The following is a 113,481-nucleotide window of genomic DNA, read 5'->3' on the forward strand; positions in this document are numbered from 1 at the left end:
TCCTCCGGAGGGCGGTCCACCGCGTCGGCGTTCGGGCGGATACGCTCGGTGCGTGGATGAACCGTTGATCGAACGCATGCGCTCCTACGGTGAGACCGTCTTCGCCGAGATGACCCGTCTGGCCGTCGAGACCGACTCCGTCAACCTCGGCCAGGGGTTCCCCGACACCGACGGGCCCCGATCCCTGCTGAAGGCGGCCACCGGCCACATCCTCGACGGGGTGAACCAGTACCCGCCGGGACCCGGGCGGCCCGAGCTGCGGCGGGCGGTGAGCCGTTACCGCGCGCGCCACTACGGCGTCGAACTCGACCCGGACACCGAGGTCTACGTGACCGTCGGCGCCACGGCCGGGATCGCCGCGTCGCTGCTCGCCCTGGTGGAGCGCGGCGACGAGGTGATCGTCTTCGACCCGATGTACGACTCCTACGCGGCCGTGATCTCCCTGGCCGGAGGCGTGCGCAGGCCGGTGACCCTGCGGCCGGACCCCGACAGGGGCGCGTTCACCTTCGACCCCGACGAGCTGCGCGCCGCGGTGGGGCCGCGCACCCGGATGATCCTCGTGAACTCGCCGCACAACCCGACGGGTACCGTGTTCACGGCCGACGAGTTGGAGACCATCGCCCAGGTGTGCCGTGAGCACGACCTCATCGCGCTGACGGACGAGGTGTACGAGTTCCTCACCTTCGACGGGTTGCCGCACGTGCCTCTGGCGACGTTCCCCGGGATGCGGGAGCGGACGCTGACGGTGTCCTCGGCGGGCAAGATGTTCGCCGTCACCGCCTGGAAGACCGGGTGGGTCATGGGGCCGGAGCCGCTGGTCCGCGCCGTGCGCACGGTCAACCAGTTCCTCACCTTCTCCGCCAACGGCGCGCTCCAGCTGGCCGTCGCCGACGCCATCGACCACGAGGGCGAGTGGATCGAGGCGCAGCGGGCCGCGCTCCAGGCCAAGCGGGACCGGCTGGCCGCCGGGCTGCGCGGGGCCGGCTTCGACGTGCACCCGTGCGAGGGCACGTACTTCCTCATGGCCGACATCCGCCCGCTGGGGTACGGGGACGGGGTCGACGTCGCCCGGGCCCTGCCCCGCGAGGCCCGGGTGGCGGCGGTGCCCGCACAGGTCTTCTACGACCGCCAGGAGGAGGGCGCGCACCTGCTGCGGTTCGCGTTCTGCAAGCGGGACGAGGTGCTGGACGAGGCGGTGGCGCGCCTGACCGGCTGGCGCAAGGGCGACGGATGAGCGGCGGGGGCGGGGAGGGACTCCTCTCCCCGCCCCGCGCCTCACGTCCTCGCGCGGGCGTCCATGGCCTCGACGAGTTCGCGTTCGGCATCCGGTCCCGGCGCGACACTGGGCAGGCGGACGATCAGAACCAGGCCCACCAGCCACCACACGCCGACCATCAGCCACTCGGAGGGCCAGACCAGCGCGGCGGGCCCCCACGGCGTGTACAGGACGAGCAGGCCGAGGGAGAGCAGGAGCGCCGCCCACCCGACCGGGACGCCGGCGGGGGTGCGGAACGGACGCTCCATGCCGGGTTCGCGGCGGCGCAGCACCAGGAAGCTGACGATCACCATGACGAACGCGACCACGATGTTGAACCCGCCCGCGTCCACCAGCCACACGAGCATCGGCCGGCCGAAGAACGGGGCCGCGGCCGACAGCGCCCCGATGAGCAGGATCGCGTTGGACGGAGTGCGGAACCTCGGGTGCAGGCGTCCGAACCACGCCGGGAGCATCCGGGACCGCGCCATCGCGTAGAGGAGGCGGCTGCCGCCGATGAGGAAGGCGTTCCAGCTCGTGAGCAGGCCCGCGATCCCGCCTAGGACGAGCACGTCGCCCATGGCGGGGCTGTTCCACAGGGCCGCCATGGCGTCGGCGGAGGCGAGGTCGGAGTCGGCGAGGTCGGCGGCCGAGAGCCCGCTGCCCGCGGTCAGCATGATCATCGCGTACCACGCGGTCGCGCAGAGGACCGAGACCACCAGGAGCGTGCCCACCAACCGCTGCGGCAGCCTGATCTCGGAGGCGGACTGCGGGATGACGTCGAAGCCCACGAACAGGAACGGGACCGCCACCATGACGGCGAGGACGCCGGGGACACCCCCCGTGAAGAGCGGCCGCATGTTCTCGGCGGACCCGCCGACGAGGGCGCCCGTCACCATCGCGGCTCCGGCCGCCAGCAGGAACAGGACGGCGACGGTCTGGAGGACGCTGGCCGGCCGGATGCCGACGTAGTTGACGACCGTCATGACCACGGCGGTCACCACCCCGACCGCGACCAGGCTGGCGTGGACGTCGTACCCGGCGATCGTCCACAGGTGCCCGGAGGCCATGGACGGGAGGAGGTAGACGAGGGTCTGGGGGACGGCGACGGCCTCGAAGGCGACGACGGACACATAGCCGAGGACCATCGCCCAGGAGGCGACGAACGCTCCCCGCGGGCCGATCGCGCGCATCGCGTAGTGGTGTTCCCCGCCGGCGTGCGGCATCGCGGAGACGAGCTCGGCGTAGGTGAGGCCGACGAGCGCCATGACCACGCCGCCGCCGACGAACGCCAGCGCCGCGCCCGCGGTCCCCGCCGCGTCGACGAAGTCGCCGGTCAGCACGATCCAGCCGAAGCCGATCATCGCGCCGAAGGCCAGGGCGAGGACGTCACCCCTTCCCAGGACCTTGACGAATCCGGTTCCGCTGTCGCTCATGGAGGGCTCCCTGGGGGTCGGGCCTGTGGTGCAGGCAAGCCCAGCACGTGGAAGCCGCGAAGGGAAGAGCCGTACTGGTCAGTATCTTCCGCGTTCTTGTACACCCTGTCAGGGCGACGACCGGTCGGCGCGCGTGCGGGGTCAGGGAGCGGAGGCGGTGCACCCGGCCTGGTCGCGCTCCGACCCGGAACCGGCTCGCGCGGGGCGGTGCTCCGCGAGGAAGGCCAGGAGGAGCCGCGGGCAACGGAACGTCGTTCCGTCGTCGGTGTCGAGCAGGTGCAGGGACGCGAGCTGGTCGAGGAGGTCCTCGGCCTCGCGGAGCGGGATCCCGGCCAGGTGCGCCGCGTCCTCGGCGCCGAAGCCGCGCGGCCCCAGCTCGGCGAGCCGCCGAAGGAGCGGGCGCTGCGCCTCGGTGGCCAGGGAATGGGTGGCCGCCAGGGACGCGCGCACCGAGAGCGCGCCGAAGCCCAACCCGTCCAGCGGCCCGTCCCCGTCCGCGAGCCGGGTGAGCAGCCAGCGCAGGGGACGGTGGTCGGCGGCGGCCAGCCGCGCCCCCAAGGTCCGCAGCGCGAGGGGAAACCCCTCGCACAGGTGGGCGAGGGCGCCCGCGGCCTCCGGTTCGGCCTCGACACGCCGCCCCCCGACGGCCTCGGCGAGGAAGGCGCGTGAGGCGGAGGGCGACAGCGCTCCGAGCGGGACCCGGACGGCCCCCGAGAGCTCGGCCAGGGCGACAGGGCTGGTGATGATCATGCCGTTGCCCCACCCCGTGGGGAGGAAGACCTCCACGAGATCGGCGGAGGGCGCCCCGTCGAGGACGACCAGGACCCGGAGCTCGGCCGTGGCCCGGCGGAAGGCCTCGGTGAGGCGGTCGGGGTCCCCGGGGATGTCGGCGTCGGGAACGCCGAGGTCCCGGAGGAACCCGGTGAGGACGCGGTGGGGGTCCGGCTCACGGGCCAGGTCGACGTACAGGGTGCCGTCGGGGTAGACGGAGGCGAGGTCGTTCGCGGCGGCGACGGCCAGGGCGGTCTTGCCCATCCCGGAGCGCCCCGTGACGCACACGGCCGAGACCGCGTCCGGAGCCTCGGCGGTGAGCGCCCTGCGGATCGTGGCGAGCTCCGCGTCACGGCCGATGAGACGGCAGGCACCCGCGGGCAGGTCCCGGGGTATGCGACGGGGACGGTCGCCCGTGCGGACGAGGTTCGCGTCGTGGCGGACGATGCGCTGGTGGAGCCGTCGGAGTCCGGCGCCGGGGGGCCGGCCCACGGTCTCCTCGAAGAGTTCCCGGCCGTCCTGGTAGACCTCGACGGCCTCGGCGTGGCGTCCCGCGCGGTGCAGGGACAGCATCAGCTGTCCGCGCAGCCGTTCGTTGAGCGGGTCCTCCCGGACGAGGGGGTCGAGTTCGACGGCGAGCGTGTCGTGCCATCCCAGCTCCAGCTCGACGTCGACGCGCTCCATGACGGCCTGTCCTCGCAGGTCGGCGAGGCGCAGGGCCTCCACCTCCAGGGTGTCGGTCCGCACGTCGGCGAGTGCGGCCGGGCCGCGCCACAACCGGTCGGCCTGCCGGTAGAGTCTGGCGGCCACGTGGGGTTCGCCCTGTCCGACGGCGGTGCGCGCCTCCGTGACGCGCCGCTCGAACACCCGGGCGTCGACGTCCTCGGCGCCGACGCTGAGCGTGTACCCGGTGGCGACCGTCCCGATGACGTCGCCGAGGGGCGACAGGCGGCGGCGGAGGCCGCTGATGAGGATCTGGACCTGCTTGCGCGCCGTCTCCACGGGCATGTCGCCCCAGACCTCGGCGACGAGGGAGTCGACCGGGACCACCCGCCCCGAGTTCACGAGCAGCATCGCCAGGACGACGGCCGAGTTGCCCTGGGGGACTCTGATCCATCTGCTCGGATCCTCATAGCCCAGCGGGCCCAGGATCACAAAGGGCACGTCAGCCTCCCACGTGTAGACGGAAACGACGAATGTCACGCATTGTCGTCAGATGTTTACAATGGGAATGGTATTGGGTACCGTTATCTGATGTCCACGTTCGACGTGGCCACATCGGGCCAGCCGAGCGGTGGGCCCCTGGCGGCTCGCGGCCGACGGGCGGACAGGACCCCCGCGAGGACCGCGCGCACCTCGGCGGCCGCGGGCGGAGCCGCCCGTCGGCGCGCGCGGTCCCCCCGTTCGACTCGCACACGACCGGACGGCGACGGGCGCCGGGTCCCCTTCCGGGCGCGGCTCCGGAGCCGGGGACGGTGCCCGTCCCCGGCCATCGGCGAAGGCTCTCCTGCCGCCGCTCCTACCGCTGGGGCTCGAACCAGACCGCGCCCAGCGGCGGGATCGTGATCTCGGCCGAGAACGGCTGGCCGTGCCACTCCCGGTCCTCGGCGTTCACCCGGGTCGGCACCGTGTAGCCCGAACCGCCGAACCGCTCCTCGTCGGTGTTGAGCACGAGGTTCCACCGGCCTCCCGCCGGCAGCCCGGCCCGCCACCCCGGGCGCGGCACCGGCGAGAAGTTCACCGCGCAGGCCAGCACCGCACCGTCCTCGCCGTGGCGCAGGTACGACAGCGTGTTCCCCTCGCGGTCACCGCCGTCCAGCCACCGGAAGCCCGCCGGTTCGGTGTCCAGCGACCACAGCGCCGACCGCGGCCGGTAGGCCTCGTTGAGCGCCCTGACCAGTCGGCGCACCCCCGCGTGGTGGTCGAACTGGAGCAGCCACCACGGCACCCCGGCCTCGTGCGACCACTCGTCCCCCTGGGCGATCTCCCCGCCCATGAACAGCAGCTGCTTGCCCGGGTGCGACCACATGAAGCCCAGGAGCGCCCGCACGGTGGCCGTCCGCTGCCACTCGTCCCCCGGCGCCTTGTTGAGCAGCGACTGCTTACCGTGCACCACCTCGTCGTGCGACAGCGGCAGGACGTAGTTCTCGCTGTAGGCGTAGACCATCGAGAACGTGACCTCGTCGTGGTGGTACTGGCGGTGGATCGGCTCCTTCTTGACGTACTCCAGGGTGTCGTGCATCCACCCCATGTTCCACTTGAACCCGAACCCGAGCCCCCCGTGGTCCACCGGCCGGGTCACGCCCGGGTAGGCCGTCGACTCCTCCGCGATCATCATGGCGCTCGGGTTGCGCCGGTAGACGGTCGTGTTCAGCTCCTTGAGGAAGTCGATCGCCTCCAGGTTCTCCCGCCCCCCGAACGCGTTCGGTTCCCACTGGCCGGAGTCGCGCGAGTAGTCCAGGTAGATCATCGACGCCACCGCGTCCACCCGCAGCCCGTCGACGTGGAACTCCTCCAGCCAGTACAGCGCGTTGGCGATGAGGAAGTTGCGCACCTCGGTGCGCCCGTAGTTGAAGATCAGCGTGCCCCAGTCCGGGTGCGCGCCCCGGCGCGGGTCCGGGTGCTCGTACAGCGCGCTCCCGTCGAAGCGTGCCAGCGCCCACTCGTCCCTGGGGAAGTGCGCCGGGACCCAGTCCAGCAGGACTCCGATCCCGGCCCTGTGCAGGGAGTCCACCAGGTGGCGGAACTCGTCCGGGGAGCCGAAGCGCGGCGTGGGCGCGTAGTAGGAGGTCACCTGGTAGCCCCACGAGCCGTCGTACGGGTAACCGGCCACCGGCAGGAACTCCACGTGCGTGAACCCCAGGTCGGACACGTACTCGACCAGCTCGTCCGCCAGCTCCGCGTAGCCGAGGCCCGGCCGCCACGACCCCAGGTGCACCTCGTACACGCTCATCGGAGCGCGGTGCCACTCCTTGCCCTTGCGTTCGGCCATCCACGTCTGGTCGCCCCACGCGTGCGTCGAGGCGGTCACCACCGACGCCGTCGCGGGAGGGCACTCGGTCCGGCGCGCCATCGGGTCGGCCTTGTCGCGCCAGTGCCCGTCGGAGCCGAGCACCTGGAACTTGTAGAGGGCGCCCTCGCCCACGCCCGGGACGAACAGCTCCCACACGCCGCTGGCCCCCAGGCTGCGCATGGGGTGGCCTTCACCGTTCCAGTAGTTGGCGTCTCCGATCAGGCGGACTCCGCGCGCGTCCGGGGCCCACACCGCGAACCCCGTCCCGGACACCTCCCCCATCGGAGTGTCGATCGTTCGGACGTGGGCGCCGAGCGCGCGCCAGAGCTCCTCGTGCCGGCCCTCACGGATGAGGTGCAGGTCGAGTTCGCCCAGGGTGGGGGCGAACCGGTAGGAGTCGGCGGCGGTCACCTCGGGGCCGCCGGGCTGGTACCGGGCCACCACCCGGTAGTCCGCGGGGCCGTCCGGACCCGCCGGAAGCGTGCCCGCGAACACGCCGCGGTGCAGGTGGGCCAGGGCGACGCGGCTACCGTCGCCCAGGACCAGGCCCACCTCCAGGGCACCGGGCCGCAGGACGCGGACCGCCGTGCCCCCGGCGCCGTCGGGATGGGCGCCGAGCACCGAGTGCGGGTCGTGGTGGTGTCCGTCCACGACGCGGTCGACGGCGGCGAGGAGCGCGGAGTCGGTCGACGCCCGGGCGGCCCCGGCGGCGCGCCGCGCGGAGGCCGGGCGGGCGGGACGCCTGCGCGCGGTGGCCGTGGCCGCCTTCGCGGCGTCCGACCGGGCGGCACTCCTCCGGACCCCGGCGGCCCTCCTGGTCCCGGTCGCCTCGGGAGTGTCCGCGGTCTTCGCGGTCTTCTGGGCCTTGGCGGACTTCGCCGCCTCGGGAGCGTCCGCTGCCTTCACGGTCCTCGTGGCCTTCGCGGCCTTCGTGCTCCTGGCTCCCTTGGCGGCCGTGGTGTCCTCGGTCGATGTGGTCTTTCGGGTGCGCGGACGCGGTTCCGGCGTGGTCAAGACGGCTCCGTCGTGGTCGTGGTGGTCGGTCGGATGGGTGGCGCCGCGCGGGGCCGCCACCCCGGTCGGCGGGGTGGCGGCAGGTCGCCGCGCGGTCCCGGGTCAGCCGGGCACGGGAGGCGCCGCCGCCGCGGTGGCGCCCGAGGCGGCCGCGGCGATGGAGTCGAGCGGCACCCTCAGCCAGTTCGGCCGGTTCCGTGCCTCGTACAGGACCTCGTAGACGGCCTTGTCGAACTCGAAGGCGCGCAGGACCGTCAGGTGCTTGTCGGGGTCGGGGCCGCCCGCGTCGGCGTACCCCGCGCAGAACGCCGCCCGGTTGTGCCGGGACCAGGAGCGGGCCGCCCACTCCAGCGCGGGGTCGTCCGGGTGCCGGACCAGCAGGTAGCCGGCGGCGTAGTCGAAGGACCGGAGCATGCCCGCCACGTCCCTCAGCGGGCTGGCCAGGCGCTGGCGTTCGCTGACCGACACCGTGGGCTCTCCCTCGAAGTCGAGCAGCACCCACCCGGTGGCCGTGCGGATCACCTGGCCCAGGTGGTAGTCGCCGTGGGTGCGCTGGATCGGCAGCGGTTCACGGACCCGGGCGAACTCGGTGTAGGCCTCCATCACCTGGGGCGCGTGCCGGGCGAGCTCCGGCACCTCGGCGCTGGCCATGGCCAGGCGTTCGATCATGGCCTCGGCGAGCTCGGCCGCCGCGACCGGTGTGAGCACGTCCGTGGGCAGGGTGCGCGCCAGGGAGCGGTGCACCTCGGCGGTGGTCCGGCCCAGGCGTTCGGCCTCGGCGGCGAACGCGGACTCGCCGTCGGCCGTGGCCCCGCCCACCAGGGCCCGCACGCTCCGGGTGGCGAGGACCCAGCCGTCCGTGGCCTGCGGCACGTAGGCCTGGAGCATCGCCAGCGTGGTGGGCTCCCGGTATCCGGGCAGGTCGGCCTCGATCCACCCGCACGTGCGCGCCACGTACGGGGAACCCGTCAGAGCCATGGTCAACTCCAGGTCCGGGTTGCGGCCCGGCCAGAGTCTGCGGAAGGTCTTCAGGACGTAGTCCTCGCCGAAGACCAGGGACGTGTTGGACTGCTCGCCGGTGAGGACGCGGCCGTGCGCGCCGACCCGGACCGGGGCCCCCGGCAGGGTCCGGAACCGGACCCCCGCCGTGTCCCCGGGCGTGGCCGGGGCGGAGAACCGTTCGAGCAGGACGGCGCTCAGCTCCCGGTCGTGCGAGGCGTCGTAGATCGCGCGCGGACGGCCTCCCGCCACGCGGCACACCCCGATGGTCTCGGCCGCCAGCTCGCCCGGCAGGGACCGGGGCGGCCGGGAGCCCAACAGCACCTGGTAGCGCGAGTAGCGCCCCCGCTGCTGGGCCTCGACGACGAGGACGTCCAGGCTGGGCGCGTCCGCGCGCGCGGCCCTCAGGGTGTGTCTGCCCGCCACGCGCAGGTCGTGGATGGGCACCCCCTTGCCTGAGAACCAGCGTTGCCGGGGCAGCCAGGCGGCCAGGAGTTCTTCGAGTTTGGACATGTCAGGCAGCCCCGCTTCCCTTCCCGCCACCGCCCCGGTCCGAGCGCTCCGCCACCGGGTCCGCGGTCCCCGGAACGGGGGCGGCGGACCACACGGGCGCCGGGGGAGCGCCGTCGTGGTGTGCGGTGACGCGATCGGTCGGGATGCCGGACGTCGTGGTGACTGTCGTGCGGTGGCCGGCGCCGCGGGGCCGGTCGCGGTCCTCCCGGACGAGCGGGCCCGCGACGGTGGGACGGACGCGGACACTGGCCGCGGGCAGGCCGTAGGACGGCACACCGTCGTGGTCCCGCACGTGCGTTCCGGTGGCGGCCGCCGCGGGCAGCTGGAACCAGTAGAAGCCGTGTCCGGGCAGGGTGAGCGGGTACGGCAGTTCGCCGATCTCCGGGAACCGCACGCCGCCGACGCACTCCACCGGACTGACCCCGGCGTAGCGCGCGAGGTCCAACTCCACCGGCTGCGGGTACCGGGAGAGGTTGTTGACGCACAGCACGCGGTCGTCCCCGTGCTCGCGGATGAACGCCAGGACGCTCGGGTTGGTGGCGTTGAGCTCGGTGAACGACCCGGCGCCGAACACGGGATGGCGTTTGCGGATCTGGATCATCCGGCGCGTCCAGTGCAGGAGCGAGCCGGGGTTGTCGCGCTGCGACTCCACGTTGATCGCCTGGTAGCCGTAGACCGGGTCCATGATCAGCGGCAGGTAGAGGCGGGCGGGGTCGCCCCGGGAGAATCCGGCGTTGCGGTCCGAGCTCCACTGCATGGGGGTGCGCACCGCGTCCCGGTCGCCGAGCCAGATGTTGTCGCCCATGCCGATCTCGTCGCCGTAGTAGAGCATCGGCGAGCCCGGCAGCGAGAGCAGCAGGGCGGTGAACAGCTCGATCTGGTCCCGGTCGTTGTCCAACAGAGGGGCGAGCCGTCGGCGGATCCCCACGTTGGCGCGCATGCGCGGTTCCTTGGCGTACTCCGCGTACATGTAGTCGCGTTCCTCGTCGGTGACCATCTCGAGGGTCAGCTCGTCGTGGTTGCGGAGGAAGATCGCCCACTGGCAGGCGCTCGGGATCTTCGGCGTCTGGGCGAGGATCTCCGAGATCGGGAAGCGCTGCTCCTGGCGCACCGCCATGAACATCCGCGGCATGAGGGGGAAGTGGAAGTTCATGTGGCACTCGTCGCCGCCCGACTCGACGTCGCCGAAGTAGTCGACGACGTCGGACGGCCACTGGTTGGCCTCGCTCAGCAGCACGCGGTCGGGGTAGAGGCGGTCGACCTCGGCGCGCACCCGCTTGAGGAACTCGTGGGTCTCCTTGAGGTTCTCGCAGTTGGTGCCCTCGCGTTCGTAGAGGTAGGGCACGGCGTCCAGGCGGAACCCGTCGATGCCGAGGTCGAGCCAGTAGCGCAGGACCTCCAGGATCGCCTCCTGGACGGCCGGGTTCTCGAAGTTGAGGTCGGGCTGGTGGGAGAAGAAGCGGTGCCAGTAGTACTGGCCGCGGACCTCGTCGTAGGTCCAGTTGGACGTCTCGGTGTCGACGAAGATGATCCGGGCGCCGTCGTAGCGGTCGTCGGTGTCGGACCACACGTAGAAGTCGCCGTAGGGCCCGTCGGGATCGGTGCGGGAGGCCTGGAACCACGGGTGCTGGTCGCTGGTGTGGTTCATGACCAGGTCGGTGATGACGCGGATGCCGCGCCGGTGCGCCTCGTCGAGGAGTTCCACGAAGTCGGCGGTCGTGCCGAACTCCGGGAGGATCGAGAAGTAGTCCGAGATGTCGTACCCGCCGTCGCGCAACGGGGACTGGTACATCGGCAGCAGCCAGATGCAGTCGATGCCCAGCCACTGGAGGTAGTCCAGTTTCTGTACCAGTCCGGCGAGATCGCCGGTGCCGTCGCCGTTGGAGTCGAAGAAGCCGCGGGCGAGGACCTCGTAGAAGACCGCGTGCTTGTACCAGTGCGGGTCACTGGTACCACCCGAGGACATGAGCGGGCCGGTGGCGGCCCCGGTGGCTGGGGCGAGCGGACCGTGTTCGGCGTGACCGGGGCCGTCCGGTCCGGGCTCGTCTGTGCTCATCAACTGCTCCCCACCAAGAAAGGTTCGACATCGGGTCAACGGGCGTTCCGGACCGGGGGCCGGCGCGGTGGCCGACCCCCTTCCGTCCGGGGCCGCTATCTGCCGGAGGTGGTGAAGACGTGCGCGGGGGCGGTCGCCGGGTCGAGCCGGACGTAGTTGTCCGCACGCCAGACGTGCGTCTGGCCGGACAGCGCGTCGGTCACCGTGAGTTCCTCCTCCCAGGTGCGGCCGATGGACGGCAGGTCCAGGTGCACCGTCGCCTCGCGTGCGTGGTGCGGGTCGAGGTTGACGACCGCGATGACCAGGTCGTCGGGGTCGCCCGGACGCTCGGCGGGCCGGTGCTTGGAGAAGCAGAGGAGCTCGGGCCGGTCGACGTGGTGGAAGCGGAGGTTGCGCAGCTCGCGCAGGGCCGGGTGTGCGCGGCGCAGACGGTTGAGCGTGGTGATCAGCCCGCTCAGGGTGGCGCCCGACGTCTCGGCCGCCGCCCAGTCGCGGGGGCGGTACTGGTACTTCTCCGAGTCCAGGTACTCCTCGCTGTCGGGCGCGGCGGGCATGTTCTCGCACAGTTCGAACCCGGAGTAGATCCCCCAGGTCGGCGAGAGCAGGGACGCCAGGACGGCGCGGACGGCGAAGGCGGGCCGCCCGCCGCGCTGGAGGTAGGCGTGCAGGATGTCGGGTGTGTTGGCGAAGAGGTTCGGGCGCAGGTAGTGGGCCGTGTCCTGGCTGAGTTCGGTGAGGTAGTCCTGGATCTCCTCCTTGCCGTTGCGCCAGGTGAAGTAGGTGTAGGACTGGTGGAAGCCCACCTTGGCCAGGGTCCGGAGCATGGCCGGGCGGGTGAAGGCCTCGGACAGGAACAGGACGTCGGGGTGCTCGCGGGCGACGTCCGCCAGCAGGCGCTCCCAGAAGGCGACCGGCTTGGTGTGCGGGTTGTCGACCCGGAAGATCCGCACCCCGTGGTCGATCCAGTGCCGGACCACCCGCAGGACCTCGGCGTGGATGCCGTCGGGATCCGTGTCGAAGCACAGCGGGTAGATGTCCTGGTACTTCTTGGGCGGGTTCTCGGCGTGGGCGATGGAGCCGTCGGCGCGGTGGGCGAACCACTCGGGGTGCTCGGTGACCCACGGGTGGTCGGGGGAGCACTGCAACGCCAGGTCCAGCGCGATCTCCAGGCCGTGCCCGTCCGCTTCGGCGACGAACGCGTCGAAGTCGGCGAGGGTGCCCAGGTCGGGGTGGACGGCGTCGTGGCCGCCGTCGGCCGACCCGATCGCCCAGACCGACCCGGGTTCGCCGGGCGCGGCGGTCAGGGCGTTGCCCGCCCCCTTGCGGTGCGTGGTTCCCACGGGGTGGATGGGCGGCAGGTAGACGACGTCGAAGCCCATGTCGGCGATGGCGGGCAGCCGCTTGGCGGCGCTGGCGAAGGTGCCGGAGCGTTCGTGGCCGGGGGCGGTGTCGACATGGGCGCCCTCGGACCTGGGGAAGAACTCGTACCAGGAGCCGAAGAGCGCGCGTTCGCGGTGGACGACCACCCGCGTCCGCTTGGAACGCGTGACGAGTTGCCGGACCGGGTGGGCCGCCATCGCCTCGACGACCTCGGCCGTCACGGAGGCGAAGCGTTCCGCGGGCGGGAGCGAGGTGTCGCGCAGGACCTTCGCGGCCCTGGTCAGCGCCGGCGTGCGGGGGACGCGGCGGCCCGCGCGGGCGAGGAGGCGGGCGCCCTCCTCCAGTACGACCTCGGTGTCCTGGTCCAACGGGAGTTTGACCAGGGCGGCGCGGTGCCAGGTCGTGAAGGGGTCGGTCCACGCCTCGATCGAGAACGACCACGCGCCCTCGCGGGGCAGGCGGACCTCGGCTTCGTGGCGGTCGGTGCCGGGGACGCGTTCGCGCATGGGCACGAGCGCCTCGCGACGGCCCTCGGGCGAGTGGAGGACCACCCCGGCCGCGAGGGAGTCGTGGCCCTCGCGGATGACCGTCGCGGCCACGGTGAAGCGTTCTCCGGGAACGGCTTTCACGGGACCGAGATCGTTGTCTGGAGAGATGTCGAGTATGGGCAGGCGTCCGATCACTGGCTACACCGTAATTGTCGTGGTTCGGGCGTTATGGGCTGTGGGTGGCTGGTTCCCGAGTGGAAATAACGTGCTGTTAATACAACGAAAGGCAGGGTTAACGAAGAGTCCGGACAAAAGTGTCCGGATTACGGCTTCGGTGCCCTCCGCTGTCTATCGTCTGCCCTCTTGTGGGGTTTGGCGGAGTGTCGGGGCCGGATAATTTATGTGATCCTCATCACACTAGCCCTGCGACCCCGTGCCTGGTATTTGGCTGGTTTCACCTGGGTAAACTTCACAAACGGGGCATAGTGCAACAGCGGATGCGGGGGTCTCTGTGGGGGGTTCATGGAGTTCTCTGGAGATAAGTCGGAAAACTCCGCGGTCATGTTGGACTCCGAGCCGCCCTGGGTAGGGGTGATCGAATGCGGCTCTGGTTGCCTGGGCCCCATTCCGGACATCCCCCGCGGTCCGGCGTGTCCCCCTGGAGGCGTTTGCATCGGATTCGGTCCCGGGCCGACGAGGGCCGGTCCTGTGCTGGATTCCTCTTGATGTCGAGTCGTTTCGGGGCTGCTTCGCGTCGATGACGTGGTTTTGTTGGTGTGCGCTACGGATGGTCGATGTGCGCGCTTTGCCATGGATTGAGGAAGCTTTTCGGAGACACGCCCGAAATGTCGGTCCTCCCTTTGCGGTCGCCTTGGGAGGGTGGTCGGCGCGGAGCCCGTGACCCGCCGTGCGCGGAGCGGGCCAACACGGCGTGAGGGGGCGACGTGGCGGGTTCGACGGGGAGGGGAGCATCGCGCGCGGGGAGGCCGCGCGCGCTGGCGCGACTGCTCAGTGTGTCGGTGCTCGCCGGGGTGCTGGCGGCGGCCCTGGTCCTACCGTGGGCCGGGGCGCTGGGCGTCCTCGGCCGCGACACCGCCGCGCTCTTCATGGCGATGCCGGCCGACCTGGAGGTGCCGCACCTGTCGGAGCGGGTCGTGCTCACCGACGTGGACGGGCGGCCGTTCGGGGAGATCGCCGAGCGCGAGCGCGAGGTGGTCTCCCTGGACGAGGTCAGTCCCTGGGTCCCCGCCGCCCTCCTCGCCATCGAGGACGACCGGTTCCACGAGCACCACGGGTTCGACCCGCGCGGTGTCCTGCGGGCGGCCGTGCTCACGGTCCTGGGCGACACGCAGGGCGGGTCCACCCTCACCCAGCAGTACGTGAAGAACCTGCTCATCGAGTCCGCGGACACCGAGGAGGAGGCGGCCCGGGCGAGCGAGCGCAGCCTGGCGCGCAAGCTGGTCGAACTCCGGTACGCCGTGGGTCTGGAACGGCGGCTGGCCAAGGACGAGATCCTGGAGGGCTACCTCAACCTCGCCTACTTCGGCGCGGGCGCGCACGGGATCGAGATCGCGGCGCGGCGGTACTTCTCGGTGCCCGCCGCCGACCTGGACCCGGGGCAGGCCGCTACGTTGGTCGGCCTGGTGCGGGCGCCCTCCTACTACGACCCGCTGACCAACCCGGGGGCCGCCCGGGAACGGCGCGACCTCGTCCTGGAACGGATGGTGGCCGTCGGGCGGATCGGCCGGGCCGAAGCCGACGGGTACCTGGCCGGGGACCTCGGGCTGGCGCCGACACCGCGCGGCGGGAGCTGCTACCACAGCGAGTACCCGTTCTTCTGCGACTACGTCACGCGCTGGCTGCTGCGCACGGACGTGCTCGGCGGCACCGAGGAGGAGCGCCTCGCGGTGATGCGCCAGGGCGGCATCACCGTGCGGACCACACTCGACCCGCGGATGCAGGCCGCGGCCCAGGAGGCGGTCGACCGGCACGTGCCGAGCGACGGTTCGACGCGGTTCGCCGCCGAGGCGGTGGTCGAGCCGGGGACCGGGCGGGTGCGGGCGCTCGCCCAGAACCTGCGGTACGGATTCGACGAGGCGGACCCGGGCACGACCGCCATCAACCTCGCGGTGGACCGGCGCGACGGCGGCACCACCGGCTACCAGGCGGGATCGACGTTCAAGACGTTCACCCTCGCCGCCGCGCTGGACGCCGGAATGGGCTACGGGACCAGTTTTCGGTCGCCCGGAACCATCTCGATCAGCGGCCTGAGGAACTGCGACGGGGGCCGGATGGAACCGTGGGACGTGCGCAACGTGGGGGAGAGCTCCTCGGGGTCGCACACCATGGTCAGCGCGACGCGGGGGTCGGTGAACACCTACTTCGCCCAGCTGCAGCGGAAGGTGGGTCTGTGCGAGACGGCGACGATGGCCGAGCGCGCGGGTGTGCACCGGGCCGACGGCGAGCCGCTGGGGGTGTGGAGCTCGTTCACGCTGGGGGACCAGGAGGTCTCGCCGCTGACCCTGGCCGCCGCCTACGCCACGTTCGCCGCCCGCGGTGTGCACTGCGTCCCGGTGCCGGTCACGGCCGTGGTCGCGGGGGAGGGCCGGGAGGGCGTCGAGGTCCGGTCCGAGTGCGAGCGCAGGGTGGAGCAGCGGGTGGCCGACGGGGTGAACCGCCTCCTCCAGGAGCCGTTCGACGGCGGGACCGCGAACGGGCTGGGCATCGGCCGCCCGGCGGCGGGCAAGACGGGGACGACCGACGGGGCCGCCTACGCGTGGTTCGCGGGGTACACCCCGAACCTGGCGGCGGCGGTCGCGGTCGGCGACGTGCGCGGCGGAGAGCGGCACCCGCTCCAGGGCGTGACCATCGGCGGCCGGTACTACGGGATCGTCTACGGGGGGACGCTGCCGGGTCCGATCTGGCGGGACACGATGAGCGGGGCGACCGCGTCGCTCCCGGCGGAGGGGTTCGCGGGCTCGCCGAAGGCGTTCGGTGACCCGGACGCCGAGTCGTCCGGTGACGGCGGAGACGGCGGTGCCGGGGCCGCCGAGAGGACCGGGGCCTCCGACGAGGGTGGGACTTCTGGGCATGCTGAGCCCTCGGGGCATGCTGGAAACGCTGATTCCCCGGAGGGTGCTGGCGACGCTGAGCCCCCGGAGAGCGCTGGGGAGGCCGAGGACGACGCGGAAGCGGGAGACGCTGGAGGTGCCGAGACGTCCGAGGGCGGTCAGAGCGGCACCGGGGACGCCGACGACGCAGGTGACGAGGACGCCTCGGAGGAGGTCGGCGGTCTCGGCGGTGCTGGGGAAGCCGAGGGCGGCACACGGAGCGAGGGATCCGCCGGCGGTTGAGGCCCGGGACGACTGTGAGGACCGTGGGCGCGGTGTTCCCGGACACACGGTGCGCCGGGCGCGGCACGGGGGCCGGAGAACACGGGAACGCCGCGGCGACCTGGGATCCGGGCGTTCACCCGACGCGGTGGGCGCTCCCCGGTCGGGCAGGACCACCGGTGCGCCCGGGGTGGTGCGTGTCACTGCCAGGCAGTATGTGCCGCATAATGGTGCATAACCGACAGGGGAGCGCATGAGCGCTGAGAGTGCGGCACCGTCGCCGCAGACCCTTACACACCTGATCTGGGTAGTGCCAGCGAAGGAAGTCGTAGGAACCGTCACCGGTGGCGTGTCTCCCGCGCACCGGTACGTCTCCGGTGCGCGCCGCACGACCACCGGGACGCTCTTGGCCGCATGACCCCTCGTCACCCGACGAAGGGACAGGAATTGAGCACCGACACCACCGACACCGGCTTCTGGCAGGACGTCCTCACCCGGCTGCGCGGCTGGCGGACGGTCGACATCGTGGTCGCCGCCGTGATCGGCGTCGCCATCGGCGTCGTCTTCTGGCTGTGGAACATCGTGTGGACGGTCACCACGCCGCTGTTCGTGGGCTTCCCGCCCGGACAGGCCGTCGTCTACGGCATGTGGCTGATCTCCGGCGTGCTGGGCGGCCTCGTCATCCGCAGGCCCGGCGCCGCCCTGCTCACCTCGATCGCCGCCGCCTCCGTCTCGGCGGTGCTCGGCACCCAGTGGGGGATCATGGTGATCCTGGACGGCACCCTCCAGGGCATCCTGCCCGAACTGGTGTTCCTCGCCTTCGGCTACCGCCGCTGGGGCATGGGCGTGGCCGTGCTCGCCGCCGCCGTCGCCGGGATCTCCCCCGCCATCCGCGACAACATCACCTACAACGTCGCCTGGCCGCTGGAGTTCAAGCTCGCCTACGGCCTCATCGTCATCGCCAGCGCCGCCGTCATCGCCGGTGTCGGCGCCCGCCTCATCACCACGGCGCTCGCCCGGACCGGCGCGCTGGCCCCCTTCCCGTCGGCCAAGGGCTGACCGGGTGGGCTCCCGTACGAGGGGAGGCCCCGGCGCGCGCGTCGAACTCTCCGGGTGGGGCTGGCGCCACTCCGGTCGCCAGGCGCACGCGCTGCGCGGCGTCGACCTGGTCATCGAACCCGGCGAGCGCGTGCTGCTGCTCGGCGCCTCGGGCGCGGGCAAGTCGACCCTGCTGCACTCGCTCGCCGGGCTCACCGGCGCCGACAGCGCCATCGGCGGCGACCAGGAGGGCACGCTCCTGGTGGACGGCGCACCCGCCGACCGGCGTCGGGGCGTGGTCGGCCTGGTCAGCCAGGACCCCGAGACCCAGCTCGTGATGGCCCGGGCCGGGGACGACGTCGCGTTCGGGCTGGAGAACCTGGGCACGGACCCGGACCAGATCTGGCCGCGCGTCGACGGCGCCCTGGACGAGGTCGGCTTCCCGTACGGACGGCGCCGCTCGACCGGGGCCCTGTCCGGCGGCGAGAAGCAGCGCCTGGTCATCGCCGGGGCGCTGGCCATGCGCCCGCGCCTGCTGCTGCTCGACGAACCGACCGCCAACCTGGACCCGGCCGGCGCCGAGCTGGTGCGGGGCGTGCTCCACCGGCTCCTGGCCGAGACCGAGGCGACGCTCGTCCTGGTCGAGCACCGCGTGGCCGACGTCGTGGACCTGGTCGACCGGGTGGTCGTCCTGGAACCGGGCGGCGGGGTGATCGCCGACGGCGCACCCCAGACGGTCTTCGCGGAGCACGGCCGCGCCCTGGCCGGCCAGGGCGTGTGGATCCCCGGGAACGAGCCCGAGCCCGACCTCCGCCCCGCCCCCGGCGGCGCGACGCTGCTCGAGGCGGTCGGCGTCGCCGCGCGCACCCCGGTCGAGCTGGGCGCGCGATCGGCTCCGCCGCGCACCGTGCTGGAGGAGGTCGACCTCGCCGTCGACGCCGGGACCGCCACAGCCCTGACCGGCCCCAACGGGGCGGGCAAGTCGACGCTGCTGATGCTGCTGGCCGGACTGGGCAAGCCGTACCGGGGCGCCGTGCACCCGCGCGGCCCGCTCGCCGGGGTCGACCGGCGCCCGTTGCGGCGCTGGCCCGCGCGTCGGCTGGCACGGCACGTCGGCACGGTCTTCCAGCACGCCGAGGACCAGTTCGTCACGCCCACCGTGCGCGAGGAGCTGCTCTTCGCGCCGCTGCGGGCGGGGACGGAACGGGCGGCGGCGGACGCGTGGGTCGACGAGCTGCTGGAGCGCCTGCGGTTGACCGGGCTCGCCGACGTGCACCCCTACACCCTCTCCGGAGGGGAGAAGCGGCGGCTGTCGGTGGCCACCGCGCTCAGCTCCGGCCCCGCGCACGCGCCGGACGTCCTGACCCTGGACGAGCCGACCTTCGGCCAGGACACACGGACGTGGACGGAGCTCGTGGAGCTGCTCGGCGCGCTGCGCGCCGAGGGCCGGGCCGTCGTCATGGCCACCCACGACGCACTGCTGCTGCGGCACCTGACCGACACACGGGTACGGGTGGCCGACGGCGGCGCGGCGCCCGTGGCCGTGGCCGCCGACCGGGAAGGGGGAACCGCGTGAGCGCACGGGAGGAAGGTCCCGCTCCGACGGCGGCGGGCGATGCCATGACGCTGGACGTGCCCCGGGGCGGCGGAGCCCGGTACTGGATGACCGGGCTCAACCCCGCGGCCAAGCTCCTGGCCGCCCTGGTCCTCGCCCTGGGCCTGGTCCCCGCCGTGGACGCGGTCACCGGCGGCGCGGTGCTGGCGGCGGTCGTGCTGACCGTCCCCTTCAGCGGGATCGACCGGCGCACCCTGGTCGTCCTCGGCGGCCCCTTCCTCCTCATGGGGCTGTCCAGCGGCGCGGTCAACTACCTCTACGGCGAGCACGGGCTGGAGGGGGCGGTGGGAGCGGCCGTGCGGCTGCTGGCGATCGCCCTGCCGGGGCTGCTGGCCGCCGCGAGCAGCGACCCCACGGAGATGTCGGACGGGCTCGTGCAGAAGCTGCGGGTGCCCGAGCGGCCCGCGATGGGCGTCCTGGCGGCGTTGCGGCTGATCCCGCTGCTCGCCCACCAGTGGCGCACGATCACGCTCGCCCGCCGGGCGCGCGGGCTGGAGGCCGGGTACGACCCGCTGCGCGTGGCGTCGCTGTTCTTCGGACGGCTGTTCGCGCTGTTGGTGCGTTCGATCCGGACCGGGACGCTGCTCGCCACCGCCATGGACGCGCGCGGGTTCGGCACCGGCCCCCGGTCGTGGGCGCGGGAGAGCCGCTGGCGCCGCGCGGACACCCTGCTCCTGGTCGCCTCGGTCGCGCTGCTCGTGGCCGCCTACGCGGCGTCCTGGCGTCTGGGGACCCTGGTGCTGCTCTTCTCCTGACCCGGGTGATAGGCAGTCCGGGTACTAGGTAGTCCGAAGACTTCGTCAGCGAAGGAAGTGAGGTGGAGCTCGTGGGCGAGTTCGTGCGCGTGGAGACCGACGAGGAGCACTCCGCGGTCGCCGTGATCCGGATCGACCGGCCCAAGGCGCTCAACGCCCTGAACGCTCAGGTGACCAGGGAGATCGCCGAGGCGGCGGCCGCGGTGTCGACGGACGCGTCCGTGCGCTCCGTGGTGCTCTACGGCGGTGAGCGCGCGTTCGTGGCCGGTGCCGACATCAAGGAGATGGCGCACCTCAACCACGCCCAGATGCTGGAGTACTCGCGCGGCCTCCAGAACGCCCTGACGGCCGTGGCCCGCATCCCCAAGCCGGTCGTGGCGGCCGTGAGCGGGTACGCGCTCGGCGGCGGGTGCGAGCTGGCGCTGGCCGCGGACTTCCGGGTCGCGGGCGCCAAGGCGAAACTGGGCCTGCCGGAGATCACGCTCGGCGTCATCCCGGGGGCGGGCGGCACGCAGCGGCTGCCGCGCCTGGTCGGCCCGGCCAGGGCCAAGGACCTGATCTTCACCGGCCGCCACGTGCGCGCCCAGGAGGCGCTGGAGATCGGGCTGGTGGACGAGGTCGTCGCGGACGACGAGGTCTACGCGGCGGCCGTGGCCAAGGTCGCGCGGTTCGCCGAGGGCCCGGCGGTCGCGCTGGCCGCCGCCAAGGAGACCGTCGACCGGGGGCTGGAGACCGACCTCGACAGCGGCCTGGAGATCGAGCGCCTGCACTTCGCCGGGCTGTTCGCCACCGAGGACCAGAAGACCGGCATGCGCAGCTTCATCGAGCGGGGTCCGGGCAAGGCCGAGTTCTCGGGTCGTTGACGGACTGCTCACACTCCCCGCGGAGCGGCGGCGGCCGGATCGCGTGTCCGGCCCCGCCGCTCCGGCCGGGGCGCGGGTTCCCGGACACGATTCGGCGGAACCAGACGCCCGGATCTTCCGTCATACTCGAGGTGGTCCCTTCCGACGGCGGACGGATCGCCGGAACCCCAGAGCCTGGCGGTAGCGACACAACCACACGGGCCCGGGACGGGGCCCACGAGCCAACGACGACCCATCCCCCGGACGATAGGCTGGCCGGGGTGGAATGCGGTCTTTTGAGGGGATGAGTTCTCGATGGCAATGTCGGCAGGTTTCCCCACGGGTGAGGAGCTGCCGGAGCGCATCGGCCACTACGTGATCCGTCGCCGCATCGGGCAGGGCGGCATGGGCGTGGTGTACCAGGCCGAGGACCCCCGGACCGAGCAGTTCGTCGCGGTGAAGGTCCTCAAGCCGGAGGTCGCGGGCGACCACATCGCGCGGGCGCGGCTCGCGCGCGAGGTCGAGACCATGCGCCGCGTGCAGAGCCCCAACGTGGCCGAGGTCATCGACGCCGACACCCAGGCCGAGCTCCCGTGGGTCGTCACCGAGTACATCCCCGGGCCCACACTGGACGCGACCGTCACCGACCACGGCCCCCTGCGCGGCCGGGCGCTGACGCGCTTCGTCACCGGGCTGGCCCGGGCGATCAAGGACATCCACGCCGTGGACGTGATCCACCGGGACCTCAAGCCCGGCAACGTGATCATCTCCAACGGCGAGCCGATCGTCATCGACTTCGGCATCGCGCACGCGGTGGACGGCGCCAAGCTCACGCAGACCGGCACCTTCGTCGGCACACCCAGCTACCTGTCGCCCGAGGTCATCGAGGGGACGGACCTCGGTCCGGCCACCGACATCCACGCCTGGGGCGGGACGGTCGCCTTCGCCTCCACGGGCCGCCCGCCCTACGGCGCGGGAAGCTTCGAGGTCATCTTCTTCCGGATCCTCAACGGCGAGATCGACATGGACGGGATGCACGAGGCGCTGCGGCCGCTGGTCAACGCCGCCGTCTCCCGCGACATGGCCCGCCGTCCCAGCGCCGCCGACCTGGTCGCCGAGACCGGCCGCCTCAACCTCGACCTGCCCTGGACGGAGGACGCGGGCGCGGGAGCCAGCGGTCTGACCGGGAACCACACCGTGTACGGCGCCGCCGACGGCTTCGGGACCGACGCCGGGGGGCGGAGCGCGGGCGGCGGGAGCGGGCTCGGCGGAGCCGCGGCGGCCGGTGCGGCGGCCGGAGGAGCCGCCGGATACCTCGCCAACCGGGGGGCCCAGGGGGACGGAGGCTGGAACCCCTCGCACACGGCGGGCGGCGCCGACCCGTCGTCCACCGCCGGCTCCTGGACCGAGCCCGTCGCGCCCGCGCGCGGGGACGACGGGGACGCCACGGACGACCTGTCCGGACCGGCCTCGTCGGTCCGGGGCGCGGACGAGCGGGCGGCGCACGCCTCCGGCGGACTCCAGGGCACGCAGCGGATCCGGCCGGACGAGCTTCCCGAACGCGGTGACACACAGGGCACGCAGATGATGGACCCCGTGGCCGGTGATCCGCAGGGGACGATGATGATGAGCCCCCAGGAGCCGGCCGACAACCGCACGAGCACCTACGAGGCGCCGCCGAGCGACGCGCCCCAGACGCAGTTCTTCAACACGCCGCTGCACAAGGGCGACTTCGGCGACATCCTCACCCCGGTCGACCGGGACGGGCGCTCGCACGGGCAGACGCAGGAGTTCGGCGACGACTACGACGACGGGTACGAGGAGGAGCGCGGCGGTCTGCTGGGCCGGTTCCGGAGCGGTCGGACCGACCGCCTGGGCGACTACTTCCGCGGCGGCGAGGCGGACGAGGACGACGACGGGTACGAGGACGACTACGAGCACCCCGGGTGGCGGATGCACCCGCTGACGCTCATCCCGCTCATGGTCGCGTTGGCCGGTGTCGCCCTGTGGTTCCCGTGGTTCGGTTTCGCGCTCGGCGTCGTGGTGATCTCGGTCCTGTCCGCGCTGGACGTGGTCAAGGCCGAGCACGCGCGGCGGCTCCAGACGCGGGGCCCGCGCGACTCCGACACGATGGTGGTGGCGCTGAGCTTCCCCTGGGCCCTCGGGCGGATGCTGTTGCGGACGCTCGGGTTCTCGCTGATCTACCTGGTCGGCGGGATCCTGGTCGGGATGGTGTACGCGCAGTTCGTGGAGACCGGCAACCAGGGGGCGAACTGGACGGGCGCCTTCGCGATCTTCGTGATGGTGCTGCTCGCCTACATCATGCCGAGCGGCCGCGAGGCGCGGCACCAGGCGGTCTGGCTGGTGCGGCGGGTCCACTTCCGCAACATCTACCTCTACATCGGCGTGGTCGTCGCGACGGTCCTGCTGATGATGCTCATCCTGTCCATCGGGCTGACCGCGGCCCCGAGCTGGGCGCCGCTCGGCGGTCCCTCGGACTGGTTCTCCTAGACGCGACGCGTTCCCGGCGCGGACGCGCCACGGACGCCCTTCTCCCGGTCCGGGGAGGAGGGCGTCGCCGTATCGGGCGCGGTGCCGGGGAGGGCGTGCCGGGCGCCGCGGAGGCGCCCGCCTATGGTGGAGGGAGGGGGACGGGACACCAGTCCACGCGAGGCGAGTAGCCAGGTGGAGCCGTGGTCTTCCGGGACCCCGGGCCCCGCGCCCCGGGGTGGGTGAGGTATTCCTAAGTTGGTTCCGGGGGTCGCGGGTTGGTTGTGAAGCTACTAGCCAGTAACATCTGGGTATCAGGACACCGCGGGACGGGGTTGACGTGAACTTCGACCCGCCGTCGGATGACCGAACGGCATTCGGCATTGTTGGCAGTACGGGGCGCGCCAGCGTCCGCTCCGCCGCACGGCGGATCATGGAGTGCAGGGAGGTCGGCCACCGGCCATGAATATTGTCGTTTTGGTCAAGCAGGTCCCGGACACGGCGACCGAACGGAAGCTCAACGCCGATGACAGGACGCTCGACCGAGCAGCGTCCGACGGCGTCATCAACGAGCTCGACGAGTACGCCATCGAAGAGGCGCTCCTGCTCAAGGAGAAGCACGGCGGCGAGGTCACCATCCTGACGATGGGCCCCGACCAGGCCACGGACTCCATCCGCAAGGCCCTGTCCATGGGCGCGGACAAGGCCGTCTTCGTCAACGACGACGCGCTCCACGGCTCGGACGCGCTCCAGACCGCCTACGCGCTCGCGCAGGCCCTGGGCACCGTCGAGTACGACCTGGTCGTCCTCGGCTCCGAGTCCACCGACGCGCGCACCGGCGTCGTCGGCGCCGCGCTGGCCGAGTACCTCGGCCTGCCGCAGCTCACGCTCGCGGGCAAGGTCGACATCGACGGCGGTGCGATCACGATCCAGCGCCAGACCGACTACGGCTACGACGTCGTCGAGGCCCAGCTCCCGGCGGTCGTCTCCGTGGTCGAGAAGATCAACGAGCCGCGGTACCCGTCCTTCAAGCTCATCATGCAGGCGAAGAAGAAGCCGGTCGACAAGAAGTCCGCCGCGGATGCGGGCATCGACACCGGCAAGGTCGGCCTGGCGAACGCCACCACCGAGACCGTCGACTTCGCCGCCGCGCCGCCGCGCGCCGCTGGCACGGTCGTCAAGGACGAGGGCGACGGCGGCGTGAAGATCGCCGACTTCCTCGCCGAGAAGAAGTTCGTGTAGGCGCAGGCGAGAGACTCAGGAAGGTTCAAGGATTATGGCTGAGGTCCTCGTCCTCGTCGACCACGTCGACGGACAGGTCAAGAAGGTCACCACCGAGCTGCTGACCGCGGCGCGCCGCATCGGCGAGCCCGCCGCGGTGTGGGTCGGCGACGGTGTGGAGTCGGGCAGGGCCGCGCTGGCCGAGTTCGGCGCCGAGAAGGTGTACGTGGCTCCGGCCGAGCTCGACGACTACGTCGTCGCGCCCAAGGCCGAGCTGCTCGCGAAGCTGGCGCAGGACAAGTCCGCCGCCGCGATCCTGCTCTCGGCCACCGCCGAGAACAAGGAGATCGCCGGTCGGACCGCCGTGAAGCTGGGTTCCGGCGTGCTCACGGACGTCGTGGACGTCAACGCCGAGCTGGTGGCCGAGCACAGCATCTTCGGCGGCGCCACGGTCACGCACGCCCGCGTCACGACCGGTGTCCCGGTCATCGCGGTCCGCCCGAACTCCGTCCCGGCCGAGGCCGCCGCCGGCGCCGCCGCCGAGGAGACGGTGTCCGTGGAGCTGTCCGACGCCGCCAGGACCGCCAGGGTCGTCGAGCGCGTCGTGCAGGAGAAGGGCGCGCGTCCGGAGCTCACCGAGGCCGCGATCGTGGTCTCCGGTGGCCGCGGTGTGGGTTCGGAGGACTTCTCCGTGGTGGAGAACCTGGCCGACTCGCTCGGCGCCGCCGTGGGCGCGTCCCGCGCGGCCGTCGACTCGGGCTGGTACCCGAACCAGTTCCAGGTGGGCCAGACCGGTAAGACGGTCAGCCCGAACCTGTACATCGCGCTGGGCATCTCCGGTGCCATCCAGCACCGCGCCGGTATGCAGACCTCGAAGAACATCGTCGCGGTCAACAAGGACCCCGAGGCGCCGATCTTCGAGCTCGCCGACTACGGCGTCGTGGGCGACCTGCACACGGTCGCGCCGCAGCTGACCGAGGAGATCAACAAGCGCAAGTAGTTCGCGCGCGGTTCCCGAACGCCCGGCCAGGGGGGAGTGCCCCGGCCGGGCGTTCGTGTGTGCGGGGAGAGGAGAGGGGCGGGAGGGTCGTCGTCGGCCGCTCCGCCGTGACCCCCGCCGCGCGGCACGGCGGCGATCGTCCGACACCTGCCGCACCCGCGCGTCCCGTACCGCCTGCCCAAGGGGTGGGAGCACCGCGTTTCCCCTGGTCGCGGTCCGGGTACAGGAGGCAGCCACCGGCTCTGACCGGGGGAGGGGCGATGGCGACAGGGATCCGCGCCGGGCGGCGCACCGTCGAGGTGGGCAGACCGGACAAGGAACTGTTCGGGGCGGGCGGCCCCACGAAGGAGGACCTGGCCGCGTACTACGCGCGCGTCGCTCCGCTGATGCTGCCGCTGGTGCGCGGCCGTCCGGTCACGCTGGAACGCTACCCCGACGGCATCGGCGAGGAGGGCTTCTTCGTCAAACACCCGTCCACCCCGGACTGGGTGCGGTCCGTGGCGGTCGACTCCGGCACGATGATGGTCTGCGACGACGCCGCCGCGCTGGTGTGGTGCGCCGACCAGGCGGCGATCACCCTGCACACGTGGTCGTCCCGGGAGCCGGACCTGGGATACCCGGACCGGATGGTGCTCGACTTCGACCCGCCGGGGGAGGGGGAGGAGGCCTTCGCGGCGTGCCGCGCCGCCGCGTGGGACGCGCGCGAGGTGCTGGAGGACCTCGGCCTGGTGGCGTACGTGATGACCACCGGTTCGCGGGGGTTGCACATCCACGCGCCGCTCCGGCCGGAGGTCGCGGACCAGGAGGTCCGCGAGCTGGCGCGGGCGATCGCGGACCGGGTGGCGCGGCGGCGTCCGGACGAGCTGACGACGAAGGTGCGCAAGAAGGCGCGCGCGGGGCGGTTGTTCGTCGACTTCCTGCGCAACGGCCGCGACCAACTGGCGGTCGCCCCCTACTCCGTGCGCGCCAGACCGGGGGCGCCGGTCGCCACGCCGGTCACGTGGGAGGAGCTGGACGGACTGGCCTCGGCCCGGGACTTCACCATCGACCTGAGGCGGGAGGCGTGCCCGTTCGCGGGGATGTGGCGGCACGCGCGGTCGCCGAGGAAGGCGCTGCGCAGACTGGGGTGACCGTTCCGCCGTGTCGGCCGTCCCCGCCCGGGTGGCCGCGGGCTGACGCGGTGGGACCGAGGAGGCGGTCCCGCCTCACCGCCTGCGCAGGACCAGGAGCAGGTTCCACGTGACGATCTCGCGCAGGAGGGGCACGCGGAGGACCGGCTTCGTCCAGGTCGGCAGGTAGCGCGGGCGGATGTCGACGACGTCCGCGTCGGCGCGTCCGCGGGTCCAGTCGAGCATCTCCTTGGCGTACGCGGCGTACATCGAGCGCCCGAAGTCGTTCTTGGGCCGCCGTCCGTGCCTGCGCGCGAACCGCTCGGCGGCGTAGGAACCGCCCAGGTAGTGCCAGGGGGAGGTCTCGTGGCCGCCCCACGGGGACAGCCAGAGGGTGTACGACAGGTACACGAGTCCGCCGGGCCGCGTCACGCGGACCATCTCGTCGGCCATGCGGACCCGGTCGGGGACGTGTTCGAGGACGTTGGAGGAGAAGCACACGTCCACCGAACCGTCGCGCAGCGGCAGGGCGAGCGCGCTGCCCTGCACGCCGTGGGTGTCGGCCTCGCGCCCGTGCAGCCGCATCTCGTGCGCGTCGGCGTCCACGCACAGGCACCGCGCCCCGGCGGCGCGCAGTTCGTCGGCGAAGTAGCCGGGCCCGCCCCCGACGTCGACCACGAGCCGCCCGTCCAGCGGCGTGTACGAGCGCAGTTGGGCGACGGTGTCGCGGGCCAGCAGCCCGTAGAAGTACGCCGGGTCGCTCTGTTCCTTGCGGAAGGCCGAGAACAGGGTGGCGGACCGGCCGAGCGTGGCGCGGAAGGGGACCGTGCCGTCGGGGCGGGCCATCATCCGGAGGCCGTCCCGTCCATGGTGATGAAGTGGCGCAGGTGCCGCCAGTGGTCGCCGCCCCAGTACTCGTCGGAGGCGACGATCCGGCCGCCGGGCACCTGGGCGGCCACGCGGTCGGTGCTGAGCGTGTGCATGCGCATCGGCGCCGGATACCGCAGGATCACGCGCTGGGCCAGGCGGATGAGCGGGAACGGGGCGTACCGGAAGACCATCCCCTTGAACGTGCGGCGCTCGGACTCGGGCGCCCCGATCACCATGGCCCCGCCGGGCCGCACGACGCGGGCGAACTCGCGCAGGTAGCCGTCGGCCAGGTCGGGCGGCAGGTGCTGGAGGACGAGGTCGGTGTAGACGAGGTCGAAGGAGTCGTCGTCGAAGGCCGACAGGTCGGGCCGCTCGTTGAGCTGGAAGGCGATCCGCCCCCCGGAACGGTCGAGCCGCCGCGCCTCGGCGAGCATGGGCGCGGAGATGTCCACGCCGACGACCCGGTCGAAGTGCGCGGCCAGCGCGTTGGACAGCCGCCCCGCGCCGCAGCCGAAGTCCAGGACACGACCGCTGTCCGGATGGATGCCCAGTTCGCGAAGGCGGTCCAGGGCCGGGTCGATCTCGGCCGCGCCCGAGGCGAGGAACTCGTCGTCGTCCCATCCCCCGTCGCGCTTGGCCGGATCCACGCACACCGCCCACAGCGGCTCGGCGGAACCCAGCCGGGTCCAGTCGCGGCGGACCTGTTCGAGCCCCACCGACATCACCCCCACGGTGCTCTGCTCCCGGGCCGCACCGGATGGATCGTGTTCCTGTTCCTGAGGTGCAGGTCGTCCTGGTCTGATGCGGCGTTCGAGAGAAAAAGTGGAACGTGTTGTATTCTGGCACCCCTTTCGTGGGTTGGCCAATCCGGGCCGGGAGGACGTCCATGCCGCCTGTATCCCCCACCTCCGGCGAGGAGAGCACCGCGGAGGCGCCGCACGCGGACCCCAGCGTACGCGGGGAGGAACGGGAACCCGGGCGGCGGCCCACCACCGCCGCGGTCGGCGGACTCGCGCGCGACCGCGTGGTCCTGGCCGCCGCCGCGGTCATCGCGGTCGCCGCAGCTCTCCGGATCCTCGTGCTCGACGCCTCCTACTTCGTCGAGGACGACTACCTCTTCTTCGCCGCCGCGCACACCTCCGACCTCACCCCCGAGTACCTCCTCGAGCTGCACAAGGGCCACTTCATGCCCGGGGCGATGTTCCTCGTCTACCTCCAGACCTCCTTCTGGCCCTTCGACTGGTGGGTCAGCGCGGGCGTCATGCTCGCGCTCCAGACGCTCTCCCTCGTGGTCTTCCTCCGGTCACTGTGGGAGCTGTTCGGCCGGCGGTGGGCCCTGCTCGTCCCGCTGACCGTGCTCGCGCTGGCCCCGCTGACCGTCCCCGTGCTGGGGTGGTGGGCGGCCGCGCTCAACGCCGTCCCGCTCCAGTTGGCGACGGCGCTCGCCCTGGTGTGGACCGTGCGGTACGTGCGCACCGGCGACCAGCGCGCGGGATGGTTCGCGGGCGGGTCGGTGGTGTTCGGCATGCTGTTCGCCGTCAAGGGGATGTTCCTGCCGCCGCTGCTCCTGGCCGTGGCCGTCGCCTACCTGTACCCCGGGAGCCTGCCGGACGCCGTCCGGCACGCCTGGCGCACGCACCGCGCCTTCTGGGGCGCCACGGCGGGCCTGTTCGCCGGATACGCGCTGCTGTACCTGGGGCGGATGCGCGCGAGCGACACCGGGGAGGGCGCGGGCGTCCCCGAGGGCGAGCCCGCGTTCGCGATGCTGCGCGGCCTGCTCACCGAGGTCTTCCCGGTCGGCGCGCTCGGCGGTCCGCTGGAGTGGGGCCCGCTCACCCCGGCCGGAGGGCTCGTCGACCCGGACGGTTGGATCGTGCTGGGCTCCTGGGCGGTCCTCGCGGGGGTCGTCCTGGGGAGCCTGTGGTGGCGGCGCCGCGCCTGGCGGGCGTGGGCCCTGCTGCTCGGCTACCTGCTGTGCGCCGACATCGTCCCGACGATCATCGCGCGCGGCCGCTTCCAGGACGTGGCCGCCTCCGACCCCCGGTACGTCGCCGACGCCGCGCTCGTGTTCGCGCTGTGCCTGGCCCTGGCCTACCTGCCCACCCGTGAGGAACGCGACCGCGCCGCCGAGGGGCCGGACGCCCCGCCGCACCCCTACCGCGCCCGCCCCGGACGGGCGGCCCGGGTGTCGGCGGTCCTCGCGACGGTGGTGTACGCGGTCGCCGCCGGGTACTCCACGCACGCCTACGCCGGGACGCTCAACGGCGACCGCCTGCAGTGGTACCTGGACACGGTGCGCAACTCCATGGCGGCCGTGCCGGAGGAGGGCGGCCTGTACTCGCGGCCCGTGCCGTCGGACATCGTCCTGGAGTGGAACGGGTCCCGCAGGCTCAGCTCCTGGGTGCTGGCGCCGCTGGCGCCGCCCGACGTGGCCGAGCGCATGCGGGCCCCCGAGCAGTCCGACACCGCCTACGTGTTCAACGACGCCGGCTACCTGGTCAACGCCCGCCCCGGCGAGGGCGGATACGTCTTCGGGCCGGGAGCGGCCGACACGTGCATCCAGACCTGGGGAGGGAGCCTGTCGTGGCCGGTGCGGGTCTACGGCGGCGTCCAGCAGGTGGTCACCATCGGCTACACGGCCGAGGAGGACACCGAGGCGGAGCTGCTGCTCGGCGACGCCTGGCTCGAACTCGACCTGCCCGCGGCCGAGAGCGGCGCCAACTGGTACGTCCCCGTGGCCTCGCCCGGGGAGCGCCTGACCCTGCACACCGACCCCGAGGAGCTGTGCGTGACCTGGGTGTCGGTGGGGGAGATGGCGCCGTCGGTCGAGGGCAACCCCTGGGAGGCGGAGTAGTCCGGGCGCCGCCAGGGTGCCGTACGACGAGGCGGGCACAGTGCCCCTAGCGCACGAACCTCGGCGCGCTCCTGCGCGACCACCGGCGGCTGGGCTCCTCCACCCACCGGAACGTCGCCCAGGCCAGGAGCACCGTCACGAGCGTCACCGGCACCGCGTCCAGCCAGAAGGAGCCGGTGAAGATCTCCTGCCCGGTGAAGTCCCGCCACAGGTACAGCACCATGAACTGCCACAGGAACACCCCGTAGGAGACCCGGGCGAGGAACTGGCAGACCCGGTGCCGCAGCAGCGAGTCCATCCACCGGCCGCCGGTCCACGCGCGCGCGTCGCGCAGCCGGGCCGGAGCCCCGGTCGGCCTGGGCGCCAGCGCCGCGGGGGCGAGGACGAAGAAGGCGAACCCGATCCCCGTCGCCGAGTTCAGGGCCGAACTCCAGACGTCGCCCGCGCCGATGAACCGCCCGCCGGCCGCCGGGGTGGCGTTGAGGACGTAGAACGCCCCCGCCACCAGCCAGCACACCCCCGGCGAGGCGGCGACGGTCCGGCAGAACCGCCGCACGGGGCCGTCCGGGCCGCTTTCGCGCCAGGCCCACTCCGACAGCACCGCCAGCCCCATCCCGGCGGCGAAGAGCCCCAGCGCACGCGGCAGCCAGGCGTGCATGTACTCGCGCGCCTCCGGATAGAACTGCGGCACCAGCGCCCCGAACGCGAGCGCCGTCATCAGGGCCAGCCCGACCATCAGGCGCCGACCGCGCGCGTCGACCGTCCGGCCGCGCCGGGCCCACAGTGACAGGGCGAGCGCGATCACCGGCAGCAGCAGGTAGAAGCTGACCTCGACCGACAGGCTCCACATCTGGCCGAGGCCGTAGGGGCCGGTGCCCAGCCACGGCGGGTCCGTGTCGAAGGGGAAGGTCAGCGTCAGGACCTCGCCCCAGTACAGGAGCGACCCGAGCTCCTCCCGCGAGTAGACCAGCAGCGCCGTCACCGCCACCACCCAGTAGGCGGGGAACACGCGGACCGCGCGCCGCCACAGGTACGGGCGGGTCCGCGGCCCGCGGACGCCGTCCAGCACCGCGCGGGCCCAGGGCCGGTACAGCAGCACCCCGGAGAGGGCGAAGAAGAGCGGGACGGCCAGGTCCATGGAGGCCAGCAGCCCGCCGCGGACCCCGGGGGCGAGCGCGTCGCCGGTCTCGGTGGCCACGTGGAACAGGAGCACCATCACGGCGGCCACGGCGCGGATGCCGTCGAGGGTCTCGTGGCGGCCGTCGACCTGGGGCAGCACGAGCGGGGGGTCGACGGTCCGGGTGGCGGTGCGCGCGCCCCCCGAGGGGGACCCGGCGGGGTCCTCGGGCGCGGTGGGAGTGGGCGCCATAGGGCCTTCCAGAGCGGGAGTCCGTTGAAACGCGATGCACTAGAACGTGTTATAAAAATTCAGACACGCCCTGGTGACGTTGTTCACTACTGGGCAGTACTCTACCTGGAACTGAAGCTAGTTCCAGTCTGCTTTCGGATCCTGACTCTCATCCGCCCAGGAGGGCACATGCGCCGTATCGCCGCGGTCGTTCTCATCGCGCTGGGGGTCTTCTGTCTCGCCATGGCCCCCATGATGCGCACATGGCTGGCGAACTCCCTGATGAGGACTCCGCTGGACTACTACAGCCAAACCGTCAACGTCGGGGAGGTCGACTACTTCAACATCGAGGACGTCGAGTCCGTCGAGAACGCCACCGTCGAGGCCCACGCCACCATCCGCGCGGACGTCGCCTCCAGCACGGACGAGACGGTCGTCTGGGACCAGTTCACCTGGATCAGGGACGACGACCGCGACTTCGGGATCTCCTCCAGCAGCCGCCGCGCCGGACACGACCGGGTCACCGGCGAGGCCGTCGACTGCTGCGACGCGATGATCAACGAGGAGCCGGTCGTCCAGGCGGGCCAGCTCTGGAAGTTCCCCTTCATGACGGAGCAGCGGGACTACGACTTCTTCGAGACCACCGTCCAGGAGGTCGTCCCCATGGAGTTCGACGGCGTCGAGGAGGTGGAGGGCGTCGAGGCCTACCGGTTCGTCCAGACCGTCGAGCCCACCGCCGTCGGCGAGCGCACCATCCCGCGCTCGGTCGCCGGTCTGGAGGGCGACGGCGACGTCACCGGCGACGAGGTCTTCTCCATCACCCGCACCTACTGGGTCGAGCCGACGACGGGCACCCCCCTCAACATCGTCGAGGACCAGCACCGCGCCGTCGTCGTCGACGGCGAGGAGGTCCTCGTGCTGCTCAGCGGCGAGCTCGCGTTCGACCAGGCGAGCATCGACGGCAAGATCGAGTCGACCGAAAGCGGCCGCACCATCCTGCCGCTGCTGCGCACCACGCTGCCGATCGGCGGCGTCATCCTCGGACTCGGCCTCGTCGCCATCGCCGCCGTCCTGCTCGCCACCGGGCGCCGCGGTACGGACACCGGCCTCCGCAGCGCGAACGTCGGCTGAATCCCCGTGTCCGCCCCACCCGTCAGCGGCGTTCCCGGCGGCCCGGACCGCGGGGAACGCCGCTGCCCACCCGTCACCCTCCACCGCCCAGCGGTCGCTGCGCGATGGGGTGGGGCACCCTCAACCGCCGCCTCCGGCGCGGTGACCCCAGAGGTTCGCCATGGTGACTGAACGGGCCCGGGAGCCGCTGCCGGGAACGGGGGAACGGGCTCGGAGGAGCGGCCTCGCGGTCGCCCTCCTCCGGGCCTGCCGTCCCCGGCAGTGGCTGAAGAACCTGCTGGTGTTCGCCGCGCCCGGCGCCGCCGGCGCCCTCGACGAGCCCCGGGCCCTCCTCGTGTGCACGGGCCTGTTCGCGCTCTTCTGCCTGGCGGCCGGCGGCACCTACCTGCTCAACGACGTCCACGACGCCCCCGCGGACCGCGCCCACGTCCGCAAACGCCACCGCCCCGTCGCCTCCGGCGCCCTGCCCGTCCCCGTGGCCGTCGCCGCAGGGATCCTCTTCGGCGTCGCCGCGCCGCTGGCCTCCCTGGCCCTGGGCGACCTCCGCGTGACCGGACTGATCGCCGGGTACGTCGTCCTCACCCTCGTCTACACCCGCCACCTGCGCGACGTCGTCCTGTGCGACCTGGTCGTGGTCGCTGGATGCCACGTCCTGCGCGCCGTCGCAGGGGGCGTCGCGGTCGGCGTTCCGCTGACCTCCTGGTTCGTGCTCGTCCTCTCCCTGGGCGCGCTGCTGGTGGTGGTGGGCAAACGCGAGGCCGAACTGCGCGCCGCGGGGCCCGGCACACCCGTCCGCCGTACCCTGTGCGGGTACACCAGGAGCTACCTCACCCAGACCCGCACCATGGCCTCGGGCGCGATGATCGTCACCTACTTCCTGTGGGCGCTGGAGCCGGGCGACAGCACGCTCTGGCACACGCTGAGCATCGTTCCGTTCGTCATGTTCGTCCTGCGCTACAACCTGCTCGTCGACCGGGGCGTCGGCGAGGAACCCGAGGAGATCGCCCTGCGCGACCGTCCGATCCAACTCACGCTCGTCACGCTCGTGGCCCTCGTCGCCGCCGGGATCCATCTGTGAACCCGCCGACCCTGCTCACCGGCTGGGGCCGCACCGCGCCGACCGCCGCGCGCGTGGTCCGGCCCCGCAGCGCCCGGCAGGCCGCCGACGCACTCGCCAGCGCGGGTCCGCGCGGGGTGGTCGCCCGGGGCCTCGGCCGCTCCTACGGAGACGCCGCCCAGACCGCGGGCGGCCTCGTCCTGGACTGCACCGGACTCACCGGCCCCCTGCGCCTGGACCCCGCACGCGGCGAGGTCACCGCCCCCGCCGGCACGAGTATGGGACGGCTCATCGACCACCTTCTGCCCCGCGGCCACTTCGTGCCCGTCACCCCCGGCACCCGCCACGTCACCCTCGGCGGGGCGATCGCCGCCGACGTGCACGGCAAGAACCACCACGTCGCGTCCTCCCTGGGCGCGCACCTGCGCGCCCTCACCCTCGTCACCCCCGACGGCCGCGTGCGCGCTCTCACTCCGGACGGGGACGACGCCGACCTGTTCTGGGCGACCGTCGGCGGCATGGGGCTGACCGGGGTGGTCACCGAGGCGACCCTCGCCGTCCGCCCCGTCGCGACCGCGCACGTCCGCGTGGACACCGACCGCACCGGCGGGCTCGACGCGACGCTCGACCTCATGGCGCGCGCCGAGCACCCCTACACCGTGTGCTGGCTGGACCTGCTCGCCCGGGGCTCGGCGACCGGACGGGGCGTCCTCACCCGGGCCGACCACGCGCGCGTCGCGGACCTGCCGCGTCCGCTGCGCCGCGCCCCCCTGAGCCACCGGCCCGCGGCGCCCCTGGCGGCGCCGGCCTGGGCACCCCCTCGTCTCCTCAACCGCTGGTCCGTCGGCGCCTTCAACGCCGCCTACCACGCCGCCGCGCCCGAGCGCCGCCGCGGCCGGGTCCAGCCGCTGACCTCCTTCTTCCACCCGCTCGACGCCGTGCGCGGCTGGAACCGGATCTACGGACCGCGCGGCCTGGTCCAGTACCAGTTCGTCGTGCCGTTCGGGGCCGAGGACGCCCTCACCGACATCGTGACCGGCCTTTCCGGGGCCGGCGCGCCGTCCTTCCTCGCGGTCCTCAAACGTATGGGCGACCCGACCCCCGCGCCGCTCTCCTTCCCGCGCCCGGGGTGGAGTCTGGCCCTGGACCTGCCCGCCGACCTGCCCGGCCTCGGGCGGCTGCTCCGCGGGTTCGACGAACGCCTGCTGGAGGCGGGCGGCCGCCTGTACCTGGCCAAGGACAGCCGCGCCAGCGCCGAGACCGTGCACGCCATGTACCCCGGCCTGCCCGCGTGGCGGCGGACCCGGGACCGGGTCGACCCCGACGGCGTGCTCGTCTCCGACCTGGCCCGCCGCCTGCGCCTGGTCTGACGGCGGCTCCGAACACGAGAGGAACTCCATGCGCGACCCGGTGGGAACCGTGCGCTCCGTGCTGCTGCTCGGCGGTCGCAGCGACATCGGCCTGGCCGTGGTGGAACGGCTGGTCCGGGACGGCGCGCGGGAGGTGGTGCTCGCGGCACGGGGCGGGGTGGACGTCCCGCCGAGCGTGCTCACGGCGCTCGGGGCCACCGTGCACACGGTGGACTTCGACGCCGCCCTCCCCGACACCCACACCGCGACCGTCGACCGCGCGGTGGAGCTGGTCGGCGACCTGGACGTGGTCGTGGACGCGTTCGGCGTCCTGGGCGACCAGGCCGAGTACGAGGCGGATCCGGCGTCGGCCGCCCGCGCGGCCGCGGTCAACTACACGGGGCACGTGTCCGTCGGTCTCGCCGTGGCCGCACGGCTGCGCGCCCAGGGCCACGGCGCCCTGGTCGTGCTCTCGTCCGTGGCCGGGGTGCGCGTGCGCCGGTTCAACTTCGTGTACGGGTCGGCCAAGGCCGGGCTGGACGGCTTCGCCCAGGGGCTGGCCGACTCCCTGCACGGCACCGGCGCGCGCGTGCTGGTGGTACGACCGGGATACGTGCCGACGCGGATGTCCGCGCACGTGGATCCCGCGCCCTTCCCGGCCACGCCCGGCCAGGTGGCCGACGCGGTCGCGCGCGGTCTGCGTTCCGGGGCCACCACCGTGTGGTCTCCGCGTGTGCTGGGTCCGGTGTTCGCGGTGATGCGCGTCCTTCCCCGGTCGGTGTGGCGGCGCCTGAGCCGCTGACCGGGCGCCCGACCCCGTCCCGCGGGGTCCCGGGCGTCCGAGCGGCGGCACGGGCACCCGGGACCGGCGGTCACACGGCCGCGCCGTCGGGCTCGCCCACCCGGGCGGCGGTCAGCCGGTAGAAGGACAGCGGGGCCAGGCACGAGAGCATCACGACGGCGGGCACGAGCGTGCTTCCGACGAGCATGCCGCGCAGCGCCTCGTCGCTCTGGCGCACCACCTCGTCCGCGCCCGACTCCACGTACCCGCTCACCGCCAGGGACAGCGACAGCAGTCCCGTGCCCACGGACTGCGCCATGGCCTCACCGGACGTCCAGAGCCCGGCGAGGACGCCGCCCTGGCGCCGCCCCGCGTCGTCCGCGGAGGCCAGGCAGTCCGCCAGCATCGACGCCGGCAGCAGGGTGGTGCCGGACAGGCCGATGCCGACCAGCACGGACGACAGGACCGCTCCCGGCACTCCCCAGAGCGGGATGAGGAGCAGCCCGAGCCCTCCGAGCGCGAACACCGCGGCCGACCACCCGGCCGCGCCCCGCTTGTCGATCCGCACCGACAGCCGCTTCCAGAGCGGGGCCGAGGCCATCAGCGGCACGAGCACGCACACCATGAGGATGCTGGTGTACGCCGGTTCGCCCATGACGTTGGCGGTCACGTAGGGCACGCCCGCCACCATCGTTCCGCCCGCGACCGACATGAGCAGGAAGGCGGGGAACAGCACGCGGAAGTGCCGGTGCGCGAACGCGACGCGGAGTTGGGGCAGGAGCCCCTCGGAGCGGTGGACGTGGGCCGGTCTCGGCGCCCGGCGCGTGCCCACGACGGCGCTGAGCATGGACGCCAGGAGCAGGGCGCCCATCACCAGGCCCATGGCCCGGTACCCCGTGGCGTCGTCGCCGAAGGACGACTGGATGACCGGCGCGGCCGCCCCGCCGAGCAGCAGCGCGAGCCCCACGAAGGCGGTCCGCCACGCGTTGAACGTGGACCGCTCGTGGTAGTCGTCGGTGATCTCCCCCGGCATCGCGGTGTACGGCACCTGGAACATCGACGCGGCCAGGGCGGCCGCGACGAAGAGCAGCGCCACGTAGGCGGCAGCCGCGTCGCCCTGGAGCGGAGGGCCCGCGAACACGGCCGCGAACAGGACCGGCAGGGTCAGCGCACCCGCGAGCATCCAGGGGCGGCGGGGGCCCCAGGAGGAGCGTGTCCGATCTGACCAGACGCCGATGTACGGACTGACCAGGAGGTCCACCAGCTTGGGGAGGAGGACCACGGCCCCCGCCAGCGCGGGGCTCACCGCGAGGGAGTCGGTCAGATAGATCAGCAGCAGCAGGCCCGGCACGGTGTTGAACACGCTGGTGGCCACGGCGCCGCTGCCGTACCAGACGTGCACCGACCGGGGCAGGGCGAGGGTCACGCCGGGCCGTTCGACGGGGCCTCGACGTGGGCCACCGGGTCGACGTCGTGCGCCACCGGGCAGCTCGCGGGGAACGTGCCGATCCGGTTGACGTCGTAGCCCCCGGGGTAGCTGCGCACGTTCGGGTTGTCGTCGGCCCACAGCGGTTCCTCGCGCGGCTTCATCCGGCGCACCACCCTGGCGCGCAGCTTCAACGCGATGTCCGAGGCCCGGCGCCAGGCACGGCTCGGCGGGTCGTAGCGGAAGGCGCGGATGAGCGAGTCGTCGAGGATCGCCATGGAGAACCTGCGCGCCAGCCCGGCCACACGCGGCGGGTAGAACGTGACCATCAGGTCGAGGGTGGCGTCGGAGACCGCCCGGCCGCCGTCGGTGTAGGCGAAGTGCTCGTCCTCGTAGGCGTCCAGCAGCGCGCGGAACTCCTCGTAGGTCTCGGGGATGTCCTTGATCCCCATGTGCCGGCCGAGCTTGCGGTAGTAGTTCGTGATCGCGGCGATCTCGTGGCCGGACAGCGTGCGCCAGCCGTAGCCGTAGTCGTTGATCCAGCGCACCGGCATGACGACGAACGTGCTGAGGACGTAGCGGTAGTCGTCGTCGCTGATGTCGTAGGAGCGGTGCATCTGGTTCATCCGGCGCAGCGCGTCGCGGCCCTGCCCGGGCTCGAACCCGTGCCGCATGATGCTGCCCAGGATCAGGGCGGTGTCGTCGTACCGCTTCTGGGTCTGGCCGGTGAACTCGTCGGTCCGGCCCAGCAGTGCGCCGATGCTGGGGACGGCGTAGGTGCGGTAGAGGGCGATGCCCAGCGCCCGGCCCATGTCCCAGGGGAACTCCTGGGAGCTGAGGATCTGGACGATCCGGACACAGTCCTTCTCAGGGTCCAGTCGGTGGATCTCGTCGCGCAGGTCGAAGCGCTTCATGGCATTCCTTCGTCGGGGGCGGTGTGGGGGTGGGGGACGGGGGGTCGGTCGGCGCCGCGGCGGGGATTCCGGGAACGCCGAGGGCCCGGTCCGGCGGGGACGCGACCGGGCTCGGTGACGGGAGGTGCGCGGGAGCACGGCTGGGACATGGCCGGGGAGCGGCTCCGCTCAGCGTTCGGACGGCTCCGCGGGCTGGGCGGCGGTGGGCTCCGTCCGGGGGACCGGGGCGTGGCGCCCGGCGGCGGGGCCGATCGCCTGACCGGGCGCGGGCACGTGCGCCCCCGTACCGGGAACCTCCACGGTGGCCAGGTCGTGCGGGACCGGGCAACCCTGGGGGAAGGTGCCGATCCGGTTGGGGTCGTAACCGTCCGGGTAACTGCGGATGTTCGGGCTCTGCCTGGCCAGGCGGGGCTCCTCGCGGGGCGGCATGAGCCGCACGGCCCTGGCCCGCAGACGGAGCGCGGTGCGGGCGAGCACCCGCCAGGCGCGGGAGGGCTCGGGGTAGTCGAAGGCCCGGACGAGGCGGTCGTCGAGGAGCGCCTGCGTGAACGGGCGGATCAGCGGCCGCTGCCAGGCGGGGTAGAAGTCCGCCATGAGCGCGAGGGTGGCGTCGGAGACCGCCCGGCCGCCGTCGGTGTAGGCGAAGTGCTCGCGCTCGTAGGCGTCGAAGAGCTCGTCGAACGCGGCGTACGTCTCGGGGATGTCCTTGATCCCCATGTGCCGGCCGAGCTTGCGGTAGTAGTTCGTGCTGGCGGCGATCTCGTGCTCGGTCAGGCGCCGCCAGCCGTAGCCGAGGTCGTTGATCCAGCGCACCGGCATGACGACGAACGTGCTGAGGACGTAGCGGTAGTCGTCGTTGCCGATGTCGTAGGAGCGGTGCATCTGGTTCATCCGGCGCAGCGCGTCGCGGCCCCGTCCGGGCCCGAAACCGTGCTCCAGGATGTCGTTGAGGATGAGCGCGGTGTCGTCGTACCGGTGCTGGGTACGGGAGGTGAACTCCTTCGTCCGCGCCAGCAGCTCCCCGATGCTGGGGACGGCGTACGTCCGGTACAACGCCAGCCCCAGGGCCTGTTCGATGTCCCAGGGGAACTCGTGGCTGCCCAGGATGGTGACGATCCGCTCGCAGTCCGCCTCCGCGTCCAACGCGTGGATCCGGTCGCGCCACTCGAACCGCTTCATGGTCTTCTCCAGTCGCCTCGGTGCGGGCCCGAGCGCGCCGGGGCAGGGGTCCGCGAAGGTGCGGCACGTGCGTGTGCACGGTGCCCCACGGCCCGAACTTTACCTGTAAGCGCCATATGTAAACGTGTGCGCTCCCGTCCGATCCGGCGCGGCCGAGGGGGTCTCCGGCCGCGCCGACCCGCGCGCGCCTAGGCGGCCATGCGCTCGGCAACCTGGTTCACCAGCGTGAGCAGGACCTTCTTGGAGGACTCGCGGCTTCGCGCGTCGCTCAGCACCACCGGGATCGAGGGATCGAGGCTGAGCGCGTCGCGCACTTCGTGCACCTCGTACCGCTCGGCGCCCTCGAAGCAGTTCACCGCCACCACGAACGGCACACCGCGCCGCTCGAAGAAGTCCACGGCCGCGAAGCACGTCTCCAGACGGCGTGTGTCGGCGATGACGACGGCCCCGAGCGCGCCCTCGGACAGCTCCTCCCACATGAACCAGAACCGCTCCTGGCCCGGGGTGCCGAACAGGTACAGCACGAGGCTGGGGCTGATGGTGATGCGCCCGAAGTCCAGCGCCACGGTGGTGGTCGCCTTGGACTCGACCCCCGACAGGTCGTCGACCCCGTAACTGGCCTCGGTCATCACCTCCTCGGTGCGCAGCGGGGCGATCTCGCTCACCGAGCCGACCAGCGTGGTCTTCCCGGCCCCGAAGCCGCCCGCCACGAGGATCTTCAGCGCCGACGGGACGGGCGCGTGGTCGTCGTTGTCAGAGTCTCTGGATGCCATCGAGTACCGCCTGGAGTACGTCCCGGCTCACCGGGCTCTTCGCTGTGTAGGGGGCGCGGGCCAGGGCGAGGCCGCGGTTGAGGAGGTCACTGAGCAGGACCTTGACGACGGCGACCGGGATGTCCAGGTGCGCGGACACCTCGGCCACCGACTGGGGACGGCGGCACAGTTCCAGGATGCGCAGCTGTTCCGGTTCGAGGGCCATCTCGTCCACCTCGGCCCGCTTGGCCGCGATCACGACGCTGATCATGTCCAGCCGCACGGTGTCCGCGTGCTCGCGGCCCTGCGCGATCACGTACGGACGGACGAGGGGACCGGCCTCCTGGGGGCCGCCGGTCTCGGGGCCGTCGGAACCGAGGCCGCCGACCGCGCCGCGGTGCGGTACCTCGCCGGGATCGTGCTCGTTGCGCGCTTGCATAACCGTCCCCTATCGCGTGGCTTCCCCGGGAGCGCCCTCGTTTCTGGGGGCCGCGTCCAGGTACCGGCCCACCTGCTCGACCAGTACGTTCATCTCGTAGGCGATGAGCCCGACGTCCGCGCTCTCCTCGGCGAGCACCGCCAGGCACGCGCCGCGCCCGGCGCCCGTGACGAAGAGGTAGGCGCTCTCCATCTCCACGACGGTCTGGAGGACCTCGCCGCCGCCGAAATGGCGTCCGGTGCCCCGGGCCAGGCTCTGGAAGGCGGACGCCACCGCGGAGAGGTGCTCGGCGTCCTCCTTGACCAGGTCGCGCGAGCGGCCGATGAGCAGTCCGTCGGCCGACAGCACGATCGCGTGCCGCGACCCGACCGCGCGGTCGAGCAGCTCGTCCAGGAGCCAGTCGATGTCCTTCTTGCCCGCGCCGTTGCCGATGTCGGCGCTGTCAGGGGTGCTCGTCACGTTAGGCGTCCTTGTCGGTGTCGTGGATCTGCTGCTTGCCATCGCGCCGCCCGCGGTCCGTCCCCTTCTGGAACGCGGACATGTTCCGGCGCAGGCGTGCGAGCCGCTCCGCGCCGTCCGGGGAACCGCCCTTGGCTCCGCCGTTGGTGCCGCCGAGTCCCGCGGCCGGGCCGGTGTCCTCCTCGGAGGGGTCGGCCGCCAGCTGCGGGGCGAGGTTCTCCTGCGGGCGCCGCTTGGGGAGCGGCGGTCGGCCGCCTCCGGCCTCGACCACGGTCGGGGAGGCGCCGCCGGGCGCGCGCACGGGCAGGGCGGGGCGGGCGTCCGCGGTGGAGGGCGCGCCGTCGACCGGGTCGGCGCGGCGGGGGCGGGACGGGAGGGGGCTGTCGGCGTCGGCGCTCAGGAGGTCCTCACCCGCACCGGAGGGGGCCGGGACGGCGTCGGCGCCGCCGCCGTCCTCCGTGTGCCCGTCGGCGGGGGTGTCGCCGGCCGCGTCCTCCGCGTCTTCGGCGGAGTCGTCGGCCGGGTCGGGCGCGGCGGCCAGGGCGGCGCCGGAGCGGGGGGCCGCCCCGTCGTCGGCCGACCCGTCGGACGGGGAGGCCGCCACCGGGGTCAGCATCGGCCTGGCGCCGTCACCGGACGGGCGGTCCGTGATCGCGCGGACCTCCCAGATGTCTTCCTCCTCGGGGGTCGGGGACTGCGGGCGGTCGCCGGAGATCAGGTCGTGCGGCAGCAGCACGATCGCCTGCACGCCGCCGTAGGGGGAGGGGCGCAGGTGGACGCGGATGCCGTGGCGGTGCGCCAGGTGCGACACCACGAACAGGCCCAGGCGCATCTTCTCGTTGAGCCGCATGACGTCGAACTCGGGCGGGTCCGACAGCAGGGCGTTGGCCGCGGCGAGTTCGCCGTCCGTCATGCCCAGACCGCGGTCCTCGATCTCGATCGTCACGCCGTTGGGCACGTCCTCGCTGCTCAGCCGTACGTGTGTGTGGGGCGGCGAGAACATCGCCGCGTTGTCGACGAGCTCGGCGACCAGGTGGATGACGTCCGCGACGGCGGGGCCGTTGAGGTGGACGCGGGCGATGCGCTCACGCTTGACGCGGGTGTAGTCGCCGGACTCGGAGATGGCGCCGCGCAGGACGTCGATCAGCGGCATCGGGCGGTGCCAGGTCCGGCCGGGCGCCTCCCCGCCGAGGATGAGCAGGTTCTCCGCGTTGCGGCGGGAGCGGGTGGCCAGGTGGTCGAGCTTGAACAGCTGCTCCAGCTGCTCCGGGTCCTCCTGCTCGCGCTCCATCTTGTCCAGCAGGCGCAGCTGCCGGTGGACCAGCGTCTGGCTGCGGTGGGCGATGTTGAGGAACACCCGGTTGACGCCGTGGCGCAGCTCGGTCTGCTGGACGGCCTCGTCGACGGCGGCCCGCTGGGCGGTGTTGAACGCCCTGGCGACGTCACCGATCTCGTCGTCGGCGGTGGACAGCTCGGGCATGGCCGCCCGGGTGTCGACGCGCTCCCCCTCGTGCAGGCGGCGCATGAGGTCGGGCAGTCGCGTCTCGGCCAGGTCGATGGAGTCGTCGCGCAGCCGGAGCAGCTGGTCGGTGAGATCCCGGGAGGACCTGCGGGCCAGGACGAACGCGACGGCGAGCACGGCGGCGGAGCCGAGGCTGACGGTCACGGCCCAGAACACCCGCGACCAGGCGTAGTCGCTCGTGACGTTGGCCGAGTTCAGGGCCTCGTCGGCGCCGAGGTCGGTCAGCTCCGACAGAGTGTGGCCGTAGGCCTCCGCCCACTCCTGCTCGTCGACGGGCATCGCCAGGTCCTGGACGGTCTCCTCCTGGCCCGTGGTCGGGTCGAAGACGGACTCCGTGGAGATCTGCCGGTGGATGATCTGCTGCTGCATGTCCAGCAGCGCCGCGTACTCGGGGCTGGTCATGAGGGCCTCGTAGCGTTCCAGCTGTCCGGGGCCCTCCAGGTAGTGCGCGTTCGACTCCAGGAGGTTCTGGTAGGCGCCGACCAGCTCGGTGAACACGTGCTGGTCCTCGTGGGTGAGTTCCCCGGTGGCGAAGGCGCGCTGGAGCTGGGCGTCGCTCCGCGCGAACGCGTCGACGGTGCGGAACATGTAGACGGCGGTGAAGCCGGAGCTGGTGGCCGTCCCGGTGTTGCCGTCGCGCCCCTGCGAGTCGAAGACGTCGGCGCCCGCCAGCATCAGGGAGTCGTAGTAGCCCAGGACCGCCTCGCGGGACGCGGAGCCGGAGTCGACCGCGGCGCGGATCTGGCCGATGTCGCCGTACTGGTCGTAGAGCTCCTCGATCCGGTCGGCGGAACGCCCGGGGGCGATGTCGACGAAGCCGATCAGGTCGTCGATGACCACGCCGAGGGTGGCGTCGGACTCCTCGCGCGCCTCCGCCATCGCCTCCTCCAGGGCGGCGTCGTCGGGGCGCTCGATGAAGGCGATGGTCGCCGACCGCTCGTCCATCACCCGCACCAGCCCGACGGCGGCGGGGGTCACCATCTCGTGGGTCGCCCGCGCCCGCAGGATCAGGAACATGGCCTCCCAGGCCAGGATGAACGTGATGATCAGCCAGAGCGCGAGCAGCGCGGCGGTGGGGATCATGACCATGGAGCGGATGCGTGCGGCGATGGTCCGCCGGCGTCGCTGCTGTACTGCTTGCACGGTTCTCCTGTCGCTCCGCGTCGAAGTCGTCTCGGTGCGGTGCCGGGGGTCGGCCCGCCTCCGGGTGCCGGGGGGGCGGCACCGTGGGGCGTCTCGCGCGAGGCCCACCTGGTCGCGTCCGGTGGCCGGGGCGACGCGGGACTTACCGCAGAGTAACCACTTTTGCGCCGTTTTGGCGTTGGGGATGGTATCCCGGAACGGCCTGTTCGGCGGATCCGGGTCGCTCTGGGCGGGGGTCTTCGGGGGTGGGGCGCACTCGTCAACTGCTCACACGCGCGGTATCCCTGGAGGGCGGGGTGGTGGGACAAAGGTCACGAAGGGCGAGGGGATGTTCTCCCTGTGCCAAGTGGTCGTCTTCAGCGCTATTGGACGGTACCAGGACAAAGGTGCGTTCTGGTTCCACGCCTTGCCGGAGCGTACTAGCGTTGCGCCCCGGAGTGAAGGGCCCAGGTCGCGTTCCCTCTGGGACGACGTCGCCCGACGGCGCCGTCCGGGCGGCCCCGGGGCCCCGTGTGCGCAGGCGAGGAGACGTGCATGGTGCAGCCGCACGGTGGGGGACAGGCCGCGGTCGACGTGGCCGTCGCGGCCGTGCCGCTGCTGGTCGTGGCGGGGGTGGCACTCGCGCTGGGCGGCCAGCACCGGCGCTACGGTCTGGTGCGCGGTTGGAGCGGACAGCTCACGATGGCGTCGCTGCTCAGCTGCGCGGGCGTGGTCGCGTACGCCGTCTGGCCGCTGCCCGCACTCGTCGACGGGCTCTGCCCTCTGCCTGTGGGCAGCGCGCCGTCGGAACCAGCCGACCGGCCCCATCCCGCCCACGCGCCGCGTGAGCTGCTCCTGGGCTGCGCCGTCCTCCTCCCCGTGGGGTTCCTGGCCCGCGACCGCTTCCGCCTGGGGCTCGGCGCCACCCTCGTCCTCGGCGGCGCACTGGCGGCTGCGGCGAGCGCGGTGCGTGCGACCGGGCTGCTGGGCGTCTACCCGTGCGCGTACGCCACGACGTCCCCGCCGGTGGTGGGGCTCGGCGTGGTCGGCGCCCTCGTCGGATGGGCGGTGGCGCGCTGGATCCCGCCGCTGCTGCCGGGCGGCCCGGCCCGGGGCTGGCCCTCGGCCGTGGCCGACCGCGCGGTGCCCGAACCCTCCCGCCGGGCGCTCGCCTGCGTGCTCGACCTCGGGCTGTGGTGGTACGGGGCGGCCACCCTCACGGCTCTCGCGCGGCTGTTCGGCCTGGTCCGCCCCGCGGAGGGCGAGACCGTCCGAACCCTCGCCCTGCTCGGGGCCGCGTTCGTGTTCGGCCTGGTCGTCCCCCTGCTCCGGCGGGACCGGTGCACTCCGGCGGCGGCGCTCCTGCGCCTCGCGCTGTCCGAACGGGACCGCCCGGAACCCGCCGCGCGATGGCGCGTCCTGCTCCGTGTCCTCCTGCTCCACGAGCCGGTCACCGCGCTCGTCGCGCTCGGGTGGCACTGGACGGCCCTGGCCGTGGCCCTCGTGCACGCCAGCACGGCCGTCGTCCGCCGCGACCGGGCGGGCGCGGCCGACCTGGTGTGCGGGGTCCGGGTGCGCACCCGCTCCACCCTCGACGGCGGGCTGCCCGACCGCCTGGTCCGCTACCGTCCGCCGCTGCCGGAGCCCGGGGCGGACGTCACGTCCACGCCAGGTAGCCCAGCAGCAGACCGCTGAGCACCAGCACCGTCCCCATCGTGCCGAACAGGCCGCGCACCCACCGGCTCAGCCACGGCGCGGAGACGATCCGGGCCAGCTCCGGGGTGTCCGGGTCGTAGGAGACCGTGACGATCTCCCCGGCGCGCGAGGCCGTCCACCCCGTGTTCTCGTGCTCGGCGTGCACCTCCACGCCGTCCTCGGTCCGGAACTGCACGATCATCCGCGAGGAGGACGAGGTCTCGTTGTAGCCGATCACCCGCCCCTTGGCCCGCACGCCGTGGCGTCGCAGGCGCAGGTCCACACGCGCGTCCCTGGTCACCGTCCAGAGCGCGATCACCCCCGCCGTGAGCGGGAGCAGGGGATACAGGTCGGCCATCGCTGAGCCCTCTCGTGTACGGCGTCGGCGTCACCCCGCCGGCGGACGCGACGGGGCGGCGAGCCCCTCCGCCACGTGCGCCAGGGTGGTGTGGATGTCCTCGACCGGTCGGTCCGGCTGGAGCGTACGCCAGTCGAGGGCCACGGACACCACCATGCCGAACAGCGCCGATCCCGCAAGGGAGGTGTCCAGGTCCGGTCGGGCCAGCCCGTCCCGCACGAGGTCGTCGAGGACGTCGGTGATCACGCCGATGGCCTTGGTGCGGATCTGCCGCACCGTCGTGTACCAGGCCCGGTTGGTCCGCCAGGCCTCGGCCATGAGCAGGCGGGCGAGCGCCTCGTGCGTCCCGATGAAGACGACGCCGGCGCGCAGCACCGCGGTGAGCGCCTCCCGGGGACCGGTGCCCGGGCCGGGCGCGGGTACCGCGTCCCTCAGCGTGTCGGCCAGCCGCGTCACGCCCCACTCCATGAGGGCCGTGTACAGCTCGCCCTTGCCGCCGAAGTTGTAGTAGACGGTGCCCTTGGCGACCCCGGCACGCTCGGCGATCGCGTCGACCGTCGTCGCTTCGTACCCCTGCTCGGAGATCAGGGCGATCGCGGCCTCGAACAGGCGCAGCCGGGTGGCCTCGCGCCGCCCGCCCGGGGGGCGCCCGCCTCTGGGTGTGCTCACGCTCATCCGATCCATTCTGCCCCGGACGGGGCGGTGCCCGCCATCAGAGCTTCAACGCGGGGTAGAGGGAGGCCATCGTCCAGACCCGCTTGCGCTCGACCGTCAGCCACGTCAGCAGCAGCGGCACGACCAGCCACAGCGACATCACACCGAAGGCCGACCAGACGATGGACATGTCGCCGCCGCCCAGCAGCTGGCGCATCGCGGTCACCGCCCAGTGCAGCGGGAGGAAGGGGCCGACCGCCTGGAAGAAGCCCGGGCTGGTCTCGATCGGGTAGGTGCCGCCCGCCGAGGTCAGCTGGAGCACGAGCAGCACCAGGGCGACCACGCGTCCCGCCGCGTTGAACCGCACGTTCAGGTACTGGACGGTCGCCGTGAACGCGGCCGAGGTCAGCAGCAGGAAGGCGAGCAGCAGCGGCCAGTGGAGCGCGTCCAGGCCGAGGAACCGGTGCAGGGCGGCGAGCATGATGAGCACCTGCCCGAAGCCGAGGAGCAGCGGCACGACCCGCCCCGCGAACGCCACCCGCCACGACGCCGCCGTGGAGGCCAGCGCGCGCGACGACAGCGCGGGCAGCACCATGAACACGACCATCGCGCCCACCCACAGGGACAGCGGCACGAAGAACGGGGCGAAACCGGTCCCGTAGTTGGGCGCCTCGTTCTCGATCTCGCTGTCGAGCCGTACGGGCCTGCTCATCATGTCTGACGCGGTGGCGCGGCCCTCGTCGGAGTAGGAGGGGATCTCCTCGACCCCCTCGGCCAGGCCGTCGGCCAGCTCGTCCGATCCGGTGGCGAGTTCGCCCAGGCCGTCGCGCAGTTCGCCCGCGCCGCCGCTCAGCGTGCCCAGGCCCTGGTCCAGGTCGCTCGCGCCGCCGGAGGCCACGGCCAGGCCGTCGCGGAGCTCCGCCGCGCCCTCGGCCAGGGACTCCAGCCCCTCGTCCAGCGCGTTCACGTCGTCGCGGGCGGCCTCGGCCTGGTCCACGTACCCGGGCAGGTCCTCGGAGACCCCCTCGGCCAGCGCGGCGAGGTCGGCGGCCTCCCGCGCGGTGGCGTCGATCTCCTCCCGGTTGTCGTTGACGTAGGCGGCCGTGGACAGGGCGGTGTCCGTCACGCCCTGGACCTCGGTGAGGATGCCGTGCAGCTCCGGCTGCTCGGTCTCCAGCTCCGGGTGCTGGTCCATCCAGGCGTCCAGGCGCTGGTCGGCCGACGAGATCCGGGCGGTGTCGATCTCCTGGGGCAGGGTGTCCAGTGCGGTCACCAGGCCGTCGGCGACCGCGGCGATCTGCGACGCGCGCTCCTGGATGGTCGGGATGTCCTCCTCCAGCCGAGGGAGGGACTCGTCGGCCAGTTCGTTGAGCCGGTCCGCCTTGGCCGAGACGTTCTCGGATGCGGTGTCGGCGCCCGCCGCCAGCGTCCGCGAGCCCGCGTAGAGCTCGTCCAGACCGCTGCTCAGGTCCCCGGCGCCGGTGTGCGCCGTGTCGATGCCGTCCGAGAGCTCGCCCGAGCCCTCCTCGGCGTCACCGGCGCCGCCCGCGATCCGGCCCGCTCCGTCGGCGGCCTCCTCCGTCTGGTCGTGGATCTGGTTGAAGCCGAGGAAGATCTCGTCCAGGTAGTCGCTGATCGTGGAACCGGCGACCGCGTCACGCACCTCCTCGAAGGCGCTGTTGCCCAGCTGGCGGACGATGAAGCTGTTGGAGTCGTTGTAGTCGGCCCGCAGCAGCGCCGGGACGGGCTCCTCGCGGTCCCGGGAGGGCGAGGTCAGGTTCTCGCTGAAGTCGGCGGGGACGGTGAGGGACACGTAGTAGGTGCCGTCGCTCAGACCGCTGGCCGCCTCCTCCGCGTCGACCAGCCGCCAGTCCAGGTCGCCGCCCTCGACGAGGGTCTCGGTGAGCTCGGTGCCGGCGTCCACCTCCTCGTCGCCGACCCGGACCGGGACGTCCTCGTTGACGAGCGCCACGGGCAGGTGGCTCATCCGGCCGAACGGGTCCCAGAACGACCACAGGTACATGCCGGAGTAGAGCAGCGGGATGAGCAGCAGCGCCGCCAGGGCCGCCGTGGGGAGCGGCGACCGCAGGAAGGAGCGCATGGTGAGCAGCCCCAGCCGGGGCACCGCGAAGGGGCGCACGCGCGGGGCACGGGGACGTCTACGCCTGGCCACGGGGGTCCTCCTCGTCTTCGCCACGGCCGTCGCCGTGCGTGTCGTCGACCGGCCCGTCGACGTGGTCGTCCCCGGAACCGGTCCGCTCCGGGCCCTCGGCCGGGTCGGCTGATTCCCCCTGGCGGATGGGGATCGGTCCCTGGGTGCCGGCGTCGGCGACCGTGTGCACCTCGTCGGTGTCGGCGCAGGTGGCGACCACCGTGAGCCCCTCATCGGCCAGGTCCTTGAGCGTGCGCCACATGTCCGCCTGGTGCTCGCTGCTCAGGCCGCCGTCGACGTTGTCGACCGCGATCAGCCGGGGTTCGGACAGGAGCGCGAGGGCGACGCCGAGACGTCGTCGCTGGAGCATGGTCAGCTCCTTGACCAGGGTGTCCCGGTCCAGGTCCGCGAGGCCGACGGCCGCCATCGACGCGTCGGTGAGGGAGCGCGCGCCGGGCCGCATCCGCAGCAGCATCCCCTCGGAGAGGTGCTCGCGGACGCGCAGGCGGTCGTCGAGGGCGTTGACCTCGTCCATGAGGCCGAGCGCGCTGATCCGCCGCACCCTGCGGGCCTGCCCGGGCAGGGCGTAGCCGTCCACGAAGAGGGTCCCCGACGAGGGGCGCATCCGGCCCGTCAGCGTGAGCAGCAGGGAGCTGCGTCCGCCGCCGGAGTCGGCCTGGAAGACGGTGAGCGTCCCCGGCCGCGCGGTGAAGTCGACGTCCGTGTAGACGGGGCCCTCGCGGGTGGTGAGTGTGACGCCCTCGGCGTGGACGCGAGCTCCGGTCGCCCGACGCATCCAACCTCCCCTTTTTGAACTGACCGGTCAGTGCAAAATCAGCGTACTCCCGCTCCGGGACGGCATGAGCGTCCGGCACTGTGGAGTGCCGCACAACGCGGCGCACGCGGGACCCGCCCGAACCACGCCGAGAATGGGCCGGGGCCTTGCCCGGGCGGGGCCGACTACCGTCCCGCGGCCCGGGGGCGGTTGGATGGTGGCGACCGGTGACGGACGCGGTGAAGGGGGACGAGGGTGTCGGAGATCGCCGAACGCGTCAGGCGGGTGCTGGACGATCCCGGGCTGTGGCCGCGCGTGCCGAGCGAGGCCACCGCGCTGCAACGGCGCATGGCCGACCGGGTGCGACAGGAGCCGCTCGACGCGGACGCGGTGGAACTGGTGGCGGGTCTGGACGTCAGCTACGCCAAGGACGACTCGGCGCTGTCGGCCGCCGCCGTGGTCCTCGACGCCCGCACGCTGGAGGTCGTCGACTCCTCCGTCATCTCCGCCGAACCGGCGTTCCCCTACGTCTCCGGGCTGTTCGCCTTCCGGGAGCTGCCCCCGGTGCTGGAGGCACTGGGCGCGCTCACCGTCACGCCCGACGTCTACCTGTGCGACGGCTTCGGCCTCGCCCACCCGCGGCGGTTCGGCGTCGCCTGCCACCTGGGAGTCCTGCTCGACCTGCCCGTCGTCGGCTCGGCCAAGTCGGTGCTGTACGGCAAGCACAGCGAGCCGGGCGCCGAGCGGGGCGCGTGGACGCCGATGGTCGCCGGGCGCTCGGAGACGGTCCAGGACTCGGCGGCGCTCGCGGCCGAGGGCGGTGAGGTGGTCGGGCGCGTTCTGCGCACCCGCGAGCGGGTCAAGCCCGTCTACGTCTCCGTGGGCCACCGCGTGGACCTGGACGGCGCGGCCGACCTGGTGCTGCGGCTGTCACCGAGGTACCGCGTGCCCGAACCGGTCCGCCACGCCGACCGGCTGTGCGGCGAGCACCGCAAGGCGGTGCTCGCCGCACGCCGGGTCTCCGGCTGACGCCGGGGCCGGCCGTGTGCGGGCCGGGGTCACCAGCTGGTCGGCACCGGACGGCCCTCGTTGTAGCCCGCGGCGCTCTGCACGCCCACGACCGCGCGCTCGTGGAACTCGGCGAGCGAGGTGGCCCCCGCGTACGTCATCGAGCTGCGCACACCCGCGACGATCTGGTCGATGAGGTCCTCCACGCTGGGCCGCTCCGGGTCCAGGTACATCCGGCCGGTGGAGATGCCCTCCTCGAACAGCGCCTTGCGGGCGCGGTCGAACGGGGAGTCGTCGGCGGTGCGCAGCTTGACCGCGCGGGCCGACGCCATGCCGAAGCTCTCCTTGTACTGCCGGCCCTCGGCGTCACGCATGACGTCGCCGGGCGACTCGTAGGTGCCCGCGAACCACGACCCCACCATGACGTTGGAGGCGCCGGCGGCCAGTGCGAGCGCGACGTCGCGCGGGTGCCGCACGCCGCCGTCCGCCCACACGTGCCTGCCCAGCTCACGGGCGGCCTCCGCGCACTCCAGCACGGCGGAGAACTGCGGGCGGCCGACCGCGGTCATCATGCGGGTGGTGCACATCGCGCCGGGGCCCACACCGACCTTGACGATGTCGGCGCCCGCCTCGACGAGGTCGCGGGTGCCCCGGGCGGTGACGATGTTGCCCGCCACGATCGGCACGGACGGCGACAGCGCGCGCACCTTGGCGATCGCGGAGATCATCTTCTCCTGGTGGCCGTGCGCGGTGTCGATCACCAGCGTGTCCACTCCGGAGGCCAGCAGCTCGGCGGCCTTGCCCGCCACGTCCCCGTTGATGCCCACGGCGGCCGCCACCCGGAGGCGGTTCCGGTCGTCGACGGCGGGCGTGTACAGGGTGGAGCGCAGCGCGCCGGTCCGGGTCAGCACGCCGACCAGGGCGCCGTCGGCGTCGACCACGGGCGCCAGGCGGTGCCGGTGGTCGTGCAGGATCCCGAACGCCTCCTGGGAGCCGGTGTCCGCCGGGATGGTCACGAGCTCGGTGGTCATCACGTCGCGCAGCTGCGCGAAGCGGTCGACGCCGGAGCAGTCGGCCTCGGTGACCACGCCGAGCGGGCGGCGGGCGTCGTCGATCACGATCACGGCGTTGTGCGCGCGCTTGGGCAGCAGGTTGAGCGCCTCGCCGACGGTGCTGGTCGGGTTGAGCGTGATGGCGGTGTCGTGGACCAGGTGCCGCTCCTTGGTCCACGCGACCACGTCGGACACCACCTCGATGGGGATGTCCTGCGGGATGACCGCGATGCCGCCGCGCCTGGCGACCGTCTCGGCCATCCGGCGACCGGCGACCGCGGTCATGTTCGCCACGACCAGCGGGATGGTGGTGCCGGTGCCGTCCTGCGACGACAGGTCCACGCTCAGCCGCGAGCCCACGGCGCTGCGGGACGGGACCATGAACACGTCGCTGTAGGTCAGGTCCTGCTGCGGGACCTGGTCGTTGAGAAAACGCAATGCCTCTACCTCGGTCGAGACCGAAGGGGGTGGACCACTCCGCTGCCGCACACGGCAGGCGGCGCCTGTTGATCCCCCTCTTACCTGTCAAGTATGCCGCCATCGATTAGGTCGCACGACCCCCCATCTGGCATGATGGGCCGGATTCCCGCTGACACTGCCCTTCCCGGCCCCACGCCGCGTGCCGCCGGGTCTTGCTTCTCGGGACGGGCGCTTCTGGAGAGCCCGCATGCCGCGTTTCACGCTCGCACACGTCCAGGCGGAGACCTACAAGGCCAGGGACGCCTGGTGGACGGTCTTCCTCGTCGACCCGCTCGCCGGACGACTGGTGGTCTGGACCGCGAACCGCACGAACATCACACCGAACCAGCTCACCCTGGGGGCGGGTGTGCTCGGCCTGCTGTCGGCCGTGTGCTTCGCCGCCCCCGCCTGGGCCGGGCCGACCGGTTGGGCCTGGCTGCTGCTGGGCGCGCTGCTGTTCCACCTCAGCTTCGTGCTGGACTGCATGGACGGCAAGATCGCCCGCCTCAAGGGCACCGGCTCGGTGTTCGGTTCGTGGGTCGACTTCGTCTTCGACCGCATCCGCTTCTTCGGCTGCGTGATGGCCCTGCTCGTCGGCCAGTGGGCCGCCACGGGCAGCGTCGCCTACCTGATCGCCGCGCCGGTCGTGGTCTTCTTCGACCTGCTGCGCTACCTCAACGCGTCCCAGGTCGCCAAGACGCGCCGGTCCATGCGGCGCGCCCTGGCGGAGGCGGCGGGGGAGACCGCGCCGACGGCCGCCGCGGAGGAGGACGCCGAGAACGACGGGACCGAGGCCCCGGCCCGCGCGGGCGCCTCCGCGCCGACCGGTCTGTACGCCCGGGTCCGTGACCAGCTCCTCCGGCACCGCGTGCGCCCGCACCTGTTCAGCGGCATCGAGTTCGAGATGTTCCTGTGCGTGGTCGCCCCGGTGACCGTCCTGGCCGCCTTCGTCACGCCTCTGGACAGCCTGATCCTGCCGGTCGCGGTGTTCTCGTGCGCGGCGCTCGGATTCTTCGAGGCCGTCCTGGTCGCCCGGCTGTGGAAGGAGACGCGTCGCTACGAGGCGCGCTCCCGCGAGCTGGCTGCCGCGACGCCCGTCTCCAGCGGCAGCTGACCCGATCCGCACACGCGAACGGCCCCGGGGCGCGCCCCGGGGCCGTTCGCGCGTTCCGGCCGTCACCGGGTCCCGGTCACCGAGCGCCCGCTCCGGTCTCCTTCGCGTCCTTCCTCCGCGTCCGCCCGGAGGGCGCGCCCACGGGCCGGCGGTTCCCGCGGAGCCGGGAGTCCTCGCTCAGGAACCACGTCAGCTGCGGTTCGACCGCCCACCGGAGTCCCGCGCGCACCCACGGCGCGCACAGCACCAGCGTGACGGCCAGCGCCAACGCGACGGTGGCGGCCATGCCGACGGGGCCGGTCATGGCGTCGTACCAGGACGAGTCCTTGAGCAGCAGGAGCACCACCGAGTGCCCCAGGTAGACGTAGAGCGAGTAGGCGCCCAGCTTCGTCACCCACGTGCGGCGCTTGGGCGTCAGCGCGAGCACGGACACGCTCATCAGCAGGGCCAGGCCCATGAAGGCGAGCCGGATGCCCATGCTCGGCAGCAGCGGGTCGATGTCGCGGTCGGTGAGACTGTCCCGCCAGAACAGCCAGTCCCGGCTCAGGTGGTCCGAGATCGGCACGGCCAGGACGGCGGTGACGACCAGGACCGCGACCGAGACGGTCCGCACCCACCACCGGTCGAGGAAGGCGAAGTGCTCCCGCCGCAGACTCAGGCCCAGGACGAAGAAGGGCAGGAAGCTGAGCACGCGCCCCAACGACAGGGTGGTGCCGAGGTCGGCGGTGGCGGCGAAGACGGAGATGACGACGGCGATGCCGACGGGCCAGCGGAGCCGCTGCCACACGGGCACGCTCAGCCGCCACAGGAACAGGGCCACCAGGAACCACAGGGTCCACGTGGGCTTGAGGACCGACAGGGACTCCGGGAGGCCGCCGCGCTCGACGGCGTAGATCGTCTGGTGGGCCGTCCAGAAGATGAGGTAGGGCACCGCCAGGGACAGGACCAGCTTCTCCACGCGGTTCGACGAGGCGTCGAAGTTCCGCGACAGGTACCCGCTGATCAGGATGAACGCGGGCATGTGGAAGAAGTAGATCCAGTAGTACAGCGCACCGGCGGGGGTGTACTCGCCGGCGAGCGGCTCGACCGCGTGGCCGACCACGACCAGCGCGACGAGGATGAACTTGGCGTTGTCCAGGCGGGCGTCCCTGCCGGTGGCGGGGGCCGTCTCCGAACCCGCGCCACGGGTCGCGGGCGCGGCGGCTGCCGTGCCCGCGCCGTCGTGGCGGGAGGGCGGACTGGTCATGGGTGGGGCCACGGGTGGACTCCGAGTTCACTCGTTCTGGGACAGGTGCACGGTCCTCGGTCCGTGTGGGCGACGTCGACGCCGAACGGGCGGAGGCCGGGCCGTTCCGGGTGTGTTTCCTTGGACCGTCACGGGTTCGTCAGGTCCGGCGACCCCCGCCGAGCGCGGTCCTCGTGTGCGCGAGACCGCGACGGAACGCGGCGGGGAGGGAGTACCGGGTGATCGGGTGAACCCGTTGGGTGCAGCGTTACCTTACTGAGACATACTGCGTCACGCCAGGGGTTCACACAAATCCGCCGAGGTTCCCGGAGCGTCGCGAAGCGGCCGTGGAGGCCGTGCGGCGCGGTCCGCACCGGGGCGGCCGACCAGACCCGGGGCCGCCGCGCGTGTGCCGACAATAACCCATCCGGCGGTGGTCGCGAACCCTGGGTGACCGCCGCGGTGTGGGGCCGCGACGTGCGCGCCGATAGGCTGACCCCCGGCAGTGCCCGCGGGCAGCGCCCACACAGTCGAGAACGAAGAAGGCGGTGGAAACCGTGCCGCACGCGGTGGACCCCAACCGTGCCGCCCAGCACGGGAGCGTGGTCATGCGACTCCTCGACGAGCTGTTCCCGCTCGTGGAGGGGTTCTACGTCGACCTGCACAAGAACCCGGAACTCTCCCACTCCGAACAGCGCACCGCCAGCGGCGTCGCGGAGTGGCTGACCCAGACCGGCTACGAGGTGCACACGGGCGTCGGCGGCACCGGTGTGGTCGGCGTCCTGCGCAACGGCCCCGGCCCGACCGTCATGCTGCGCGCCGACATGGACGCCCTCCCCGTGGCGGAGCGGACCGGACTGCCCTACGCCAGCACGGCGCGCGCGGTGGACCCCGACGGCGTCGAGGTCCCCGTCATGCACGCCTGCGGCCACGACGCGCACACCGCGTGCCTGGTCGGAGCCGCCGACCTGCTCTCCGAGACCCGCGACGAGTGGGCCGGGACGGTCATGGTCGTGGCCCAGCCCGGTGAGGAGACGATCGACGGCGCCCGGGCCATGCTCGACGACGGCCTCTTCGAGCGCTTCGGCCGCCCCGACGTCATCCTCGCCCAGCACCTGGGGCCCCAGCCCGCCGGGCTCATCTCCCACCGCGCGGGGGTCATCATGGGCGCCGCGCGCTCCTACCGGGTGCGTGTGCACGGCGAGGGCGGCCACGCCTCAGCGCCGCACACCACGGTCGACCCCGTGCTCATCGCCGCCAACATCGTCACCCGTCTCCAGGGGGTCGTCGCCCGCGAGGTGAGCCCGGGCGAGACGGCGGTGATCACGGTCGGCAGGATCCAGGCCGGGACCAAGGCCAACGTCATCCCGGACGAGGCCTACCTGGAGATCAACACCCGGGCGCTCAACGAGGGCGTCATCGCCCAGTTGGAGGCCGCGATCGGGCGGATCGTGCGCGCCGAGGCGGCGGCCTCCGGAGCCACGCGCGAGCCGGAGGTCGAGCCCTTCCAGGCCGTCGGGGTCACCCGCAACGACGCGGCGAGCACCGAGTCCGTCTCCGCCGCGCACCTGGCCTACTTCGGCGAGGACTACGTCATCCACCTGCCCGACCCGTCGCCGGGCAGCGAGGACTTCGGGACCTTCGGCCTGCCCGACGACCCCCAGCCCATCCCGTACGTGCTCTGGTTCGTCGGCGCCACGCCGCACGACGTGTGGGAGGCCGCCCCCGGCGACAGCCCGTACGAGAAGATGTCCAACGTCCCCAGCCCCCACTCCCCGTACTTCGCGCCCGCCCGCGAACCCACCCTGCGTGCGGGGCTCGCCGCGATCACCGTCGCCGCCCTGTCCTACCTGGGCCGTGAGGACCGGACCCCGGTGGCGCCGCTGGAGACGCCGGTTCCGGAGGAGCGGCCGGTGCCCGGTCCGCCGCCCGCGGACGCGGGTACGCCCTTCCCGGCGCCGCCGCCCGTCGGAGCCCCCGTGGGCGGCGCCTTCCCCGGCCCGCCCCCGGAGCCCGTGCCCGAACCGGAGCCGTCCGCGCCCTCGGCGCACACCGCCGCGAACGACGCCTACGACAGCGCCTACCTGGCCTCCTCCTGGGACGACCCCGACCACGAGGACCCCGCGCACGTCACGCACGACGCCGACATCCGTTCCGTGATCCGGTCCCAGGACGAGGAGTGGCGCTCCGAGAAGGCCGAGGAGTCCACCCTGTCCGCCGACATGGCGGCCTTCCTGGACGACGACCGGCCCCAGGGGCCGCCCACCGGTCCGGCGTACTCGGGCCCGCCGCCCCAGGGGGACGCGCACGACGCGCCGCCACCACCCCAGGGGCCGGACGACGGCGGCTCCCAGCACCGACTCTGACCGGGCATGGGGGACTCCCCCTGGCGATGGGGTGACCGCCGTGTGCGCGCGTCGCTGCGGCACCCTTGGGAGATCCCCCTCCTGATCGCCTGCGGCCTGGTGACGCTGCTCGCCGTCGTGGGCGCGGTCAGCCGTGCCTACGCGGGCGATCCGAACGAGCCGCTCCTGCTGCTGAGCGTCCCCGCGCTCGTGTACTTCGTGCGCGGCCAGCTGTTCGCCCGCCAGCGCGTCAACGGCGTGCGCATCACCGAGGAGCAGTTCCCGGAGGCGTACCGGATGGTCGCCGACGCGGCCGCCGCGTTCCACATGCGGCGGCCGCCCGAGGCCTACATCGTGCTCGGCAACGGGGTGCTCAACGCGTTCGCCTCGGGCCACGGACTGCGCAGGTACGTGGCGATCAACAGCGACCTGTTCGAGGTCGGCGGACGCCTGGCCGACCCCGACGCCCTCCGCTTCGTCATCGGCCACGAGGTCGGCCACATCGCCGCGGGGCACACGTCCTTCTGGCGGCAGTTCTCCGTGTCCGTCGCCCAGGTGATCCCGGGCGTCGGCGCGACGCTCGGGCGGGCGCAGGAGTACACCGCCGACAACCACGCCTACAAGTTCTGCCCCGAGGGGATGCACGGACTGCGCGTGCTCGCCGCGGGCAAGTACCTGTACCAGGCCGTGGACTTCGACGACATCGCCGCGCGCGCCGCCACCGACACCGGGTTCTTCGTCCTGCTGGTCAACCTGCTCTCCTCGCATCCGGTGAACACCTTCCGGTTCGCCGCGCTGGCCGACCGCAGCAGACCGGGCCGCGTGTTCTAGGGGCTCGCCGCGGACGCGGCGCCCGGCCGGGGCGGTGCGGCAGGCGGTCACGCGACGAGCAGCGGCACGCTGATCGCCAGCATCACCGCGGCGGTGGCCCCGTGGACGCCGTAGGCGGCGGTCTTCGGCCCGTTGGCGCGCAGCACGATGAGCGCGTCGCCGACGGGTACGCCGGTGGCGGCCAGCACGCACCAGCCCAGCAGGTGGGGCGTCGCCCCGACGGTCAGGACGAGGATGAGGATGCCGAGGGCGATGTCGCGCACGGCCTTGACGGACAGCCAGGCGTGGAAGACCCGGTCCTCGGCGGGCGTGCCGGGGATGCCGAAGCCGACGGCGGCCCCCGGCGCCCAGAAGGCGCGCGCGCCCATGAGGACGACGGCCGCGCCGACCAGTCCGGCGAGCACGGTGGCGATGGTGGTGAGCATGGGCAGCTTTCCCTCCCGGTGACGGCGGTCGCCGATTCTAGCGCCGCTAGCATTCAGAGCGACGATAGACCTATCTTCGGCAGCATGTCTAGCGCTGCTAGAATCTCGTCATGGCCACCATCAACGAGCGCCGTGAACGCGAACGCGCCCACCGCCATCAGCTGATCGTCACGGCCGCGCGCGAACTCGCGGAGGCCGAGGGCTGGGAGGCGGTGACGACGCGGCGGCTGGCCGAGCGCGTCGAGTACAGCCAACCGGTGCTGTACAGCCACTTCGCCGGGAAGAACGCCATCGTGAGCGCCGTCGCCCTCGACGGCTTCGGCCGGCTCGCCGCCCGCCTGCGCCAGGCGCGGCAGGCCGCCCCCGCCCCCGCCCCCGCCCCCGCCCCCGCCCCCGGGCGGGCCCTGGGCGCCGTCTGCCGCGCCTACCTGGACTTCGCGGCGGAGCGACCCGCCCTGTACCAGGCCATGTTCGTCCTGCCGACCGACCTGAAGTTCGCGAGCACAGAGACGCCGCCCCCGCTGCGGGCCGCCTTCGACGAGTTCGTCGGCTGCTTCCGTCCGGACGAGGACCGGCGCGAACTGTTCGCGGAGGTCGTCTGGAGCGCGTTGCACGGCATGGCCGTCCTGTCGGACAGCGGCCGCATCCCCCCGGACGGGCAGGAGGAACGGCTCGACTTCCTCGTCACGCGGATCACCGGCACTTCCGGCGGGCCGACCGCGCCGTGAGGGGCGGTCGCAAGGCCGGGGACCGGAGCCGAGCCGTCAGGAGGCGGGCGTCCCCGTCCTACCCTCCGTTCCCCTGGCGGGGGATCTTCGCCGCGACCTGCGGCGGCAGCGGTTCGTGGCGCAGGTAGGAGCGCGTGAACACGCCGGTCCCGTGCGACAGCGAGCGCAGCTCCACGGCGTACCTCGTGATCTCCAGCTCCGGCACCTCCGCGCGCACCACCGCCCGGCCGCCCGGAGCCGTCTCCGTGCCCACGACGCGGCCCCTGCGCGCGGACAGGTCGCTCATCACGGTCCCGAGGAAGCTCTCGTCCACCTCCACCGACACCTCGTCCACCGGTTCCAGCATCGCCAGCCGCCCGGACTCGGCGGCGTTCCTCAACGCGAGCCGCCCCGCCTTCTGGAAGGCCATGTCGGAGGAGTCCACCGAGTGCGCTTTGCCGTCGTAGAGGGTGACCCGGATGTCCACGAGCGGATAGCCCGAGTCCACGCCCTCGGCCATCTGGGCGCGCACGCCCTTCTCCACGGACGGGACGAACTGCCGCGGCACCACACCGCCGACGATCTCGTCGACGAACTCCAGCCCCGAGCCCGACCGCAGCGGCTCCACACGGATGCGGCAGACCCCGTACTCGCCGTGCCCGCCGCTCTGCTTGACGTTGCGGCCCAGTCCCTGCGCGGCGGAGGCGAAGGTCTCCCGCAGCGGCACCCGCATCTCGCCGGTCTCCACGCGGACCCCGTACCGGTGCTCCAGGTGGTCGAGCGCGGCGTCCAGGTGGGCCTCACCCAGGGTCCACAGGACCATCTGGTGCGTCTCGGCGTTCACCTCCACGTGCAGCGACGGATCCTCCGCGACCAGCCGCGCCACCGAGTGGGACAGCTTGTCCTCGTCGGCCGAGGAGGCCGCCCTGATCGACACCGGGTACAGGGGCTGGGGGAAGTGCCACGGCGCGACGCGCAGCGGGCGCTCGCGGTCGGACACGGTGTCGCCGGTGCGGGCGGCGGGCAGTTTGGCCACCAGGCACAGGTCTCCGGCGACCGCCTCGCCGACCGGCCGGTGCTCCCGGCCCAGCGGCGCCGACAGCGTGCCCAGCCGCTCGTCGCTGCCCGCGCGGTCGTGCTCCTCGGCGCCGGTCATGCCGCTGGGAACCCCGTGCCCGTGCAGGTGGACCTCGGCGTCGGGACGCAGCGTCCCCGAGAACACGCGCACCAGGCTCATGCGGCCCACGTACGGATCGCTGGTGGTGCTGAGAACCTCGGCCACGAGCGGGCCGTCGGGGTCGCAGGACAGTCCCTCGACGGGTCTCCCGTCCGGGCGCACCACCTCCGGGAAGGGGCGGCGCGTCGGGTCGGGACAGGAGAGCGGGAGTTCGCGCAGCAGTTCGCGCACGCCGACGCCCTTGGTCGGGCTGATCGCCAGCACGGGGTGGAACCCGCCCGCCGCCACCGCCTCCTTGAGGTCGGCGATGAGCCGGTCGGGGTCGAGTTCACCGCCCTCCATGTAGCGCTCCATGAGGTCCTCGTCCTCGCTCTCGGTGATGACCTCCTCGACGAGGGCCTCCCGGAGCGGTCCGGCCTTCTCGCGCAGCCAGTCGGGGACCGGGCGGTCGGTCGCCTCTCCGTCGGAGTAGTCGTGGTAGCGCTCGGACACCAGGCCCCACACGCCCACCAGGCGGCGGGAGTCCCCGCTGCCCTCGACCGCGGGAACGTAGGCGGGGTGGACACCGCCGCCGAAGGCCTCCTGGCACTCGGCGACCACCTGGTCGAAGTCCGCGCGCGGGTGGTCGATCTTGGTGACGGCCACGGCGCGGGGCATCCCCACGGCGGCGCACTCCTCCCACAGCACACGCGTCCGACCGTCCACGCCGTCCAGGGCGGAGACGACGAACAGCGCGGCGTCGGCGCCGCGCAGACCGGCGCGCATCGCGCCGATGAAGTCGGCGTAGCCGGGGGTGTCCAGCAGGTTGACCTTGACGTCACCCACCATGACCGGGCTCACGGTGAGGTTCACCGACCGTTTCTGGCGGATCTCGACCTCGTCGTGGTCGCTGACCGTCGTGCCCTCCTCCACGCGACCGGGGCGACCGATCTCCCCGGCGGCGAGGAGAAGGGCCTCCACGAGACTCGTCTTCCCCGCACCGGCCGGTCCGACGAGCACGACGTTGCGGATGTTCTCGGGCCTGTCGGCCCCGGGTACTGTTCCGGCTCGGTCCACCATCCCTACCACCCATCCCTTCGGGGTCGGTTGCCGGTCGCGCCAGGGCGGCGGGCACCGTCGCTGGTGTGACCCGTGACACTCTCCACATTCGCTCGTCACGTCCCCCACCACAAGAGGTCACCCGCGCGTGTTCCGACTCGTCCTCGTATGTCGGGAAAACAACCGGTCATGGGCAGGGCAGGTGGTGGGAACGACACACGGGGGGCGGGCAGCGCGGACGAGGGGGGATCGGGCACGATGGTGGGGTGTCCGACACCACCGACCACCCGCCCTCCCAGGTCCGACGTCTCTGGCTGACCACCTCCGACGGGGTGGGCATCGACGCCCTGCTGCGGCGCGGCGCCGAACCCCGCACCACCGCCGTGGTCCTGGCCAACGGCTTCACCGGCACCCACCGAAGCACCCACACCCGCGCGATCGCCGAAGGGCTCCTGCCCGTCGGCGACGTGATGACCTTCGACTTCCGCGGCCACCACGGATCCGGCGGTCTGAGCACCGTCGGCAACGCCGAGATCCACGACCTGGAGGCGGCCGTCGACCGGCTGCGGGAACTGGGCTACACCTCCGTCGCCACCGTGGGCTTCTCCATGGGGGCCGCGGTCGCGGTCCGACACGCGGCGATCTTCGGCGGCGTCTCGGCCACCGTGGCCGTGAGCGGGCCCAGCCGCTGGTACTACCGGGGCACCCGGCGGATGCGCCTGCTCCACGTCGGCATCGAGGGCGCTCTCGGCCGGTTCTTCCTGCACCGCGTCCGCAAGGTGCGGGTGACCGACCAGCGGTGGGACCCGCGCCCGGCGGAGCCGCGCGAGGTCGCCGGGGACATCGCGCCGACCCCCCTGCTGGTGGTGCACGGGGACGCCGACGCCTACTTCCCGGTCTCCCACGCCGTGGCGATCCACGACGCCGCCCGTGAGCCGCGCGAGCTGTGGATCGTCCCGGGGATGGGGCACGCCGAGCGCGCGGTGACACCTGAGCTGACCGCCCGGCTGCGCGACTGGCTCGGAGAGCGGGTCACCGCCGCGCGGGACTGACGGAGTGACCGCCGTCGACAGGGGTTCCGAAGCGGGATAGAAAGGGCGGATGACCCGATCTCATCCGCACTCCTCCCCGAGCCCGACCACACCGTCCGGCCACGGCCTCCCGGGGCTGCGCGGACGGGGGTTCGCCCTGCTCGTCGCGGCGACGGCGATCGGACTGTGCGGGTTCGCCGCCGTCCTCCCGCTCGTGCCCCTGTGGGCCACACGGGGCGGCGCGGGAGAGTTCGGCGCGGGCGTCACGACGGCGGCGTTCATGCTCACGACCGTCCTCACCCAGCTCCGCATGCCCTGGCTCCTGGACCACGCCGGCGGCTACCGATGGGCGTTCCCGATCGGCTGCCTGGTCATGGGCCTGCCCACGCCGCTGTTCTCGGCGACGACCGATCTCGGCCCGCTCGTCGCCGTGTCGGCCGTGCGCGGTGTCGGGTTCGGGATGGTCACCGTGGCCGGGACCGCGCTGGCCGCACGGCTGGTGCCCGCCGAGCAGATGGGCCGGGCGACCGGCTACTACGGGCTGGCCGTCGGTGTGCCGCAGGTGCTCATCCTCCCCGGCGGGGTGGGGCTGGCGCTGCACCTGGGCTTCGACACCGCCTTCTGGCTCACCGGCCTGTGCTCGGTGGCGGGCGCCGTCCTGTCCGCGGGCGTCTGGTTCGCCGACGGCGGACGCAACCGGCCCGCCCTGAGGGGCGCAGGCCGGGCGCGCCGACCGGGGCCCGCCGGGGCACGCGTGCCGATGTCGGCGCTGGCGGCCCCGCTCGTGCTCATGCTGCTGACCGCCTCGGCGGCCAGCGCGCTCGTCACGTTCGTGGCGATCCCGCTGGAGGGGGTGGCGTGGCTGGCCAGCGGCGCGCTGGCGCTCTACGCGCTGGGCGCGGTGGTCGGCCGGTGGAGCGCCGGGAGCCTGCACGACCGCCTGCGGCGGAGCCTCCTGCTCCTGCCGGGAATGGCGGTCGCGCTCGCCGGGACGGTCCTGACCGCCGCCGGTCTGTGGTGGCACGGCGGCACCGGTCACCTGGGCACCGGTGCGGCGTTCCTCGTGCTGTGCGGCGCGGCGGTGTTCGGCCTCGGGTTCGGCGCCGTCCAGAACGAGACGGTCACCCTCATGCTGAACCGCGCGGGTCCGGCCGGGTTCGGCCGGGCCAGCGCGGTCTGGAACATCGGCTACGACGGCGGCGCCGGCGCCGGGGCGATGGGGCTGGGTCTGGTCATCCAGTCGCTGGGCTACGGGCCGGCGTTCGCGCTCACGGCCGCGGCGCTGGCGGCGGCCCTGCCGCTCGCCCGCGCCGGGGAGCCCCCGGCCAGCCCGCCCGGGGGCTGTGACCCGGGGCGGGGCGAAGCGGAGGACCGAGGCTAGTACGAGCTGATGTGCACGTGGTCGTAGTGGTTCTGGGTGTTGTCGCCGCGGTCGTTCATGAACACCCACTGGGGGTTGGACTGCTGCCAGATCCGCTGCCGCCAGATCACGTAGTCCACGCCCCACGCGGCGGCGTTGTTGATCGCGTGCTGGGCGATCTGGTCGCCGAGGGCCTGGTTCTCCGACGAGGGCATCGCCCCGCCGGAGCTCATCATGAAGTCGCAGGCGCGGCCGTCGCCGTGGTCGTCCGCGGAGGGTCGCCAGCAGCCCACGGGGTAGGGCGCGCCGTAGGCCATGATGATGTTGTCGCGGATCGCGGCCATGCGGGGCGTGGTGGAGTCCCAGCCGCCGCCCCGCGCGCTGTCGGGGATGGTGCCGTTCCCCGGGGTCTCGGGGACCTGGGACTCCTCGTACTCCCGGATCCGCTCCTCGACCTCCTCGCGCTGCTCCTCCAGGGTCTCGACGAGCTCCGCGGCCTCCGCCAGCTCGTCGTTGAGCTCCGCGGTGACCTCCTCCTGCTCGCGGTGGATCTCGACGAGGTCGGTGATCTGCGCGGACTGGCTCTCGCTGAGGTAGGCGACGGTGGCGGCGTCGGTGAACATCCGCTCGGGCTCGCTGGAGAAGACGATCTGGAGGCTCGGAAGGAAGCCGTCGGTCTTGTAGCGGGAGGAAGCGATGACGGACACGCCGCTCCGGGACGCGTTGAGGCGCTCCTCGATCTCGGCCAGGTCGTCCTCGGCCCGCTCCACGCGGTCCCGGATCTCGGTGAACTGGAGCAGTTCACCCTCGTAGGACTCCTCCAGCTCCTCCGCCCGCTCCGTCAGCTCGTCGATGTCGACCTCGTCCGGCTCGGCCGTCGCGGCCGAGGGCAGGGAGACCACGAGCGTCAGGGCGAGCGCGGGGAGGGTGAGGGCGGTGCGCCGGGCGCGCCGCGGGGTGGGCAGGGGAGAGGGTGTCATGGCTGCTCCGAGGGCGATCCGCGCACGGCCCTTCGCGCCGGCGGTGGTGCTGGGGGGTGCCGGAGGAGGGGCGCACGGCGGATCTGACGAGATCTTCATGCCTTGTGCGGTGACCCACGTGACCGTGGGGGAGTGTGCGGGGATGTGTCCGAAGATACCCGGAGCGGCGCACTGCGGCGGAAGCCCCCGGCGCGGCCGGGTTCGGTCAGCTCGCGCCGCCGAAGGCGCTGGGAAGGGCGGTTCCGGCGGGAGCGGCGGGTGCGGGCTCGGCGGGGAGGAACCAGGAGGAGCGGCGGATGTCACGCATCGCGCGCTTGCGGTGATCCGCGTCGAGCCGATCGATGTAGAGCATGCCGTCCAGGTGGTCGGTCTCGTGCTGGAGGCAGCGGGCCATGAGCCCCGTGCCCTCGACGGTGACCGGCTCGTTGCGCAGGTCGACGCCGGTGACGACGGCGTGCTGGGCGCGGCGGGTGGGGTACCAGAGCTCGGGGACGGACAGGCAGCCCTCCTCGCCGTCCTGCGTCTCCTCCGACAGTTCCGTGATCCGCGGGTTGATCACGTATCCGATCCGGCCCTCGACGTTGTAGCTGAACACGCGCAGCCCGACACCGATCTGGGTGGCCGCGACCCCGGCGCGGCCGGGGGCGTCCACGGTGTCCAGCAGGTCCTGGACCAGGGCCTTGGTGTGCTGGTCGAACCGGGTGACGGGGGTGGTCCTGGTGACGAGGACGGGGTCGCCGAACCGGACGATGGGGCGCATGGTCATGCCCCTCAGGTTAGGACATGTTCCGCGGCCCGGGTACGGGCCCTCAGGCCGCCAGGCCGGGGCGCAGGGAGTCGTCCAGGACCATCTCGATGTAGTCCAGCGCGGCCCTGCGGCGGGCGAGCGCGCTCTCGTAGAGGGACGGGGCCTGGGCGCCCCGGCGGACGCGCAGGCACTCGTTGACGATCCGCTGCCACCGCTCGGGGAAGGCGTGCAGCGCGTAGGCGCCCGCTCCGGACTTGGAGGTGATCTCGCCGGTCTTGAGCGTGAAGTGCAGGCGGCTGACGCTGAGCACGCTCCAGGACGGGGCCAGGGAGCCGAGCACGGCCAGACCGCGCGGGGTCACCAGGCGCCCGGCCTTCTCCCGCCAGCGCCGCCACTGCTCGTCCAGCGAGCCCAGGGACCAGGTGCGCAGACTCTCGGGTTCGTCCCACACGTCCAGTTCCAGGGGGTGCGGGCCGCGCACCGTGACGCCCCGGTCGGCGAGGATGTGCCAGGTGACCGGATTGACGTCGGCGCTCGCCCGCTGCCGGAAGCGTCCGGCGATCACCGAGGCGACGGAACCGCAGGCGGCCGGGTCGCGGGTGAGGTCGTCCCAGGTGACGTGGATCCCGTTGAACTGGGGCCGGGGGACGTCGGAGCGGGTGAGGGAGTGGACGCGCCGCAGGAGGTCGAGTTCGCTCTGGCCCGGCGTGTGCGAGGTGACGATGACGAAGTCGACGTCGCTGGTGTGCGGGCGGAAGTCGCCGAGGGCGACCGAACCGGTCAGATAGAGGCCTTCGACCAGGCCGGGGGCGGTCTGGTCCGCGTGGGCGAGGAAGGTCTGGGCCAGCGTCTGCACCCGAGGGTGGACGGCCATGCTCACTCCAGTCTGGATGGTTCGGCGGTTCGCGGTTCGCGTGCTGCCCGGGGTGGGGCGCCGGGGACGCGATGACCAGCGGGATTCCCGTGGCGAGCGTGGCACGGGGAACCCTCCGATCGTGGTCAAGTGTGGTTGGCCCGCCGGGTGATGGCAAGTGATCACGCCGGACTCGCCCCCTGTCTCCCCACGTCAGGTGGTGTGCGGCTACATGGAGGGAGGGGAGTGCGCACCCTTGACAACAACACACCAGATGTGCAAGAGGGTGATCACGGCGCCCGTGCGCGGGCCGGGTCCGCCCGTCGCGGGGTCGCGCTCGCGCGAGGCGTGTGCCGCATCGCGGGCGCGGCGCGGTCCGTCGGACGGTTGTCGGCCGGGACGGGAGGGGCCGTGCGTTCGGGCGCATGTGCACCCGCTCTGTGCACATGCATTGGAATTTCTTTGTCCCGGCTTTTCTCTGGAGAACTTTCGCCACGAATCGGACACGGGTCCGGCGGTATTCGGATGTGATCCGCCCTACGTTCTCCGCGGTCCTATTCTCCCGTTTCGGGAACCCTCGCGGGCGTCGTGCCTGCGTGCGGCGGCCCGGGCGGACGGCTGGTCGCGAGAGCCCTGCCGCGCGGGCGCCGTGCGGTGCACGCCACACTCTTCCAGATGTGGACACCGGCCAGTTTTTCGGTGATTGTTATGGTTCACCAAGAGAGCCTCCGGTGATAACCATCACAGCCATTGTCTGTTGTTTTCCTATGCGTAACATGAGGGCACTCCCCCGAAACTGGGCCGCTTTACGCTCGCGGAGGACAGCAGATCTCCACTGCGATTCCAAGGAGCCGTACATGGTCCCCACGATGGTCCTCGTAGCCGACGACGCGCGTGACGCCCACCGCCGGGAGGCCCTGTGCGGTCTCGCCGAGGCGGTCGCCGACCGGGGCGAGGCTCCCGTCGCCCCGGCCTTCGGCAGCCCCGACGAGGTCGCCGCCGCCATCCGATCCGTCCCCGGACCCAAGGTGGTCGTCCCCGCGTACGTCGCCGGCGGCGACGTGGCCAGCGCGCACCTGTTCTCGCGGCTCGACCTCGCCCACCTGGAGAACTCCTGCCACACCACTCCTCTGGGCGCTGTTCCCTCGATCGTCGCCGACCTCGCCGGGCGGCTGGCGGACTCCGGCTGGAGCCCCGAGGACGGCGTGGTCCTGGCCGCCGACGGCACCACCGGCGGCGAGGAGCGCCAGGTGGTCATGGACGTGGCCCGCATGCTCAGCCGGCGCCTCGCCTCCCCGGTCCAGGTCGGGTACCTGCGCACCTGGGCCCCCTCGGTCTTCGACGCCGTCGACCGCCTGCGCCGCGACGGACGGGAGCGGGTCGCGGTCGCCGCGTGGCGACTGGTCGACGGTCCCGACTTCGACCTCCTCCGGAGCCTGGACGTGACCGCCATCACCGCGCCGCTGTGGCCGTCCGACCTGATCGTGGACACCCTTCTCGCCCAGCACCGGGCCGCGAAGGGGCGCCTGGTCTGACCGACCGTGCCCCGACCGTTATCCACGGCGCACGGATGGGTATGTGGCCAGGGGGCGGGAATTCCCCGCACCCCTCGAAGCCACATCCGTATCGCGCCGGACGGCACACGGCGCGAGGCGGGTCCGGGAACGGCCCCTCCCGAGGTCGCCACCTCCCCAGCCTCGGCGCGGACCTAAGGTGGATATATGAATGACGTCACAGCGCAGTTCGTCGACGAACGGCAACGTCGTCGTCTGGAACGGCGCTTCGGCGGCCATGTGACCGAATGGCTCGCCGAACTCCCCGCCGTCGTGGAGAAGATCGCGACGGAGTGGCGGCTGACCGTGGAGGGCGGCGCACCGCACGGCCGTACGGCGGTCGTCGTCCACGTCACGCTCGCCGACGGCCGCGACGGCGTGCTCAAACTCTGCCCGGACGCCGGGCTCGCGGTCTCCGAGGCGAACCTGCTGCGCATGTGGGAGCCCTCGCACCGGGTGCCCGAAGTGTGGGCCCTGGACCACGAACGCGGCGCCATCCTCATGGAGCGCGTCGAGGGGGACACCGTCGCGGAGACCGGCGTGGTCCCGCCGATGGTGACGATCGGCACCCTCGTCTCCCAGCTCCACGAGGTGGAGGTGCCCCGCTCCCAGCTGCTGGAGCTGCGCCCGCTCATGGCGCGCGTGCAGTTCATCTTCGACCTGTGGGGCCGGGAGCGCAACGAGGGCCCGGCGGCCAAGGTCGTGTCCACGACCGCCCTGCACCAGGGGTACTGCCGCGCCCGGGCGCTGGCCATCGGCGAAATCGACGTCGTCCCCCTGCACGGCGACCTGCACCCCGGCAACGTGCTCGACGGCGGCCCGCGCGGCCTGGTGGCCATCGACCCGCGCGCCTGCCTCGGGGACGCCGCGGCCGACGCGGTGGACTGGGCCGTGTGGAAGGCCAGGAGCGTCGTCGAGGTGGAGCGGCGCGTCGACGTCCTGTCCCACACCCTGGGCGTGGACGGCGACCGGATGATGGAGTGGGTGCGCGCGTTCGCGCCGTGCTTCGCGGTCGCCAAGGTCAACCGGGCGCAGGGGCACACCGAGGAGTTCGCGACCGTCATGGACCTGGTGGAGGGCGACCGGACGCTGGCGCGGTCCCATCTCAGGTGAGGCTGTGCCTTCCGGGCCTCCGCCTCGCCCGCTCGGAGCGCAGGCGGGACCTCAGGCGTCGGTCTCCGGCGTCTCGAACCGGTAGCCCCGGCCGGCCTCGGTGATGAGGTAGCGCGGCCGTGCCGGGTCGGGTTCCAGCTTCCTGCGCAGCTGCGCCAGGTAGACCCGCAGGTAGTTGGTCTCGCTCTGGTAGGCGGGACCCCACACGTCGTGCAGCAGTTGGCGCTGGCTGACCAGCTGCCGGGGACGCCTGGTCAGGATCTCCAGGATGTGCCACTCCGTCGGGGTCAGGCGCACCTCCTCGCCGTCCCTGGTGACGCGCTTGGCGCCCAAGTCGACGGTGAAGTCCGGTGTGCGCACCACCGGAGCCTCCTCCACCGGGACCGACCGGCGCTCGGCCGCCCGCATCCGGGCCAGCAGCTCGTCCATCCCGAACGGCTTGGTGACGTAGTCGTCCGCTCCCGAGTCCAGGCAGCGGACCTTCTCCCCGGCCGAGTGCCGCGCCGACAGCACGATGATCGGCACCTGCGACCACCCCCGCAGCCGTTGGATGACCTCCATGCCCTCCATGTCGGGCAGCCCGAGGTCCAGCAGCACCACGTCCGGGTGGCGTTCGGCGGCCAGTCGCAGTGCCGAGGCGCCGTCGGGAGCGGTGTCCACGTCGTGTCCGCGCGCCCGCAGGTTGATGCGCATCGCGCGGATGATCTGCATGTCGTCGTCAACGACCAGGACCCGCATCGGCCTCCCTCTCGTCGTGCTCGCCGTCCGTGTCCGCTGCCCGCAGGTCGAACACCATGGTCAGACCGCCGCCCGGGGTGTCCTCGGGCGAGAGCGTGCCGTGCATCGCCTCAACGAAACCACGGGCGACGGCCAGCCCGAGGCCGACCCCCGTGCCCTGGGGCGCGTCCCCCAGGCGCTGGAAGGCCTCGAACATCCGCTGCTTCCCCTCGTCCGACACCCCCGGACCCCGGTCCACCACGCGCAGCTGGACGCTCCCGCCGTGCGCGCTCGCGGCCACGAGGACCGGAACGCGGGGGTCGGGGTTGTGCCGCACCGCGTTCGACACCACGTTGGCCACCGCGCGTTCCAGCAGCCCCGCGTCGGCCCGCACGCGCGGCAGGCAGTCCGGGACGTCCACCCTGACCGCGTCGTGGGGCAGCCCGATCAGGGTGGCCGAGACCACCTCCTCCAGCCCCACGGGCCGGATCTTGGGGCGCACGCTGTCGGTCTGCACCCGGCTCATGTCCAACAGGTTGTCGATCAGCCGGTTGAGCCGGTCCGCGGACTCCTCCACGGTCTCCATCAGGGCCTCGCGGTCCTCCGGGTCCAACTCGATGTCGGTGGCCCGCAGACTGGCCATGCTCGCCTTGATCGAGGTGAGCGGGGTCCGCAGATCGTGGGAGACAGCGGCCAGCAGCGCGGTGCGGATGCGGTTGCCCGCCACCTGGCCGCGGGCCTCGGCGGCGTCCCACTCCAACCGCTTGTGCTCCAGGGCGATGCCCAGGTGCGCGGCGAACGCCCACAGCACGCTCCGGTCGGCGGCGGGCAGGACCCGGCCGCGCAGCGCGAGCGCGAGAGTGTCGGAGATCGACACGAGCACGTCCGCCTCCTCCGGCGACTCGCACGCCGGGGTGCCCACGCTGTGCACCGCGCGCCACCGGTCGTGCTCGACCCGCTCCAGCAGCGTCGCGGACCGCTGGCCGAACGTCTTGCGGATCCTGCGCAGCAGCGCCTGGAGCGGCTCGTTCCCGGCCAGGACGCTCCCCGCGAGCAGGGCGACCGCGTCGGCCTCCGCGCGCCCCCGGGCCGCCTGCGCCGACCGGCGCGCCGCCATCTCCGCCACCACCGCGACGAGGGCGCCCACCAGGACGAACGCCGTCAGCGCCACGGTGTTGTCGAACGACACCGGCGGCCTGTCGTGGCTGGGCGAGAGCAGGAGTGTGAGCAGGACCGCGCTCCACAGCGCGGAGGCCAGCGCCGGCCACAGGCCGCCGACCGCCGCCGTGGCGACCGTGGTCAGCAGCAGGAACATCGCGTCCGAGGACAGGCTCACGCCGCGGAACGGCGGCAGCAGCAGGAGCAGCGACATGAAGGCGGGCGCGACCGCTGCCAGGGCCCAGCCGGTCACCCTCCGGTGCTCCCCGACGCCGCGCCCGGGGGCGGGCAGCAGCCACATCCCGCTGCCGACCTGCTCGTGGGTGACGATGTGCACGTCGATGTCCCCGGAGTCGCGCGCCACGATCGCGCCCACCCCCGGACCGAACACGTACTGCCAGGAGCGGCGGCGCGACGACCCCAGCACGATCTGGGTCGCGTGCACGCCCCGCGCGAACTCCAGCAGCCCCTTGGGCACGTCGGTGCTGATCACCTGGTGGTAGGTGCCGCCCAGTTCGGCCAACAGCTTGCGCTGCCGGACCAGGTCGTCGGTGAGCGGGCGGCCGATGGCGTCCGACCTCACCACGTGGACGGCCAGCAGGTGGCTGGGCTGGGGGTGGCCGCCCCGGGAGCGCGCCGCGACCCGCGCGGCACGCCGGATCAGGGTCTCGCCCTCGGGACCCCCGGTGAGCGCCACCACGACGCGTTCGCGCGCCTCCCAGGTGCTGCGGATCTCGTGCTCGCCCCGGTACCGGGCCAGCCCCTCCTCGACCCGGTCGGCGGTCCACAGCAGCGCCAGCTCGCGCAGGGCCGCGAGGTTGCCCTCGCGGTAGTAGGAGGCCATCGCGGCGTCCACGCGCTCGGCCGGGTGGATGTCGCCGTGCGCCATGCGGCGGCGCAGCTCCTGCGGCGTGACGTCGACGAGCTCGATCTCGGCCGCGCGGCGCACGACCCGGTCGGGGACGGTCTGCTCGGGTCGGACCCCGGTGATCTGCGTGACCACGTCGTTGAGCGACTCCAGGTGGTGGATGCCCACGGTGGACAGGACGTCGATCCCCGCGTCGAGCAGCTCCTCGACGTCCTGCCAGCGGGAGCGGTGGGGGGCGTCCGGACCGTTGGCGTGGGCGAGGTCGTCGACCAGTGCCAGCTCCGGGGCGCGCGCGACGACCGCGGCGGTGTCGACCGCGCCGGACGAGTGCTGGGACACCACCTCCAAGCCGGTCAGCAGAGCGGACGTGCGCTGGCGGCGGTGGGTGTGGGCGGCCGCGACGACCACGTCGGTGCCGTCCTCGGAGCGGCGTCGAGCCTCGGCCAGGGCGTTGTGGGTCGTGCCCACACCGGGCGCCGACCCGAGGTAGATACGGAGCTTTCCTCGTGCCACGCCTCCATTGTCCCGCGCGCGGGCGGGAACGTGTACCGGCGGCCACCGCGTGCGGACATGACGGGGCGATCGCCGCGCGGAATACTGGGCGGGACCGACGCGCGCTCGGGAGGAGGGGCTCCGCCCCGGCCGTCCCGTGCGACACAGCGACACCTGTGAGGAGGTGCGGCGGCCGCCCCGCGACGGAGAACGGGGTGCGCCCACGCCGCGACACCGATGACCGGACATCCCCCCGACGACGGATCGTTTCCGGGCAACCCCGGCGGACCGCCGTTCCCCGGCCGGCCCGGACCGCCTCCGCAGCCCGGACACGGCGGAGGCCAGCCCCGCTTCCAGCCGCCCCCGGCAGATCCGTTCCCCGGTCAGCCCGGTGGGTACACGCCGGGGTACGGCGCGCCCGGTGGCGTTCCTCCCCAGCGGCCGCCCGTTCCCGGCTACCCCGTGCCGGGCGGGCCGCCGACGCGAACGGGTCGGGTCGCGCTGGTCGTCGGCTCCGCCGTCGCGGCCGTCGCGCTCCTGGTCACCGGTGGTGTGGTGGTCTGGAACCTGTCCGGCGCGCGGCCCTACGCGGAGCTGCCGAGCTGCCGCCGACTGCTGCCGGGGGAACTGCTCGACGCCGTGCCCGGCGCCGAGGGGCTGCGTGCCGAGGGCGAGTACCGGGAGGCGGACGAGATCACCGACTTCGATCCGGACCCCGCGCTGCTCGGGTACCTGACGTGCTCCGTCTTCGACGAGGACCAGAGCGCGAGTGTGCTGTGGGTCACCGTCGACCACTACGAGTACGACGACGAGGGTGCGGCGGCGGAGGACCTGCGCGACGACCACGAGGATCGCCTGGCCGACGTGGAGGACGGTGACTGGGCGGACGAATGGGGTCTGGAGGTGATCGACTGGGCGCCGCTGTCCACGGGCGACGGCGGGGTCGCCATGGCCGTCGAGGGCGGCTACCTGGACGAGGGGGGCAGCCACGGTACGGCCTACTTCCACGCGGCCAACCTCGGCGTGTCGCTCAACCACAGCGCACCCCGTGACCTCGAGGGGGAGGAGGTCCTCGCGGCCGTCGACGACCTGGCCGGCCGTATCCACCGACAGCTCTCCCGGGAGGGTGAGCGCGCCTGATCCACCGTCGGTCCGCGCGGGCGCCGACGGCCCCGGCGCCGACCACCGGGGCCGCGGCCGCTCAGGACGGGTCGGGGATGAGCTTGCCCGGGTTGAGCACGCCCTGGGGGTCCAGCGCGGCCTTGACCGCGCGCAGCACGTCGCCGCCCAGCGGGCCGATCTCCGCCGCCATCCACGGCCGGTGGTCGGTGCCCACCGCGTGGTGGTGGGTGATCGTTCCGCCGTGGGCCACGATCGCGTCCGAGGCGGCCCGCTTGGCCCGGTCCCACCGTTCGAGCGGCGTCGCCCCCGCGGCCGTGGCGACCGTGAAGTACAGCGACGCGCCGGTCGGGTAGGTGTGGGACACGTGGCACATGACCACGGCGCCGCCCTCGTCGCCGTCCAGCGCCCCGGTCAGCGCGCCCGCGACCGCCTCGTACAGCGGCAGCAGGTCGCTCCACGCCGCTGCGGTCTCCAGGGTCTCGGCGAGGAAACCCGAGGACAGCAGCGTGTCGCGCAGGTACGGGGCCGAGAAGCGGTTCTCCCGCCAGTGCGCCACCGGGTCCGCGCCGAGCGGTGTGCCGCCCGCCGCCGTCAGCACCTTCCGGACGGCGGCCGACCGCGCGGCCACGTCCGCTTCGGCGCCCTCGAAGCCCAGGACCGCCTGGCATCCGGGCGTCGCCTCCCGGCCGCCCAGCGCCGCGCCCACGAACGTCTCCGACTCGTCCAGCACCCGTGCCATGGTCGGACGGGCGTCCGACTGCGCGAGCGTGCGCAGCGCGGCGGTGCCCGCGGCGAAGTCGGGGAAGGACCACGCCTCGTCGAGCACGGTCTCCGGGCGCGGACGCACGCGCAGGCCGACCTCGGTGATGACGCCGAGGACGCCCTCCGAACCGAGCAGGAGCCGCCGCAGGTCCGGCCCGGCCGCCGAGGCGGGCGGACCGCCCAGTTCCAGCGTGCCGCGCGGCGTGGCCACCCGCAGCGACACCACCATGTCCTCGAACCGGCCGTACCCGGAGGAGGCCTGGCCGCTGGAGCGCGTCGCCGCGTACCCGCCGACGGTCGCGTACTCGTAGCTCTGCGGCACGTGCCCGAGCGTGAACCCGTGCTCGCCGAGCAGGGCCTCGGCGTGCGGGGTGCGCACGCCCGCGCCCAGGACCGCGGTCGCGGAGACGCGGTCGAGGGAGACCAGGCGGTCGAGTCGGCGCAGGTCCAGCGCGACCACCGCCGGGAACTCCCCGCGCAGGGGGGTCACCCCGCCCACGACGCTGGTTCCGCCGCCGAAGGGCACCACCGCCACCCGCGCGTCGGAGCACACCCGGAGCAGACGCTCGACCTCGTCGTGGTCGGCCGGGTGGACGACCGCGTCGGGCGCGGGGTCGGCGCAGCCGGAGCGGCGGCGCAGCAGGTCGGGCGTGCTCTTGCCGCCCACGTGGCGCAGGCGTACCGCGTCGTCGACGCGCACGTGCTCAGCCCCGACGACCCCGCTGAGGGCGTCGCGCACCGAGGCGTCCAGACGGGAGGCGGGCAGCGCGACCTCGTCCTCGGCGACGGGGGGCAGGTCCCTGGGCTCGGTGCGCAGGACCTGGGCGACCAGGTCGCGCAGCGCGGGGTCGAGGCTCTTCGCCTTGGCCGGGTCGCCCCAGCCGAACCAGCTCATCTCGGGGGCGGTCGCGGATCCGGACGTCGATCCGGTGGGAGGGTTCTCGTCAGTCATGCTCTACAGTTTTACACATGGCGTCAAAACGTAACGTAGAAGACGAGATCCTGGACGCGGCCCTGGCCTGTGTCGAGGCCTTCGGGGTGCGTCGCACCACGCTGACCGACGTGGCGCGCCGCGCCGGGGTCAGCCGCCCCACCGTCTACCGCAGGTGGCCCGACGTGACCGCCCTCGTCGCTGACCTGCTCACCCGCGAACTGCGCCGGATCCTGCTCGCCGAGGAGACGGCCGCCGAACAGGACCTGGCGGGGGAGAGCGTGCGCACGCGCCTGGTCCGCCACACCGCCGGGGTCGCACGCGCCATGCTCGACCACCCGCTGTTCACCCGGGTGGTGGACACCGAGCCGGAGCTCCTGGCCACGTACACGTTCCACCGGCTCGGCACCAGCCACCACGCCGCTCTGGAGGTGCTGGAGCCCGTCGTGGCCGAGGGCCAGCGCGACGGGTCGGTGCGCCCGGGCGACCCCGCGGTACTCGCCCGGATCGTCCTCGTCACCGTGCAGAACACCGTCACCTCCCGCCGTCTGGTCGCCGACGTGACCGACGAGGCGGGGCTCCTCGCCGAGCTGAGCCGTCTCCTGGACGGCTACCTCGCCTCCTGACCGGGCCGCCCGCCCCACCTCCCACACCCAGGAAGGGACCGCCCCATGCGCCCCACCGTTCCCGCAGCCTCCTCCCTGAACTCCGCCCGACGCGCCGCGGACCTCGCCGACCTCGCCGGCCGCCCACGGGTGGACGTCCTGGTCATCGGCGGGGGCGTGACCGGCGCCGGGGCCGCGCTCGACGCGGCCTCCCGCGGCCTGTCCACCGTCCTCGTCGAGCGCGACGACCTCGCCTTCGGAACCAGCCGGTGGAGCTCCAAGCTCGTCCACGGCGGCCTGCGCTACCTCGCCAGGGGCCAGGTGGGCATCGCCTACGAGAGCGCCCGCGAACGCGACGTCCTCATGCGCGTCACCGCTCCGCACCTCGTCCGCCCCCTGCCCATGATCGTTCCGGTGCACCGGGAAGCGGGTCTGGCCAAGCCGCTGCTCGTGCGCGCGGGCATGGGCATGGGCGACGCCCTGCGCGTCCTCGCGGGCACGCCCAGAGGCGTCCTCCCCGGCCCCCGGCTGCTCACCGCGCGCCAGACCCTGCGCCTGATGCCCGGCGTCCGGCCCGAGGGACTGCGCGGCGGCATCCTGTCCTTCGACGGCCAACTGGTCGACGACGCCCGCCTCGTGGTCGCCCTCGCCCGCACGGCCGCGCGCGAGGGCGCCCGTGTCATCACGCGCTGCTCGGCCGAGACAGTGACCGCCGACGGGGTGTGGCTGCGGGACGAGACCACGGGCGAGACGCTCGCCCTCCGCCCCCGGGCCGTGGTGAACGCGACCGGGGTGCACGCCGGGGAGCTCGACCCGTCCGTCCGGCTGAGTCCCAGCCGGGGCAGCCACCTCGTCCTGGACGGTGCGGCGCTCGGCCACCCCAGGGCAGCGCTCACCGTACCGGTCCTGGGCAGCGTCAACCGGTTCGTGTTCGCGCTCCCGCAGTCCGACGGACGGGTGTTCGCGGGGCTGACCGACGAACCCGTGGACGGGCCCGTCCCGCGCGTGCCCGAGGTCCCCGACGCCGACGTCGACTTCCTGCTCGCCCAGCTCAACCAGGCCCTGCGCACCCGGATCGGCCGCGAACACGTGCTGGGCGCCTTCGCCGGGCTGCGCCCCCTCCTGCACGCGGACGGCGCCAGCTCCGACCTGTCCCGCGAGCACTCCGTCACCGTCGCGCCGACCGGTGCGGTCACCGTGGTCGGCGGCAAGCTCACCACCTACCGGGCGATGGCGGAGGAGGCCGTGGACGCCGCAGTACGCGCCCGCGGCCTGACCGCGGGTCGGTGCCGCACCCGGACGCTGCCGCTGGTCGGCGCCGCCTCTCCGGAGGAGCTCGACGCCCTGGACGTCCCGCGCCGTCTCGTGCGCCGGTACGGGACCGAGGCCGCCGACGTCGTCGCCGAGGCCGGGGGCGATCCCGCGCTGCTCGCGCCGGTGGCCCGCGGGGTCACCGGGGCCGAGCTGCGCTTCGGCGTCCGGCACGAGGGGGCCATGGACGTGGACGACCTGCTGGACCGGCGTACGCGGATCGGTCTGGTCCCGGGCGACCGGGCCGCCGCCGACGCCGCGGCCCGGGCGGCGCTCGCCGCCGGGTAGCCCTACGGGGCTCTCCACGGCGGACCGGATTCGCGGAACGCGCCACACCGACATCCCCTGTCCCACAGGGCGTTGATCGCGTAGGGTCGTAGCCGGTCCGGCCCGCCGTCTCCCCCAGGGCGCCGGACGCTCCCGAGCCTCCCCCTGTCACGGTTCGCCCGCCCACTGAGCCGCCCCGCCGAAGGAGTCACCCATGCCCACGCTCGTTTCCGTGCCCGCGCTCGCCGAGGACGACGACGCCGTCCTGGCGGGTGTACCGGACGAGTACCGGCACTACTTCAACGGGCGGCCTCCGGTGCCCTTCACCAAGCGGCACTGGGAGTTCCCCGGAGCGGCCAGGAGCGTGCCCCTGTGCAGGGCCTTCCTCGACACCTGCGCCGCCAGCCGCGACGGCGACTTCCGGTACGTCTTCTCGCTGCTGGGGACGGAGCTGGCGACCAACGCCGTGCGGCACAGCCGGTCGGGCGAGGAGGGGCAGACCTTCGTGCTCAAGGTGACCCGGGGAGCCAACGGGCTGACGCTGGTGTGCCGGGACAACGGCAGGCCCACCCGGGCGCTCCCGGACGGCGGCCGGACGCTGGCCCCCGTGCCGATGGAGGGCGACCGCCTGACGGCGGAGAGCGGCCGGGGGCTCGCCCTGGTCGACAGCTTCGCCACCACCTGGGGCGACAACGGGCACCCCAGTATCCGCAAGGTGTGGTTCCACCTGGCCTACGACATGACCGGCAGCTCCTGGCCCGCCGCCTGATCCGGGCCGCCTACCGGCCGTCGAGGTAGGCCAGGACCGCGCGGACCCGGCGGTGTCCGGGGTCGGAGGGAGCCAGCGCCAGCTTCGCGAAGACGTTGCCGATGTGCTTGTGCACGGCGTTGTCGGTCACGACCAGGCGCTGGGCGATCTCCCCGTTGCCCAGCCCCTCCGCCATGAGCGCCAGGACCTCGCGCTCGCGCGGGGTGAGCGATTCGAGCGGGTCGCGCGGCCGTGGCGCGAGGAGCTGCTGGACGACGGCTGGGTCCATGACCGTGCCGCCGTCCGCCACCCGGCGCAGGGCGTCGACGAACTCGCTCACCCGGCCGACCCGGTCCTTGAGCAGGTAGCCGACCCCGCCCCGGCCGTCCGCCAGCAGTTCCCCGGCGTAGTCGCGCTCCACGTACTGGGACAGGACCAGGACCGGCAGCGCCTCGTGCTCGCGCCGCGCCTCGATGGCGGCGCGCACCCCCTCGTCGCGGAAGCCCGGCGGCAGCCGCACGTCCACGACGGCCAGGTCGGGGCGGTGCCGCGCGACGGCCGCGGCGAAGGAGCCGGCGTCGGCGGCGATCTCGGCCACCTCGAAGCCGCGCGTAGTCAGCAGCAGCTCCAGCCCGGCTGACAGCAGGACGTTGTCCTCGGCGATCACGACGCGCACGGCAGCTCCACGTCGACCTCGGTCGGCCCGCCCGTCGGGCTGGTCACCCGCACACGGCCGTCGAGCGCGGCCACACGGTGGCGGATCCCGGACACGCCCGTGCCCCGCCCCTCGTCCACGCCGCCCGAGCCGTCGTCGCGCACCGCGATCCGGAGCGCACGCTCGTCCCGGGACAGGCGCACGGTGATCGACCCGGCGCCGGAGTGGCGGACCGCGTTGGAGACCGCCTCGGTCACCACGTAGAAGGCGGCGGTCTCCACGGCGACCGGGAGCGTCCCCAGCTCCTCGGCCTCCAACCGGGTGGGGACGGTGGTGCGGGCCACGAGCGCGGCCAGCGCCCCGTCCAGCCCCCGGTCGGCGAGGATCGGCGGGTAGATCCCGCGGATGACGTCGCGCAGTTCCGCCATCGCCTCCTCCGTCCCCCGGTGGGCGTCGCGCAGGAGCGCGGCGACGGCGGGGTCGGACTCCGCCGCCTCCACGGCCTCCCGGGCGACACCGAGCTGCATCGCGATGGCGACCAGCCGCGCCTGGGTGCCGTCGTGGAGATCCCGTTCGATCCGCCGGAGCTCGGCGCCGTGCGCGTCGACCACCCCGGCCCGGGTCCGGTGGAGCTCGTCCACGCGAGCGGTCAGGACCTCGGCCTCCGAGGGGGTCAGCAGCCGCACGGACAGGCGGGCGTGCAGCCGCGCCAGGGGCGGCAGCGCCCAGCGGGCGAGGACGCAGGCGGTCGCCAGGTGGACCGCGCACACGGCCAGGGCGACGCCCCACCCCTCTCCCCCGATCGGAACGCCGTACAGGTCGTGCTCGTGGCCCGCCGGATCCACCCACCACAGGAGGGACAGCGCGGCCTCCAGCACGGAGCCCGTCGCGAGCACCGCGACCAACCCGGCGCCCAGGCCGGAGAGGGTGAACAGGGGCATCCACGTCAGAAGCCGTCGGGTGGTCCGGGACCGCCGCAGCGACCTGGCGTCGCGAGCGGGGGCGAGGGCGGCCTCCGGAGCCGGGACGCCCAGGTGCGACGCCGCGTACGCCAGGTGCGCGCGGGCCCACGCGCCCAGTACCCGGAACCACCGGGGGAGCAGGAGGAGCCCGATCCCGCCCACGGCCACGGTCAGCGCCACGGCCAGCGTGAGGGGGAGCAGCACCATCGTGGCCAGCGCGGACGCCAGGGCCACCAGCAGGTACGCGTCCGCCCGCCAGGCCCTCCTCCAGAGGTCCTTCATTCCGTGGCCCTTTCCGTTCCGAATGTCTCGACCACGGACAGTCTGTCGGTGTCGGCGCGGGGCGGCACTACAGTGCACTGCTCCATCCGGCGCGCCGGGGCCGACGGGCGATCAGACGGTTTCGGAGGTCCGGTCGGCGGGGGCGGGCGTGAGCGCGCGCAGCGCGTGCACGAGCGGAGCGAGCTCGGGGGTCTCCTCCGCCTCGGCGAGCGCGCGTCGGAGGACGGCGTCGTGGGTGGGGCGGGCGGCCGAGAGCAGTTCCTGCCCGGCCGGGGTGAGCTCGGTGTAGATGCCGCGCCGGTCGTCCACGCACAGGTAGCGGGACAGCAGTCCCCGGTCCTCCAGGCGGGTGACGAGCCGGGTCGTCGCGCTGTTGGACAGCGCTGCGGCCCGGGCGAGCTGGCGCATGCGCATGTGCCAGCCGTCCTGGCGGCTGAGGGCGTCGAGGACCGTGTACTCCACGACGGAGACGCCGTGCTCGGTCTGGAGGGCCTTCTCCAGGGCGGTCTCGATGAGGCCGTGCACGGCCGTGAGCGTGCGCCAGCCGTGCGCGCGGACCTCGACGGCGTCGTCGGAGATGGCCATGGCCGCACCTCTTCTGAGTAGGGGTTCACAGGATATCTGATTGCGAAGAAAGAGCGCGTGTGCAACTATCTAGTTGTGTCTGCAACTAGTGCAGCCGCAACGACCAGTCGCCTCTCCGAGGAGCCCGCCCCATGCCGCTCGCGCTCTACGCCCTCGCCGCCGGGGGATTCGGCATCGGTCTCACCGAATTCGTCATCATGGGACTCCTGCCCGAGGTGGGCGCCGACTTCGGCGTCTCACCGACCGTCGCCGGGTACCTCGTCTCCGGATACGCCCTGAGCGTCGCCGTGGGCGGCGTCGGCCTCACCGCGGCCCTGAACCGCGTCGACCGCAAACGGGCGCTCCTGCTGCTCATGGTCCTGTTCATCGTCGGGAACACGGTCTCCGCGCTCGCCACCGGGTACTGGGTCATGCTCGCGGGTTGCGTCACCGCCGCCCTGTGCCACGGCGCCTTCTTCGGCATCGGATCCGTCCTGGCCGCGGGCATCGTGCCCCCGCACCGGCGCGCCGCCGCCATCTCCGTCATGTTCGCCGGCCTCACCACCGCCACCGTGCTCGGAGTCCCCTTCGGCACCTTCCTCGGCCAGGCCGCCGGATGGCGTGCCACGTTCTGGGCCATCGCCGCCATCGGCGCGGCCGCCTTCATCGGCATCGCCGCGCTCGTCCCGCGGGGGAGCGGTGACCGGAGCGACGAGAGGGGCGGCCTGCGCGCCGAGTTCGGCGCCTTCCGCAGTCCCCAGGTCTGGCTCTCCCTGGCCGTCACCGTGCTCGGCTTCGGCGGCATGTTCGGCGCCTTCACCTACATCGCGTTCACGCTCACCGAGGTCAGCGGGTTCTCGTCGGCGACCGTGCCCTGGCTCCTCGTGCTCTTCGGGCTCGGTCTGTTCGCCGGGAACCTGTGGGGCGGCCGGGCCGCGGACCGCGACCTGCCGCGCACGCTCCTGGTGCTCTTCGCCCTGCTCACCGCGGTCCTCGCCGTCTTCTCCCTGACCGCCCGCCTGAGCTGGGCCGCCCTCTCCGGACTCCTCCTCATGGGCGCCGTCGGGTTCGCGACCGTGCCCGGACTCCAGATGCGCGTCATGGGGTACGCGTCGAAGGCGCCCACGCTCGCCTCGGGGGCCAACATCGCCGCGTTCAACGTCGGCAACGCCCTGGGGGCCTGGGCGGGCGGGATCGGCCTGGCCCTCGGACTCGGGTACGGCTCGCCGCTGTGGATCGGCGCGCTGATCACGTTCGTCGGTCTGCTGGTCCTGGTCGGCGCCTTCCTCGCACCCGGCGGCGAGTTCGCCCGCGACCGCTCCCCGGCCGTCGGCGTCTGAGCCCGGGAACCCCTCGCCGACGGTCCTCCCGCGCCGACGCCGTTCGGGGCGGCCGCGACGAGGAGGCGCCGCCCCTGGCGGTGCGCGGAGCCGGGACGCGGAGCGGGCGGGCACGGCCCCGCCGTGCCCGCCCGCCGCCGTGCGCTCCGCGCCTACAGCGGGGATCCGAGCACCTTTCCGGCGTCGGACACGAGCGCGGCCAGGTAGTCCCCGGCGGCGCCTCCGGAGGCAAGGAGCGCGGCCTGACCGGACCACAGGTTGAGCCGGTCGGGCCGCCCCAGCTCCGCGGCCCGGGCCCGGATCGGCATCATGAGGTTGTTCTGCGCCGGATAGGGCGGGACCCGGTCCTCGGCGTCGGCCAGCTCCCGCACCAGGCCGTTGGCGATCCCCCTCGCGGGGCGTCCGGAGAAGAGCCGGGTGAGCACGGTGGTCTCCGCCCGTTCGGAGGCCAGCGCGTCCCGGTGCACCTGGCTCGCGCCCGACTCCCGAGTCCGGAGGAAGCCGGTCCCCACCTGGACCCCGTCCGCGCCCAGGGCCAGGGCCGCCGCGACGCCGCGCCCGTCGGCGATCCCGCCCGCGGCGACCACCGGCACGGTCACGGCGTCGCTCACCTGGGGGACCAGGGAGAACGTGCCGACCAGCGACTCGCGCACCGGTGCCAGGAACGAACCGCGGTGCCCGCCCGCGTCGCTGCCGGAGGCCACGACCACGTCGCATCCGGCCTCCTGGAGCGCGCGGGCCTCGGCGACCGTGGTGGCCGTGCCGATGAGCGTCGCCCCGATCCTTCGGGCGCCCTCGACCAACCGGCGGGACGGTGTGCCCATCACGACGCTGATCACCGGGGGCCGGGCCTCCAGTACCGCGTCGACCTGGGCCTCGAAGTCGAGGCGGGCGTTGGCGGCGTCCAGTCCGGGCGGGGTGAGCCCGAACTCGGCGTAGTGGGCGGCGAGCCGGTCGGTGTGCGCGGCCAGCGCCGTCGCGTCGGGGACGGGCCGTTCCTCCTCGGCGCGCGGGATCCACAGGTTGACGGAGAACGGCGCCGTGGTGGACGCGCGGATCCGGTCCACCACGGAGCCGATCCGTTCGGGGGCCACGGCGTGCAGACCGTACGATCCCAGGCCGCCGGCCTCGGAGACCGCGGCGGTGAGTTCGACCGTCGACAGCCCGCCGCCGAACGGGCCCTGGACGACGGGGTGGCGGATGCCGAGAACGCTGGTGAGGGCGGTGCCGGGCCGCCGTTCGGAGCTCACGCGGCCACCGCGGCGCGCCCGAGGGCGAACCGGACGGCGACCGACGCGACCTGGGACCCCAGGTGTTCGGCGGTGCGCAGGTCGCTGTCGATCGGCGCCTGGTCGGGGCCCAGGTCGGCGGCGGACTGGGCCATGGCGCCGGTGAAGCCGCCGAGCCGGTTGAGGTCGTCGCGGTCGCCCTGACTCGAGTACTCGCCGCCCGGGGCCAGGCCGAGCGGGACCCAGATCATCCCGTGCTGGGCGGCGAACACGGCGAGCGCGCTGAGCGTCGTGTCCTTGTTGCCGTTGATCCCCGCGGAGTTGGTGAAGCCGGCGGCGAGCTTGCCCTGCCAGCGGCGCTCCTGCCAGATGGGCGCGGTGGCCTCGGCGAACGTCTGGAACACGGCGGAGGTGCCGCCCATGTAGGTGGGGGTGCCGAAGACGATGGCGTCGGCGGAGTCCAGTTCGGACCACAGCGCCGCGTCGGGGGCGCTGACGTCGTGCGCGGTGGCGATGGCGCCGTCGACGCCCGCGGCTCCCCGGGTGACCGCCTCGGCCTGGCGGGCGGTGTGGCCGTAACCGCTGTGGAAGGCGACGGCGACTCGGACATCCATGGGTGGTTCCCCTCGGTCGGGTGGGCCCGGCGGCCCGTGCGGGATGAATATAGACGACCGGTCAACTATTTCGCAACCGGCGAGACCCGTCCGGATAGTTGACCGGCCGTATAATCTCGGTCCATGGGACGTACGAGCGATGCCAGGGAGCGGATTCTGGACTCGTCCCGCAGGCTCCTGCGCACGCGCGGCTACACAGCCCTGGGCGTCGCGCAGATCTGCGACGACGCGGGAGTGAAGAAGGGCAGCTTCTACCACTTCTTCGACTCCAAGCAGGCCCTGACCATCGAGACCGTCGACGAGCACTGGGCCGAGGAGCGCCGCGGACTGGAGGCGGTGCTGGCCGGCGCGGGCGGCCCGGTCGAACGGCTCCACGCCCTGGTCGAGTGCCTGGTCGGCACCCAGCGCGCCGACCACAGCGAGTCGGGGGCCATGTACGGCTGCCTCTACGGCAACCTCGCCCTGGAACTGAGCGGGCAGGAGCCGGAGGTGCGCGGTCGTCTGGCGAAGGTGTTCGACGACCAGGTCGCCATGGTCGCCCGCCTCATCGCCGAGGCGCAGGAGGAGGAGCTGATCGGCCGGGGGACCAGCGCCCAGACCCTGGCCAGGTCGATGGTCGCCCAGATCGAGGGCACGGTGCTGCTGGCCCGGGTCCGCAACGACCCCACCCTGCTGGACGAGGCCTGGCCGAGCGCGCGGCGGCTCCTGGCCGTGGCCTGACCCCTTCGGCCGTCCGACCCGCCCGCACCCCGGGAACCGCTCCGAACCTGTCCGCGAACGCCGGTGCGCGTCTCCCCGGACGACGAGCGGCCGGCCGTCGGCCCCCGCGTGTCGTCGACCCCCCGACCGGGCGGTCTCCCTACACTCTGTGGTCGGGCGGAAGGAGACGGCATGGCGTGGGGAAACAGGGAGATCTCACAGCTCGCGCTCGGCGTGTTCGGGGACGACCTCTGGAACACGGGCGGTATGGCGGAGCTGGAGGACCACCTGGCGGACGACTTCAGGAACCACCAGCTCCCGGATGCCAGGGGAGGTGAGTCCGTCATGGACCTGGAGGAGTGGCGGACGCTCCTCCACCGTTTCCACCAAGGCTTCTCGGACGCGAGGATGGAGATCCTGCGGCAGGTCGCCGAGGGGGACTACGTGGCCACCCGCTGGCGCGTGACGGCGAAGAACGTCGCCGAGTTCGCGGGCTATCCGGCGACCGGCAGGTCGTGCACGTGGACGGGCGCGTCGACCGACCGGTTCGACGGCGGAAGACTCGCCGAGACCTGGGTCGACTGGGACAAGTACACGTTCCTCGCGGGGTTGGACCTCGTCTAGCCGACCCCGGGCGCCCGGGGCTCCCGAAGCCGCCCCGGTGCCGCGAGGCTGCGCCTCGGCAGCGCGCTCTCGAACTCCCGGGGGCCGTCGGCGCCCGGCTCGTACCCGGCCATGGGACCGTGCGCCGACGCGAACCACGCGTCCAGCCCGGCCGAGGCCGCGCCCCGAAACACGAAAGGCGCCCCGGAGGACGCCGTATCGCCTGGTCAGCGCGGTGATCGTACTGATCCGCGCGAAGTGCCCCCTGCAGGATTCGAACCTGCGCACACGGCTCCGGAGGCCGTTGCTCTATCCCCTGAGCTAAGGGGGCGCGCTGCGTGAACAACTGTAGCAGGGGCTCCGCGCGGTTCGTCCACCCGACGGACCGCGCCCCTCCGCGCCCTGTCGATCCGGCCAATCCAGTGGTGTCCCCTCACCCAGCGGCGGTAGTGTCGCGCCCGTGAACGCCCTACCCGCACGGGTTCTCGTCGTCGAGGACGACGAGGTGATCCGGGAACTGATCCGCCTGAACCTCGAACTGGAGGGGTTCGAGGTCTTCACCGCGGTGGACGGCCAGGACTGCCTCGAACGCGTCGGGCACATCGCCCCGCACGTGGTCACGCTCGACGTCATGATGCCCCGCCTGGACGGCTGGTCGGCGGCCGAGTCCCTGCGCGCCGACGACCGCACGCGGGACTGCAAGCTCGTCCTGGTCACCGCGCGCGCCCAGGGCGACGACCGTCGGCGCGGGGAGCGGATCGGGGTCGACGCCTACGTCACCAAGCCCTTCGACCCCGACGAGCTGGTCGACGTCATCCGCGCCCTCGTCGACGGGGAGTCCGTGTGACCCCCTGGACCCTGGAGGCCGCGCTCCGCCGGGCCGCCGTCCGCGCCTACGGCCTGGCCTCCGAGGACGTCCCCCTCGTGTGGCCCCGCAACGACCACGCCGGGGAGGGCGCCGACGCAGCGAGCGCGCTCGCGCCCCGGCTCGTCCGGCTGGTCGCGGGCAGGCGTTCCCGGCCCTCGGCCGTATCCGGGCGCGTCGTCGCCGAACTGGCCCGCATGCGCGACGAGGGCCTGGTCGACTACGCCCGTGCGGGCGACGACGCGCGCGGCTTCGTCAACGTCGCCTTCACGGACACGCAGCACCGGGACCTGCTGGCCGCGGCGGCCGACGGCCCCCGGCTCCTCACCGGCCGGGCCTGGGACGGCCGGGGGGAGTGGCCGACCACGCCGCTGCACGAGGCGGGCCCCGTGGCCCAGGCCCGCCGCCTGGCCCGCGCCGACGCCCGGCGGCGTCTGGCCGTCGCGACCGGGGAGTCGTCCCCTCCCCCGGGCCCCGGCGACGCCGAGGTCTCCTGGCGCGATCCCTACCTGGACGGCGGGCACGGGGAGTCGGTCACCCCCGCCGCGCGCCTCCTCGGCACGGTGGGCGAGGCCAGCGCGCGCATCGCGTTCTGCCGGTCGATCCCCGAGCGCCCCCGCGAGGCCGAGACGACCGGCCTCGACCTGCCCGTCCTGCCGTCCGCCGAGCACCCCGGCGCCTGGGTCCGCCTCACCGACGCCAATCCGGCCTTCCGACTGCGTTACGCCCACGCGCACGCGGTCAGCCGCGTGCGCTGGACGGGAGAGGGGGCAGCCGAGCCCGCCCCCTGCCCCCGGCACACCGCCAGGGTCCGCGGACTCCTCTTCGACGGCACGAGCTCCGTCGACACGGCGGCGCGCCGAGAGGAACCCCATATCCTGGTCAGATACCTGGAGGCACTGGCCCGTGCCTACGATGAGTGGCGGACGTGCCCCACCGCGGACCCCGAGGGGGCGCGGGGGGCGGCCGTGGACCCGGCGCTGCCAGCCGCCGTCGCCGGGGTCCTGCGCACCGGGCTCTTCCTGCTCGGGGTGTCGGCGCCCACAAGGCTGTAGACACTCCGCGCCCCATCCGACGGGCCGACCCAACTCCTTTGTCCCTACCGGGTAAGTGGACAATAGGAGGAGGCGCCTCCGCCGCCAGCACAGCCGCATCCCAGTCGAAAGCCCATCATGAGCCGCTACGCCCACCCCGCCGGATCACGCCACGCGGAGATCCTGCCGGAGGACAACCCGCCGCTGCCGCCCGAGGACCTCAACGGCCTCGACCCCCGGGTGTGGCCCGCCACCGCCCGTCGCGCGGACGGCGAGGTCGCCGTCGGGGGCGTCGGCGTGCGCGAACTCGCCGAGACCCACGGCACCCCGCTCTTCGTCATGGACGAGGAGGACTTCCGGGGCCGCGCCCGCGACTACCGCAACGCCTTCACCGACGCCGACGTCTACTACGCGGGCAAGGCCCTGCTGACCAAGGCCGTCGCGCGCTGGGTGGTCGAGGAGGGCCTCAAGCTCGACGTCTGCTCCGGAGGCGAACTCGCCGTCGCCCTCGCCGCGGGGGTGCCGCCCGAGCGGGTGGGCATGCACGGCAACAACAAGTCCACGGCGGAGCTGCGCCGCGCGGTCGAGGCCGGGGTCGGCCGGATCATCATCGACTCCCTCGACGAGATCGAGCGCCTGGAGTCCGTCGCCGCGGAGCTGGACCGCCGCCCCCAGGCCCTCATCCGCGTCACCACCGGCGTCGAGGCCCACACCCACGAGTTCGTCGCCACCGCGCACGACGACCAGAAGTTCGGGTTCGCCCTGAGCACCGGCGCCGCCGCCGAGGCGGTCCGCCGCGTGCTCGACGCGCCGCACCTGGACCTGGTCGGTCTGCACTCGCACATCGGGTCGCAGATCTTCGACACCTCCGGGTTCGAGGTCGCGGCCCGCCGCGTCACCCGCTTCCTCACCGGGATCCACGAGGAGCTCGGGGTCACGCTCGCCGAACTCGACCTCGGCGGCGGCCTCGGCATCGCCTACACCTCCGGCGACGACCCGCTCGACCCCAAGAGCATCGCCGAGAGCCTCACCGCCATCGTCCGCCGCGAGTGCGAGGAGGCAGGGCTGCCGGTGCCCCGTCTCGCCGTCGAGCCCGGCCGCGCCATCGCCGGCCCCGCGGGGATCACCGTCTACGAGGTCGGCACCGTCAAGGACGTCGAGGGCATCCGCACCTACGTCAGCGTCGACGGCGGCATGAGCGACAACATCCGCACCGCCCTCTACGGCTCGGAGTACACCAGCCAGCTGGTGTCCCGGGAGAGCGACGCCGAACCCATGCTGTCCCGCCTGGTCGGCAAGCACTGCGAGAGCGGCGACATCATCGTGCACGACCTCTACCTGCCCGCCGACCTCAGGCCCGGCGACCTGGTGGCGGTCGCCGCCACCGGCGCCTACTGCTACTCCATGGCGAGCAACTACAACCACCTGCCCCGCCCCGCCATGGTCGCGGTCCGGGACGGGCGGGCACGGGTCATCGTGCGCAGGGAGACCGAGGAGGACCTCCTCCGCCTCGACGTAGGCTGAACCGGCCGCCGGCGCGGCGCGGCCGCGCGACGGTAGGACACGAGAGAAGTGGGAGTCACGCCCAAATGGCGATGAAGGTGGCGCTGCTCGGATGCGGCGTTGTGGGCGCGGAAGTCGTCCGCCTGATCGAGGAGCAGTCCGACGAGCTGGCCGCGCGAGTGGGCACGCCGATCGAGGTCGGCGGCATCGCGGTGCGACGTCTGGACAGGGACCGCGGTGTCGACCCGTCACTGCTGACCACCGACGCCACGGGCCTGGTCACCCGGCCCGACATCGACCTCGTCGTGGAGGTGATCGGCGGTATCGAACCGGCCCGCTCGCTCATCCTCGCCGCGATCAAGGCGGGCAAGTCCGTGGTGACGGCCAACAAGGCGCTGCTGGCGGAGGACGGCCAGACGCTGCACGCGGCCGCCCGCGACGCCGGAGTGGACCTGTACTACGAGGCCGCGGTGGCCGGGGCCATCCCGCTGCTGCGCCCGCTGCGCGACTCCCTCGCGGGGGACCGCGTCAACCGGGTGCTCGGCATCGTCAACGGCACGACGAACTACATCCTCGACCGCATGGACTCGCTGGGCGCCGGGTTCACCGAGTCCCTGGAGGAGGCCCAGGCCCTGGGCTACGCCGAGGCCGACCCCACCGCGGACGTCGAGGGCTTCGACGCCGCGGCCAAGGCCGCCATCCTGGCCCGCCTGGCCTTCCACACCCAGCGGGTCACCGCCGCCGACGTGCACCGGGAGGGGATCACCGCGGTGTCGGCCGCCGACATCGCCAGCGCCCGCGCCATGGGCTGCGTCGTCAAACTCCTGGCGATCTGCCAGCGCTCGGAGGACGGCGCGTCCGTGGGCGTGCGCGTCCACCCGGTGATGCTGCCCGTCGACCACCCCCTGGCCAGCGTCAAGGAGGCCTACAACGCGGTGTTCGTCGAGGCCGAGTCCGCCGGTCGGCTGATGTTCTACGGCGCGGGCGCGGGGGGCACCCCCACGGCCAGCGCCGTCCTCGGCGACGTGGTGGCCGTGGCGCGCAACCGCCTCGCCCGCACCCACGTGGCGGAGGGGGCGCACGACACCGGGCTCCCTGTGCATGACATGGGCCACACCATCACCAGCTACCACGTGTCGCTGGACGTGGCGGACCGGCCGGGCGTGCTCTCGAAGGTCGCCGAGGTCTTCGCCGACCACGGCGTGTCGATCAAGAACGTGCGCCAGGAGGGCAGCGGGGAGGACGCGCAGCTCGTCCTGGTCAGCCACCCCGCCCCGGACTCGGCGCTGCGCAGCACGGTGGAGCGGCTGCGCGGCCACGAGCTGGTGCGTGAGGTGGCCAGCGTGATGCGCGTGGAGACCTTCTCCGACTGACCCTCGGCCGGTCCAGGGGGCGGTCACCCCGGGCGGTCCTCCGTGCGTACGCCGCCGGGGCCGCGCGGCGTGCCCGGTGTCCGGATGGTGGGACGAGCGACCGCGATTCGAGATGGTCCCGGTGGGGCCATAGACTCGTAGCTGGTGGCGGCGGCACCGCGACGGCGACCGCCCCGCCGAGTCCATCTGCGCGTCAAGCGAAGCCGCATCCACCCGAAAGGGAACAGTCGTGAGCATGGCACGGGCGTGGCGAGGGGTCGTCGAGGAGTACCGCGACCGCCTCCCCGTCAACGAGAACACCCCCGTCGTCACCCTTCAGGAGGGCGGCACGCCCCTGCTCCCGGCGACGCGCGTGTCCGAGCTGACGGGTTGCGAGGTCCACCTCAAGGTCGAGGGCCTCAACCCCACCGGGTCCTTCAAGGACCGCGGCATGACCATGGCCATCACCAAGGCCGCCGAGGACGGCGCCAAGGCCGTGATCTGCGCCTCCACCGGCAACACCAGCGCGAGCGCCGCGGCGTACGCGATCCGCGCGGGCATGACCTGCGCCGTGCTCGTGCCCCAGGGCAAGATCGCCATGGGCAAGCTCGCCCAGGCGCTCGTCCACGGCGCCCGCCTGCTCCAGGTGGACGGCAACTTCGACGACTGCCTCGAACTCGCCCGCAAGCTCAGCGTCGACTACCCGGTCGCGCTGGTGAACTCGGTCAACCCCTACCGGCTCCAGGGCCAGAAGACCGCGGCCTTCGAGATCGTCGACGCCCTCGGCGACGCTCCCGACATCCACTGCATCCCCGTCGGCAACGCGGGCAACATCAGCGCCTACTGGATGGGCTACACCGAGTACGCCGAGGACGGGATCTCCACCCGGAACCCGCGCATGTTCGGCTTCCAGGCCAGCGGTTCCGCCCCGATCGTCGACGGCGCGCCCGTCACCAGCCCGAGCACCATCGCGACCGCGATCCGCATCGGCAACCCCGCCTCCTGGAAGCTGGCCGAACAGGCCAGGGACGAGTCCGGCGGACTCATCGACAAGGTGACCGACCGCGAGATCATGGCGGCCTACAAGCTCCTGGCCGCCGAGGAGGGCGTGTTCGTCGAACTCGCCTCCGCCGCCAGCGTCGCCGGTCTGCTCAAGGCGGCCAAGGTCGGGCTGGTCCCGCGCGGCAGCCGCGTGGTCTGCACCGTCACCGGCAACGGGCTCAAGGACCCGGACTGGGCCCTGGCCGGCGCCGCCTCCGCCACCACGGTCCCGGTCGACGCCCGCGCCGCCGCCGAAGCCCTCGGACTCGTCTGAGCGCCTCGGGGAACCCCCGCGGAAGGAACCCACGATGACCCCATCGCGCCCCGTGCGCGTGACCGTCCACGCACCGGCCACCAGCGCCAACCTCGGCCCGGGCTTCGACGCCCTCGGCCTCGCCGTGCGGCTGTACAACCGGTTCGAGGCCGCCGTGCGCGACGACGACCGGATCAACGTCGAGGTCACCGGAGAGGGGGTCGGAGAGCTGCCCCTGGACGACCGCCACCTCGTGGTGCGCTCCATGCGGGAGGCCTTCGAACGTGACGGGCACAAGCTGCCCGGCATCGACCTGGCGTGCGTCAACGAGGTCCCGCACGCGCGGGGCCTCGGCTCGTCCTCGTCGGCGATCGTCGGGGGCGTCGCGGCCGCCGCGGCGCTGCTGGGCCGGACCGGTCCGGACGGGGGCCCGGACCGTGACTGGATCTACCAGATCGCCGCGGACATCGAGGGCCACCCGGACAACGTGGCCCCCTGCGTCTACGGCGGCTACACGATCGCCTACCGGGACGCGGGCCGGTGGGGCGCGGTCTCCCTCGCGCCCGACGCCCGGATCCTGCCCGTTCTGTGCGTTCCCTCGTGGCGGCTGTCCACCGAACGCGCGCGCGGCCTGCTCCCCGAGCGCGTGCCGCACGCGGACGCGGCCTTCAACGCGGGCCGCTCAGCGCTGATGACGGCGGCCGTTTGTGGCCACCCCGAGGCTCTGTACGCGGCCACCGCGGATCGGCTACACGAGTCCTACCGGGAACCGGCCATGCCGCGCACCCTCGAACTCATTCGTGACCTGCGCGAACACGAGGGTCTGCCCGCCGTGGTCTCCGGGGCGGGGCCGACGGTGCTCGTCCTGTGCGCCGTGGCGGAGGGCGAGGCGCGCGCGGATTCGCCGGAAATCGCCCACCAGATTGATTCGATCGCTCGGCGGGCGGGTAATGATTGGGGCATACACCCCCTGCGCGTCGAGCCGGCGGGGGTGCGGACCCCATCTCCCCATCCGTAGCACCTGTGTTGAGGAATAGCCGTGGCCTCTGGTGATGTTAGGCTAGGTGAAGCACCAGATGCCCCGTTGCGGGGCGAGTGCTCATCCGCCACAGCGGCTTCCGCGACCCATACTCCGGCGTTCCGGTCTCACGATCGTCCGGGGGCGGTGGCCAACGTGTCGAGTCCGCGGTTTCCCCGCGACTGTGCCTACGTCACCAGAGTCAGCACCTCTTCCTCGGATGAGCGTGTCACTACGGCTGACGGGCATCACCACCGAGCCATCCGCCCCGACGTCTGGCTGTACCCAGAGCCCGCCGCGATTGGGTAGGGGACCGTCATCGCCGGTTTCCAGCATCCACGTGGGGCAAGCCCTACCCGGCCCCTGCCGGATAGCACCACCGGGCCGGCCGCTCCAGCACCCGCTGACGGCCGATGCCCGCTCCTTGGGAAGGACCCTTAGTGAGCGACACCACCGAACTCCACACGGACGCGGCGGTCAACAGCAAAGCCACCACCGACGCCTCCGGAGCGGAGGCCGGCGCCGCGCCCACCGGAGCGTCGGCGTCGTCGCGGTCCCGAGCGACCTCGCGCGGGACCGGGCTCGCCGCCCAGAAGCTCCCCGAGCTGCAAAAGCTCGCGTCGAGCATGGGTATCACCGGTGCGGGGCGCATGCGCAAGAGCGACGTCATCGCCGCGATCGAGGCCAAGCAGGGCGGCCCCGTAGCCGCTCCGGCGAAGGCCAAATCGGCGAAGAAGACCGACACGGAGCCAACGGCCGGTAAGGTCGAGTCAACCGACGGCCCAGCCGTGACCACGACCTCCGCGACGTCGGACAACGGCGACTCCGCACGGACGGGTGCGGGCGACCGGTCGTCGGGCCAGGCCGTGGCCGACTCCCAGGGTGGGCGGGGCGAGAAGCCGTCCCGCAGCCGACGTTCGTCCCGCAGGCGCGGTGACGAGTCCGTTGACCAGCCCCGATCGGCGGACGGCACCGACTCCACTACCTCCGCGAGCAGCGTGACCAAGACATCCAGCACCCCCCAGAAGAACGGCTCCGACACCTCCGAGGACCGTGCGTCCGGGCAGGGTCGTGAGCGCCAGCGCAACCGCCGCAACCGCAACCGCGGTGGTGACGACCAGACCAACACCGGCGCCCAGCAGCAGGGCGGTGGCGGCCAGAACCAGGGCCGCGGCGGTGGCGGTGACGACGAGGACTTCGGCGGCGGCCGTCGGCGGGGACGCCGCCGGGACCGCCGGGACCGCCGCGGGCGCGGCGGTACCGGACAGGAGCAGGAGCCGGTGATCGGCGACGACGACGTCCTGCTGCCGGTCGCGGGCATCCTCGACATCCTGGACAACTACGCGTTCGTCCGGACCACGGGCTACCTGCCCGGGCAGAGCGACGTCTACGTCTCCCTGGCCCAGGTGCGCAAGCACGGCCTGCGCAAGGGCGACCACATCATCGGCGCCGTCCGCCAGCCGCGCGACGGCGAGCGCCGCGAGAAGTTCAACGCCCTGGTGCGCCTGGACTCGGTCAACGGGATGTCTCCCGACCAGGCCAAGGGCCGCCAGGAGTTCTCCAAGCTCGTCCCGCTCTACCCGCAGGAGCGCCTGCGTCTGGAGACCGAGCCGGGCGTTCTCACCACGCGCATCATCGACCTCGTCGCACCCATCGGCAAGGGGCAGCGCGGGCTCATCGTCTCGCCGCCCAAGGCCGGCAAGACGATGGTGATGCAGGCGATCGCCAACGCCATCACCGAGAACAACCCCGAGTGCTACCTCATGGTGATCCTGGTCGACGAACGACCCGAGGAAGTCACCGACATGCAGCGCACGGTCAAGGGCGAGGTCATCCACTCGACCTTCGACCGTCCGGCCGAGGACCACACGGTCGTCGCGGACCTGGCCATCGAACGGGCCAAGCGGCTCGTGGAGATGGGCATGGACGTCGTCGTCCTGCTGGACTCCATCACCCGCCTGGGCCGCGCCTACAACCTGGCCGCCCCGGCCAGCGGGCGCATCATGTCCGGCGGTGTGGACTCCACGGCCCTGTACCCGCCCAAGCGCTTCTTCGGCGCCGCCCGCAACATCGAGGGCGGCGGCTCGCTCACCATCCTGGCGACCGCGCTGGTGGAGACCGGTTCGCGCGCCGACGAGGTGATCTTCGAGGAGTTCAAGGGCACCGGCAACATGGAGCTCAAGCTCAACCGCGGTCTGGCCGACAAGCGCATCTTCCCGGCCGTCGACGTGGACGCCTCCAGCACCCGCAAGGAGGAGATCCTGATGTCGCGCGAGGAGCTGAACGTCGTCTGGAAGCTCCGCCGGGTGCTGCACGCGCTCGACACCCAGCAGGCCATCGAGCTCTTGCTGGAGAAGATGCGCGAGTCCAAGAGCAACGCCGAGTTCCTGATGCAGGTGCAGCAGACCACCGTCGGCCCCGAGCGCTAGACGTCGGTCCGCGTGACGGCCCCCTCCCGCACGGGAGGGGGCCGTCCGGTGCACGCCGGACGGTCCGGTCCCCGGCGGCCGGGAATCAGCACTGGTCCCGGTAGCGTTGAGGGTCTGGCAGACTGGTAGAGGGATCGGCCCGCCCCTCCGCGAGGGGCCCGCCACCCGACCACCTGGATCTACGCGGCACCGGTTCGCGCATGACCCACCACGTTCGCGCCGCCCCAGCGGGCGGTGCGGCTGGCATGCGTCCGGCGGTCGCCCTAGCTATGGAGAGCACATGAAGGCCGACATCCACCCCGAATACGTGCCGACCGAGGTGACCTGCACCTGCGGGAACAGCTTCGTCACCCGCAGCACCATCACCGAGGGCAAGCTGCGCGCCGACGTGTGCTCCGCGTGCCACCCGTTCTACACCGGCAAGCAGAAGATCCTCGACACCGGTGGCCGGGTCGCCCGCTTCGAAAAGCGCTTCGGCAAGCGCAAGTAGCGCCGCCCGCTCTCCCGTGGCGCCGGTCCGCTCGGACCGGTGCCACGGGACGGGTCCATCCCCCGACCGGGGGCACGGTGAGGCGAGGCGAACGAGTAAGACGGGGACGTGGCGGAAGTGAAGCTGGACGACCTTCTGGGGGAGTACTACGAGCTGGAACAGCAGCTCGCCGACCCCGAGGTGCACGCGAACCAGAACAAGGCGCGCACGCTGGGCAAGCGGTACTCGCAGCTCACCCCCATCATCGAGGCCTACCGGGCGCTCAAGGGGGTCGAGAGCGACATCGGGGCCGCGCGCGAACTGGCCGCCGAGGACCCCTCCTTCGCCGAGGAGGCCGACCGGCTGACCCTGGAGGCCGAGGCCCTCACCGAGCGCCTGCGCTTCCTGCTCGTCCCGCGCGACGCCGCCGACGACAAGAACCTCATCATGGAGGTCAAGGCCGGTGAGGGCGGTGAGGAGTCCGCCCTGTTCGCCAGCGACCTCGTCCGCATGTACCTGCGCTACGCCGAGCGCCAGGGATGGAAGACGGAGATCATCGACTCCAACCTCTCCGACCTGGGCGGGTACAAGGACGTCACGATCGCCTTCAAGAACAAGGGCACCCCCGAACCCGGCTCCGGCGTGTGGCCGCAGCTCAAGTTCGAGGGCGGGGTCCACCGCGTGCAGCGCGTGCCGGTCACCGAGTCGCAGGGCCGCATCCACACCTCCGCGGCGGGTGTGCTGGTCGTCCCCGAGGCCGAGGAGATCGAGGTCGACATCCAGGACAAGGACCTGCGGATCGACGTCTACCGCTCCTCCGGGCCCGGCGGCCAGAGCGTCAACACCACCGACTCCGCGGTCCGCATCACCCACCTGCCGACCGGCATCGTCGCCTCCTGCCAGAACGAGAAGAGCCAGCTCCAGAACAAGGAGCAGGCCATGCGCATCCTGCGCGCCCGCATCTACGCCGAGGCCCAGGCCAGCGCGGACGCCGAGGCCGCCGCGGAGCGCAAGAGCCAGGTCCGCACCGTCGACCGCTCCGAGCGCGTGCGTACCTACAACTTCCCGGAGAACCGCATCTCCGACCACCGCGTCGGCTACAAGGCCTACAACCTCGACCAGGTCCTCGACGGGGAGCTGGACGGAGTCGTCAAGGCCCTCGTGGACGCCGACACCAAGGAGAGGCTCGAAGCCGCCCAGTCATGAACTTCCTGCTCGACGAGGTCGCCCGCGCGACACTGAGACTCGCGGAGGCGGGTGTGGCATCGCCTCGCACGGACGCCGAGGAGCTCGCGGCGTTCGTGCACGGTGTCCGTCGAGGGGAACTGCACGCGGTGCGCGACGGCGACTTCGACGCCCGGTACTGGGAGTGCGTCGCCCGCCGCGAGGCGCGTGAGCCGCTCCAGCACATCACCGGACGCGCCTACTTCCGGTACCTGGAACTCCAGGTCGGCCCGGGAGTGTTCGTCCCCCGCCCGGAGACCGAGATCATGGTCGACTGGGCGATCGAGACCCTGCGCGCGATGGACGTCGCCGACCCCCTCGTCGTCGACCTGGGCACCGGCTCCGGCGCGATCGCGATCTCCATCGCACAGGAGGTCCCGCGCTCGCGCGTGCACACCGTCGAGATCGACCCCGTCGCCCTGGCGTGGGCCCGGCGCAACATCGACGCCACCGGCCACGCCGACCGGGTGGCCTCCCACCGCGGCGACATGCGCACCGCCCTGCCCGAGCTGAACGGCCGCGTCGACCTGTTGATCAGCAACCCGCCGTACGTTCCCACCCGGGAGGCGGGCGCCATCCCGCCCGAGGTGCGCGACTACGACCCGGCCCCGGCCCTGTGGTCCGGAGAGGACGGGCTCGACATGATCCGCGACCTGGAGGCGGTCGGCCGCCGCCTGCTGCGCCCCGGCGGCGCGATGGCCATCGAGCACCACGACGGCCAGGGGATCGACATCCCGTGGCTGTTCCCCGAGGACAAGGGCTGGCGCGACGTCCTCAACCGCAAGGACCTGGCCAGGCGCGACCGCTTCGTGGTCATGCGCCGTGCCGACGAGGACGGTTAGAGGAGTCCCCGCCGGTCCCACTCTCCACCCCCACCCGACCCGTTCGAGATTGAGGTGAACGCTGGTGAGCCGCATCTACGACTGCGCGGACGAGAGCGCCCGCAAGGACGGCGTAGCCGACGCCGCGTCCGCGGTACGCCGAGGCGACCTCGTCGTGCTGCCGACCGACACCGTGTACGGCATCGGCACCGACGCCTTCAGCCCGACCGCCGTGGCGAGTCTGCTGGCCGCGAAGGGGCGCGGCCGCGACATGCCGCCGCCCGTGCTCGTGGGATCCATGCGCGCGGCCATGGCGCTCGTCGACGACCTGGGCAACCACGGGCGGGACCTCATGGAGGAGTTCTGGCCCGGTCCGCTGACCCTGGTGTGCACCGCGACCCCGAGCCTGAACTGGGACCTCGGCGACACCAAGGGCACCGTGGCCGTGCGCATGCCGATGGACCCGGTCGCCCTGGAGTTGCTCAAGGAGGTCGGGCCGATGGCGGTGAGCAGCGCCAACAAGTCGGGGCAGCCGGCCGCCTCGCGTGTGGAGGAGGCGGTCGAGCAGCTCGGTGAGGAGGACGTGGCGGTCTACCTCGACGGCGGTGTGTGCGAGTCGCCCGTCGCGTCGACGATCGTCGACCTCACCTACGCGGTCCCGCGCGTACTGCGCACGGGAGCCATCAGCATCGAGCAGCTGCGCGGCGTGTGCGGCACCGTCATCGGCGAGCTCCGCAAGGGGCGGACCAAGCCGGGCAAGGACGAGGAGGCGCGGGTCTCCGAGGACACCGGGACCCCGGAGGGCGCCTCGTCCCCGGAGGGTGCCCCGGGTCCGGAGGGTGCCCCGGGTCCGGCCGAGACCGACGTGACCCCGGACCGTACCGAGAACTAGAGGGGCCCGGACGTGCGGGAGTACGCACTCACCTTCGTCATCGCCGCCGCGGTCACCTACCTCCTGGTCCCGTTGGTGCGCCGCGCCGCCATCGCGTTCGGTGCCACACCTCCGGTCCGCGATCGGGACGTGCACACCGAACCCATTCCGCGCCTGGGCGGGATCGCCATCTACGGCGGGTTCGTGGCGGCGCTGCTGATCTCCGCGCAGCTGCCGCACCTGCAGAACGTGTTCGTCGCCCACACCTGGCGGGGGCTGCTGCTCGCCGGCGGGCTGATCACCGTCATCGGGATCATCGACGACCGCTGGGGCATGGACGCGCTCAGCAAGCTGGCCGGTCAGGTCGCCGCGGCGGGGATTCTCGTCTCCCAGGGCGTCCAGCTGCTCTGGCTGCCGCTGCCCGGGACACAGCTCTCCCTCGGGCCGTGGCTCGGCGCGATGATCTCGGTTCTGCTCATCGTGGTGACCATCAACGCGGTGAACTTCGCCGACGGGTTGGACGGCCTGGCGGCGGGCATCGTCGGCATCTCGTCCCTGGCGTTCTTCGCGTACTACTACGTGGTCGCCGTGGAACAGGGCTTCGTGCGTCAGTCCTACCCGGCGATGATCGCGATCATCCTGGCGGGCACGTGCGTGGGCTTCCTCTTCCACAACTTCCATCCGGCGCGGGTGTTCATGGGCGACACCGGGTCGATGCTGCTGGGTCTCCTGCTGACCTCGATCACCATCACGGTGACGGGCCAGTTCGACGCCAACACCGCGCAGCAGGAGTTCAACTCCTCGGGCCTGGTGGTCTTCCTGCCCGTCCTGCTGCCGCTGCTGGTGATCGCCCTGCCCCTCTCCGACCTCGTGCTCGCGGTCCTGCGGCGCACCCTGGCGGGAAAGTCCCCGTTCGCCCCCGACCGGGGCCACCTCCACCACCGCCTGCTGGACATGGGGCACAGCCACGTGCGCGCGGTGCTCCTGATGTACCTGTGGGCGGGGATCGTGGCCTTCGCCGCCGTGTCGCTGTCCATCTTCGACTCCCCGGTCATCGTGTTGACGGTCACCGCTCTGGTCGCCCTGTGCGCGGCCGGACTCATCGCGCTTCCCCGACTGCGGCGCCGCGGTCTGCTCCCGTGGAGCGGTCGGCGCAGGGCGACCGCTTCGGGAAATCACCATCCGACATCCGATGGGTGAAGGAACGGTCACACCCGGGGTCGGGGTTCCACGAGGCCGGTGGGTCTGACCTGGGATGTCAGGCTCCGCGCGAGATGTGGTGAAGGTGACACGGATCCCGGAAAGCGTGCGCACAGCGGCCTTCGTGCAGCGTTAAGGGTGCGTTAAGGAACCCCGGGATTCGGCACCAAAAACCTTGTGATAGCTTTCACGAGCAGGATCCCACTGAACCCCACGGAGCTTTGTCATGCAGGAACACGACGCCCGGATTCTCCGCGGCGCCGCGCTTCCGACTGCCGTCGTCGGCGTGGTCGCGCTGATCGTCGGCTTCGCTCTGGCCGGGCCCCAAGGCCTGTTCGGTGCGCTCTTCGGCGTGGTGCTCGTCATCGGCGCCTTCGGCGTGTCGGCCTTCGTCATCTCCTGGACCGGCGGTCGCCGACCGGAACTGCTGCTCCCCGTGGCGTTCCTGGTCTACACGACCAAGCTCGGTATCCTGCTGGCCATCCTCCTCCTGTTCAGGGGCACCACGGCCCTGGACACCACCGTCTTCGGATGGACGGCGTTGGCGTGCGTCATCGTGTGGCTCGCGGCCCAGGCCGTGGCCGTGAAACGGAGCAAGCAGCCGACGATCGTCCCCGACGGGGAACAGGACGAGGCCACCGCTGAGGACAGCGGAGCACACCAGTGAACCCGCGCGGGCGGGGTGGTGTGCGCAGTCCGCTGACCTACTGCTATCTTCCGGAGCGAGATGAACGAGAACCGAAACGGGGACGACGAGGGACCGTCCACCCCGAACGGAACGACTCTCGTCTCGTATCTGCTGGGGGGCCTCGCCTTCTGGGGCGGCGTGGGCTGGGTCGTCGACTGGGCACTGGGCCTCTCCGCCCTGTTTCTGCCCATCGGGCTGGTCGTCGGCCTGGTCGGCGGGATCTACCTCATCTACGCCCAGCATGTCCGGTCCTGACCGAACATCGAGGTGCGCCCGTCCGCGCCGAGCGCGGCACCGTACCGATCACAACCCTGAGGATTGAGTTGCGTCACGACGAAAGGGATCGCCGTGGGTGCTGACGTGAGCGTCGTCGCGGCGTCCGAAGAAGGCTGCCACATTTTCAACGACTTCGGCTGTGGGTTCGAGGCTCCGACCACGAGTCTCTTCTTCCCCACACCGTGGCTGGAGTTCGGCCTTCCCGGGACCTCCGGCCTGAACAAGTACTACCTGGTCGCCGTCGTCGCCCTCCTGGTGGCCGCCGCCTTCTGGTACTTCACCACGCGCAAGGCCAAGGTCGTCCCCGGCCGCGGTCAGAGCATGGCCGAGCTGCTGGTCGGCTTCCTGCGCGACCAGGTCACGCGGACCGCCATCGGCAAGGAGGGGGACAAGTACCTCCCCCTGATGGTGACCCTGTTCCTCTTCATCTTCAGCATGAACGTCATGGGTCTCATCCCCGGCCTCCAACTGCCGGTGACCTCCAACCTGGCCTTCCCCGCGGTCCTGGCGATCATCATCTTCCTGCTGTGGAACTACGTCGGCATCCGCCGCCACGGGTTCGGCGGCCACTTCAAGGCCCGCCTGGTCCCCGGCGGCGTCCCCGCCTGGATCCTGCCGGTGGTCGTGCCGATCGAGGCGCTGTCGAACTTCCTCATCCGGCCCGCCACGCACATGATCCGTCTTTTCGCGACCATGTTCGCCGGGCACCTCCTGCTCGCGCTGTTCGCGGCCGCCGGGTTCTACATGTTCAACCCCACCTCCCCGATGGGCCCGCTCTTCGGCGCCATCTCGGTGGGCTACTCCGGCATCGCCCTGGTCGGCTTCCTGGTCTTCACGGCCTTCGAGCTGTTCATCATGGCGGTCCAGGCCTACGTCTTCGTCCTCCTGTCCTCCATCTACATCGGTGAGGCACTGGAGGGCGCGCACTAGGAGTCCGGCCGCACGGCCAACGACTCCGCGCACCCCAAGACCCCGTCCGATTCGTCACCTCACACCGGCGGCACCATCGTCGTCGGCGAGAAGTAAAGGGAAAATCAGCATGGACATCACCGGTAGCCTCAACACCATCGGTTACGGTCTCGCCGCGATCGGCCCCGGCATCGGCGTCGGCCTCGTCTTCGGTCTCGGTGTTCAGGCCATCGCCCGCCAGCCCGAGGCGCGCGGCGTCCTCCAGGGCCAGATGATCTTCGGCTTCGCGGTCATCGAGGCCCTCGCCATCCTGGGCTTCGTTCTCGCCTTCGCGCGCTAGTCCAACCCGGCAACAGAACGCGAAGGGGATGCCAACCGTGATTGTGGCAGCTGAACATGAGAACGTCCTGCGGATTCACTGGGACGAGTTCACCTTCGGTCTCATCGCCTTCCTCGTCATCCTCGGCGTCGTCTACAAGATGTGGCCGAAGCTGACGAAGGCGCTTGACGAGCGTGCCGACCAGATCGAGGGTGGCATCGCTCGCGCTCAGAAGGCCGAGGCCGAGGCGGACGAGATCCGCCAGCAGTACAAGGAGAAGCTCGAGGAGGCGCACCGCGAGTACGCCCAGGAGCTGGAGAAGGCCAAGGAGCAGCGCGCGGCGATCATCGCCGAGGCTCGCGAGGAGGCCCAGGCCGAGGCGCGTCGCATCGTCGAGGCCGCCCAGGTCCAGATCGAGGCCGACCGCCAGCAGGCGTTCCTCCAGCTCCGCGGCGAGATCGGCGCCCTGTCGACCGAGCTCGCGACCCGCATCGTCGGTGAGACCCTCAGCGACGACGCCGCGCGCTCGCGCGTGGTGGACCGGTTCCTGGAGGAGCTGGAGCAGAGCGAGGGCTCGACGCAGGCCGAGGTGCGCTGATGCGTGGTATCAGCCGTACCTCCCTGGCCGAGGTGACCCGGCGCCTGGACGAGAACGTCCTGGCGTCGGCCGAGGCCGGTCAGTTCGCGGTCTCCCTGGGCGGCGAGCTCTTCGAGGTCGTCGCCCTGCTGAGCGGCCAGCACTCGCTCCGCCGCTGGCTGGCGGACCAGTCCAACCCGGCCGAGGCCAAGACCGCCCTGGCCGGGCAGCTGCTGGAGACCAAGGTGTCGCCGTCCACGCTCATCGTGGTGGGCGACGTCGTCCAGCAGGACTGGTCCTCCGCGGCCGACATGGTCGAGGCCGTCGAGCGCATGGGCGTGTACGCCACCGTCGCCTCCGTCGAGGGCACGCGCCTGGACGAGCTGGAGGACGAGCTGTTCCGGTTCCAGCGGATCGTCGTCGCCCAGCCGGAGCTGCGCGCGGCGCTCACCCGTGACGGCGTCGCCGCGGGCACGCTGCGTTCGCTGGTGGAGAGCCTGCTCGCGGACAAGGTCAACGCCGCGACGCTGGCCCTGGTCAGCGAGGCGGTCGTCCGTCCCAGGGGACGTACGCTGGAGCAGGCGCTCGAACACTTCGGGCATCTGGTCGCCGAGCGGGCCCAGCGGTACATCGCCGTGGTCCGCGCCGCGCACGCCCTGAGCGAGGCCCAGCAGGAGCGCCTGCGGGCCGTGCTCACCCGGAGGTACGGCCGCGACATCCACCTGAACATCGAGATCGTCCCCGAGGCCCTGGGTGGACTCTCCATCCAGGTGGGCGACGAGGTCATCGACGACACCATCGCCGGGCGCATCGCTGAGGTCCAGCGCCGTCTGGCTGGCTGACACACGCGAACACGCAAGGCAAGCACGCACGGCGCCGGCCCGGCGCCATTTGAGAGCAAGGACAACGCAGAGATGGCGGAGCTGACGATCCGGCCGGATGAGATCCGGGACGCGCTGCAGCGCTTCGTCCAGTCGTACGAGCCTGACGCCACCCGCGCGGAAGAGGTCGGAACCGTCACCTACTCCGGTGACGGCATCGCCCGCGTCGGTGGCCTTCCCTCGGCGATGGCGAACGAGTTGCTGAAGTTCGAGGACGGCACCCTGGGCCTGGCCCAGAACCTGGAGATCGGTGAGATCGGTGCTGTCGTGCTGGGCGACTTCACCAGCATCGAGGAGGGCCAGAAGGTGCGCCGCACCGGCCAGGTCCTCTCGGTGCCGGTGGGCGACAACTTCCTGGGCCGTGTGGTGGACCCCCTGGGCGCCCCCATCGACGGCAAGGGCGAGATCGAGACGACCGAGCGGCGCGAGCTGGAGCTGCAGGCCGCGACGGTGATGGAGCGCAAGCCGGTCCACGAGCCGCTCCAGACCGGCATCAAGGCGATCGACACGATGACCCCGGTCGGCCGCGGACAGCGCCAGCTGGTCATCGGCGACCGCCAGACCGGTAAGACCGCGGTCTGCATCGACGCGATCATCAACCAGAAGGCCAACTGGGAGACCGGAGACCCCGACAAGCAGGTGCGCTGCATCTACGTCGCGATCGGCCAGAAGGGCTCGACGATCGCCGGTGTGCGCGGCGCCCTGGAAGAGGCCGGCGCGATGGAGTACACCACCATCGTCGCGGCTCCGGCGTCCGACCCCGCGGGCTTCAAGTACCTGGCCCCCTACACCGGTTCGGCCCTGGGCCAGCACTGGATGTACGAGGGCAAGCACGTCCTCATCGTCTTCGACGACCTGACCAAGCAGGCCGAGGCCTACCGCGCCGTGTCCCTGCTGCTGCGCCGCCCGCCGGGCCGCGAGGCCTACCCGGGTGACGTCTTCTACCTGCACTCCCGTCTCCTGGAGCGCTGTGCGAAGCTCTCCGACGAGATGGGCAGGGGCTCGATGACGGCTCTGCCGATCATCGAGACCAAGGCGGGCGACGTCTCGGCGTACATCCCCACCAACGTCATCTCCATCACCGACGGCCAGGTCTTCCTGGAGAGCGACCTGTTCAACCAGGGTCAGCGCCCGGCCATCAACGTCGGTGTCTCGGTCTCCCGAGTCGGCGGCGCGGCGCAGACCAAGGCGACCAAGGGCGTCTCCGGCACGCTCCGCCTGAGCCTGGCCCAGTACCGCGAGCTGGAGGCCTTCTCCGCCTTCGGCTCCGACCTGGACGCGGTCTCCAAGCAGCAGCTGGAGCGCGGCGCCCGGATGATGGAGCTGCTCAAGCAGGGCCAGTACTCCCCGTTCTCCATGGAGAAGACGGTCGTCTCCATCTGGGCCGGCACCACCGGCAAGCTGGACGACGTTCCCGTCGAGGACGTGCGCCGCTTCGAGGAGGACTTCCTGGCCTACCTCGACCGCGAGCACGCGGGCGTCCTCGCGAGCATCCGCGACACCGGCAAGTTCGAGGACACCGACAAGAAGACCCTCGAGGGCGCCGTCGAGAAGTTCAAGCAGGGCTTCCAGACCTCCGCAGGCACCATGCTCGGCACCGCCGAGGCGCTGGACGAGGAGAAGGTCGGCCAGGAGACCATCAAGGTCGCCAAGGGCGGGAAGTAACCCATGGGTGCACAGCTTCGCGTCTATCGCCGGAGGATCCGCTCGACCAAGTCGATGGCGAAGATCACCCGCGCGATGGAGCTCATCGCCACGACGCGCATCACCAAGGCGCAGCGTGCGGCTGAGGCTGCCGGACCCTACGCGCGGGAGATCACGCGGGCCGTGTCGGCCCTGGCGGCACGCGTCAGCGACCACCCGTTGCTGACGGAGTCGGAGCAGCCCACCCGCGCGGCCGTCCTCGTCATCACCAGTGACAAGGGCCTGGCCGGCGCCTTCTCGGCGAACGTGCTCAAGGAGGCGGACGCCCTGACCCAGCTCCTCAGGGAGCAGGGCAAGGAGGTCGTCACGTACATGGTGGGCCGCAAGGGCGCGATGTTCTACAGCTTCCGCGACCGTCCGGTCGAGGCGAGCTGGGAGGGCATCACCGAGCGGCCGACCTACGCGCACGCCCAGGAGATCGGCTCCGCGCTGCTGGAGCGGTTCACCGCGGACGCGGCCGACGGCGGCGTCGACGAGATCCACGTGATCTCGACGGAGTTCGTCTCCATGCTGACCCAGCGCGCGCACACCGTCCGCGCCCTCCCGATGGAGGTCGAGGCGGTGTCGCGGGAGGAGCTGGAGGCCGAGCAGGGGCCGCTGTCCCTGTACGAGTTCGAGCCGTCCGCGGAGGAGGCCCTGGACCGGCTGCTGCCGCAGTACGTCCACAACCGGATCTTCTTCGCGCTCCTGGAGTCCGCCGCGTCCCAGCAGGCGTCCCGTCGCGCGGCCATGAAGGCCGCGACCGACAACGCCGAGGAGCTCGCCAAGAACCTGACCCGACTGGCCAACCAGGCGCGTCAGGCCGAGATCACCAACGAGATCAGTGAGATTGTCGGCGGTGCCGACGCGCTCGCTGCTGCCAGCGCGGGAAGTGAGTAACAAAAGTGACTGCGACTGTTGAAGGGACGGCTGGGGCTGGCACCGCCACCGGCCGCATCGCCCGGGTCACCGGCCCGGTCGTCGACGTGGAGTTCCCCGTCGGCTCCCTCCCTGCCCTCTACAACGCCCTGCACACCGACGTCACCGTCGGCGGCAAGGAGAAGACCATCACCCTGGAGGTCGCCCAGCACCTGGGTGACAACCTGGTGCGGACCGTCTCCCTCGCCCCGCAGGACGGCATGGTGCGCGGCGCCGAGGTGCGCGACACCGGCGCCCCGATCAGCGTCCCCGTGGGCGACGTCGTCAAGGGCCACGTGTTCAACACCCTGGGCGAGTCCCTGGACGTGCCGACCTCGGAGCTGAACGTCACCGAGCGCTGGCCGATCCACCGCGAGGCTCCGGCCTTCGACCAGCTCGAGTCCAAGACCGAGATGATGGTCACGGGCATCAAGGTGATCGACCTCCTCACCCCGTACGTGCGCGGTGGCAAGATCGGTCTGTTCGGTGGCGCCGGTGTCGGCAAGACCGTGCTGATCCAGGAGATGATCACCCGTATCGCCCGCAACTTCGGCGGTGTGTCCGTGTTCGCCGGCGTCGGCGAGCGCACCCGTGAGGGCACGGACCTCTTCCTGGAGATGGACGAGATGGAGGTCCTCCAGGACACCGCTCTCGTCTTCGGCCAGATGGACGAGCCCCCGGGCACCCGTCTGCGCGTGGCGCTGTCCGCTCTGACGATGGCGGAGTACTTCCGCGACGTCCAGAAGCAGGACGTGCTCCTGTTCATCGACAACATCTTCCGTTTCACCCAGGCGGGTTCGGAGGTCTCCACGCTGCTGGGCCGCATGCCCTCGGCCGTGGGTTACCAGCCCAACCTGGCGGACGAGATGGGTCAGCTCCAGGAGCGGATCACCTCCACGCGCGGTCACTCGATCACCTCGATGCAGGCGATCTACGTCCCCGCGGACGACTACACCGACCCGGCTCCGGCGACCACCTTCGCCCACCTGGACGCGACGACCGAGCTCTCCCGCCCGATCTCGCAGAAGGGCATCTACCCGGCGGTGGACCCGCTGGCCTCCACCTCGCGCATCCTCGACCCGCAGTACGTGGGCGAGGAGCACTACCAGGTGGCCCAGCGCGTGAAGGAGATCCTGCAGCGCAACAACGACCTGCAGGACCAGATCGCCATTCTCGGCATGGACGAGCTGTCCGAAGAGGACAAGATCATCGTCAACCGGGCGCGGCGCCTGGAGCGCTTCCTCTCGCAGAACATGTTCGTCGCCGAGAAGTTCACCAACAACCCGGGCGTGTTCGTGCCGCTGGAGGAGACCATCTCCTCCTTCAAGGCGCTCTGCGACGGTGAGTACGACCACCTGCCCGAGCAGGCGTTCCTCGACGTCGGCAACATCGAGATGGCCGTCGAGAAGGCCAAGAAGCTGCAGGGCTAGTTGTTCTTGCGGGCGGGTCGGCCGTGGGCCGACCCGCCCGAACTCGCCCGCTAGCCGAGGAGTTTGTGGCAGTGTCGAAGAAGCTTTTCGTCGAGATCGTCTCTCCCGAACGTGAGGTTTGGGCGGGCGAGGGCGACATGGTCATCGCCAAGACCGTCGACGGCGAGATCGGTGTGCAGCCGGGGCACCTGCCCGTGCTCGCGCTCCTGTCGCAGGACGCGGTCGTGCGCGTGCTGGGCGCGCGCGAGACCGGCGAGGTGCGGGCGGCCGCGCACGGCGGTTTCGTGTCGGTCACCGGTGAGGGCCGGGTCTCCATCCTGGCCGAGACCGCCGAGCTGGCGGAGGACGTCGACGTGGACCGCGCACGGACCGCGCTGTCCAGCGCCGCCGAGGAGGGCGACAACGACGCCCTCGGGCGCGCGCGCAGCCGTCTGCGTGCCGCTGGCGAGGACGTCGCCTAGCGATACCCGCGACCGAGGGGGGACATGGAGCAGCCGGATTCCGCACAGGCGGGCATGGTGACGGGGTCGACGCAGTGGGTCGTCCTCGTCCTGCTCCTGGTCCTCCTGGCGGTGCTCGCCGCCGTCACCCTGCGCCGGTGGGTCCTGATACGGCGCGGCGGGGCCGTGGAGTGTTATCTGCGCGCCCCCGGCGTGCCGGGACGCCGGGGCTCCTGGCGGATCGGCTTCGGCCGGTACGGCTCGGAGAGCCTGGGATGGTTCCCGATCTTCTCGCTCAGACCGCGGCCGACAGCGATGCTGTCGCGCCGCGGTCTCGTCGTTGTGGGGCGGCGTCCCCCGGACGAGGACGACCGGGCCCACCTGCCCGGCGACGTGAGCGTCGTCCAGCTCGCCTGGCTGGACGCGGACGGCGGTGATCCGGAGGCCGCGGAGTACGAGATCGCGATGGGCGACGCCGCCCTGACGGGGTTTTTGTCCTGGATGGAGTCGATGCCTCCGGGGACCCGGTGGGAGGCGTGAGTGTCGTCCTTCACAGGGGGCCGCGGGAGGCCTAGGGTGGCCCCATGATCGTCGCTTTCTCTGTGACCCCGCTCGGTACGGACGAGCACATCGCCCCCGCGGTCGCCCGCGCGGTGAAGGTGGTCCGCGACAGCGGGCTGCCCAACGAGACCACGTCCATGTTCACCAGCGTCGAGGGTGAGTGGGACGAGGTGATGGACGTGGTCAGGCGCGCGGTCGACGCCGCCGGGCAAGGCGCGCACCGCATCAGCCTGACGCTCAAGGCGGACATCCGCGAGGGCGTCGTCGACGGCCTGCACAGCAAGGTGGAGGCCGTCGAGCGCGAGCTCGCGCGGTAGCGCCCGGGGGCGGTCCGAAGCGAGGCGGACGGCCGCAGGAGCAGGGCTAGCGTTCCCCGCCGGGCTTCCAGAGCACCTCGTCGCCGTCCCGGGCCACGTGCCGGCCGAGGATGAACAGCAGGTCCGACAGACGGTTGAGGTAGCGCGCGGTGAGCGGGTTGACCGTCTCGCCGTGCTCCTCGATCGCCGCCCACACGCTGCGCTCGGCCCTGCGGACCACGATGCGCGCGGTGTGCAGCAGCGCGACGGTGGGGGAGCCTCCGGGCAGGATGAAGCTGCGCAGTGTGGGCAGGTCGGCGTTGTAGCGGTCGCAGGCCTCCTCCAGCCGGGCGACGTACTCGGGGAGGACACGCAGGGGCGGGAACTCCGGGTCGGGCGTGATCGGGGTGGACAGGTCGGCTCCGAGATCGAACAGTTCGTTCTGTACCCGTGCGAGCAGGGCGCGGACGTCGTCGGGAACCTCGCCCAGAGCCAGGGCGACGCCGATGGCGGCGTTGGCCTCCTCGGCGTCCGCGTACCCGACCAGCCGCGTGTCGTTCTTGCCCGTCCGACTCATGTCGCCGAGCGCGGTGGTGCCCTGGTCGCCGGTGCGCGTGTAGATCTTCGACAGTACGACCGGTGTGTCCGTGTCCCGTTTGGTCATGGGGCCAGCCTACGCCGCGGTGCTCCGGGGAAAGTCGTGTGACGGAGGATAACTGTTCCGCATCATGGGGTGAAGGTGACCCATGTCACTGCTACCTTGGTGCACACAGGGAGCTACTCAACGTAGTTTCCGCACGGTGTCCTTAACGGCGGACCCGAGTGGATGAAGATGAGGGGGGCCACCCGGGCACGCCGTGGAGGGGGAGGCACCGTTCGGGGCGGGCGGCGTGGAACCGGGGGGTTCACGCCGCCCGCCCCGACTTCGGTCCGCTCCCTAGCGGACCCAGTCGTCGCCCAGGCGCGGGAAGTCCGGCGCCGCGGCGGTCCGGAACACACCGTTCACGGGCAGCGTGCTCTCGGCGAAGTACTCCACCGCGTAGGCGCCCGCGGCCGACAGGTCGCTCAGCGAGTCGCTGTTGACGTGCTCCATGGTGTCCTCGGCGGTGTGGTAGTACGGGTCGTACGTCTCACCGGCCGTACCTCCGTACCACTCGACCTGCTCCTCGGTCTTGACGCCGTCGGCGCCGCTGAACAGGCCGCCGACGGGGACGCCCGCGACGCTGAACGGCCGGTAGTCGGTGCGACCGCTGAGCACGCCGGGCTCGCTGACCTGGTCCTGCGAGTCGAAGTACTCCTCCAGGACCGCCGCGATCGCCCCCGAGCCGGACGGCGCGGACTCGGAGTCGGGCAGCTCGCCGCCGCCGTCGAGGATGAACCGGGCGTAGTTGTCGGACCCGATCATGTCGAAGTTGAGGTAGAGCGCGATGTCGTCGAGCTCGTTCTCGCTCAGTCCCTCGACGTAGCGGGTGGAGCCGATCAGGCCGCTCTCCTCGGTGCCCCAGAAGGCGAACCGCACCTGGTTGTCGGGCGGGGCCTGCTCGGCGAGCTGGATGGCGGTCTCCAGGACGAAGGCGGTGCCGCTGCCGTTGTCGTTGATGCCGGGGCCCTCCTCGACGCTGTCCAGGTGACCGCCGACCACCACGACGTTGTCGTCGCGACCGCGGGCGGTCTCGGCGAGGATGTTGAACGACTCGCGGGTCTCCACGACGCTGTCGACCATGACCCGAAGCTCCAGGGCGTCCCCGGCGGCCAGCAGGGCCGCGCCCGCGCTGCCGGACACGCCGAGGACCGGAATCTCGGACGGCTCGCTCACGGTGCCGGCGAAGAGCTCGTCGGAACTGTTGACCACCAGGACCGCGGAGGCTCCCGCGTCGGCCGCGTTCTGCGTCTTCTGGGCGAAGGAGCAGGCGCCGCGCATGGTGACCGCGACCGCGCCCGCGGGGAAGTCCGCGAAGTCGTCGGCGGTGCAGCCGCTGTCGCCGCCGGTGATGTCCACCTGGACGCCGGGGGCGGTCACGTCGCCCGCGGCGGAGTAGGACATGGTGCGGTAGTCGGTCCCGTTGACCAGGTCGACCGGGTCGGGCGCGGTCTGGCTCAGGACGGCGTCGGAGTTCTCCTCCCACGCCGTGTACTCGTAGTAGTCGCGGTAGGGCTCGTACCCCGCCCGCTCCAACTGGTCCTCGATGTACAGGGCCGCCACGTCGTAGCCCGGCGTCCCGGAGGCGCGGTTGCCGCCGTTGTAGCGGGCGATGGTGGCGAGGTTCTCCATGTGCTGCTCGATCGCGCCGGTGGTCACCATCTCCGGCAGTGTGTCGGGCAGGCGGGCGGGGTCGATCGGCCCCGCGGCGTGGGCGGGCGCCCCGACCGCGAGGGTTCCGGCGGCCATCAGGGCGGCCATGAGCCCTGCGGTCGCCGTGCGCCGGGCCGTGGGGGAGGGGGATGCTCCCTGGCGGTGTCGTCGAACGCGGTCATGGATCGGTCGCAACGAGCCTCCTCCGTCGTACGGGGCCGTCACGCCGCGGTCGCGGGGGACGGACACCCGTCATGGGTGAAGCGACCGCTGCAGCCTGTCACCGGACCGAGGAGCGCGGCAAGATCCGATGGGGGAAATTGCCACAATCAGCCAAGGGTCTTACGTCCGGCTGATCACTGTGGTTGGATGGAGGGCTCGTTTCGAGCAGATCGTCTGAATCGCGTGCGCCGCCGGACCCGCTCAGTCGTCCGACTCCCGCTGGTGCTTGCGCCGCTTGTACCTGACGTCCACGCCCCCCATGATCGCGAAGCCCCGGACGTGCACGATCGGCGCGTTCGGCGCCGCCGGGCCGCGCCGTCCCCGGCCGCCGCCGAACCCGCCCATGATCGGCAGGCCGTGCACCCGTACCTCGATGTCGTCGGGGGCGACGATGTCGATCCCGCCCATGACGCAGCCGGTCCAGATGGTGGTCTCGTGCTGGGTGAACCGGGCCTCGCGCAGGTCCAGGTCGACCCCGCCCATGCAGGTCGCGGCGACGAAGTGGTTCGGGACCACCCAGCTCCCGGACCGGTCCGCGCCTCCCATGACCGCGACCGCGAGGCGGCTGGTGGGATCGGCGGCCGTGACCCGCGCGCGGCCGGAGAGCGACGCGGGACCTCCGGGGGCGGTCGGCATCGCGGGTGCGGCGTCCCCGTCGGGCTCGGGCAGGTCCGCGGTGATGGGGACCAGTTCACCGAGTGTCTTGGCCTGGTAGACCGCCTCCAGGCGCTCGCTGTGCTCGTCGGGGTCCAGACGGCCCTCGGCGAGGGCCTCGCGGAGCCGGTGCGCGACCTGGTCGCGGTCCGCGTCGGAGGCGCGCATCCGGCCCTCGCCCGAGGGGGTGATCTCGTTCATCTTCTCCACCATAGACCGATTGTGTCGTTCTGAGAGGGTCCGTCGCATCGGGGTCGGTCCCTGATCCGGCCCTGATCCGCCCGCTCACGCACCGGGGAGCAGCCCCCGGCGGATCGCCTGGCTCACGGCCGCGGTGCGGTCGGCCACCCCCAGTTTGTCGTAGGCGCGCATCAGGTGCGTCTTGACCGTGGTCGCGCTGATGTGCAGCGCCCGGCCGATCTCGGCGTTGGTCCGTCCGTCGGCCGCCAGGCGCAGCACCTCCACCTCCCGGGGCGAGAGCGCGGGAACCTCCGGGCGCCGCCGCATGCCCGCCACCAGCCGACCGGTGACGGAGGCGGCGAGCACCGTCTCCCCCCGGGCGGCCGCGCGCACGGCCTCGGCCAGCTGGGCCCGCGGGGTGTCCTTGAGCAGGTACCCGGTGGCACCGGCCTCCACCGCGCGCAGGATGTCGGTGTCGGTGTCGTAGGTGGTGAGCACCAGGACGTGGCAGTCGGGCCGTTCGGCGCGGATGCGCTCGGTGGCCGCCACGCCGTCGCCGCCCGGCATGCGCAGGTCCATGAGGACGACGTCGGGGGCGAGGGCGGCGGCCTGGGCGACCGCCTCGGGGCCGCTGGCGGCGTCCCCCACGATCTCCAGGTCGGTCTCGGCGCCGAGCATCCCGCGGATGCCCTCCCGGACCACGGGGTGGTCGTCGACCAGCAGGACGCGGATCGTCACGGTGCGGTCCTTCTCTCGCAGGCGGTGTCGTGGGTGCTGGGAGCCGTGGCGCGGGGCGGCTCGGGGTCCAGGGGCAGCACCAGGCGCACGGTCGTCCCCGCGCCCGGGACGCTCTCGACCTCGACCAGTCCGCCGAGCGCGTCGGCCCGGGCGCGCATGCCGGCCAGGCCGTGTCCGCCCGAACCGCCCGGGGTGAACCCGCGCCCGTCGTCGGTCACGGCCAGCTCCACCGACTCCGGGGCGAAGGAGAGCGTGACGTCGGCCCGCCCGGCGCCGGCGTGCTTGCGGATGTTGGCCAGGGCCTCCTGCGTGGCGCGCAGCAGACCCACCTGGTGGGCCCCCGGCAGGGCGCCCGGAACTCCGACCACGCGCAGGCGCGCGGCGACCCCGATCTCGCTCCCGAAGCGCTCGGTGATGCGGGACAGCGCGGCCTCCAGGGTCTCGTTCTCCAGTTGGACGGGTTGGCGGGCGGCCACCATGGCGCGCGCCTCGGCGAGGTTCTCGGTGGCGGTCTCGCGCATGAGCGCCAGGTGCCGCCGCGCCAGCGCGGGGTCGGTGTCCAGTTCCGACTCGACCGCCTGTCCCAGCGTGATGATGCTCGTCAGCCCCTGGGCGAGGGTGTCGTGCAGTTCCCGGGCCAGCCGTTCGCGTTCGGCGAGGGCTCCGGCCTCCTCCGACAGCCGTGTGCTCTCCTCCCGGCTGGCCCGCAGCGCCGCGATGAGGCCGGCGCGCTCGTGGCTCTGCGCGATCACCCGCTCGAACCACCGGGCGAACCAGAACGAGAAGAAGAGGATGACCAGGAAGATCAGCAGCTCCGGGACCGCGGCGGCCCAGGGGAGGGAGCCGGCGGCGACGCGGAACAGGATCGGGCCGAACAGCAGCGCGGCCGCGGTCGCCGTGCCGAGCCACGCGCCGCCGGTCATGAAGACGAGCGGTGAGACGGCGAACATGGCGAACGTGGCCGTGGGGGTGAGGACGAGGGCCGGGACCATCAGCGCCACCAGACCGCCCAGGAACGGGACCGTGCGCGGGCTGCCGTGGACCTCCTCCGGGCGTAGCAGGCGCCGCCCGAGGAGGAGGTACCAGCCGACCACGGCGCACAGGAGCACGGCTGTGGTCCAGCCGCGCCAGCCGGTTCCGGTCAGGACCGCGGTCACGGCGATCACCGCCGTCGATCCCGTGAAGTAGGTGCCCCAGGCCCGGTCGACGTGCCAGGCGTGGTCGTCCTCCCGATCCCCGGTCATCCCCGCTACCCGTCCTTCCCCGTCTTCCAGCGGAACGTGGCCAGCGTCAGGACAAGGCCGACCACGGACCACACTCCCAGAACGACGGCGACGGTCGGAAGGTCCCAGCTCCCGCCCGGCTCCAGCACCGCCGCCTCGTCCGGGTAGAAGGCGGCGCGCATGCCCTGCGCCATCCATCTGAGGGGGAACAGCGAGGACGCGTTCACCAGCCAGCCGGGGAGGATCGTCAGCGGCACGAAGACCCCGGAGGTGAACTGCAGCGCCAGGAAGGGGACGACCACGATGGCCGAGGCGGTGTTGGGGCTGCGCGCCAGCGAGCTGAACGCGATCCCGAGCAGCGCGCATGAGACCGTGCCCAGCACCAACACCCAGGCCATGGTCGCCCAGGCGCCGGGGTCGGTGGGCAGGTCGGCCCCGTACACCCCGACCGCGATCGCCAGCAGCACCGCCACCTGGCCCAGCGCCAGCAGGAACACCAGCGCGGTCTTGCCGACGAAGTAGGCCGACGGGGGCATCGGGGTGCCCCGCATCCGACGCAGGGTTCCGTTCTCGCGCTCCAGGGCGATGCTGATCGCCAGATTCTGGAAGCTGACCGACATCAGGCCCATGGCGATCAATCCGGGCAGGTAGAACTCGGCCGCCGAGATGTCGTCCCCGGTGGAGCCGTCGAAGATCACCCCGAAGAGCAGGAGGATGAGGGCGGGCAGCGCGAAGGTGAACGCCACGCTCTCCCAGTGCCGGGCGAACTCGCGCGTCTCCAACCAGGCCCGGGACAGCCCCACCCCCACCGGTCCTGGCAGCCGCCGTGCCGTCACGTCGTTCACGCCGCGACCTCCGTCAGTCCGGTCTCCCGGGGGGAGGCGTCGATCAGGTCCAGGTAGACGTCCTCCAGGGTGGGCCGGTGCACGGTCAGTCCGGGCACCTCCCCGGCGAAGGCGTCCGAGAGCCGCCGCACCACCCGGGTCGGTTCGCCGGTGTCC

General features: G+C 72.5%; 98 protein-coding genes, 1 tRNA gene and 1 riboswitch (1 of these 100 running past the window's edge). Of the genes, 56 read left to right on the forward strand and 43 right to left on the reverse strand.

Annotation, left to right across the window (positions count from 1 at the left end; genetic code table 11):
• Window positions 1-52: 52 nt before the first annotated feature.
• Window positions 53-1,234, forward strand: a complete 1,182-nt coding sequence (locus ACIBFB_RS15155; RefSeq protein ID WP_397230337.1) for a pyridoxal phosphate-dependent aminotransferase — start codon at window positions 53-55, stop codon at window positions 1,232-1,234.
• Between the two features lie 41 nt (window positions 1,235-1,275).
• On the opposite strand, the gene ACIBFB_RS15160 is transcribed toward ACIBFB_RS15155, so the two are convergent.
• From ACIBFB_RS15160 to ACIBFB_RS15185, 6 genes are all read right to left on the reverse strand, one after another.
• Entirely contained in the window at window positions 1,276-2,691 is a 1,416-nt protein-coding gene (locus ACIBFB_RS15160; RefSeq protein WP_397230339.1) for an APC family permease, read from the reverse strand.
• 141 nt (window positions 2,692-2,832) lie between these two features.
• Window positions 2,833-4,626 (reverse strand): BTAD domain-containing putative transcriptional regulator, encoded by a 1,794-nt coding sequence (locus tag ACIBFB_RS15165; RefSeq protein ID WP_397230342.1) that lies wholly within the window; start codon window positions 4,624-4,626, stop codon window positions 2,833-2,835.
• 355 nt (window positions 4,627-4,981) lie between these two features.
• Window positions 4,982-7,489 (reverse strand): 1,4-alpha-glucan branching protein GlgB, encoded by a 2,508-nt coding sequence (glgB, locus tag ACIBFB_RS15170; RefSeq protein WP_397230344.1) that lies wholly within the window; start codon window positions 7,487-7,489, stop codon window positions 4,982-4,984.
• 102 nt (window positions 7,490-7,591) lie between these two features.
• Window positions 7,592-9,001, reverse strand: coding sequence for a phosphotransferase (locus ACIBFB_RS15175; RefSeq protein ID WP_397230346.1), 1,410 nt, complete (start codon window positions 8,999-9,001; stop codon window positions 7,592-7,594).
• Window position 9,002: 1 nt separating this feature from the next.
• On the reverse strand, window positions 9,003-11,057 hold the full coding sequence (gene treS / locus ACIBFB_RS15180; protein WP_397230348.1) for a maltose alpha-D-glucosyltransferase: 2,055 nt from the start codon (window positions 11,055-11,057) through the stop codon (window positions 9,003-9,005).
• Window positions 11,058-11,152: 95 nt separating this feature from the next.
• Window positions 11,153-13,120: a maltotransferase domain-containing protein gene (locus ACIBFB_RS15185; protein WP_397230350.1), complete on the reverse strand. Its 1,968-nt coding sequence runs from the start codon at window positions 13,118-13,120 to the stop codon at window positions 11,153-11,155.
• 749 nt (window positions 13,121-13,869) lie between these two features.
• On the opposite strand from ACIBFB_RS15185, the gene ACIBFB_RS15190 reads away from it, so the two are divergent.
• The 9 genes from ACIBFB_RS15190 to ligD all read left to right on the forward strand — a co-directional run bounded on the left by ACIBFB_RS15190 (window position 13,870) and on the right by ligD (window position 26,348).
• The gene (locus ACIBFB_RS15190; protein WP_397230352.1) at window positions 13,870-16,278 is read left to right on the forward strand and encodes a transglycosylase domain-containing protein; all 2,409 of its coding nucleotides are present in this window, start codon (window positions 13,870-13,872) and stop codon (window positions 16,276-16,278) included.
• Between the two features lie 212 nt (window positions 16,279-16,490).
• Window positions 16,491-16,599: riboswitch (TPP riboswitch) on the forward strand.
• Window positions 16,600-16,671: 72 nt separating this feature from the next.
• Window positions 16,672-17,316 carry an ECF transporter S component gene (locus tag ACIBFB_RS15195; protein ID WP_397230354.1) on the forward strand — a complete coding sequence of 215 codons (645 nt, stop codon included), beginning with the start codon at window positions 16,672-16,674 and terminating at the stop codon, window positions 17,314-17,316.
• A 4-nt stretch (window positions 17,317-17,320) separates the two neighbouring features.
• Window positions 17,321-18,871 carry an ABC transporter ATP-binding protein gene (locus tag ACIBFB_RS15200; RefSeq protein ID WP_397230356.1) on the forward strand — a complete coding sequence of 517 codons (1,551 nt, stop codon included), beginning with the start codon at window positions 17,321-17,323 and terminating at the stop codon, window positions 18,869-18,871.
• A gap of 44 nt (window positions 18,872-18,915) precedes the next feature.
• Window positions 18,916-19,665 carry an energy-coupling factor transporter transmembrane component T family protein gene (locus tag ACIBFB_RS15205; RefSeq protein WP_397230610.1) on the forward strand — a complete coding sequence of 250 codons (750 nt, stop codon included), beginning with the start codon at window positions 18,916-18,918 and terminating at the stop codon, window positions 19,663-19,665.
• Between the two features lie 62 nt (window positions 19,666-19,727).
• Window positions 19,728-20,528: an enoyl-CoA hydratase/isomerase family protein gene (locus tag ACIBFB_RS15210; protein WP_397230358.1), complete on the forward strand. Its 801-nt coding sequence runs from the start codon at window positions 19,728-19,730 to the stop codon at window positions 20,526-20,528.
• Window positions 20,529-20,822: 294 nt separating this feature from the next.
• Complete coding sequence (locus ACIBFB_RS15215; protein WP_397230360.1) at window positions 20,823-23,018, forward strand: protein kinase; 2,196 nt, start codon at window positions 20,823-20,825, stop codon at window positions 23,016-23,018.
• 441 nt (window positions 23,019-23,459) lie between these two features.
• Window positions 23,460-24,239 carry an electron transfer flavoprotein subunit beta/FixA family protein gene (locus tag ACIBFB_RS15220; protein ID WP_397230362.1) on the forward strand — a complete coding sequence of 260 codons (780 nt, stop codon included), beginning with the start codon at window positions 23,460-23,462 and terminating at the stop codon, window positions 24,237-24,239.
• Between the two features lie 34 nt (window positions 24,240-24,273).
• Complete coding sequence (locus tag ACIBFB_RS15225; protein WP_397230364.1) at window positions 24,274-25,218, forward strand: electron transfer flavoprotein subunit alpha/FixB family protein; 945 nt, start codon at window positions 24,274-24,276, stop codon at window positions 25,216-25,218.
• A gap of 260 nt (window positions 25,219-25,478) precedes the next feature.
• A complete protein-coding gene (ligD, locus tag ACIBFB_RS15230) occupies window positions 25,479-26,348 on the forward strand; it encodes a non-homologous end-joining DNA ligase (RefSeq protein WP_397230366.1) in 870 nt (289 codons plus the stop codon).
• A 75-nt stretch (window positions 26,349-26,423) separates the two neighbouring features.
• On the opposite strand, the gene ACIBFB_RS15235 is transcribed toward ligD, so the two are convergent.
• Window positions 26,424-27,176 (reverse strand): methyltransferase domain-containing protein, encoded by a 753-nt coding sequence (locus ACIBFB_RS15235; protein ID WP_397230368.1) that lies wholly within the window; start codon window positions 27,174-27,176, stop codon window positions 26,424-26,426.
• Window positions 27,173-27,919 carry a class I SAM-dependent methyltransferase gene (locus ACIBFB_RS15240; protein WP_397230370.1) on the reverse strand — a complete coding sequence of 249 codons (747 nt, stop codon included), beginning with the start codon at window positions 27,917-27,919 and terminating at the stop codon, window positions 27,173-27,175. The genes ACIBFB_RS15235 and ACIBFB_RS15240 overlap by 4 nt, the downstream gene beginning before the upstream one ends.
• A gap of 164 nt (window positions 27,920-28,083) precedes the next feature.
• On the opposite strand from ACIBFB_RS15240, the gene ACIBFB_RS15245 reads away from it, so the two are divergent.
• Entirely contained in the window at window positions 28,084-30,051 is a 1,968-nt protein-coding gene (locus tag ACIBFB_RS15245; RefSeq protein WP_397230372.1) for a hypothetical protein, read from the forward strand.
• A gap of 46 nt (window positions 30,052-30,097) precedes the next feature.
• Here ACIBFB_RS15245 and ACIBFB_RS15250 read toward each other — a convergent pair whose 3' ends face one another.
• Window positions 30,098-31,420 carry an acyltransferase family protein gene (locus tag ACIBFB_RS15250; RefSeq protein WP_397230374.1) on the reverse strand — a complete coding sequence of 441 codons (1,323 nt, stop codon included), beginning with the start codon at window positions 31,418-31,420 and terminating at the stop codon, window positions 30,098-30,100.
• Between the two features lie 168 nt (window positions 31,421-31,588).
• Here ACIBFB_RS15250 and ACIBFB_RS15255 point away from each other — a divergent pair, with 168 nt between their 5' ends.
• The 4 genes from ACIBFB_RS15255 (at window position 31,589) to ACIBFB_RS15270 (ending at window position 35,738) form a co-directional block, all read left to right on the forward strand.
• The gene (locus ACIBFB_RS15255) at window positions 31,589-32,530 is read left to right on the forward strand and encodes a DUF3068 domain-containing protein (RefSeq protein WP_397230376.1); all 942 of its coding nucleotides are present in this window, start codon (window positions 31,589-31,591) and stop codon (window positions 32,528-32,530) included.
• 160 nt (window positions 32,531-32,690) lie between these two features.
• Complete coding sequence (locus ACIBFB_RS15260) at window positions 32,691-33,608, forward strand: decaprenyl-phosphate phosphoribosyltransferase (protein ID WP_397230378.1); 918 nt, start codon at window positions 32,691-32,693, stop codon at window positions 33,606-33,608.
• The gene (locus ACIBFB_RS15265) at window positions 33,605-34,957 is read left to right on the forward strand and encodes an FAD-binding protein (protein WP_397230380.1); all 1,353 of its coding nucleotides are present in this window, start codon (window positions 33,605-33,607) and stop codon (window positions 34,955-34,957) included. The genes ACIBFB_RS15260 and ACIBFB_RS15265 overlap by 4 nt, the downstream gene beginning before the upstream one ends.
• A gap of 28 nt (window positions 34,958-34,985) precedes the next feature.
• Window positions 34,986-35,738 carry a decaprenylphospho-beta-D-erythro-pentofuranosid-2-ulose 2-reductase gene (locus ACIBFB_RS15270; RefSeq protein WP_397230382.1) on the forward strand — a complete coding sequence of 251 codons (753 nt, stop codon included), beginning with the start codon at window positions 34,986-34,988 and terminating at the stop codon, window positions 35,736-35,738.
• Window positions 35,739-35,808: 70 nt separating this feature from the next.
• On the opposite strand, the gene ACIBFB_RS15275 is transcribed toward ACIBFB_RS15270, so the two are convergent.
• From ACIBFB_RS15275 to ACIBFB_RS15305, 7 genes are all read right to left on the reverse strand, one after another.
• Window positions 35,809-37,143 (reverse strand): MFS transporter, encoded by a 1,335-nt coding sequence (locus ACIBFB_RS15275; RefSeq protein ID WP_397230384.1) that lies wholly within the window; start codon window positions 37,141-37,143, stop codon window positions 35,809-35,811.
• The gene (locus ACIBFB_RS15280; protein WP_397230386.1) at window positions 37,140-38,057 is read right to left on the reverse strand and encodes an oxygenase MpaB family protein; all 918 of its coding nucleotides are present in this window, start codon (window positions 38,055-38,057) and stop codon (window positions 37,140-37,142) included. The genes ACIBFB_RS15275 and ACIBFB_RS15280 overlap by 4 nt, the downstream gene beginning before the upstream one ends.
• 168 nt (window positions 38,058-38,225) lie before the next feature.
• Complete coding sequence (locus tag ACIBFB_RS15285) at window positions 38,226-39,236, reverse strand: oxygenase MpaB family protein (protein WP_397230388.1); 1,011 nt, start codon at window positions 39,234-39,236, stop codon at window positions 38,226-38,228.
• Window positions 39,237-39,424: 188 nt separating this feature from the next.
• Window positions 39,425-40,009: a GTP-binding protein gene (locus tag ACIBFB_RS15290; protein ID WP_397230390.1), complete on the reverse strand. Its 585-nt coding sequence runs from the start codon at window positions 40,007-40,009 to the stop codon at window positions 39,425-39,427.
• Window positions 39,990-40,427, reverse strand: a complete 438-nt coding sequence (locus ACIBFB_RS15295) for a DUF742 domain-containing protein (RefSeq protein WP_397230392.1) — start codon at window positions 40,425-40,427, stop codon at window positions 39,990-39,992. Before ACIBFB_RS15295 ends, ACIBFB_RS15290 begins: the two co-directional genes overlap by 20 nt.
• 9 nt (window positions 40,428-40,436) lie before the next feature.
• Window positions 40,437-40,886 (reverse strand): roadblock/LC7 domain-containing protein, encoded by a 450-nt coding sequence (locus tag ACIBFB_RS15300; RefSeq protein WP_397230394.1) that lies wholly within the window; start codon window positions 40,884-40,886, stop codon window positions 40,437-40,439.
• A 1-nt stretch (window position 40,887) separates the two neighbouring features.
• Window positions 40,888-43,551, reverse strand: coding sequence for a nitrate- and nitrite sensing domain-containing protein (locus tag ACIBFB_RS15305; RefSeq protein WP_397230396.1), 2,664 nt, complete (start codon window positions 43,549-43,551; stop codon window positions 40,888-40,890).
• 534 nt (window positions 43,552-44,085) lie between these two features.
• Between ACIBFB_RS15305 and ACIBFB_RS15310 the strand changes: the two genes are divergently transcribed.
• On the forward strand, window positions 44,086-45,225 hold the full coding sequence (locus ACIBFB_RS15310; RefSeq protein ID WP_397230398.1) for an antibiotic resistance protein VanZ: 1,140 nt from the start codon (window positions 44,086-44,088) through the stop codon (window positions 45,223-45,225).
• Here ACIBFB_RS15310 and ACIBFB_RS15315 read toward each other — a convergent pair.
• From ACIBFB_RS15315 to ACIBFB_RS15330, 4 genes are read right to left on the reverse strand one after another with little or no spacing between them, the layout of a single operon-like run.
• Window positions 45,188-45,583, reverse strand: a complete 396-nt coding sequence (locus ACIBFB_RS15315) for a DUF3592 domain-containing protein (RefSeq protein WP_397230400.1) — start codon at window positions 45,581-45,583, stop codon at window positions 45,188-45,190. The genes ACIBFB_RS15310 and ACIBFB_RS15315 overlap by 38 nt on opposite strands.
• Before the next feature lie 30 nt (window positions 45,584-45,613).
• Window positions 45,614-46,258 (reverse strand): TetR/AcrR family transcriptional regulator, encoded by a 645-nt coding sequence (locus tag ACIBFB_RS15320; RefSeq protein WP_397230402.1) that lies wholly within the window; start codon window positions 46,256-46,258, stop codon window positions 45,614-45,616.
• 37 nt (window positions 46,259-46,295) lie between these two features.
• Window positions 46,296-48,410 carry a YhgE/Pip family protein gene (locus ACIBFB_RS15325; RefSeq protein ID WP_397230404.1) on the reverse strand — a complete coding sequence of 705 codons (2,115 nt, stop codon included), beginning with the start codon at window positions 48,408-48,410 and terminating at the stop codon, window positions 46,296-46,298.
• Entirely contained in the window at window positions 48,397-49,185 is a 789-nt protein-coding gene (locus ACIBFB_RS15330; RefSeq protein WP_397230406.1) for an ATP-binding cassette domain-containing protein, read from the reverse strand. Before ACIBFB_RS15330 ends, ACIBFB_RS15325 begins: the two co-directional genes overlap by 14 nt.
• A gap of 234 nt (window positions 49,186-49,419) precedes the next feature.
• On the opposite strand from ACIBFB_RS15330, the gene ACIBFB_RS15335 reads away from it, so the two are divergent.
• Window positions 49,420-50,193, forward strand: coding sequence for an endonuclease V (locus ACIBFB_RS15335; protein ID WP_397230408.1), 774 nt, complete (start codon window positions 49,420-49,422; stop codon window positions 50,191-50,193).
• Window positions 50,194-50,222: 29 nt separating this feature from the next.
• On the opposite strand, the gene ACIBFB_RS15340 is transcribed toward ACIBFB_RS15335, so the two are convergent.
• Entirely contained in the window at window positions 50,223-51,662 is a 1,440-nt protein-coding gene (locus tag ACIBFB_RS15340; protein ID WP_397230410.1) for a GuaB1 family IMP dehydrogenase-related protein, read from the reverse strand.
• A 229-nt stretch (window positions 51,663-51,891) separates the two neighbouring features.
• On the opposite strand from ACIBFB_RS15340, the gene ACIBFB_RS15345 reads away from it, so the two are divergent.
• Window positions 51,892-52,797 (forward strand): CDP-alcohol phosphatidyltransferase family protein, encoded by a 906-nt coding sequence (locus tag ACIBFB_RS15345; protein WP_397230412.1) that lies wholly within the window; start codon window positions 51,892-51,894, stop codon window positions 52,795-52,797.
• A 76-nt stretch (window positions 52,798-52,873) separates the two neighbouring features.
• Here ACIBFB_RS15345 and ACIBFB_RS15350 read toward each other — a convergent pair whose 3' ends face one another.
• On the reverse strand, window positions 52,874-54,043 hold the full coding sequence (locus ACIBFB_RS15350) for an acyltransferase family protein (RefSeq protein ID WP_397230612.1): 1,170 nt from the start codon (window positions 54,041-54,043) through the stop codon (window positions 52,874-52,876).
• 527 nt (window positions 54,044-54,570) lie between these two features.
• Here ACIBFB_RS15350 and ACIBFB_RS15355 point away from each other — a divergent pair.
• Window positions 54,571-56,388, forward strand: coding sequence for an amidohydrolase (locus ACIBFB_RS15355; RefSeq protein ID WP_397230414.1), 1,818 nt, complete (start codon window positions 54,571-54,573; stop codon window positions 56,386-56,388).
• Window positions 56,389-56,394: 6 nt separating this feature from the next.
• Entirely contained in the window at window positions 56,395-57,198 is an 804-nt protein-coding gene (locus ACIBFB_RS15360; RefSeq protein ID WP_397230416.1) for a M48 family metallopeptidase, read from the forward strand.
• A 47-nt stretch (window positions 57,199-57,245) separates the two neighbouring features.
• On the opposite strand, the gene ACIBFB_RS15365 is transcribed toward ACIBFB_RS15360, so the two are convergent.
• Window positions 57,246-57,623: a DUF4267 domain-containing protein gene (locus tag ACIBFB_RS15365; RefSeq protein ID WP_397230418.1), complete on the reverse strand. Its 378-nt coding sequence runs from the start codon at window positions 57,621-57,623 to the stop codon at window positions 57,246-57,248.
• Between the two features lie 110 nt (window positions 57,624-57,733).
• Here ACIBFB_RS15365 and ACIBFB_RS15370 point away from each other — a divergent pair, with 110 nt between their 5' ends.
• Window positions 57,734-58,351: a TetR/AcrR family transcriptional regulator gene (locus ACIBFB_RS15370; RefSeq protein WP_397230420.1), complete on the forward strand. Its 618-nt coding sequence runs from the start codon at window positions 57,734-57,736 to the stop codon at window positions 58,349-58,351.
• A gap of 58 nt (window positions 58,352-58,409) precedes the next feature.
• On the opposite strand, the gene ACIBFB_RS15375 is transcribed toward ACIBFB_RS15370, so the two are convergent.
• On the reverse strand, window positions 58,410-60,566 hold the full coding sequence (locus ACIBFB_RS15375) for an elongation factor G-like protein EF-G2 (protein WP_397230422.1): 2,157 nt from the start codon (window positions 60,564-60,566) through the stop codon (window positions 58,410-58,412).
• Between the two features lie 245 nt (window positions 60,567-60,811).
• Between ACIBFB_RS15375 and ACIBFB_RS15380 the strand changes: the two genes are divergently transcribed.
• Window positions 60,812-61,597: an alpha/beta hydrolase gene (locus ACIBFB_RS15380; protein WP_397230424.1), complete on the forward strand. Its 786-nt coding sequence runs from the start codon at window positions 60,812-60,814 to the stop codon at window positions 61,595-61,597.
• Window positions 61,598-61,646: 49 nt separating this feature from the next.
• A complete protein-coding gene (locus ACIBFB_RS15385; protein WP_397230426.1) occupies window positions 61,647-62,957 on the forward strand; it encodes an MFS transporter in 1,311 nt (436 codons plus the stop codon).
• On the opposite strand, the gene ACIBFB_RS15390 is transcribed toward ACIBFB_RS15385, so the two are convergent.
• The 3 genes from ACIBFB_RS15390 to ACIBFB_RS15400 all read right to left on the reverse strand — a co-directional run bounded on the left by ACIBFB_RS15390 (window position 62,954) and on the right by ACIBFB_RS15400 (window position 65,538).
• Window positions 62,954-63,916: a coiled-coil domain-containing protein gene (locus ACIBFB_RS15390; protein WP_397230428.1), complete on the reverse strand. Its 963-nt coding sequence runs from the start codon at window positions 63,914-63,916 to the stop codon at window positions 62,954-62,956. The genes ACIBFB_RS15385 and ACIBFB_RS15390 overlap by 4 nt on opposite strands.
• Window positions 63,917-64,121: 205 nt before the next feature.
• Entirely contained in the window at window positions 64,122-64,682 is a 561-nt protein-coding gene (gene def / locus ACIBFB_RS15395) for a peptide deformylase (RefSeq protein WP_397230430.1), read from the reverse strand.
• 43 nt (window positions 64,683-64,725) lie between these two features.
• On the reverse strand, window positions 64,726-65,538 hold the full coding sequence (locus ACIBFB_RS15400) for an aminoglycoside adenylyltransferase domain-containing protein (protein WP_397230432.1): 813 nt from the start codon (window positions 65,536-65,538) through the stop codon (window positions 64,726-64,728).
• 836 nt (window positions 65,539-66,374) lie between these two features.
• Here ACIBFB_RS15400 and ACIBFB_RS15405 point away from each other — a divergent pair.
• Window positions 66,375-67,052 (forward strand): sirohydrochlorin chelatase, encoded by a 678-nt coding sequence (locus ACIBFB_RS15405; protein ID WP_397230434.1) that lies wholly within the window; start codon window positions 66,375-66,377, stop codon window positions 67,050-67,052.
• Window positions 67,053-67,238: 186 nt separating this feature from the next.
• Window positions 67,239-68,183, forward strand: a complete 945-nt coding sequence (locus ACIBFB_RS15410) for an aminoglycoside phosphotransferase family protein (protein ID WP_397230436.1) — start codon at window positions 67,239-67,241, stop codon at window positions 68,181-68,183.
• Between the two features lie 51 nt (window positions 68,184-68,234).
• Here the strand turns inward: ACIBFB_RS15410 and ACIBFB_RS15415 are convergent, their stop codons facing one another.
• Window positions 68,235-68,921, reverse strand: coding sequence for a response regulator (locus ACIBFB_RS15415; RefSeq protein ID WP_397230438.1), 687 nt, complete (start codon window positions 68,919-68,921; stop codon window positions 68,235-68,237).
• Window positions 68,902-71,439 (reverse strand): ATP-binding protein, encoded by a 2,538-nt coding sequence (locus ACIBFB_RS15420; RefSeq protein WP_397230440.1) that lies wholly within the window; start codon window positions 71,437-71,439, stop codon window positions 68,902-68,904. Before ACIBFB_RS15420 ends, ACIBFB_RS15415 begins: the two co-directional genes overlap by 20 nt.
• A gap of 441 nt (window positions 71,440-71,880) precedes the next feature.
• On the opposite strand from ACIBFB_RS15420, the gene ACIBFB_RS15425 reads away from it, so the two are divergent.
• On the forward strand, window positions 71,881-72,558 hold the full coding sequence (locus ACIBFB_RS15425; RefSeq protein ID WP_397230442.1) for a hypothetical protein: 678 nt from the start codon (window positions 71,881-71,883) through the stop codon (window positions 72,556-72,558).
• A 61-nt stretch (window positions 72,559-72,619) separates the two neighbouring features.
• Here ACIBFB_RS15425 and ACIBFB_RS15430 read toward each other — a convergent pair whose 3' ends face one another.
• On the reverse strand, window positions 72,620-74,254 hold the full coding sequence (locus ACIBFB_RS15430) for an FAD-binding oxidoreductase (protein ID WP_397230444.1): 1,635 nt from the start codon (window positions 74,252-74,254) through the stop codon (window positions 72,620-72,622).
• 17 nt (window positions 74,255-74,271) lie between these two features.
• Between ACIBFB_RS15430 and ACIBFB_RS15435 the strand changes: the two genes are divergently transcribed.
• The 3 genes from ACIBFB_RS15435 to ACIBFB_RS15445 all read left to right on the forward strand — a co-directional run bounded on the left by ACIBFB_RS15435 (window position 74,272) and on the right by ACIBFB_RS15445 (window position 77,185).
• Entirely contained in the window at window positions 74,272-74,859 is a 588-nt protein-coding gene (locus ACIBFB_RS15435) for a TetR/AcrR family transcriptional regulator (RefSeq protein WP_397230446.1), read from the forward strand.
• 45 nt (window positions 74,860-74,904) lie between these two features.
• Window positions 74,905-76,437, forward strand: coding sequence for a glycerol-3-phosphate dehydrogenase/oxidase (locus tag ACIBFB_RS15440; protein ID WP_397230448.1), 1,533 nt, complete (start codon window positions 74,905-74,907; stop codon window positions 76,435-76,437).
• A gap of 193 nt (window positions 76,438-76,630) precedes the next feature.
• Window positions 76,631-77,185 carry an ATP-binding protein gene (locus ACIBFB_RS15445; RefSeq protein ID WP_397230450.1) on the forward strand — a complete coding sequence of 185 codons (555 nt, stop codon included), beginning with the start codon at window positions 76,631-76,633 and terminating at the stop codon, window positions 77,183-77,185.
• Between the two features lie 10 nt (window positions 77,186-77,195).
• Here ACIBFB_RS15445 and ACIBFB_RS15450 read toward each other — a convergent pair whose 3' ends face one another.
• The 3 genes from ACIBFB_RS15450 to ACIBFB_RS15460 form a co-directional block, all read right to left on the reverse strand.
• Window positions 77,196-77,840 carry a LuxR C-terminal-related transcriptional regulator gene (locus ACIBFB_RS15450; RefSeq protein ID WP_397230452.1) on the reverse strand — a complete coding sequence of 215 codons (645 nt, stop codon included), beginning with the start codon at window positions 77,838-77,840 and terminating at the stop codon, window positions 77,196-77,198.
• Window positions 77,828-79,063 (reverse strand): sensor histidine kinase, encoded by a 1,236-nt coding sequence (locus ACIBFB_RS15455; protein ID WP_397230454.1) that lies wholly within the window; start codon window positions 79,061-79,063, stop codon window positions 77,828-77,830. The genes ACIBFB_RS15450 and ACIBFB_RS15455 overlap by 13 nt, the downstream gene beginning before the upstream one ends.
• Window positions 79,064-79,174: 111 nt before the next feature.
• A complete protein-coding gene (locus ACIBFB_RS15460) occupies window positions 79,175-79,648 on the reverse strand; it encodes a MarR family winged helix-turn-helix transcriptional regulator (RefSeq protein WP_397230456.1) in 474 nt (157 codons plus the stop codon).
• A 131-nt stretch (window positions 79,649-79,779) separates the two neighbouring features.
• Here ACIBFB_RS15460 and ACIBFB_RS15465 point away from each other — a divergent pair, with 131 nt between their 5' ends.
• On the forward strand, window positions 79,780-80,967 hold the full coding sequence (locus ACIBFB_RS15465) for an MFS transporter (RefSeq protein WP_397230458.1): 1,188 nt from the start codon (window positions 79,780-79,782) through the stop codon (window positions 80,965-80,967).
• A 152-nt stretch (window positions 80,968-81,119) separates the two neighbouring features.
• Here the strand turns inward: ACIBFB_RS15465 and ACIBFB_RS15470 are convergent, their stop codons facing one another.
• The gene (locus ACIBFB_RS15470) at window positions 81,120-82,217 is read right to left on the reverse strand and encodes an NAD(P)H-dependent flavin oxidoreductase (RefSeq protein ID WP_397230460.1); all 1,098 of its coding nucleotides are present in this window, start codon (window positions 82,215-82,217) and stop codon (window positions 81,120-81,122) included.
• Complete coding sequence (locus ACIBFB_RS15475) at window positions 82,214-82,810, reverse strand: flavodoxin family protein (RefSeq protein WP_397230462.1); 597 nt, start codon at window positions 82,808-82,810, stop codon at window positions 82,214-82,216. The genes ACIBFB_RS15470 and ACIBFB_RS15475 overlap by 4 nt, the downstream gene beginning before the upstream one ends.
• A gap of 123 nt (window positions 82,811-82,933) precedes the next feature.
• Between ACIBFB_RS15475 and ACIBFB_RS15480 the strand changes: the two genes are divergently transcribed.
• Together ACIBFB_RS15480 and ACIBFB_RS15485 are read left to right on the forward strand one after the other, a co-directional pair.
• The gene (locus ACIBFB_RS15480; RefSeq protein WP_397230464.1) at window positions 82,934-83,530 is read left to right on the forward strand and encodes a TetR/AcrR family transcriptional regulator; all 597 of its coding nucleotides are present in this window, start codon (window positions 82,934-82,936) and stop codon (window positions 83,528-83,530) included.
• A gap of 171 nt (window positions 83,531-83,701) precedes the next feature.
• Complete coding sequence (locus tag ACIBFB_RS15485; RefSeq protein WP_397230466.1) at window positions 83,702-84,133, forward strand: ester cyclase; 432 nt, start codon at window positions 83,702-83,704, stop codon at window positions 84,131-84,133.
• A 238-nt stretch (window positions 84,134-84,371) separates the two neighbouring features.
• Here ACIBFB_RS15485 and ACIBFB_RS15490 read toward each other — a convergent pair.
• Window positions 84,372-84,443: transfer RNA gene (locus ACIBFB_RS15490), tRNA-Arg, on the reverse strand.
• 129 nt (window positions 84,444-84,572) lie between these two features.
• Between ACIBFB_RS15490 and ACIBFB_RS15495 the strand changes: the two genes are divergently transcribed.
• The 24 genes from ACIBFB_RS15495 (at window position 84,573) to ACIBFB_RS15610 (ending at window position 107,191) form a co-directional block, all read left to right on the forward strand.
• Window positions 84,573-84,959, forward strand: a complete 387-nt coding sequence (locus ACIBFB_RS15495; RefSeq protein WP_397230468.1) for a response regulator transcription factor — start codon at window positions 84,573-84,575, stop codon at window positions 84,957-84,959.
• Entirely contained in the window at window positions 84,956-86,032 is a 1,077-nt protein-coding gene (locus tag ACIBFB_RS15500) for a DALR anticodon-binding domain-containing protein (protein ID WP_397230470.1), read from the forward strand. Before ACIBFB_RS15495 ends, ACIBFB_RS15500 begins: the two co-directional genes overlap by 4 nt.
• Window positions 86,033-86,149: 117 nt before the next feature.
• Entirely contained in the window at window positions 86,150-87,535 is a 1,386-nt protein-coding gene (gene lysA / locus ACIBFB_RS15505; protein ID WP_397230472.1) for a diaminopimelate decarboxylase, read from the forward strand.
• Between the two features lie 65 nt (window positions 87,536-87,600).
• Complete coding sequence (locus ACIBFB_RS15510) at window positions 87,601-88,887, forward strand: homoserine dehydrogenase (RefSeq protein ID WP_397230474.1); 1,287 nt, start codon at window positions 87,601-87,603, stop codon at window positions 88,885-88,887.
• Window positions 88,888-89,122: 235 nt separating this feature from the next.
• On the forward strand, window positions 89,123-90,181 hold the full coding sequence (gene thrC / locus ACIBFB_RS15515) for a threonine synthase (RefSeq protein ID WP_397230614.1): 1,059 nt from the start codon (window positions 89,123-89,125) through the stop codon (window positions 90,179-90,181).
• A gap of 34 nt (window positions 90,182-90,215) precedes the next feature.
• The gene (thrB, locus tag ACIBFB_RS15520; RefSeq protein WP_397230476.1) at window positions 90,216-91,178 is read left to right on the forward strand and encodes a homoserine kinase; all 963 of its coding nucleotides are present in this window, start codon (window positions 90,216-90,218) and stop codon (window positions 91,176-91,178) included.
• Window positions 91,179-91,618: 440 nt separating this feature from the next.
• A complete protein-coding gene (rho, locus tag ACIBFB_RS15525; protein ID WP_397230478.1) occupies window positions 91,619-93,607 on the forward strand; it encodes a transcription termination factor Rho in 1,989 nt (662 codons plus the stop codon).
• Between the two features lie 280 nt (window positions 93,608-93,887).
• Entirely contained in the window at window positions 93,888-94,097 is a 210-nt protein-coding gene (gene rpmE, locus ACIBFB_RS15530; RefSeq protein ID WP_075927055.1) for a 50S ribosomal protein L31, read from the forward strand.
• Window positions 94,098-94,214: 117 nt separating this feature from the next.
• Window positions 94,215-95,282: a peptide chain release factor 1 gene (prfA, locus tag ACIBFB_RS15535; RefSeq protein WP_397230616.1), complete on the forward strand. Its 1,068-nt coding sequence runs from the start codon at window positions 94,215-94,217 to the stop codon at window positions 95,280-95,282.
• Window positions 95,279-96,142, forward strand: a complete 864-nt coding sequence (prmC, locus tag ACIBFB_RS15540; protein ID WP_397230480.1) for a peptide chain release factor N(5)-glutamine methyltransferase — start codon at window positions 95,279-95,281, stop codon at window positions 96,140-96,142. Before prfA ends, prmC begins: the two co-directional genes overlap by 4 nt.
• 64 nt (window positions 96,143-96,206) lie before the next feature.
• Window positions 96,207-97,013 carry an L-threonylcarbamoyladenylate synthase gene (locus tag ACIBFB_RS15545; protein WP_397230482.1) on the forward strand — a complete coding sequence of 269 codons (807 nt, stop codon included), beginning with the start codon at window positions 96,207-96,209 and terminating at the stop codon, window positions 97,011-97,013.
• 12 nt (window positions 97,014-97,025) lie between these two features.
• Window positions 97,026-98,192 carry an MraY family glycosyltransferase gene (locus tag ACIBFB_RS15550; RefSeq protein ID WP_397230484.1) on the forward strand — a complete coding sequence of 389 codons (1,167 nt, stop codon included), beginning with the start codon at window positions 97,026-97,028 and terminating at the stop codon, window positions 98,190-98,192.
• A 226-nt stretch (window positions 98,193-98,418) separates the two neighbouring features.
• The gene (locus tag ACIBFB_RS15555) at window positions 98,419-98,859 is read left to right on the forward strand and encodes a hypothetical protein (protein WP_358565804.1); all 441 of its coding nucleotides are present in this window, start codon (window positions 98,419-98,421) and stop codon (window positions 98,857-98,859) included.
• 60 nt (window positions 98,860-98,919) lie between these two features.
• Entirely contained in the window at window positions 98,920-99,135 is a 216-nt protein-coding gene (locus ACIBFB_RS15560) for a hypothetical protein (RefSeq protein ID WP_075927052.1), read from the forward strand.
• 93 nt (window positions 99,136-99,228) lie between these two features.
• A complete protein-coding gene (atpB, locus tag ACIBFB_RS15565) occupies window positions 99,229-100,086 on the forward strand; it encodes a F0F1 ATP synthase subunit A (RefSeq protein WP_397230487.1) in 858 nt (285 codons plus the stop codon).
• A 109-nt stretch (window positions 100,087-100,195) separates the two neighbouring features.
• Window positions 100,196-100,405: an ATP synthase F0 subunit C gene (gene atpE / locus ACIBFB_RS15570; RefSeq protein WP_397230489.1), complete on the forward strand. Its 210-nt coding sequence runs from the start codon at window positions 100,196-100,198 to the stop codon at window positions 100,403-100,405.
• Window positions 100,406-100,433: 28 nt separating this feature from the next.
• Window positions 100,434-100,982 (forward strand): F0F1 ATP synthase subunit B, encoded by a 549-nt coding sequence (locus ACIBFB_RS15575; protein ID WP_397230491.1) that lies wholly within the window; start codon window positions 100,434-100,436, stop codon window positions 100,980-100,982.
• Window positions 100,982-101,803, forward strand: a complete 822-nt coding sequence (locus ACIBFB_RS15580; protein ID WP_397230493.1) for a F0F1 ATP synthase subunit delta — start codon at window positions 100,982-100,984, stop codon at window positions 101,801-101,803. Before ACIBFB_RS15575 ends, ACIBFB_RS15580 begins: the two co-directional genes overlap by 1 nt.
• Window positions 101,804-101,875: 72 nt before the next feature.
• On the forward strand, window positions 101,876-103,507 hold the full coding sequence (gene atpA / locus ACIBFB_RS15585) for a F0F1 ATP synthase subunit alpha (protein WP_397230495.1): 1,632 nt from the start codon (window positions 101,876-101,878) through the stop codon (window positions 103,505-103,507).
• Window positions 103,508-103,510: 3 nt separating this feature from the next.
• On the forward strand, window positions 103,511-104,425 hold the full coding sequence (locus ACIBFB_RS15590) for a F0F1 ATP synthase subunit gamma (RefSeq protein ID WP_397230497.1): 915 nt from the start codon (window positions 103,511-103,513) through the stop codon (window positions 104,423-104,425).
• A 5-nt stretch (window positions 104,426-104,430) separates the two neighbouring features.
• Window positions 104,431-105,873 carry a F0F1 ATP synthase subunit beta gene (gene atpD, locus ACIBFB_RS15595; protein ID WP_397230499.1) on the forward strand — a complete coding sequence of 481 codons (1,443 nt, stop codon included), beginning with the start codon at window positions 104,431-104,433 and terminating at the stop codon, window positions 105,871-105,873.
• 71 nt (window positions 105,874-105,944) lie between these two features.
• Window positions 105,945-106,334 (forward strand): F0F1 ATP synthase subunit epsilon, encoded by a 390-nt coding sequence (locus tag ACIBFB_RS15600; RefSeq protein WP_397230501.1) that lies wholly within the window; start codon window positions 105,945-105,947, stop codon window positions 106,332-106,334.
• Between the two features lie 24 nt (window positions 106,335-106,358).
• Window positions 106,359-106,853, forward strand: a complete 495-nt coding sequence (locus ACIBFB_RS15605; RefSeq protein WP_397230503.1) for a DUF2550 domain-containing protein — start codon at window positions 106,359-106,361, stop codon at window positions 106,851-106,853.
• Window positions 106,854-106,897: 44 nt separating this feature from the next.
• On the forward strand, window positions 106,898-107,191 hold the full coding sequence (locus tag ACIBFB_RS15610) for a thiamine-binding protein (RefSeq protein ID WP_017600345.1): 294 nt from the start codon (window positions 106,898-106,900) through the stop codon (window positions 107,189-107,191).
• Between the two features lie 46 nt (window positions 107,192-107,237).
• On the opposite strand, the gene ACIBFB_RS15615 is transcribed toward ACIBFB_RS15610, so the two are convergent.
• The 7 genes from ACIBFB_RS15615 to ACIBFB_RS15645 all read right to left on the reverse strand — a co-directional run.
• Window positions 107,238-107,834 carry a cob(I)yrinic acid a,c-diamide adenosyltransferase gene (locus ACIBFB_RS15615; RefSeq protein WP_397230505.1) on the reverse strand — a complete coding sequence of 199 codons (597 nt, stop codon included), beginning with the start codon at window positions 107,832-107,834 and terminating at the stop codon, window positions 107,238-107,240.
• Between the two features lie 273 nt (window positions 107,835-108,107).
• Window positions 108,108-109,571 carry a M20/M25/M40 family metallo-hydrolase gene (locus ACIBFB_RS15620; protein ID WP_397230618.1) on the reverse strand — a complete coding sequence of 488 codons (1,464 nt, stop codon included), beginning with the start codon at window positions 109,569-109,571 and terminating at the stop codon, window positions 108,108-108,110.
• A gap of 315 nt (window positions 109,572-109,886) precedes the next feature.
• On the reverse strand, window positions 109,887-110,552 hold the full coding sequence (locus tag ACIBFB_RS15625; RefSeq protein ID WP_397230507.1) for a DUF1707 domain-containing protein: 666 nt from the start codon (window positions 110,550-110,552) through the stop codon (window positions 109,887-109,889).
• A 72-nt stretch (window positions 110,553-110,624) separates the two neighbouring features.
• Window positions 110,625-111,197 (reverse strand): response regulator, encoded by a 573-nt coding sequence (locus ACIBFB_RS15630; protein ID WP_397230620.1) that lies wholly within the window; start codon window positions 111,195-111,197, stop codon window positions 110,625-110,627.
• 56 nt (window positions 111,198-111,253) lie between these two features.
• Complete coding sequence (locus tag ACIBFB_RS15635; protein WP_397230509.1) at window positions 111,254-112,501, reverse strand: sensor histidine kinase; 1,248 nt, start codon at window positions 112,499-112,501, stop codon at window positions 111,254-111,256.
• Window positions 112,502-112,506: 5 nt separating this feature from the next.
• Entirely contained in the window at window positions 112,507-113,325 is an 819-nt protein-coding gene (locus tag ACIBFB_RS15640; RefSeq protein ID WP_397230511.1) for an ABC transporter permease, read from the reverse strand.
• A protein-coding gene (locus tag ACIBFB_RS15645) for an ABC transporter ATP-binding protein (RefSeq protein ID WP_397230513.1) crosses the window boundary here: on the reverse strand, window positions 113,322-113,481 show its 3' portion. The gene runs 722 nt beyond the window's last position; only the last 160 of its 882 coding nucleotides appear in the window; the start codon falls outside the window, past its right edge — the gene reads right to left on this strand; it ends in the stop codon at window positions 113,322-113,324. Before ACIBFB_RS15645 ends, ACIBFB_RS15640 begins: the two co-directional genes overlap by 4 nt.

Origin of the sequence: Nocardiopsis sp. NPDC050513, assembly GCF_044457925.1 — a bacterium.
Taxonomy (GTDB): Bacteria; Actinomycetota; Actinomycetes; order Streptosporangiales; family Streptosporangiaceae; genus Nocardiopsis.

What these genes read in the sequence shown, in the direction of transcription:
- ACIBFB_RS15405 (WP_397230434.1), top strand. Translation starts at nt 66,375, where the DNA reads ATGGTCCCCACGATGGTCCTCGTAGCCGACGACGCGCGTGACGCCCAC.
- ACIBFB_RS15260 (WP_397230378.1), top strand. Translation starts at nt 32,691, where the DNA reads ATGGTGACTGAACGGGCCCGGGAGCCGCTGCCGGGAACGGGGGAACGG.
- ACIBFB_RS15235 (WP_397230368.1), bottom strand. Translation starts at nt 27,176, where the DNA reads ATGATGGCCCGCCCCGACGGCACGGTCCCCTTCCGCGCCACGCTCGGC.
- ACIBFB_RS15360 (WP_397230416.1), top strand. Translation starts at nt 56,395, where the DNA reads ATGGGGGACTCCCCCTGGCGATGGGGTGACCGCCGTGTGCGCGCGTCG.
- ACIBFB_RS15560 (WP_075927052.1), top strand. Translation starts at nt 98,920, where the DNA reads ATGAACGAGAACCGAAACGGGGACGACGAGGGACCGTCCACCCCGAAC.
- ACIBFB_RS15160 (WP_397230339.1), bottom strand. Translation starts at nt 2,691, where the DNA reads ATGAGCGACAGCGGAACCGGATTCGTCAAGGTCCTGGGAAGGGGTGAC.
- ACIBFB_RS15455 (WP_397230454.1), bottom strand. Translation starts at nt 79,063, where the DNA reads ATGAAGGACCTCTGGAGGAGGGCCTGGCGGGCGGACGCGTACCTGCTG.
- atpA (WP_397230495.1), top strand. Translation starts at nt 101,876, where the DNA reads ATGGCGGAGCTGACGATCCGGCCGGATGAGATCCGGGACGCGCTGCAG.
- ACIBFB_RS15240 (WP_397230370.1), bottom strand. Translation starts at nt 27,919, where the DNA reads ATGTCGGTGGGGCTCGAACAGGTCCGCCGCGACTGGACCCGGCTGGGT.
- ACIBFB_RS15475 (WP_397230462.1), bottom strand. Translation starts at nt 82,810, where the DNA reads ATGGATGTCCGAGTCGCCGTCGCCTTCCACAGCGGTTACGGCCACACC.
- ACIBFB_RS15330 (WP_397230406.1), bottom strand. Translation starts at nt 49,185, where the DNA reads ATGCGTCGGGCGACCGGAGCTCGCGTCCACGCCGAGGGCGTCACACTC.
- prmC (WP_397230480.1), top strand. Translation starts at nt 95,279, where the DNA reads ATGAACTTCCTGCTCGACGAGGTCGCCCGCGCGACACTGAGACTCGCG.
- ACIBFB_RS15615 (WP_397230505.1), bottom strand. Translation starts at nt 107,834, where the DNA reads ATGACCAAACGGGACACGGACACACCGGTCGTACTGTCGAAGATCTAC.
- ACIBFB_RS15205 (WP_397230610.1), top strand. Translation starts at nt 18,916, where the DNA reads ATGACGCTGGACGTGCCCCGGGGCGGCGGAGCCCGGTACTGGATGACC.
- ACIBFB_RS15510 (WP_397230474.1), top strand. Translation starts at nt 87,601, where the DNA reads ATGGCGATGAAGGTGGCGCTGCTCGGATGCGGCGTTGTGGGCGCGGAA.
- ACIBFB_RS15175 (WP_397230346.1), bottom strand. Translation starts at nt 9,001, where the DNA reads ATGTCCAAACTCGAAGAACTCCTGGCCGCCTGGCTGCCCCGGCAACGC.
- ACIBFB_RS15270 (WP_397230382.1), top strand. Translation starts at nt 34,986, where the DNA reads ATGCGCGACCCGGTGGGAACCGTGCGCTCCGTGCTGCTGCTCGGCGGT.
- ACIBFB_RS15590 (WP_397230497.1), top strand. Translation starts at nt 103,511, where the DNA reads ATGGGTGCACAGCTTCGCGTCTATCGCCGGAGGATCCGCTCGACCAAG.
- ACIBFB_RS15290 (WP_397230390.1), bottom strand. Translation starts at nt 40,009, where the DNA reads ATGGCATCCAGAGACTCTGACAACGACGACCACGCGCCCGTCCCGTCG.
- ACIBFB_RS15575 (WP_397230491.1), top strand. Translation starts at nt 100,434, where the DNA reads ATGCCAACCGTGATTGTGGCAGCTGAACATGAGAACGTCCTGCGGATT.
- ACIBFB_RS15440 (WP_397230448.1), top strand. Translation starts at nt 74,905, where the DNA reads ATGCGCCCCACCGTTCCCGCAGCCTCCTCCCTGAACTCCGCCCGACGC.
- ACIBFB_RS15485 (WP_397230466.1), top strand. Translation starts at nt 83,702, where the DNA reads ATGGCGTGGGGAAACAGGGAGATCTCACAGCTCGCGCTCGGCGTGTTC.
- treS (WP_397230348.1), bottom strand. Translation starts at nt 11,057, where the DNA reads ATGAGCACAGACGAGCCCGGACCGGACGGCCCCGGTCACGCCGAACAC.
- ACIBFB_RS15310 (WP_397230398.1), top strand. Translation starts at nt 44,086, where the DNA reads ATGGTGCAGCCGCACGGTGGGGGACAGGCCGCGGTCGACGTGGCCGTC.
- ACIBFB_RS15580 (WP_397230493.1), top strand. Translation starts at nt 100,982, where the DNA reads ATGCGTGGTATCAGCCGTACCTCCCTGGCCGAGGTGACCCGGCGCCTG.
- ACIBFB_RS15370 (WP_397230420.1), top strand. Translation starts at nt 57,734, where the DNA reads ATGGCCACCATCAACGAGCGCCGTGAACGCGAACGCGCCCACCGCCAT.
- ACIBFB_RS15555 (WP_358565804.1), top strand. Translation starts at nt 98,419, where the DNA reads ATGCAGGAACACGACGCCCGGATTCTCCGCGGCGCCGCGCTTCCGACT.
- ACIBFB_RS15630 (WP_397230620.1), bottom strand. Translation starts at nt 111,197, where the DNA reads ATGCTCGGCGCCGAGACCGACCTGGAGATCGTGGGGGACGCCGCCAGC.
- rpmE (WP_075927055.1), top strand. Translation starts at nt 93,888, where the DNA reads ATGAAGGCCGACATCCACCCCGAATACGTGCCGACCGAGGTGACCTGC.
- lysA (WP_397230472.1), top strand. Translation starts at nt 86,150, where the DNA reads ATGAGCCGCTACGCCCACCCCGCCGGATCACGCCACGCGGAGATCCTG.
- ACIBFB_RS15285 (WP_397230388.1), bottom strand. Translation starts at nt 39,236, where the DNA reads ATGAAGCGGTTCGAGTGGCGCGACCGGATCCACGCGTTGGACGCGGAG.
- ACIBFB_RS15430 (WP_397230444.1), bottom strand. Translation starts at nt 74,254, where the DNA reads ATGACTGACGAGAACCCTCCCACCGGATCGACGTCCGGATCCGCGACC.
- ACIBFB_RS15255 (WP_397230376.1), top strand. Translation starts at nt 31,589, where the DNA reads ATGCGCCGTATCGCCGCGGTCGTTCTCATCGCGCTGGGGGTCTTCTGT.
- ACIBFB_RS15620 (WP_397230618.1), bottom strand. Translation starts at nt 109,571, where the DNA reads ATGGCCGCCCTGATGGCCGCCGGAACCCTCGCGGTCGGGGCGCCCGCC.
- thrB (WP_397230476.1), top strand. Translation starts at nt 90,216, where the DNA reads ATGACCCCATCGCGCCCCGTGCGCGTGACCGTCCACGCACCGGCCACC.
- ACIBFB_RS15295 (WP_397230392.1), bottom strand. Translation starts at nt 40,427, where the DNA reads ATGCAAGCGCGCAACGAGCACGATCCCGGCGAGGTACCGCACCGCGGC.
- ACIBFB_RS15390 (WP_397230428.1), bottom strand. Translation starts at nt 63,916, where the DNA reads ATGACACCCTCTCCCCTGCCCACCCCGCGGCGCGCCCGGCGCACCGCC.
- ACIBFB_RS15460 (WP_397230456.1), bottom strand. Translation starts at nt 79,648, where the DNA reads ATGGCCATCTCCGACGACGCCGTCGAGGTCCGCGCGCACGGCTGGCGC.
- def (WP_397230430.1), bottom strand. Translation starts at nt 64,682, where the DNA reads ATGACCATGCGCCCCATCGTCCGGTTCGGCGACCCCGTCCTCGTCACC.
- ACIBFB_RS15245 (WP_397230372.1), top strand. Translation starts at nt 28,084, where the DNA reads ATGCCGCCTGTATCCCCCACCTCCGGCGAGGAGAGCACCGCGGAGGCG.
- ACIBFB_RS15220 (WP_397230362.1), top strand. Translation starts at nt 23,460, where the DNA reads ATGAATATTGTCGTTTTGGTCAAGCAGGTCCCGGACACGGCGACCGAA.
- ACIBFB_RS15350 (WP_397230612.1), bottom strand. Translation starts at nt 54,043, where the DNA reads ATGACCAGTCCGCCCTCCCGCCACGACGGCGCGGGCACGGCAGCCGCC.
- ACIBFB_RS15250 (WP_397230374.1), bottom strand. Translation starts at nt 31,420, where the DNA reads ATGGCGCCCACTCCCACCGCGCCCGAGGACCCCGCCGGGTCCCCCTCG.
- ACIBFB_RS15635 (WP_397230509.1), bottom strand. Translation starts at nt 112,501, where the DNA reads ATGACCGGGGATCGGGAGGACGACCACGCCTGGCACGTCGACCGGGCC.
- ACIBFB_RS15435 (WP_397230446.1), top strand. Translation starts at nt 74,272, where the DNA reads ATGGCGTCAAAACGTAACGTAGAAGACGAGATCCTGGACGCGGCCCTG.
- ACIBFB_RS15195 (WP_397230354.1), top strand. Translation starts at nt 16,672, where the DNA reads ATGACCCCTCGTCACCCGACGAAGGGACAGGAATTGAGCACCGACACC.
- ACIBFB_RS15345 (WP_397230412.1), top strand. Translation starts at nt 51,892, where the DNA reads ATGCCGCGTTTCACGCTCGCACACGTCCAGGCGGAGACCTACAAGGCC.
- ACIBFB_RS15225 (WP_397230364.1), top strand. Translation starts at nt 24,274, where the DNA reads ATGGCTGAGGTCCTCGTCCTCGTCGACCACGTCGACGGACAGGTCAAG.
- ACIBFB_RS15605 (WP_397230503.1), top strand. Translation starts at nt 106,359, where the DNA reads ATGGAGCAGCCGGATTCCGCACAGGCGGGCATGGTGACGGGGTCGACG.
- ACIBFB_RS15280 (WP_397230386.1), bottom strand. Translation starts at nt 38,057, where the DNA reads ATGAAGCGCTTCGACCTGCGCGACGAGATCCACCGACTGGACCCTGAG.
- thrC (WP_397230614.1), top strand. Translation starts at nt 89,123, where the DNA reads ATGGCACGGGCGTGGCGAGGGGTCGTCGAGGAGTACCGCGACCGCCTC.
- ACIBFB_RS15415 (WP_397230438.1), bottom strand. Translation starts at nt 68,921, where the DNA reads ATGCGGGTCCTGGTCGTTGACGACGACATGCAGATCATCCGCGCGATG.
- atpE (WP_397230489.1), top strand. Translation starts at nt 100,196, where the DNA reads ATGGACATCACCGGTAGCCTCAACACCATCGGTTACGGTCTCGCCGCG.
- ligD (WP_397230366.1), top strand. Translation starts at nt 25,479, where the DNA reads ATGGCGACAGGGATCCGCGCCGGGCGGCGCACCGTCGAGGTGGGCAGA.
- ACIBFB_RS15610 (WP_017600345.1), top strand. Translation starts at nt 106,898, where the DNA reads ATGATCGTCGCTTTCTCTGTGACCCCGCTCGGTACGGACGAGCACATC.
- ACIBFB_RS15400 (WP_397230432.1), bottom strand. Translation starts at nt 65,538, where the DNA reads ATGGCCGTCCACCCTCGGGTGCAGACGCTGGCCCAGACCTTCCTCGCC.
- ACIBFB_RS15320 (WP_397230402.1), bottom strand. Translation starts at nt 46,258, where the DNA reads ATGAGCGTGAGCACACCCAGAGGCGGGCGCCCCCCGGGCGGGCGGCGC.
- ACIBFB_RS15315 (WP_397230400.1), bottom strand. Translation starts at nt 45,583, where the DNA reads ATGGCCGACCTGTATCCCCTGCTCCCGCTCACGGCGGGGGTGATCGCG.
- ACIBFB_RS15375 (WP_397230422.1), bottom strand. Translation starts at nt 60,566, where the DNA reads ATGGTGGACCGAGCCGGAACAGTACCCGGGGCCGACAGGCCCGAGAAC.
- ACIBFB_RS15625 (WP_397230507.1), bottom strand. Translation starts at nt 110,552, where the DNA reads ATGGTGGAGAAGATGAACGAGATCACCCCCTCGGGCGAGGGCCGGATG.
- ACIBFB_RS15465 (WP_397230458.1), top strand. Translation starts at nt 79,780, where the DNA reads ATGCCGCTCGCGCTCTACGCCCTCGCCGCCGGGGGATTCGGCATCGGT.
- ACIBFB_RS15445 (WP_397230450.1), top strand. Translation starts at nt 76,631, where the DNA reads ATGCCCACGCTCGTTTCCGTGCCCGCGCTCGCCGAGGACGACGACGCC.
- ACIBFB_RS15385 (WP_397230426.1), top strand. Translation starts at nt 61,647, where the DNA reads ATGACCCGATCTCATCCGCACTCCTCCCCGAGCCCGACCACACCGTCC.
- ACIBFB_RS15410 (WP_397230436.1), top strand. Translation starts at nt 67,239, where the DNA reads ATGAATGACGTCACAGCGCAGTTCGTCGACGAACGGCAACGTCGTCGT.
- ACIBFB_RS15215 (WP_397230360.1), top strand. Translation starts at nt 20,823, where the DNA reads ATGGCAATGTCGGCAGGTTTCCCCACGGGTGAGGAGCTGCCGGAGCGC.
- ACIBFB_RS15480 (WP_397230464.1), top strand. Translation starts at nt 82,934, where the DNA reads ATGGGACGTACGAGCGATGCCAGGGAGCGGATTCTGGACTCGTCCCGC.
- ACIBFB_RS15365 (WP_397230418.1), bottom strand. Translation starts at nt 57,623, where the DNA reads ATGCTCACCACCATCGCCACCGTGCTCGCCGGACTGGTCGGCGCGGCC.